Below are 115,343 nucleotides of genomic sequence, written 5' to 3'. Positions count from 1 at the left end.
GGTTCAAACCGGACGTGATAAATAATTTAAGGTGCGAGATGGATGCATTAATTGGATATTCAGGCTTTGTTGGTTCAACGCTTTTAAAGCAAAGAGCGTTCTCCTGTCACTATAGGTCAACAAACATTGATGAAATCTGCGGAAAATCGTTTGATACAGTGGTATGCGCTGGCGCGCCCGCACAAAAATGGTTGGCGAATAAAGAACCTCAGGACGATCTCAACAAGATCAATGCGCTGATAGAAAAAATTAAAACAATAAAATGCAAAAAATTTATTTTAATCAGCACGGTTGATGTTTTTAAGCTTCCGGTTAATGTTGATGAAAATAGTCACGTTGATGAAGAAGGGTTGCACCCCTATGGGCTACATCGGCGTTATTTAGAAAAGTTCGTTGCGCAGCATTTTGAAGATTTTATGATTGTTCGTTTACCCGGGCTTGTCGGGCCAGGTTTAAAGAAAAATATCATTTATGATTTTCATGAAAACAATAATCTCGAGCAAATTGAAAGTCGGGGTGTTTTTCAATTCTATCCAATGATTAATCTTTGGTATGATATTCAGATAGCCATTGAAAATAAATTATCTCTGGTGCATTTAACTGCTGAGCCTGTTTCTGTTGCTGATATCGCCAGCGAAGGTTTTGGTTTTGTTTTTAAAAATGAAGTTATTGAAAAACCGGGCTATTATGATATGCGAAGCTGTCATGCTGAACTATTTTCAGAAAAGACTGCCTACCAATATAATCGACGTGAAACTCTGATGGCAGTAAGAGCCTATGCGCAGTCCGAAGCCAAAAAAAACGAGGCGGGCTTATGAAAATTTCGATATCTAATATAGCCTGGGATAAAGAAGAAGATGAAGCGGTTGCTTCGCTACTCAATAAATATGATGTTGATGCAATTGATATTGCTCCAGGGAAATACTTTCCGGATGTTTTGCAGTCTACGGATGAGCAAATAAAATCAGTAAAAGAATGGTGGGCTCAGCGCGGTATCGCTATTATTGGAATGCAATCTCTGCTATTTGGGACGCAAGGTCTTAATCTTTTTGATGATGAGCCAGTCCGGCAGGAAATGCTTACTCATCTTACCGCAATATGCCGTATAGCCTCAGGAGTAGGAGCGGCGAAATTGGTTTTTGGTTCCCCTAAAAACAGGGATAAAAAGGCATTGTCGGATGATGATGTGCGCATCATCGCGGTGGGTTTTTTCCGTGAGCTGGCCAATATTGCGCAGAAATTTAATGTGATTATTTGTCTTGAACCTAATCCCGTCCATTATGGTGCTAACTTTATGACTACGGCTGCAGAAACCGCAAGCATAGTTAAGGCCGTCAACCATGATAACATTCGAATGCAGCTTGATACTGGTGCAGTAATATTAAATCAGGAGGATATTTCTGAGTTGCTTAAAAATTATCCGACATTGATTGGTCATATTCATCTGAGTGAACCCAGGCTGGCTCCGCCTGGAGGTCAGAAGGAAAATCATCATCTCTTTAGCCATGCCATTAAAACACAATTTCCCGAGATGTATGCGACTATCGAAATGCTTACGGAAAAGGAAGATCGTCTCGAATCTATTGAGCAGGCGCTGATCTATATCAGCGAACAGTATAGGGAAACACCATGAAATGGTTAATTCTGCTATTAGGTATTGCCGCTAATAGTTCTGCCAGTGTGCTAATAAAAATGGCTATGATGCCGCCAAGAAAATTCCCATCTTTAAGCGAGCCTCTGGCGGCATTTTACAATTGGCCTTTCTGGTTGGGGCTGGCCCTTTATGGACTGGCTTTTGTCCTTTATGCAGCTGCGCTGGCTTTTCTGCCCTTAAACGTCGCTCATCCCATTCTAACATCGGGTGCTGTAGCCTGCGTTGCTCTACTTTCTTTCCTGATTTTTCGAGAACCCTTTTACTGGACAACCGCCCTCGGCATTGCGCTTGTGATGGCTGGCGTTATCCTGATTACAGCTAAAGTTAAATAGGACGTTACTCAGTCATGTCAAATTTTGAAGCTCAGCCACAATGGCAAGTACCTGCTTATGATGTCCAGTTATGGGAAGGCAAAAAGCATCCATGGTGCGTGGTAATCCCCGTTATCAATGAAGGCGAGCGTATCGCCAGCCTGTTAAGCCGCATGGCGGCAATTAATGTTGCCTCCTGTGCCGATATTATTATTATGGATGGTGGCAGTAAGGATGGCTCTTTAGCCCTGGAAAAACTAAACCAATATCAGGTCAGCGGTCTGTTGGTAAAAACGGCAAAGGGCAAATTAAGCGCTCAGTTACGCTGCGCTTACGCCTTCTGCCTTGAGCAGGGCTATCAGGGTATCGTTACTATTGATGGTAATGATAAAGACGATCCTGAAGCTATTCCACGCTTTATTTCAGCTTTAGAAAATGGGGTTGATTTTGTTCAGGCTTCTCGTTTTGTTAACGGCGGAGTGGCGGAAAATACGCCCAAATCACGACATTTTGCTATTCGGTTACTTCATGCTCCTTTACTAAGTTTCGCATCCGGATTCAAATGGACAGATACAACACAGGGCTTCCGCGCTTATAGTAGTAAATTGTTGTCCGATCCTCGTGTTGCTCCATTTCGGGATGTTTTTATGAGCTATGAACTGCTCGCTTATTTATCTTATCGCGCACCCCGTTTGGGCTATCGCTGTATTGAAATTCCAACAATACGAAAATATCCAAAAGGTGAGGTTCCAACGAAAATAAGTAGTTTTCGCGGAAACTATGCGGTCTTGAAAACCTTATTTGATGCGTGTCTTGGTAAATTTAATCCTAAGGATTGAATAATGATGGTCAAGAGTTTCTTAAATTTATTCAGAGGCGCGAACAGTAGGCTCTTCGCTGTGTTTTTCTGTTTGCTTTTCGCTTACCTGCATGCTAACCCAATGAACGGTAATTCTATTCGCGGGGTAGAACAATGGATTAACATGACTAATTCAATGTTCTATGGTAGCAATGATTTTTTATTTAGCTATGGTCCGCTTTACTGGTTAACAGGCGGAACAACAACACAGTTTAGCCAGTTGACCTACTGGCTTTCGTTAGCTTTTATGAGTTCGGTCGCTGCCACCTTTTGGTTTCTTCTTGTTAAACTCACGAATAGCGTTCAGGCCTGGGTTGCTTTCATTATTGTATTTTTCTTATATCTCAATAACTTAGTTTTCCCTTCTATATTTTTGCTTTGGCCTTTTTTACTGGTTTCGTACTTTGAGTTCGCAAAAAAAACACCATCAGATAAGAAAGATTTTCCTTGCTCAATCGCGATGCTTGTTTTTTTAGGACTACTGACTGGTGCTTTTTTCTATATCAGATTCCTGTATGGGATGGTAAGCGCTGCCACTTTCGGTAGCTATTTCCTGGTCAAGGCGATAAACAAGAAAAATCTGAAGGCGATTCTATTTTTGGTTACTGCCATAATCTTTGCCTATTTTATAGTCGGGCTATTTGTATTTCACAATGTCGCTAGTTTAAAGAGTTATATTATCATTAATTCGCAGTTGAATTTTGGTAATGCTGTGGATATGACTTATGATAATGTGCTACCGGCAAAGATATACGCCGCATTTCTGGTTATATTTATAGCGATAAATTTATTCTTGCTTTTTCATTCGCCTTCTATGATTTTAACTTTTAGCGGTCTGATGCTTATTTTTATTAAATTAGGATTTGGTCGCGCCGATCACTATTTAAACTATTTTATTATTCCGATTGCCGTAATAGCAATGGTAGCTTGTTTCAATGCAAGGATAAGATGGTTTAGTGTATTTGCTGTAAGCCTGGCCTCGCTGCTGTTGATATCTTCCGTTCCGGTAATGCCTTGGTTTTCAATACCTAAGCCATTTTATACTCATGAAGATTTCAAGAAATCACCTCAGGAAAGGGTGGCTAATAAATATACGCAATATATTCTTCCGGATAGTGTGGTTGAGATTATTGGAAAGGGCAGTGTTGATGTCTATCCTTACAATAACGAGTTTGTTTTTGCAAATCATCTTAACTACAAAAGCAGGCCACTTTTTCAAAATTACATGACCTTAACGCCTGGCTTGGATAAGTTAAATCAGCATTATTTTGAGAGTAATGACAGGCCAGATTTTGTTATCTGGCATGCCGGGCAGACTTGTTATAGCGAAACCTGTAACAGTTTTGAAGGGTTTGATGGGAAATACGCATTAAATGAAGATCCACTAACATCTACGGCTATCATGCTAAATTATCATGTTATAGAGAATTTCATTGATAAGAATAACAAGCCCGTGATGCTGTTAAAGGCTAATGAAACTCAGGTAAGCTATCAGCCAGAAAGATCACTGAATTTTACCGCTAAATTTGACACGTGGATTGATGTCCCATCATCGCTATCAGGTTTGACTAAAATAATACCTGCTTTTGAATTGAGCACCTATGCCCGGTTGAAAAACTTTCTCTTCCGGGGTGATGTTCTCTATGTTCATTATTTACTTTACTCTGGTGATGAGAAGACATACAGGCTTAATGTGCTTAATGCTAACAGCGGCGTTGTGGCCTCACCCTTGCTTAATGCTTTCCCGTATATCGGGGATAGGGTTAAGAAAATTAAATTCACTGTTCATTCATCTAACTATTTCAAGCCAACATTTAAATATATGTGGGATCATGTCCCGTTAGCAGGTATAGACGCGCAATCGTCCTATCCTGGTGAGGTTATTACCACTCCTGAACATGAAGGAAATGTGCAGGCGGCAAACTGCGAAGGATATATAGAAAAGGTTGAATTTACTAACTCGGCTAATGAGCGTCAGGTTGCTATATATGGCTGGAGTAAAACACCTTTACCGGATGCTGCTGCGCCAGATAACATTTTTATTCATAATCTGGATGAAAAAGGCAAGGAATATTATGTCAGGACTAAACAAGTAGTTAGAGAAGACGTTGCACAACATTTCAAGAACAACGAGTTGCGTCGTACTGGTTTTGAAGTTAAGTACAGGCTCCCCGCTATTACTGGTGAAAATAATTTTGGCATTGTCGTAATGAAAGGTGGTGATTTATTTAGGTGCGAAAATTTAAATTATCACTATCGTTGATTTTTAATGGCGTAGCTAAAAGGTAATTCACTTTAATAAGAAGCCTCTGCATTATTAGAGGCTTTTTTATTTGAAATTACCCAAGTTTGGTCTGGATATTTAAAAACGTGCGCAGGTGACGGTATTTAACAGCAATGCCTTATCTTTCCAGGCAAGCTTAATACATGATTATGCTTATTACGGCCCTGTCTGCATAATCTGTGAAAAAGATTATTGAACCGGGAAATATACGCTAAACCCCCAATCTGTCCCTAAGCGCATACCAGGCAGCGCCAATAGCTGTTAAAGGCACGCGCAGGCGACGGCCGCCGGGGAAGGGCAGATGCGGCAGGCGGGCAAAGGCGTCAAAACGCTTCGGCTCGCCTTTTAGCGCTTCGGAAACCAGCTTGCCCGCCAGATGCGTCCAGGTTACGCCGTGTCCACTGTCGCCCTGCATATAGTACACGCCGTTTTCCAGCCGCCCGATTTGCGGCAGGCGCGACAGCGTCAGCAAAAAGTTTCCGCTCCAGGCGTAATCAAACCGTACGCCTTCCAGCTGTGGAAACGTCTTCAGCAGCTTAGGACGGATTAGCCCATCAATATTGTCGGGTTCGCGTGCGCCATAGGTCACGCCGCCGCCATAAAGCAGGCGGTTATCGGCGGTCAGGCGATAGTAATCCAGCAAGTAGTTACAATCTTCCACGCAGTAATTATCCGGCAGTAGCGCCAACGCTTTATCGGCGGAGAGCGGCTCTGTAACGACGATCTGCGAACCACAGGGCAGGCTTTTACGTGCCAGCCTTGGTTCCAGATGCGGTGCCAGATAAGCATTACCGGCAAAAATAACATACTTAGCTAATACGCTGCCCTGAGCGGTGGCGACGCGGTGAGGCACACCATAAGTCACGGAGGTAACTTCGGAGCCCTCATAAATTCTGCCGCCGTGGCGGCGAATTGCCTCTGCTTCGCCCAGCGCAAGATTAAGCGGATGCAAATGACCGCCGTTGCGATCCAGCAGGCCGCCTACGTAGCGCTCGCTGGCGATTTTGCGCCGGATGCCCAGCTCGTCCAGCAATTCCAGCTGGTGGTTACCGTACTGCTGCCAGCGCTTGTGCTGCTGCTTTAAGTGATTCATCTGACGATTATTGAGAGCAGCGAAAATACCGCCCGGTCGGTAATCGCAGCTAATGGCATAGCGATCGATACGGTCGCGGATCACCGCAGCGCCTTCAAACATCATGCTGCCTAACATCTGCGCGCTTTCTTTACCGTAGCGTTGCTCAATAAAGTCGATATCCCGGCTATAAGAGTTGACCACCTGACCGCCATTGCGACCGCTGGCGCCAAAGCCGACTTTGGCCGCTTCCAGCACCACTACATCATAGCCCGTTTCGGTTAGATAAAGCGCCGACGAAAGCCCGGTAAAGCCGCCGCCGATAATACAAACATCACACTGGATGTCATCCGTCAGCTGCGGCCAGGAAGCATGATGATTTACCGTTGCGGCATAATAGCTCTGCACATGTTCCATTTCTCCCTCCGGAAACTTCGCGCGGCGTCTGTTAAAAATTAGCTGGCGTGTGCGCGCTGACGATTCGGCACGAAGACGCAGAATTATTAGTGAAACTATGAGGCTGGCCGGTATCGATAACATAGCTTTGCCCGGCCTTTAACTGATAGCTGCGGCCCTCAACCATCAGCGTGATTTCGCCTTCCAGCAGCGTGCCGATCTCCTCGCCCTGATGACGGATCTTTTCACCCGTTGTCGCGCCAGGCTCATAAGTTTCCAGCATCATGGCCAGGGCGCGTTCGGGATCGCCGTTATGGATGAGCCTCAGCGATACGCCCTGGCTACCGATATCGATCTGCTCATCGGCTTCAATAACTACTTTAGGCCTTGCTGGCAGCGTCGGTTCGGAGAAAAACTCAGAAAGAGAGAGGTCATAAACCTTCAGCAGCTTCTGTAAAGTCCCGATCGCCGGACTCACTTTATCCTGCTCAATAGTGCTGATAGCGCTGTGCGTCAGGCCGGAAAGTTCAGCAACGCGTCGCTGGGACAGATTTCGCTGTTGCCGGATTTCCGCCAGCCTGCGGCCAGGAGCAAGAGGTTCTTCGTTCATTGCCCGGTTTCCTGCTGATAGCTCACAAAGCGTGGCGTAACTCTGCCGTAGCATCGGGAAGATGTATTGAACCGCAGCAGCGGTATGCTTCTTAATAATTCTGAAAAGGCTGCCGGAAGCAGAAGCCGGAATAAAGTGATGAAGCCAGTCTGCCGTGTTGCATGGCAGTAAACAGACTTAGCCGATGCAGAACGGTATCTATCCGCCTTGCACATTATTACGCCAATCAAAGAGTTGTTCGAAATAATGCCCATCCCGACTTGCCATCCTGTTTCTGTAAGCTTTAAGCGGAAAGAAGATATCCTGCCAATCTGGCACTCTGCCGGGCAATATGCAAAAGATTTTGTGCGAAAAATAAACTTCGCTATAACATTTGCCGCGCCGCAAGGTTGACGCTATGTTAAACAGGTGGCGCTTATTTTGAGCGTTGCGACAAAATTTGACAGCTCAGCGAAGGCGGGTGGCATCATGACCAATATCGTCGAAGTGGAAGATTTTACGCGGCATAGTGAAGAGCAACGAACCAGCGCGTTCCAGCTTGAAGTGGAAACTTATCTGGAACGCCACCCTGAAACACAGCATGTTGATGTTCTGCTTAACGATTTAAATGGTATTTTTCGCGGCAAGCGTTTGCCGGTCGCCAGCTTGCTCCGGCTTGATAAAGGCTGTTACTTTCCTGCTTCTGTCTACGCTATGGATATTCTCGGCAACACGGTAGAAGAGGCCGGGCTTGGCCAGGCGCTGGGCGAACCCGACAATATCTGCATTCCCGTTGAAGGCACACTGACTCCCTCCGCAGCCGACCCGCAGCGCCTGGCGCAGGTTTTGCTGACCATGCGCAATCAAGATGGTACTCCCTTTGACGTTGAACCCCGGAATATCCTGAATCACCTTTGGCAGCAGTTGCGCAATCGGGGATTATTTCCGGTGGTAGCGGTAGAGCTGGAGTTCTATCTCGTCGATAAAAAACGTGATGCGGAGGGCGCTATCCAGCCGCCGTGTTCGCCTGGTAGCGAGGAGCGCAATCGGCAGTGCCAGGTCTATTCCGTGGACAACCTGAACCATTTTGCGGCGGTATTAAACGATATCGACAGACTGGCTAAAGAGCAGGGCATTCCTGCCGATGGCGCGCTGGCGGAAGCCTCGCCCGGCCAGTTTGAAATCAATCTGCACCACACTCGCAACGTGCTGAGCGCCTGCGATTATGCCATCCAGCTAAAACGGCTAATCCGTCAGGTAGCGGAAAATCACGGCATGAATGCTACTTTTATGGCGAAGCCTTATGAAGCCTGGGCGGGCAGCGGTATGCATATCCATACCAGCCTGCTGGATGCCGCGGATCACAACGCTTTTATTACCGATGACGGCAGCGACTCCCCGCTGTTGAAGCGAGCGTTAGCAGGGATGATCGATTTAATGCCCGCTTCTATGGCGCTGCTGGCACCAAACGTCAACGCTTACCGCCGTTTTTTACCGGAGGCTTATGTACCTCTGCAGGCTTCGTGGGGGCATAACAACCGCACGGTAGCGCTGCGTATTCCCTGCGGCGAAGCGGAAAATCATCGCGTGGAGTACCGGGTAGCGGGCGCGGATGCCAATCCTTATCTGGTGGTGGCCGCCGTGCTGGCGGGCATTCTGCACGGGATCGATAATCAACTGCCGCTGCCTCCTGCCATTATCGGTAATGGTCACGAGGCTCAAGGAATGCCGCTGCCTGTCAGGCAGAGCGATGCGCTGGATGAATTCAGGCAAAGCGCGGCGCTGCAAAAATTACTTGGCGAACGCTTTGGGTTTGTCTGGCACAGCTGCAAACGCCATGAGCTGGCGCATTTCGAGCGTCTGATCACCACGACGGAAATCGACTGGATGTTAAAAAACGCCTGAAAAGGCCGATAAAGAAATGGCGGATGAAGGACTTAAAAACTTGTATTCTGCTTTGCGGCCAGGCAAAATATGCCTCCTGTAATTGGATAACCGTCGCTCTGTGCGCCGGTTATTTTTTTTGCACTAAAAATGAATGTTTAAAGAGGCCGGTTCAGCCGGACTGATACACACTTACAGTGTCATTTTGAGGAAAAAAAGATGGGGCAACACTTCATTACGCCGGCCGCAGCCGGTAAACATCTGCGCGACGACTACGGCGCAGCGGCAGCCGTTACCTTCACGCCTGCCTGCTTTACCTCCCCAAATAAGAAAACCGCTCGCATGACGCGAAGTTTCCCTGTGGTTCAACCCAGAAAGGTTGACGCTATGGGGAGGCTGAATCATGTCGCATAATACCCAGACGCACTCTCGCGCGCACCTGAAAAAAACGCTGACTCTGATGCCTGTAGTGATGATGGGCCTGGCTTATATGCAGCCAATGACCCTGTTCGATACTTTCGGCATTGTTTCCGGCCTGACCGATGGTCACGTGGCTACGGCCTACGCCTTCGCATTAATTGCGATCCTGTTTACTGCGCTGAGCTATGGCAAGCTGGTACGCCGCTTCCCGTCTGCCGGCTCGGCCTATACCTATGCCCAGAAAGCCATTAGTCCGCACGTCGGCTTTATGGTGGGCTGGTCCTCGCTGCTCGATTATTTGATCATGCCAATGATCAATATCCTGCTGGCGAAAATCTATTTTGAAGCGCTGGTGCCTGGGATCCCTTCCTGGATCTTTGTGGTGCTGCTGGTTGGTTTTATGACGCTTTCAAACCTGAAAGGCATTAAAACCGTAGCCAATTTTAACAGCGTTATTGTTATCCTGCAGATGGTGGTTATGGTCGCCATTACCGGTATGGTGATTTATGGCGTCGCCCACGGCGAAGGCGCCGGCACTTTAACCAGCAGCAAGCCGTTCTGGTCTGAGCAGGCGCATGTAGTGCCGATGATTACCGGCGCAACTATTCTTTGCTTCTCGTTTCTGGGCTTTGACGGCATCAGCTCGCTATCGGAAGAGACCAAAGACGCCGGACGCGTGATCCCGAAAGCGATCTTTTTAACCGCTCTGATTGGCGGCCTGATCTTTATCGTAGTCTCTTACTTCCTGCAGCTCTATTTCCCGGATATCTCACGCTTTAAAGACCCGGACGCTTCGCAGCCGGAAATCATGCTCTACGTGGCGGGCAAAACCTTCCAGTTCGGTATCCTGATTTTCTCCTGCATCACCGTACTGGCTTCCGGCATGGCGGCGCACGCGGGCGTTTCCCGTCTGATGTATGTGATGGGGCGTGACGGCGTATTCCCGGAGCGCTTCTTCGGCTATATCCATCCGAAATGGCGCACGCCGGCGCTGAACGTTATCCTGGTAGGCGTGATCGCGCTGTCGGCTATCAGCTTCGATTTGGTTACGGCAACGGCGCTGATTAACTTTGGTGCGCTGGTGGCCTTTACCTTTGTTAACCTCTCCGTGATTTCGCAGTTCTGGATCCGCGAAGGGCGTAACAAAACGCTCAAGGACAACATCAACTTCCTGCTGCTGCCGCTGTGTGGCGCGCTGACGGTTGGCGCGCTGTGGATCAACCTGGAAGAAAGTTCCATGATCCTGGGCCTGGTATGGGGGGCGATTGGCCTGATTTATCTGGCCGTGGTTACCCATCGCTTCCGCAAGCCTGTGCCACAGTATACTGAAGAACCGATGTAATTCTGCGGGCCGCAGGCCCGTATTGAGTTAAAAAAAAGGGCGTGGTTCTGTGAACCGCGCCCTTTTTAGTTTTTTCATGGTGAGAAAGAGATCAGGAAACCAGCTCGCGGGCGTAATCGAACAGCGCTTTCAGCTGCGACATCTTTGCCTTATCGCCTTCGTACTGATTAAACAGCATCTCTAACTCCTGCACATAACCCTGTACCCGTTCCGGATTCAGCATTTCGCGGCGGTGCTGCAACCAGCGTTTCTGCTCGGCTTCATCCAGCGTGCCGGGAAAATTGCGCGCACGATAGCGGAACAGCAGCTTTTCAATACGTTTGTCGTTAAACGTCAGATCAAGCGCGGGTAAATTCTCCGGCGCTGTTTGCAGGATGATATTCATGGCGCTACGATCGGCATCGCTGAAGAAACCGTCATAGAGCTGGGCATCGACATCATCGGAGGCAACAAAAGGTTCGGCTTCCGCATAAAGCGCTACAACCTTTTCACGCACTTCCGGATGCTGTCGCAGCAACGCCAGGTTATCCAGACAGCGCTGGCGATCGATACCCAGACGTTCTGCATCTTCCGGCCTTAAAGTATTAGCGGGCGCGACTACCGGGCATTTATTGATATGCATCAGCTTGATTGGCACCGGCGCGTCATCGCCTAAATCTTCGTGACGCGTATAAAGCCTTTCACGTATCGCGTCTGCATCCAATTCCAGCAGTGGAGAGATATCCTGAGCAAGGTCGCAGGTAATCAGTGCGTTTTTGTTTACCGGATGCCAGGCGAGCGGGGCGATCCAGCTTGTGTTGCCACGCTGCGCGCCGAACATGCCGGAAATATGCATCAACGGCTTCATCTGCGGGATATCGATCAGCGTCATAATCTTCTGTTTGTTGCGATGGCTGAACAGAAAATCGTACAGGCGCGGCTGCTTCTCTTTCACCAGCTTCGCCATCGCAATAGTGGCATAAACATCGGACATAGCATCGTGCGCGTTTTCATGCGCGACGCCGTTGGCTTTAGTCAGGTGTTCCAGACGGAAGCTGGGAAAGCCATCGTCGTTCTCCGGCCATTCGATACCCTGAGGTCTTAAGGCATAGCAGGCGCGCATCACGTCCAGCAAATCCCAGCGGCTGTTGCCGTTTTGCCAGCTCCAGCCATAGGGATCGTAAAAGTTACGGTAGAGCAGGTTGCGCGTGACCTCGTCGTCGAAACGGATATTGTTGTAGCCAACGATGCAGGTGTTGGGCTCGCTGAACAGCTGATGGATGCGCTTAGTAAAATCAGCCTCGCTCAGGCCTTTTGCCTCTGCCAGCTGCGGCGTAATGCCGGTGATCATCACGGCTTCCGGCTGCGGCAGGTAATCATCGGCAGGCTTACAGTAGAACACCTCTGGTTCGCCGATAATGTTAAAATCCATATCGGTACGGATGCCAGCAAACTGCGCAGGCCTGTCCAGCGAAGGGCTTTTCCCGAAGGTTTCGTAGTCGTGGAAAAGGAAGGTAGGTTGGTTCGATTCTTTTTTCACTGTTGTCCACTTCTGTTTGTTTGCCGGAAAACTGGCGCTTTGCTGACTGCTCCGGTTTTCTATGTTCACTTATGGTCATTAATATTTGCATTAGTCCATGCAATTTTGCGTATAGAGCTGGTGCAAGCCCCTGAAACCAGGCATAAAGAAGAGTCTGTGGCCCCCTCAGTGATACAAAACTGCCTTTCATATATGGTAAACCATATTAAAGAAGTTCAGTAGTGGGCGGTGTCGATAGGTCTGATTCAGATGTCATTTCAGAAGGGGGATGCCGTAAAGCTGTGTTATAGATGTGAGGGAAAGCTTAGCGTTTCGCTCCTCTCCGATCGTCAGCCTGAAAGAGGTTGTGACAAAGACTATTAACCTGAGCATGGCGGTAAAGAGCTTCGATGCCATTTGGGGGGAATTTTCGGTTTAATGGCTAATATATTATAATTCCGTCCATAACCTCATATACAAGTCTGGGCGGACTTAAACCGCTTGCAGGAGGAGACTATGTATTATCTGTAATGATATAAAACAGGCATGCGAAAGGAAATAATATCAAAGCAGGCAAAGCCAGGTATTTAATGATGTAGGTGATTATTCTATCTTCCATTTCTGTAAGTTTCTTATGCCTGTAATGATTTATATATTTTTTGATAAAGAAATTTACTAATCAGCCAGCAGCAAAAGACGAGAGTGTAACAAGACTATCTGAATAAATCATAGGTTCGCCATAGAAGCTGGTTCCTGTCGATAAAAATTTGTGAAAGCTGCGTGATAGCCTGAACAATCATTAATTTAATGAGTGCAGCCATATTGTCGTTGACAATATGGCTGATTTATTTAGCGAGATTTAAACAATAAAGTGAAATGCCTGATATATATGCATACCGTTATCAATGAGCAAATTTCGTATGTAAACAGGATGCGTTGAGCTGATGCATACACGGTAGGCGAAAAACTCATCATCATCACGGTAGCGCAACCAGCTAATAAAGAAATTACCGCGGCTATAGCAAATTTCTTATTTAAAATAAAATTATAGGAAAGATAAGCCAGAGAAAAAACAGCTGCCAGAGTAAAGAAATAAGAAGTGTAAATTTTATATCCGAACCATGATTGAGCATTGAAATAGCTTTCATTATAAATAAAGTCTATTAAGCCAGAGTTTAAATGGCTAAGTAAAAAGCCACATAGTTTAATGAATAAAAAAGAGATGGCTATTATATCTGTTATCTTAATGTTTTTTTCTTTTAGCACATTTATTAATGCCAAAAGCATTAATGCATTGATAATAAGGTTGCTTGAGTCGTTAAGGTGATGATTCAGCCTGTCTACGCCCAGGGTTAATTTGTTAACTAAATTGAAATCAGCAAATTCAGGCAAGGAGTTTTTTACTTCAAAAGCGAATCTCTGCGCGTTACCCGGTGCGGTAAGCAATATTGCAGTACATGCCAGACACAAAGCAATAAACAGGAGGTCATAACTTTTTTTATCTTTTTTAAAAAAATAAATTGAAACAGAGCCGGTAATCATTAATACGGCAACTTGCTCACTAAAGCAGCTAATGCTCAATAAAAGTAAGGCCAAAACTTTATTAATTATACTGGTATTTGATGAGTTTTTGACTATTAACAAAGACCATGAGCCCAAGGCAACCGGCAGTAAATAGTTATAAAAACCGGTAAGCCACCAGGCGGCGTCGGCGTTAACGCTTGGCGTAATCAGCATAAAAAGCAAAATGCCTGCCGGAACAGCGAGATAAGCGCGTGCTATATCAAAGAAAAATGCGCGCCATGCCGTATATGCAAGCAAAAGTACCGAGGCGGGAATAGCAATTTTCCAGAATAGTTTTATATTAATAGTTTTTATCAATAATAGTTCAATAGGTATTCTTCCACTCCAGCCAAAGTAACGCTGCTGCAATAGTGAGAATATATTCTTTCCATCAAGTATTCTGGAAAACATTGCATCATCACCATCTGGCACAGGATGTAAGGTGCGAGACAGAATATATAAAAAAACAGCTGCGCTTAAGTAAAAGAAAAACGGCAGTGTTTTCTGGTTATTTACATTCATAGGTCACCATATTTTTTTGGCCGTTCTTTTCCAGCTCAATAACAAATCTATTAGTCATATTGGTATTACTGGCATTTATTGCAGAGGCAACGAACCCTGCATGACTAAACGCAGCGTTTTTTCTTGCCTCAACAATATCAGGCCTTCTGATAGTTGTTTTATGAATTTGATACAGATTACCTTGAGTATCAACACGATAGATCTTTGTTACTACATTAATGTCGCCATTACTTAACCCTGCCCAACCTGCTATAAGGCTGAAACGTGGCTCAATATTACAATAATCAATGCTAAATATAAGATTACCAGGCTTATCCACGGTGAGGGCAGGTAATGCAGCTTTATAACTATTGATAGAATCACGGGACAGCAAGAGAAAAAAAGCGCAGGCTATTAATGAACCAATGAAGATCACCGTTGGAATTTTATCTTTCAACATCATTTTTCTTTCCGATCTGTTTTCTTAACGATATATTTAGGTCGACGTTTTACCTCAAGATAGATCCTTCCTATATATTCACCTAAAACACCAATTCCTATCAGCTGAACACCACCAAGGAATAATATAGATACAATGATTGAAGGATAGCCCGGGACATTATTTCCCCAGAATATTTTATCTAAGATCATCCAACTGCCGTACAAAAAAGAAAGCGCTGCAACAATCAGACCTATATAGCTCCAGATCCTTAAAGGCAACGTTGAAAATGAGGTAATCCCTTCAAGTGCTAAATTCCATAATTTCCAGCCATTAAACTTAGTCGCACCAATACTTCGTTCAGCGCGACTATATTCAATAATTTCTGTTTTTCCACCAACCCAGCTTAATATGCCTTTCATAAAGAGATTTCTTTCAGGTAAGGCAATGATATTGTCTACTGTTTCACGATTCATTAATCTAAAGTCGCCAACGTTTTCAACAATTTTTGAATGGCTGATGGCATTGTGTATTTTATAAAACCAGCCAGCAGTTTTCTTTTTAAATGCGGTATCACTGCTTCTGTCAACGCGTTTTGCTAATACAACATCAGCGCCTTGTTGCCACTTTTCGATCAGCATTGGAATAACATCAATGGGATCCTGTAAGTCGACATCAATGGGGATAACCGCGTCGCCGCTGGCATATTCCAGTCCGGCAAATAAAGCAGCTTCCTTACCAAAATTGCGTGTAAAGTTGACCAGTCTAACTAAAGGATCCGCTACTGATAAGGCATAAGCAATATTTTCCGTGTTGTCAGTGCTACCGTCATTAATAAATATTATTTCAACCTGATATTTATGTATCGCCTCAAATTCTCTTACGCTTTTATAAAAAATAGATATAGCGTCCTCTTCATTAAAAACGGGGACGATGAGTGAAATTTTCATGATTTATTCCTGAAAACAACAAAATTACTAAAAAGAAAGCCAATTATCAAGCTCGTAGAGGAAAAAGTAATCAGTGTAAGTATGGGAGGGCAGTTTATTTTATCAGCCAAAAAACCGATAGTTAAAGCGAGCAGTCCCATAAAAAGGGTAAATGCCAGATAGCGTGCTAAGCCTGTATGGGTGCGAAAAGTCCATTTAGCATTAGCGAAAAAGCTGAAAGTTACCGCAATGATAAAAGCGAGAATGTTCGATAGCATTTGGTTTAAATGCAGTAAGCTAAAGCCCAGAGCGAAGGTTATCCAATGAATCAGGGTATTTATCACTCCAACAGAGACATAGCGGGTAAGAAGTGTCAACATTACAAGCTCTTCAATTACAATGAGTTAGAATTAATCAGAATTTCTTGGTAATATATTATAATATTTAGGAGGTAAAAACGAGAGTAATCCGTTGAAAAGGGCGGGAAAAATGTTTTTTCCAGTTTGGTTGGTTTTTGTCAACCAAACTGCAGGTATGGCCACATTATGCTGTTTTTTTGAACTCAGAGCTGCTTAACCAGCGATGCTGCATCATTTTTTTATGAATGCTCATTGCAGGCATTTCAATATATCGGGATGAAAAATAGCCAAAAAACATTGCCATAACTATTGCTAAAACTTGAGATTGATAGATATTTAAATTAAGAAAGTAAGAGATAAGTTGCTGAATCAGGAAACCCCATAAATATATTCCATAAGAAATATCGTATTTAATATTAATTTTTACAATAAATTTTAGGGTTGAAAACCAAAGCGCAAACGTACAAAAAAATAATGATATAAAAGCATTTGAAATGAATACGAATTTACCCCTGAAAATTAAATGAAGGATAAGAAATAAAGCAGGCAGGAAAAAGGATACACGGATATTTTCTTTATGCACTGCAAACAGAGCGCCAAAAGCAAAACAAGAAAATAATATAGTTATATAAAAATTTTTATAAATGGGTAGATAATTCTGAATATAAGGTGCGATAGGGGAAACAATCACTATTAAGCATAATATGGTGCTTACTATTTTGTTTTTTGTTAGTTTTAGTAAAAAAAATCCGAAAAGAATGCTATAGCTTATAACTTCATATTTAATAGTCCATAATGAGCCGTTTACACTGCCGGGATAGCTATTGTGCTCAAACACGCCCGGTAAATTAAATTGTGTGCTCATAAGTAGATTGTTGGTTATATATTTATACCAGGAAGGATCTGTAAAATATTCTGATAGAGATAGCGATGATACCAACGGCCCTATCACAGAAGCGGATACAATAGTTAAAACTGCCAGTCCGGGTACAATTCTAAAAAATCGCGCAGACAGGAAATCAACTGTTTTTGATTTAGTGAGTAAACTATTAGTAACCAGTAACCCACTAATAAAAAAGAAAATATTTACTGCAATGCTTCCTCCAGTTTCAGTGCCTGTAATTGCAGAAACAGGTTCTATGAGTTTTTCAGGGTTATTAATAGCATAAGCATGACTCCAGATTACAAGTATCGCTGCAAGCATGCGCATAAGATCGAAGTTATTACTATCACGTTTTAATATTGCAGACACAGTTTTAGCAGTCATGAATATGGCCTGATTAAGAGTTATCTTGGGATTATAAATTTAGTATTTTATGCTTGCAAGTAAAAAGCAGGTAATAGGTTTCTCTATAAGCTTTCTACAAAAGTCAGCCTTTTTATCATTTTGCTTTATTTACCTGAGCAAATTCAGTCGAGGGCGGGTCGACAATTGCTATTGCCTGATTTTAATACTTTCTTGCAATTTTTCAACGCTTTCCGCCACAAAATCCCGTACAACAGACGGGTTTTTTTCACCGTTGAAGATTGAGGATTTACCCTTGAAGAAGCGTCAGCTTGCAAGTATCAGCCTGGTTCTGGCCGTGGTGGCCGTGGCTCATGCTGAAGATAGCCCCTTAGCTTTTCCCCTGACTCCGCCCGCCATAGACGCCGCTTCCTGGGTGCTGATGGATGCTACGACCGGTCAGGTGCTGACGCAGGGCAATGCCGATGAACGTCGCAACCCGGCCAGCCTGACCAAGCTGATGACCGGCTATGTTGTCGATCGCGCTATTGATGCGAAGCGTATCAGCCGTGACGATATGGTCACCGTTGGTAAAGACGCCTGGGCCGCAGGAAATCCTGTATTCAAAGGCTCTTCGCTAATGTTCCTTAAGCCTGGCGAGAAGGTTTCCGTGCGCGATTTGAGCCGCGGCGTAATTATCGATTCCGGTAATGATGCCTGCGTGGCGCTGGCGGATTATGTGGCGGGCAGCCAGTCGGCTTTTGTCGATCAGATGAACCAGTATGTGGTTAAGCTTGGCCTAAAAAACACCCATTTCGAAACGGTGCATGGTCTGGACGCGCCGGGTCAATATACTACCGCTGGCGATCTGGCCAAGCTTTCTCGCGCCATTATCTCTGGCGAGCCAGATTTCTATCAGATGTACAGCGAAAAATCGCTGACCTGGAACGGCATCACCCAGCAGAATCGTAACGGATTGTTATGGGATAAAACCCTGCATGTCGACGGACTGAAAACCGGCCATACCGAAAGCGCTGGCTTTAACATTATTGCTTCCAGCGTAGACGGCCAGCGCCGCCTGATTGCCGTGATAATGGGCGGTAAAAGTTCGAAAGGGCGTGAAGAGCAGGCACGCAAGCTGCTGATCTGGGGCCAGAACAATTTCGATACCATTCAGCTTTTCCACGCCGGTAAAGAGATCGGCCACGAAAACGTCTGGTACGGCAATCCGCATCAGGTTTCCGTCGGCAGCGATAAAGATGTTTATCTCTCTCTGCCTCGTGAAGACGTGAAAAAAATCAAGGCGAAATACGTTATCGAGCGCAAGGATCTGGAAGCGCCGCTGAAGCTGCATGAGCAGGTTGGCACTATCCAGCTGGTGGATGGCGATAAAGAACTGGCTTCTTATCCGCTGGTCACACTCAAGCCGGTAGAAAAAGCGGGCGTGATTACCCGTATTACCGACTACATTAAGCGCAAACTGTAAGCTGTCACGGCGATCCGCCAGGGTCGCCGCTTCCTGGCCTGACAAAAATTTGTTGAGCCGTTGTTAACAGATTAACCACGGCTTAATACTGAGACGGTAATACGCAAAAAAACGGGCCAAGCCGCGTCTGACAAGGTATGATGCCGGGCAATTATTAGCCGCCCGGAGAAAGTTGTGCGTCCCGACAAGCCGCTATCGGCCTTTGAATTTACCCTTTATCGTAACTACCGCACGGTGCACGGCATTCGCATCGCGCTGGCATTCGTCCTGACCTTTTTGCTTATCCGCCTCTTTTCTATCCCGGAAGGAAGCTGGCCGCTGATTACATTGGTGGTAGTCATGGGGCCGATCTCTTCCTGGGGCAACGTATTTCCCCGGGCGATCCAGAGAATCGGCGGAACGATATTTGGCTCGGTATCGGGACTTATCGCGCTCAGGCTGGAACTCTGGTCGCTGCCGGTTATGCTTGCCTGGTGCATGCTGGTGATGTTTCTGTGCGGCTTTCTGACGCTCGGTAAACATCCCTATATGGCGCTACTGATCGGTATTACGCTGGCGGTTATCTGCGGCGGCGCGCCGGGCGATATGACCATGGCGCTGTGGCGCGGCGGCGATGTTATTTTGGGCTCGATTCTGGCGCTGCTTTTTACCAGCATCTATCCGCAAAAAGCCTATACCCACTGGCGCATTAAGCTTTCCGATTCGCTGCTGGAAACCGCGAAAATTTATCACGCCGGATTCTCGCCTAATCTGGTGGAGAAACCCCGCCTGACGCGTCCCCTACAGCGGTTGTTGACCGGCGTGGTTAAAATGCGCTCGCTGATTGACCCTTCAAGTAAAGAAACGCGGATACCGCGTTCGGTATTTGAAGGCATACAAACGTTGAATCGCAATATGGTTTGCACGCTGGAGCTACAGCTTAATGCATGGTGGTCCTCGCGCGAGAGCCATCTGATTATGCTGAACGCGCCCACGCTGAAAAGAACCCAGCAGATGACGGAAAACACGCTGCGCGCGCTGTCAAAGGCGATAGTTGAAGGCAGCACCGAGCAAATCACCGCCAATAGCGGCGAGCTGGCAGAAATCACGCGTGAGCTGCGCCAGTTAATAAAAGAGTCCAACAGCGATGAACTGGTAGAAACGCCGATCCACGGCTACGTGTGGCTAAGCCTGGAAATGGCCGCGCAGCTGGAAAGGCTGTCGGATTTGATGCGGCTGGTGCTGCGTAAATAAGCGATTAATAACAACTTACTGCGAAAAGCGCCGGTTCGCGCTAAGATAACCTCAGTTTGGCTCTCGTCCTCGGCTGCGCTAAGCCGGGCGCTAATGATAATAATGCCTGCGTGAGCAGGCCTGAACAGAAGGTGTGTTTCCATGGAAAATGCAAAGCAATCCTTTCAGGACGTACTGGAGTTTGTGCGGATGTTCCGTCGTAAGAACAAGCTGCAGCGTGAAATCCACGATATCGAAAAGAAAATCCGCGATAACCAGAAACGCGTGCTGCTGCTCGATAACCTCAGCGAATATATCAAGCCCGGCATGAGCGTCGAAGCGATTCAGGAAATCATCAGCAGCATGCGCAGCGACTATGAAGACCGCGTCGATGATTACATCATCAAAAACGCCGATCTGTCGAAAGAGCGTCGCGAGCTGTCCAAAAGACTTAAAGCGCTGGGCGAACAAAAACCGCAGTAAGCTGCGGGAAGAAAGGGGCGATCTTCGGATCGCTTCAAACTGCTGACAAACGTGAAGCGATGGAGGGCCTGTGGCTGGAGCAAAGCATTACGGGCCATGGACGGCAGCCGCCATGGAAGGCGCTTTTTGCGTCTTTGCGGAAGACACAGGCCCTCCTGAGCCGGCACCGGCATACTTTGTCATCAACCTCGGGCGATCTGCGGATCGCCTTTTTTATGGCGTAGCCTTATTACCGTAGCCCACCGGAAAATCGCTTTTATTAAAGAAAAAGACTTTGCATATCAGTCAGGCTTTTACCATCATCAGTAGTGTCTTTTTCATTTCTGGCAGGCAGCATCTTGCAAATATTCCGCGTTTCTCCGTTACAGGCCATCAGGCGCACGCCCTGGTATCCGAAAAGGCGTACTTATCGCGTGCTGTTCTGGCGGGAAATCACGCCGCTGGCGGTGCCGATCTTCTTCGAGAACCTGTGCGTCCTGCTGATGGGCGTGCTCAGCACCTTCCTGGTCAGCTGGCTGGGCAAAGAGGCGATGGCGGGTGTTGGCCTGGCCGACAGCTTCAATATGGTGATCATCGCCTTTTTTGCCGCTATCGATCTGGGTACCACTGTGGTGGTGGCTTTTAGCCTCGGCAAGCTAAACCGGGAAAGGGCGGAAGCAGCGGCTCGCCAGTCGCTGGTGATCATGACCATCTTCGCCGTGCTGCTGGCGCTGGGCATCGAGTTCTATGGCGAATGGATTATCGATCTGATTGCCGGTAACGCGGAGCCGCAGGTAAAAGAACTGGCGCAGGTCTATCTCAATATCACCGCCTGGAGCTATCCAGCCGCCGCTATCGCATTGATCGGCTGCGGCGCGCTCAGGGGCGCGGGCAACACCAAAATTCCGATGCTGATTAACGGCGGCATGAACATCCTGAATATTATTTTCAGCACCGTTCTGATCTATGGCTGTTTCTCCTGGAAAGGCATGGGGTTCGTCGGCGCGGGGCTGGGTCTGACCATCGCCCGCTATATTGGCGCGGCGGCGGTGATTTACGTGCTGGCTATCGGCTTCAATCCGCGGCTGAAAATCACGCTAAAAAGCTACTTCAGCAAGCTCAATACCAATATTTTGATGGAAGTGTTAGGCATCGGCGTGCCGGCCAGCATCGAATCCGTGCTGTTTAATGGCGGCAAGCTACTGACGCAGGTCTTCGTCGCCGGCATGGGAACGGACGTCATTGCCGGAAACTTCATTGCTTTCTCTATCGCCTCCATAATCAACCTGCCAGGCAACTCGCTGGGGTCAGCTTCCACTATCATCGTCGGCACGCGCCTTGGAAAAGGGCAGCTTTTGCAGCCGGAAAGACAGTTACGGCATATATTCTGGCTCTCTACTATCGGGCTCTGCGCGCTGGCGGCGTTGACGGTACCTTTCGCCGGTATTCTGGCCTCGTTTTATACGCGGGATGAAGACGTTATCCACGTAGTAAAAATACTGATCTGGCTGAATGCGCTCTTTATGCCGTTCTGGGCCGCATCATGGGTATTGCCAGCCGGGCTTAAAGGCGCACGCGATGCCAGGTTTACCATGTGGGTATCGCTGCTGGGTATGTGGGGATGCCGTATCGTGGCGGGCTACGGATTGGGCATAATGCTGGGCTTTGGCGTGGTAGGGATCTGGCTGGGTATGTTTCTGGACTGGATTGTCCGTGGTATCTTCTTCTGGCGCCGCATGACCAGCGGCCGCTGGCTGTGGAAATACCGGCCGCAGGAGGCGTCGGCCGCTCAGGACCTGGCGCTGTCAAAAAAATAATCAGGAATCGCCATGCAATCGCCCACCGCCGGTGAGAAAGAATCGCTGTTTCATCACCGCTCTTTTGTTGCTTTCTGGCTGGCGCGCACCAGCTCCAGCTTCGGTTTTCAAATGCTCTCTATTGCGGTCGGCTGGCAGATTTATGCCATCACCGGCCGCGCTTTCGATCTCGGCTTGATCGGGCTGGCGCAGTTTCTGCCTGCGCTGGTGCTGGCGCTACCGGCCGGGCACGTGGCCGATCAGTTCGACCGCAGAAGAGTAGTGCTGCTGGGGCAGTTCACCGAACTACTGGCGATAGCCGCGCTGGCGGTGCTGACGCTGATGCACCAGACCAACGAGCTGGTGATTTTGGCGCTGATTTTTGTACTCTCCATTGCCAAAACGCTGGAGGCGCCTTCCCTACAGTCAATGCTGCCTGCGCTGGTGCCGCCCTCTATTCTGGCGCGGGCGACGGCAGCCAACGGCGCATCTATGCAAACGGCCTCTATGCTTGGCCCGGCGCTCGGTGGCTTTTTATATGTGGCCGGGCCGCAGGCGGTCTATATCACTACCGGCGTGCTTTATCTTATCTCGGTTATCATGGTCAGCCGTCTGCGCTACGATCATGCGCCGCCGCCGCGAACACCTGCCACTTTCGCCAGCGTTTTCGCCGGGGTGAAGTTTATCCGCAACCGGCCGGACGTACTGGGCGTTATTTCTCTGGATCTGTTCGCGGTGTTGCTGGGCGGCGCTACGGCGCTGCTGCCCATTTTCGCCAAAGATATCCTGCATACCGGCCCGTGGGGGCTGGGGCTGCTGCGCGGCGCGCCAGCCGTCGGCGGCCTGCTGGTAGGCTTCTGGCTCAGCAGCCGTTCGCTGGAACGCAATGTCGGTAAAATCATGTTTGCTTCCGTAGCGGGCTTTGGCGTAGCGACGCTGGTGTTTGCGCTGTCGAAAGAGTTATGGCTATCGCTGCTGGCGCTATTCGCGCTGGGCGGGTTTGACATGGTCAGCATGGTGATCCGTGGCTCGCTGGTACAGTTGGATACGCCGGACGAAATGCGCGGGCGAGTCAGCGCCGTAAACTCCATTTTTATCAATACCTCTAACCAGCTTGGCGAGTTCGAGTCAGGCATGCTGGCGGCCTGGCTGGGTGCGGCACCCGCAGCGGCGCTGGGCGGCATAGGTACGCTGATAGTGGTGGGGCTATGGATGGCCTGGTTCCCAAGCCTGCGCCAACGCCAGCGGTTGCATGAGCCGACAACTTCTGGTTAAAACTGAGGCGTAGATTCTGCTTTACTCTTGCAAGCGCTGCTAATAAGTAGCGGCGCTTGAGGTTGATGACAAACCCCAGGTCGCGTTTAAATCTGTGAAAGAGCAGCAGAGGCAGATCGGAACACGGACACGCCGTAGACCCGTCCATGGGGGCTCGTTTCGCGCGTCCATGCGCGAAAACGGTCCGCTTATCCGCTCAGCCTCTGCCGCTATTAAGCTGCTGCATTGCTGCAAAAAACAGAGGCCAGCCCGAGCTTTTTTAACTTTGTCAGCAGTCTCAAGCGCCACTAATAAGTAGCGGCGCTTTCTATTAAATATTGGCGCTTTTTTAAGTGAGTTGTAGAGCGCTTTTCGGTGTCTTCCGACACATATTTCCCCCCCTTCGTCCGCCTGGCAAAACCTCTTTTTTCCTCATTATTTCTGGGGGTTAAGTTAATCCCGGTTAACCTGCGTCCCGCATAAATTCCGTGTTTTTTCTTATTGCAAATGAAAACTATTATCAATAAAATCAGGCTCAGATAGTCCCGAAACTTTTTTAGCATTAATAACATAAGGTTATGATATGACTGGCGGTTGGGAAAGCGACGCGCAGACGGCCTGGCGACAGCAGCCGGAGCTGGGCTCTCCTTCGGTCGTGACGGAAGGCGATATCAGCACCGTCACCTTTTACTGGCGCGACCCTACGGGTACAGAGCTAACTTCGCCGATAAGGCGGGTATGGATCTATATCACCGGCGTCACCGATCATCATCAGCAGCGCGCGCCGCAAAGCCTGCAGCGCATCAGCGGCACCGATATCTGGCAATGGCAAATCCGCCTTAATGCGGGCTGGCGGGGTAGCTACTGCTTTATTCCCTCCCGCAATGAAAATGACTTTTCCGCCGCCGCGCTGCAAAATCCGCCCGATCGCATGGCGCTGCGCGAAGGCTGGCGCAAACTGCTGCCGCAGGCAATTGCGGATCCGCTCAATCCTTTAACCAGCTGGCGAGGCGGACGCGGCCATCCCGTTTCCGCCCTTCATTTGCCGCAGGCACCGGCGCAACCGGGCTGGTCAGATAAAGCCGCTTTCACCGCACCGCGCTGCCTGACATGGCAAAGCAAAAGGCTGGGCAACCAGCGTCGGGTTTGGCTGTTCACCACTGGCGAAAGCGAGCCGGAACGGCGTCCGCTGGCTATTCTGCTGGATGGCCAGTTCTGGGCGGAACAGATGCCGATCTGGTCTGCGCTACAGGCGGAAACCGATCGGGGACATCTGCCGCCAGCGGTCTATCTGCTGCCGGACGTGATCGACACGCAGCATCGCAGCGAAGAACTTACCTGTAACGCCGAGTTTTGGCTGGCGGTACAGGAAGAGCTGATGCCGATGCTGTCTGAGCAGACGCTCTGGCGCGACGATCCTGCCACGACAGTTATCGCCGGGCAAAGCTTTGGCGGCCTTTCCGCCCTTTACGCCGCGCTGCACTGGCCGCAGCGGTTTGGCTGTGCGCTGAGCCAGTCTGGCTCCTTCTGGTGGCCGCACCGGCAGAGAACCGGGGAAGAAGGGCGGCTGGCGCAGCAGCTAAAGCAGGGAGAGCTTGACGCCAGTCCGCTGAGTATCTATCTGGAGGCAGGCCTGCGCGAACCTGTAGTGCTTCATGCCAACCAGCACATCTATCCGCTGCTGCAAAATGCTCAATCATTGCACTACCGCCTGTTTGACGGCGGCCACGATGCCCTGTGCTGGCGAGGTGGCCTGATTAACGGGCTGGTCACGCTGTGGCAGCCCGTCCGCGCACTATCCGGAGTTATTGATGGAACAGAGTAATCCTTTCGATCGCCCGCAGGGCCCGTTTTTTATTTTGCAAAATCGTCAGGGCTATAGCCTCTGGCCCGCCCACTGCGCTCAGCCTGCAGGCTGGCAGCAGGTCTTTGGCCCGGCAGCGCAGGCGGCCTGCAACGAGTGGCTGGCAGAACGCTGGCAAACCCTGACTCCCGGCAACTTTGCAGCGGGAGAAGAACAGTGAGAGGCGAAATGAGCGAGGCCCTGATGAACAAAGTAACGCAGCAGCTGATGCCGCTGGTGGCGGCGCAGCCCGGTATCTGGATGGCGGAACAGCTTTCCCTGCAGGTCAACGCCTGGAGCGTGGCGCACTATGTCGAGCTGAATGGCGAGCTGAACGAACAGTTGCTGTGCCAGGCTGTTGTACACGGCATGCAGGAAGCAGATACGCTGCGGATGCGCTTTACCGAACAGGATGGCGTGCCGATGCAGTGGGTAGACAGCGCCGCCGTATTTACCGCACCGGACTGCGTCGATCTGCGTGACGAAGCGGATGCTGCGGCTGCGGCGCTGGCGCACATGCAGCAGGATCTCGATCGGGATCTGCGTATCAGTAGCGGCAGTCCGGTTTATCGCCATATTCTCTTTCGACTGAGCGAAACCCGCTGGTATTGGTACCAACGCTTTCATCACCTGGTGGTGGATGGCTTCAGCTTTACCGCCATTACCCGTCGCATTGCGGAAATTTATACGGCGCTTTGCTACGGCAGCGAGACAAAACCTTCGCCTTTCGTCCCTTTTAGCGAAGTAGTAGAAGAGTACGATCGCTATAACTCATCCGCTACGCGCCAGCGCGACGCCGCCTTCTGGAAAGAGCAGGCGAGCCAGTTGCCGATGCCTGCAAGCCTCTCGCCGCTGCCGCTAAACGGGCAAAGCGCCACAACCAACCTAATCCGCCAGCATTTGCAGCTTAACAGTGAAGATTTCCAGGCGCTGCGGGCGCAAAGCGGCCTTAACGCATCCGAGCTGGCACTGGCGCTGGTTGCTGTCTGGCTGGGACGTCTGAGCGGCCGCGCCGAATACAGTGCAGGCTTTATCTTTATGCGGCGGCTGGGATCGGCGGCGCTGAGCGCCACCGGGCCGGTGCTGAACGTGCTGCCGATGGCGGTGCGCATCGATCCTGCCGCCACTTTGCCGCAGCTGGCAGAAATGCTCCAGTTGCAGCTGAAAAAGGCACGCCGCCATCAGCGCTATGACGCAGAGCAGATCCAGCGCGATATCGGTCAGCTAAGCGAGCCGCTGTTTGGCCCGGTCATTAACCTGAAAATGTTCGACTACCGGCTGGACTTTGCCGGTATCGAAGGCGTTACCCACCAACTGGCGTCCGGGCCAGTGCGGGATCTGGAGATAGCGCTTTATCTGGACGAGCAGGGCAACGTCTCGCTGGAGATACTGGCTAATGCCGAACGTTATCAGGCGGAGACGCTGCGCGAACATCTGGATCGCCTGCCGCTGTTGCTTAGCCAGTTCGCACAGGATCCCACAGCGAACTGTGCGCAGGTCGATCTTCTGCATCCGCATGAGAAAAAGCAGCTCCAGGCGATCAACGCCACGGCGATAAGCCTGCCAACGGCTACGCTGAGCAGCCTGATTATCGACCAGGCACAGCGCACGCCGGACGCGCCTGCGCTGGCAGACGAGCTGCACAGTTTTAACTATCGCGAAATGCGCCAGCAGGTAACAGCCCTGGCGGCAGAGCTGCAAAAACGCGGTGTAAAAGCTGGCGATATCGTCGCCGTGGCGTTGCCGCGCTCGGTGTTGCTGTCGCTTTCTCTACAGGCCATCGTTGAGCTGGGCGCTGCCTGGCTGCCGCTGGATACTGGCTATCCTACTGACCGACTGCTGATGATGCTGGAGGATGCTAACCCACGCTTGTTGATTGCCGAGGAAGCGCAGCTAAGCCGGTTCGCGCAATTAAAAGATCTGCAAACCTTCTGCTATAACCAGCCGCTACCGCTGGCCGACAAACCGGTTGCAGAAGGGATGTCGCGCCCGCACCACACCGCCTATGTTATTTATACCTCTGGCTCTACCGGCAGGCCAAAAGGCGTAATGGTTGGCCAGCAGGCAATCGTGAACCGTCTGTTGTGGATGCAAAACCACTATCCGCTGAGCGCAGAAGATGTGGTGCTGCAAAAAACGCCGTGCAGTTTTGACGTTTCGGTGTGGGAATTCTTCTGGCCGTTTATCGCTGGCGCGCAGCTGGTGATGGCGCCACCGGAAGCGCACCGTGACCCGCAGGCGCTCCAGACTTTGTTCAGGCGTTACCGCGTCACTACTACTCACTTTGTGCCTTCTATGCTGGCGGCTTTCGTTGCCGCACTACAGGATGATGAGGCCGTGGCCCAGTGCAAAACCCTGCGCCGGGTATTCTGTAGTGGAGAAGCCCTGCCAACCGATCTCTGTCGCCATTGGCAGGACAAAACCGCCGTGCCGCTGCATAACCTTTATGGCCCAACGGAGGCTGCTGTGGACGTAAGCTGGTATCCAGCCTACGGCGAGGAGCTGCAAAAAGTAACTGGTGCCAGCGTGCCGATCGGCTATCCGGTATGGAATACCGGCCTAAGGATCCTTGATGGCAACATGCAACCGGTGCCGCCAGGGATCGCGGGCGATCTTTATCTTACCGGCGTACAGCTGGCGCAAGGCTACCTGGCGCGAGCCGATCTGACTGCCAGCCGCTTTATTGCCGATCCGGCAGGCAACGGCGAAAGGATGTACCGCACTGGCGACGTAGCGCGCTGGCTGGAAAATGGCGCGGTCGAGTATCTCGGTCGCAGTGACGATCAGCTTAAGATCCGTGGGCAAAGGATCGAACTGGGCGAAATCGACCAGGCTATGCTGGCGCTGGATAATGTCGCGCAGGCTGTTACCAATGCCTGCGTGCTCGGCAATGCCAGCTCGGGCGGCGATCAGCGGCAACTGGTTGGCTATGTAGTCGCTGCTTCTGGCGAGCTGGATACGGCTGCGCTGCGTGAACAGCTTAGCGAACGGCTGCCCGCGCATATGGTGCCGGTGCTGCTGATCCAGCTGGAAGCTTTTCCGCTAAGCGCTAACGGCAAGCTGGATCGCAAGGCACTACCGTTGCCGCAGCTGGTCGCGGCGGAAGGCCGTGCACCGCAGAAAGGTATAGAAACCGAGGTGGCCGAAGCCTTTGCCCGCCTGCTGGAATGCGAGATCCGCTCGGTCAATGACGACTTCTTCGCGCTTGGCGGACATTCGCTGCTGGCAATGCGGCTGGCGGTCGATCTGCGTCGACGTCTGAACAGGCCGGTTACGGTAGGGCAGGTGATGGTCGCTTCCACCGTAGGCGCGCTGGCGCAGGAGCTGTCACAGGCGCAAACGGAAGAAGAAGCGAGCCGCGCGGGGATGGAAACTATTCTGCCGCTGCGCCGCTCGCACGGCCCAACGCTGTTCTGTTTCCATCCCGCTTCGGGCTTCGCCTGGCAGTTCAGTATCCTGCAACGCTATCTGGACGCGCGCTGGTCGCTTATCGGCATCCAGTCGCCGCGGCCGGACGGGCCAATGCAGCAGGCGGAAAATCTGGAGGAAGTTTGCGATCGCCATCTTGCCACGCTGCGCGAGCAGCAGCCGCATGGCCCTTACTATCTGATGGGCTACTCGCTGGGCGGCACGCTGGCGCACGCCATTGCCGCGCGTTTACAGGAACAGGGCGAAAAGGTCGCCTTCCTGGGGCTGCTGGATACCTGGCCGCCGGAGACGCAAAACTGGTCGCAAAATGCTAACCAGCTGGATGCCGAAGTGCTGGCAGAAATAGATCGCGAGCGCGAAGCCTTTATGGCTGCGCAACAGTCGCTGCGTGAATCACTGGCGACCTCGGCCAGCCAGCAGCTTTTCGGCATGATCGAAGGCAACTATGGCGACGCGGTCAGGCTACTGGCAACAGCGAAAAGCCGTCGCTTCGCTGGCAAAGCCACGCTTTTCGTTGCGCAGGAAACCCTGAAGCCGGGCCAGGATGCACAAACCGCCTGGGCACCCTGGCTTGAAGAGTTGCAAACCTGGCCGGTAGCCTGCGCGCACGTGGATATTATCTCGGCAGAGGCGTTTACCCATATCGGCCCGCGCCTTAACCAACTGCTGAATCAGGCAACAGAATGAAGAAAAAGACTTTTATGCTCAGCCTTAGTTTGCTGAAGACCCATCCCGCTTTTCGGGCAGTATTTATTGCCCGCTTTATTTCTATCCTGGCGCTGGGGCTGCTTGGCGTAGGCGTACCGGTACAGATCCAGACGCTGACCGGATCTGCCTGGCAGGTAAGCCTGGCGGTAACGCTAACCGGCATCGCGCTTTTTACCGGACTAATGCTTGGCGGCGTGCTGGCGGATCGCCACGAGCGCCGGCGGCTGATCCTGTTTGCGCGATCGACCTGCGGGCTGGGCTTTATCGGCCTGTGCGTGAATGCCGCTCTGCCGCAGCCATCGCTGGTGGCAATTTACCTGTTGGGTATCTGGGACGGCTTCTTCGGTGCGATTGGCGTCACTGCGCTGCTTGCTGCGACGCCCGCGCTGGTGGGTCGAGAGAATCTAATGCAGGCTGGCGCGATCACCATGCTGACCGTCAGGCTCGGCTCGGTGATCTCGCCGATGGTGGGAGGCGTGCTGCTCGCTTCCGGCGGTGTTTTCTGGAACTTCGCGCTGGCGGCGGCAGGCACTTTTATTACCCTGATCCCGCTGCTACGCCTGCCCCAGCTACCGCCGCCGCCGCAGTCGCATGCAAGGCCGCTGCACGCGCTGATTGAAGGCTTTAAGTTCTTGCTCAGCCACCGGCTTATTGGCGGCGTAGCGCTGGTAGGTGCGTTGCTGACAATGGCAACGGCAGTACGCGTGCTTTATCCGGCGCTCGCCTCGGGCTGGAATTTAAGCGCGCAGCAAATCGGCTTTCTCTATGCGGCCGTACCGCTGGGCGCTGCCGCAGGCGCGCTAACCAGTGGCAATCTGGCACAGCATCCGCGTCCTGGCCTGGTTATGTTGCTCACCAGCGTTGTTGCTTTTGTTGCAATAGGGCTGTGCGGTCTGATGCCTTACTGGCAGGCGGGCGCACTTTGCCTGATGCTGTTTGGTTATCTCAGCGCCCTCAGCGCGCTGCTGCAATATACGCTAATCCAGACGCTGACGCCGGACGCCATGCTGGGCCGCATCAACGGCCTGTGGACGGCGCAGAATGTGATGGGCGACTCGCTGGGCGCGCTACTGCTGGGCGCGTTGACTACGGTGATGTTGCCTGCCGCAGCCGCCAGCGGTAGCGGGCTGGGTCTGGCCGTAATCAGCCTGGGACTCGTCGCCGCTTTCGGCTCGTTAAGGCGTTATCGCCAGCCTGCGCCCGAGCAGCAGATGGAAAGCGCAACGGAATAATTAACAGGGCTGCCCTTAGCGGCGGCGATCTTCCTTAACGGCAGGTAAAGATTTCCGAAAAAAATGCATTAACGGCGCTAAGGTTGAGCCGGGCTGCGGCGTGCGGTTTTGCTGGGTTTTAAACTGCTATAAGGCGCTTGACATCGCAAAAAATTTACTTAAAGTTACGCGTTAATAATGCAAATGATAATCATTATTATACTTCTTATCGCTGTGGCTGGAGGCCGTTATGGAGACGCTTTGCGCTGATGCCGTTACAACATCAGTTCCTCTCTCATCTGCAAGCTTTTTCTTTGGCTCGCCGTGGAAAAGCTTTATCACCTGTGGTCGCTTTGCCGAAATCACCTGTCCCGCCGCTGACGGCGACAATCTGCAGGGCGCTTTTCAACAACAGGTGCGCAGCGCTTTTGCAGCAGCAAAAGCGAAAGGCATCAAACATCCCGTGATGGTCGGCGCTATTCCTTTCGATACGCGTCAGCCTTCCGCGCTGTTTATCCCTGAACGCTGCGAAAGCGTTTCTCGCCAGCAGCTGCTGCAGACGGCGCAGCAGGCGAAATCGGGCATAACGCCGGTGATTACCGGAAGACAGGAAATTCCCGAACAGCCAGCCTTTATGGACATGGTTGCGCGGGCGGCAGAAGCCACGGCTCAGCCCGGCCTGGATAAAGTAGTGCTGTCACGCCTGATCGATATCACTACCGAAGAAGCGGTCGATGCCGCTGCGCTGATGGACCGCCTGGTAGCGCTTAACCCTACCAGCTATCACTTCCACGTGCCGCTGGCCGATGGCAGCACGCTGCTGGGTGCCAGTCCGGAACTGCTGCTGCGCAAGTCAGGCGAAACCTATTCTTCGCTGCCGCTGGCCGGTTCGGCCAGGCGCGACCACGGCGACAAGGCGCGGGACCTGGCCGTTGGTGAACAGCTGATGTACTCACAGAAAGATCGCTACGAGCATCGGCTGGTGACCAGCGCCATGTATGACGTGCTGAAGCCGCGCAGCAAATATCTGGCGGTGCCGGATAAACCAGAGCTGATTACCACCTCCACACTCTGGCATCTGGCCACGGCAATTGAAGGCAAAGCGACCTCACCAGAAGAAACCGCGCTGTCGCTGGCCTGCCTGCTGCATCCGACGCCTGCGCTGAGCGGCTTGCCACACGTAGCCGCCCGCGAATGGATTGAAAAGCTGGAGCCGTTTGACCGCCAGCTGTTCGGCGGCATCGTCGGCTGGTGCGATGAAGAAGGCAACGGCGAATGGGTAGTGACTATCCGCTGCGGCACGCTGGCCGGTAAAAATATCCGGCTGTTCGCTGGCGCAGGCATAGTGCCTGCCTCGTCGCCAGAATCGGAGTGGCGCGAAACCGGCGTTAAGCTCAGCACCATGCTGCATGTATTTGGACTGCAATAAGGCTATTTTATGACTATCTCTTATTCCCGCTGGCCAGCCGACTTCGCTGCCCGCTACCGTGAAAAAGGTTACTGGCTGGATCTGCCGCTAACCGATATCCTGACCCGCCACGCCGCAAGCCCGCAGACGGCGCTGATCGACGGCGACCGTGAATACAGCTATCAGCAGCTGGAAGCCGCCAGCGATCGCCTGGCCGCCGCTTTGCAGCGTCGCGGCCTGAAGTGCGGCGATACGGCCCTGGTGCAGTTGGGCAACGTAGCCGAATTCTATATCACGCTGTTTGCGCTGCTGAAAATCGGCGTAGCCCCGGTTAACGCGCTGTTCAGCCATCAGCGTCAGGAGCTGGATGCCTATGCCAGCCAGATCGAACCAGCTTTGCTGATCGCCGATCGCCAGCATGGTCTGTTCGCTACCGATGACTATTTAGTGCCGCTGCGCCAGCGCTGCCCGTCTCTGCGCGAAGTGGTGCTGCGCAACGCGCGCGAAGGCGACACCTCGCTTGAGGCATTAATCAACGAAGCGAAAGAAGATTTTGTTGCCGCGCCTTCGGCCGCTGATGAAGTGGCGTTTTTCCAGCTTTCCGGCGGCAGCACAGGTACGCCTAAGTTAATCCCGCGCACGCATAATGACTACTACTACAGCATCCGCCGCAGCGTTGAAGTTTGCCACTTTAGCGAAAAAACTCGCTACCTCTGCGCGTTGCCTGCTGCACACAACTATCCGCTCAGCTCGCCAGGCGCTTTCGGGGTCTTTTACGGCGGTGGCTGCGTGGTGCTGGCGAGCGATCCCAGTGCCAACCTCTGCTTCCCGCTAATTGAAAAACATCAGATTTCCGTAACGGCGCTGGTACCGCCAGCGGTCAGCCTTTGGCTGCAGGCGATCCAGGAGTGGGGCACCAACAGAGCACTCAGCTCGCTGCAGCTGCTGCAGGTCGGCGGCGCGCGTTTAAGCGAAGCGCTGGCAGCGCGTATTCCTGCCGAGCTGGGTTGTCAGCTACAGCAGGTCTTCGGCATGGCGGAAGGCCTGGTCAACTATACCCAGCTTAATGATGATGAGTGGCACGTCTTCTCAACCCAGGGCAAGCCGATGAGCCCGGATGACGAAGTATGGGTCGCGGATGAGCAGGGGAATCCGCTGCCGCCGGGCGAAACTGGCAGGCTGATGACGCGTGGCCCGTACACTTTCCGTGGCTACTACCGCAGCCCGGATCACAATGCCAAATCCTTTGATGCCAACGGTTTTTACTGCTCTGGCGATCTTATTTCCATCACGCCGGATGGTTACATCTGCGTGCAGGGCCGCGAAAAAGACCAGATCAACCGTGGCGGCGAAAAAATTGCTGCCGAAGAGATCGAAAACCTGCTGCTGCGCCATGAAGCCATTCTGCATGTCGCTCTGGTTTCGATGGAAGACAGTCTGCTGGGCGAAAAAAGCTGCGCCTTTATCGTCGGCAAGCGCCCGGTGCGCGCCGTGGAGATCCGTCGCTATCTGCGAGAGCTGGGCGTAGCGGATTATAAATTACCCGATCGAATTGAAACTGTTGACGAACTGCCGCTGACTCCTGTCGGTAAAGTGGACAAAAAATTGCTGCGTCAACAGCTGGCCGCCAGCCAGACCAACTAATCTCTGGAGAGAAAATGACTATTCCTGCACTGAAAGCTTATGCTCTGCCCGTTGCAGCCGATCTGCCTGAAAACAAGGTAAAGTGGACATTTGAGCCTTCCCGTGGCGCGCTGCTAATTCACGATATGCAGAACTACTTTATTAATTTCTGGGGCGAAGATTGCCCGATGATCAAACAGGTCATCAGCAATATCGCCGCGCTGCGCCAGTACTGCCGCCAGAACAACATTCCGGTTTACTACACCGCGCAGCCAAACCACCAGAGCGATGCAGATCGCGCGCTGCTGAACGATATGTGGGGACCGGGCCTGAACAAACACCCCGAACAGCAAAAAGTGGTAGCCGAACTGGCGCCGGAAGAGGGCGACGAAGTGCTGGTTAAGTGGCGCTACAGCGCTTTCCATCGCTCGCCGCTGGAACAGCATCTGAAAGAAACCGGCCGCGACCAGCTGATTATCTGCGGCGTCTATGCCCATATCGGCTGCCTGACTACCGCAATCGACGCCTTTATGCGCGACATCCAGCCTTTCATGGTGGCAGATGCGCTGGCGGACTTCAGCCGCGAAGAGCATCTGATGGCGCTGAAATACACCGCTGGCCGCGCTGGCAAAGTGGTGATGACGGAAGATCTGCTGCCGGTGCCGCTGAGCATGGAACAACTGCGCGCGCTGGTACAGCCGATGCTGGACGAGGACGAAACGCCGGAAGATGACGAAAACCTGATTGATTACGGTCTGGATTCGGTGCGCATGATGGCGCTGGCGGCGCGCTGGCGTAAAGCCTACAGCGATATCGACTTTGTGATGCTGGCGAAAGAACCAACGCTGGCAGCCTGGTGGCGTCTGCTGTCGCGGGAGCGCGCATGAGCTTCGATTTTACCGGTAAAAACGTCTGGGTAACCGGCGCCGGAAAAGGGATCGGCTACGTAACCGCATTGGCCTTCCACCAGGCGGGCGCGAACGTGATCGGGTTAGATCTCGCTTTTCCGGAGGCGGAATATGCTTTTCAAACCGCTGAACTGAACGTGGCGGACGCGCAGCAGGTAAAAGAAGTCTGCCAGCGGCTACTGGCGGAAACGCCACGGCTGGATGTGCTGGTTAACAGCGCAGGCATCCTGAGAATGGGCGCGACCGACGAGCTGGAAGTCGCGGACTGGCAGGCTGTTATGGCTGTTAACGCAGGCGGCGCATTCAACATTTTTCAACAGACTATGCCTCTGTTCCGCCAGCAGCGTCACGGCGCTATCGTCACCGTAGCTTCGGATGCGGCGCACTGTCCGCGTATCGGTATGTCCGCCTATGGCGCATCCAAAGCCGCGCTGCGTAGCCTTAGCCTGACCGTTGGCCTGGAGCTGGCACCCTTTGGCGTACGCTGCAACCTGGTGTCGCCAGGCTCAACCGATACGGATATGCAGCGCACGCTGTGGAAAAGCCCGGATGCCGAGCAGCAGCGTATCCGTGGCTTTGCGGAGCAGTTTAAAGTTGGCATCCCGCTGGGCAAAATAGCTCGCCCGCAGGAGATCGCTAACACCATTCTGTTCCTTGCCTCCGATCAAGCCAGCCACATTACGATGCAGGATATCGTTATCGACGGCGGCAGCACCTTGGGGGCGTAATGACAAAATCAATCTGGCAACGACAGCTCAGTCTGGATGAGCTTAACCGCATGGGCGAAGGCTCGATGGTCGCCCATCTCGGCATCCTTTTTACCGTGCTGGAGGAAGGCAAGCTGGAGGCGAGCATGCCGGTCGACCAGCGTACCCATCAGCCTTTCGGCCTGCTGCACGGCGGTGCTTCGGTAGCGCTGGCAGAAACTTTAGGCTCAATGGCGGGTTTTCTCACCAGCCAGGAAGGGCAGTGCATAGTCGGCACGGAAATCAACGCCAGCCATCATCGCGCTGTTACTGGCGGTCTGGTGCGCGGCGTTTGCCAGCCGTTACATCTGGGCAGAAGCCAGCAAACCTGGGAAATCGCCATTTATGACGAGCGGGGCAGGCGCTGCTGCACCTCGCGGCTGACCACGGCGATACTGGGCTAACTTTTTCGGCCTGCATTAGCGGGCCGTTTTACTGACGATAATTGGGTTACATGGAGAGAATATGACTATTAATTTCAGCCGCGGAAAAGGCTACCTGTTAACGCTGGCGCTGTTTGCCGCCGCAATCCCTGCCCACAGCGAAACTGCTGAACCGCTACGCCAGCCCGTCGCCAAAGGCGCTTATGAGATGGCTTTCAGCCCGTCGCAGCAGGCGCTCTATGTGGCGACTTCCGGCAGTCGCCAGCTGGATAAAGGCGGCGTGGTTTACCGTCTGGATCCGCAGACGCTGGCCATCACCCAGGCTATTCATAACGATCTGAAGCCGTTCGGCACCGCTATCAACAATAAAACGGACACGCTGTTTGTCGGCAACACGCTGAACAGTACGGTTACGGCAATTGACGTAAAAAGCGGCGAGGTAAAAGGCAGGCTGCTGCTGGACAATCGCCCACGCAGCGAAGATTTCCGTCCGCTGGCGCCACGCGAACTGGCGGTAGATGAAAGTACCAATACCCTGTACGTCAGCGGCGTTGGCGCAGAGAGCCAGATTTGGGTGATAGATGGCGACAAGCTGACGCTGAGCCACACGCTGGAAGGCTTAGGCAAACGCGCAACCGGCCTGGCGCTGGATAGTGCTGCGCACCGCCTTTACGCCACTGGCGGCGACAACGAGCTGTTTACCTTTGACACCGCCAGCAACAAACTGCTGTCAAAAGTGAAGCTGGCAGAAGGCGAACACTTTTTCCTGAATATCAGCCTGGATCCGGCTACGCATCGCGCTTTTATCACCGATTCTAAACAGGCAGAGCTGCTGGTGGTTGATACCAACGACGGCAAAGTACTGCAAAAAGTCGCGGTGCCAAAATCGCTGGCGGTGCTGTTTAACCCGCAGCGCAATGAAATTTATGTTACTCACCGTGAAGCGGGCGAGGTCAGCATTATCGATGGCAAAACCTATAAAGTTTTGAAAACCATCAAGGCGCCGACCCATCCAAACAGCCTGGCGCTGTCGGCAGATGGCCAGACGCTCTACATTTCTGTTAAACAGGCTTCTTCCCGCAAGCAGGAAGCCACTGCTCCTGACGAAGTGCTGCGCGTTAAGCTGTAAACCTTTCGCCCTGGCCAAAGTGCCAGGGCATATTAGCCTGTCGACCCTCCCGCTTTTGCTTTAAAATCTGCTTATTCCGTACTGAATTTGTCATACCGATTCGTTAAAACTTCCCGTTTTAAAAAGGACGCATGCAATGAAAGAAAGGTTTCCGCAAGGCTTTATGTGGGGCGGCGCGACCGCCGCGAATCAGGTTGAAGGCGCCTATAACGAGGAGGGCAAAGGGCTTTCTATCGTGGACGCCATTCCCGGCGGCAAGTCGCGCCTGGCTATCGTCTCCTCGCCCGATTTTGATTTTACCCTTGATACCTCTCGCTACACTTATCCCAATCATAAAGGCATCGACCATTATCATCGCTTCCGCGAGGATATCGCGCTGTTTAAAGAGATGGGCTTCAAATGCTATCGCTTTTCCATCGCCTGGACGCGCATCTATCCAAACGGCATCGAGCAGCAGCCTAACGAGGCGGGCCTGCGTCATTACGACGAAGTGATTGACTGCTGCCTTGCGCATGGCATTGAGCCGGTGATTACGATTTCGCATTACGAAATGCCGCTGCATCTGGCGACCGAATTCGGCGGCTGGAAAAACCGCGAGGTAATTGGCCACTTTGAGCGCTTTGCCCGCACGGTGCTGGAACGCTACGGCCAGAAAGTGAAGTACTGGATGACCTTTAACGAGATCAACAGCGCGGTACACTTCCCAATGATGAGCCAGAGCCTGACGGTAAAAACCGGCGCGCTGGAGGCGCAGGCGAAGTTTCAGGCATGGCATAACCAGTTTGTCGCCAGCAGTATGGCGGTGAAAATCGCGCACGAAACCCATCCCGCTATTCAGATTGGCTGCATGGTGATCCACGCCACCGCCTATGCCTACGACTGTCATCCGCTGAACCAGCTCGCCACGCTGAAAGAGACGCAGTTGTTTAACTTTTACTGCGCCGATGTGCAGGCGAAAGGCGAATACCCTTACTACGCCAAAAGCCTGTGGAAGTCGCAGGGCGTGGAGCTGGATATCCAGCCGGGCGATATGGCGCTGATTAAAGAGCATACCGTGGACTACATCGGTTTCAGCTACTACATGTCCACCACCATCAACAAAACGGATGCCGAAAAAGCTAACGCGAAGGGCAATCTGCTGGGCGGCGCACGTAATCCGTTCCTGGAGGCCAGCGACTGGGGCTGGGAGATCGATCCCGTTGGCCTGCGTATTGGGCTGAATCAGCTTTACGACCGTTACCAGAAACCGCTGTTTATTGTTGAAAACGGCCTGGGCGCTATTGATAGGCCGGATGAAAATTTCCGGGTTGAGGACGATTACCGCATCAACTATCTGCGTCAGCACATTGAAGCGATGGCCGAAGCGATCGAAGATGGCGTTGAGCTGATGGGCTATACGCCGTGGGGCTGTATCGATTTGGTGAGTATGTCCACCGGCGAGATGAGTAAGCGCTATGGCTTTATCTATGTCGATCTGGATGACGCTATCTCCGGCACCGGCAACCGCTACAAGAAAAAATCCTTTTACTGGTATCAGAAAGTCATCGCCAGCAACGGCAGCGATCTGAGCTAAACGATGGGGCCGCCGCTGGCGGCCTCAGACTGCTGACAAACCTAAACTGTTTCTGGACTTTAGCTTTTTTTACCGCAACACGGCAGCTTGATAGCGGCAGAGGCTGAGCGGATAAGCGGACCGTTTGGCGCATGGACGCGCCAACCGAGCCTACATGGAAGTATTCACGGCGTGTCCGTGTTCCGATCTGCCTCTGCTGCTCTGTCGCTGATTTAAACGCGACCTGGGGTTTGTCATCAACCTTGGGCCGCCTGCGGCGGCCTTGTTTTTTCGTTTCCGGAAACCAGCATAGATATAATGTAAAAATCTGTCCGGCTGTCATCATCCGGCCAACCGTAGCGGCTATGGTTAAGTGAGGCTAACACTTTCCCATGGAGGAGCCGATGAGCGGCCAGGACCATCAAACCTTAATTGCTGCACGTCTTGCATTAACTCAACAGCAGCGCGAGAGCACCCGTCAAGCGCTGGCAGAAGGCCAACAGGCGGAAACAGATCCAGCCCGTGCGCAGCGTTATGCTTTTCAGCAGCATCTGCGGCAGGGTGTTATCACCGGCGAAAGCAACGATCTGCTGCCGGTAGCATTTTTATCGCAGGGGCTGAATTGCGCGCAGGCAGTGGCTATGCTGCGGGAAGACGGCATGCCCAAAGGCAGCGGCTTTCTTATCCACGGCGGGCTGGTGGTGACCAATCATCATCTGCTGCCGCAGCCGCCTGCGCAGGGGCGAATGTCAGTGCAGTTCGGCTGGCGACGCACGGAGGAGGGCAATCTGGAAGATGGCGTTACCTTTAGCCTGGATGCCGATCGCTTCTGGCTTACCAGCCCGACCAGTGAACTGGATTGCACTCTGGTCGCGCTTGGGGAAGTTATCAGCGGCAGCGGCGCCACGCCACGGCCTGTCGCATTAAACGATCGCAACGATAAGCATGCATTGGGCATCAGTCTTAATCTGATCCATCATCCCAACGGCGCGCCGCAGCAAATTACTCTACGTAACAACGCGCTGCTGGCCCGCCACGAGCAGTTATTGCACTATGCGGCCGATACCGACGGCGGCTCTTCTGGCGCGCCGGTCTTTAATGACAGCTGGCAGCTGGTGGCGCTGCATCACGGCGGCGTAGAGGGCGACGACGGCTGGGTAAACGAAGGCGTCCGCATCAGCGCTATTAGCGACTGGCTGAAAGGCGAACTGCCGAAGCTGCCAGCAGCGCAGCAGAATTCATTGATGCAGGCGTTAACCGCTACCGACAAGCCGCTTGCCGCAGCCGCTACGCCGGAGGGAAACTACGGCAATCGCGATGGCTACCAGCCCAATTTCCTGGAAGGTGCGCCAATCAATCTGGCGGAAATTATCGCGCCGCGCGCGGCAGAAGTAGCGCCATTGCGTGACGGTAAACAAGGAGCGGAGGCGCAGCTTAACTATGAACATTTCTCGCTGCTGATGAACGCCGACCGGCGGCTGGCCTTTGTTACCGCGACTAATATCGACGGCGCAAGCTATATCTCCATCGATCGCGGCAGCGGCCAGCCTTCGCTACTGGAAGAGGCAGACCGCTGGGTTGAAGACAGCCGCATCGACAGCCGCTACGTCACCGGCCAGGCTTTTTACAGCGAATACAGCCGCTGGTTCGATCGCGGCCATCTTACCCGGCGCAGCGATCCTACCTGGGGCACGGCGGCGGAAGCGGTACGCGCCAACAAAGACACCTTCCATTTTACCAACTGCTCGCCGCAGCACTTCCGCTTCAATCAGAGCCAGCAATACTGGCAGGGCGTGGAACGCTATATCCTGGAGTACGGCGTGCTGGAATCAAAGCGGAAAATCACCGTGCTGACCGGCCCGGTACTCAATGAACAGTGGCGGCAATATGCAGACTGGAAAGTCCCTTTGCTGTTCTGGAAAGTGGTGCTGCGTATCGGCCCGGCGGGCAAACCGCAGGCGACCGCGCTGCTGGTCAGCCAGGCCGATTTGCTGGATGAGCCGAGACGATTGCTGCCGGAGGCGACAAACGCGCGTCCGAATGTGGATGAATATCGCGTAACGGTAAGCGCGCTTGAAAAGCTGACAGGGTTAAACTTCGCCGCCTTCCGCGACTGGGAAAGCTGGCAGCCTGATGAATCTTTACTGGCGCAGCCGCTGCCCGCGAAGCTGATTATGACCTGGGAGGATTTGCTTTAGGCTAACTGGCCTGGCCCGACGCGATATGAGTTACGCTCTGGCCAGGCTGCACGATTATTACTGATTTACCATCCGGTTATTCAACAGGGCCGATCGGCACATAACCGGTATCCGCTATCAGTTTTTGCCCCTGTGGGCTAAGAAACCAGTCGATCAGCTTTTGCGTATTGAGCGAGGGCTGGCGGACGGTCACCATATAAAGCTCGACAGTAAAGGGATAGCTGCCGTTGCGAATATTTTCTGGTGTGGGTGCGATGCCGTTAACGGAAAGCAGCCGCAGCCTCTCCTGGCGATCCATTTGGCTGACATAAAAGCGAAAAGAGTAACCCAGCGAGCCGGGAGAATGCTGATAGTCGGCAACGCGGCGTGCGATGCCGCCCATGCCGCCAGCCACTTCAGTTTTCAGCGGCGGGCGCATTTTGATCCCTTTCATTACCTTGTCCAGCATAACGGTCTGGCTACCCGAACCTTCCGGCCGCTGCCAGGGAATAATTTTTCGCCATGGCCCGCCAACCTTGCGCCAGTTATCGATCTCGCCAGAATAAATAGCGCGTAATTGCTCAACGGAAAGGTTGGTTACCGGGTTGTCTTTATCGACGATAAACACGAAAGCCTCTTTAGCAACGGGAATAAGGCGCAGCTTGAGGTTATTTTCCGCGGCCATCTGCTTTTGTAATATTGAGGGCTGGGCGACAAAAATTAAATCCGCTCTGTTGGCAATTAAAGCTCTGTAAGCCGCAGATGTTCTGCTTTGCGCGATATAGGGAAAAACGGTGTGCTCGTCTAATCCCTTATAAAGTGCCTGTACCGCAGATGCATACACAGGATAAGCGGCGGTAGCGCCGTCGACCCGCGGCCAGTCGCTACTGATAGCGAGCGTGGCGGGAGAAGAAAGCGGTATAAGTCGGTTATCGGCAGTAAAGGGCGCCCGGTCTTTCAGGCTAATGGTTTCAGTAAACGTTTGTTCATCTTCTTCGCGAACTAAAAAACGTTTATGAAGATAACCCTGACCAGCCGTTACGGCCAGCAGAAGGGAAAATATCGCCAGGCAGGTTCTGCGTCCACGAGCCACGGCCACTGTTTTGCCGCGCCGTTTTGCCCTTACCACCAAGCCTGCGGCAAGAAAGGCATAACAGAACAGCGGGATCAGGATAAATAGCCAATATTGCCCTGAAAATAGCGCCAGAAAATTAATAAATATAAAGGGCAGGTAAAGGAAGAAAACTATGGAAAATACCGAATGAGTAAAATCACCGCCGCTGATGAACATTGCTCCGATCCAGACCAGCAGATAATAAAAGCAGGGAACAAATATGGGCCGGTAGCGCAGCAGAAAATTATCAGAAAGCCTGGCCGGTACCCAAAGCAGGCCGAGCGTGAAAGCGACTATGGCTGCTATTCCACTGAAGACCACCTCTAAGGCAATCCATCTCAGCTGATAACTCATTGGCGAAGCAATAAAAATAGCCAGCAGAACCTGTATCAACACGGGTAAAATAACAGTGGTTACGACAAATATAAGTGTTTGATCCCGGTCTGATTTATTTCTTTGTTCGTCGATATCCATATTATTGACTTCCTTGTCGAGGACGCAAATAGTGAGTGGTGAAGTTGGTTACCTGTGCAGCATTGTAGTAACTGTATAATGACTCTTTTTAAGCTGAGAAAACGCTAATGGCAGCAAGTTCCACTACAAAAGAAGAAATTTACGAAGCCACGCTGACCGTGATGGTGCAGGAAGGGATTCGCGGCATAACCTGGCGGCGCGTGGCTACAGAGGCGGGGCTGTCACCGGGAACCCTGACATATCATTTTCCCCATACAGAGAGCTTGTTGCTGGGAGCCTTTACCTGGATGATTGATAATATCAGTCGCAGCTTCTTTGAGCGTATGAGCGCGGCCTCAAATAAAGCCAGCGCCTGCGAGGCGGTGGTCGATCTCATCTGTGGCGATATCTGGGCCAGCAGAAGACACCTTGTGCTGAGCTTCGAACTTTACTCTCTGGCGGCGCGGAAAGACAATTTTCGCTTGCTATTGCAGGAATGGATGGCGCGCAGCAGAAAATCCCTGCATCTTGCTTTTCCGTTTGAAACAGCCTGTGCGCTGGATGCGCTGATCGAAGGTTTCACGATCCACAATCTTCTTAACGATACGCCTGTGGATCGCAAAATCATCCTTAATACCGTCAACAAAATAGCCTCGTCCCGATGCGATAAAAACTAAAATCATCCGCTATCGATCGCTTGCTCCGTAAAAATCCTTTGTTGTACTATCTAGTCGTACAAATGTACGAATCAGGGGTAATCATGCAACAACGGCAGCTGCTGCGCGAAAAATGGGCCATCTACGGCCTGATGTTTTTGCCCGGATTTACCTGGGCATCATGGGTTAGCCGCACGCCGTTTATGCGCGACCTTCTTCATGCTTCAACGGAAGTAATGGGATTGATTTTATTTGGTTTTTCCTGCGGATCTATGCTGGGCGTCGTGCTGGCGGGACGGCTGATTATGCAGTGGGGAACCCGCAGCGTAATGCGTAAAGGCTTATTGCTGCTGTTGTGCGGCCTGATAGTCATGTGTGTAGGCTTGGCATTGCAAAGCCAATACGGCGTATTTACAAGCCTTGCTTTATTAGGCGGCGGCACGGCGCTGATTGACGTGGTTATCAACGTCGAAGGCGCAGCTTTTGAGCGCCATATCGGCCGCTCGATTATGACCGTTATCCACGGTTTTTTCAGTTTAGGCACGCTGGTCGGGGCGATATCAGGCCTGGCGGCGACTGCGGCAGGTATTGATATCAACTGGCATTTTACCGCCGTGCTGCTGATCATTATTACCGTTGCCTCTGTTGCTTTACGCCATCTCCCTGCTTTTAGCGACAGCGAGCGCCATGAGCAAGGGAATCGCGGCAGTTTTATTAGCCAGGTAAAAAATGAGCTGCGCGACCGTCAACTGCTCATCCTTGGCGTGGTTATTCTGGCAATGGCGCTGGCAGAAGGCTCCGCTAATGACTGGTTGCCCTTGCTGATGATTGACGGCCATAACCTTACCCCTACCGAAAGCACGCTGGTCTATGCGGGCTTTACGGCAGGAATGACGTCAGGCCGTTTCCTGGGCGGCTATGTGGTCGACCGTTTAGGCCGTGTAGGCGTGCTGCGCATCAGCGCATTTTCTGCCGCGTTTGGGCTGTCGTTAGTTATTTTTTCCAATAACGAATGGCTGGCTGCCGCAGCAGTATTGTTCTGGGGCATCGGCGCGTCGTTAGGCTTCCCGCTGACCGTTTCCGCCGCAGGTGACGGAGCAAACAGCGCGGTGCGGGTAACTATTGCCGCAACGCTTGGCTATATGGCATTCCTGGTTGGGCCACCGGGACTGGGTTTTATTGGCCAGCATGCGGGCCTGCGTATGGCGATGTTGCCGGTGCTGGCAATGGTACTGCTGGCGCTGCTTTGCGCCGGTGCGGCAGGGAATAAACGAAGGGCTGGATAACATGCCGCCTCCGGTTATTGATTGATGCTGCTTTGCTGCTGATGACAGAAAGAGTCAAATCACCGCATACGGCAAAAAATGTTGCGCTCATCCGCTAAAGGCTCAGGCAGCAGGCGCCACAGCAAAAAGCCCCCTCCTCTGAATAGGATTGTAGTTTCCATTAAATTTCCTATTAATAAAGTAAAAATAAAAGTTAGGGTTGTCAAAACCACCAGAATTACCACCTCTTTACCACTGACTTTTACTTCCGTCATGCCAGCCAGGCACAATGGATTAACTTATCATTTAGACCATATATATACCCGCACATCCAGACGTAGCTCAGAGGTGAGATATGAATCAATCCCAAGCAAATCAATCAGCAGCAGACATGAATTTTTAAGCATATAAAAAGTATGGCCCTTAAGTTTCTGACATTTGCATAATGTCAGGTGAAATGCGCACTTAACAACCATCATACTAGTGATTGAGCGTAGCATAATAGATGGCCGTACCACCTTTAGAATTCACGCATGATTTCTAAAATGCAGTTATGCCAGAAGGAATTGAAGATATGCAGTCCGAACAAAATCACCAATCCCGACATCTACCATTACCACAAAGTGTCAGAGAAGCCATTACCGCAGCAAGAAAACAGGCTGGTACGTTTTACGCCTTTACCGAAGCCGATGTACCACTACTGATTCAGTCACAGGATGGTACGGCGAGCGGTAAAAGCTATAACGTTTTCGCTCAATACATCGAAAGCGTAAATCCAGCAATCAACCCTGGCAATAGTCATCGCAATCTGGTGTTTATCACACCGTTGAAATCACAAATTGACATCCCGGAACAACTCATCGCTTGCGCCCGAGATAAGAAGATTGAATTGTTACCTTATCTTTCGCAAGGGGATATAGCAGATCTTGGTTTTACGTCATGGGTCAAATCTCCTCAAGGGAAAACACCTACAAACCGGGAACGTTATCGTCGCTGGATCAAGCAAGCTAACAAATTGATGTCCGGTGAAATTCAGCTTATTTTTCAACGCCTGAAAGCTGAAGTTGATGCTCGTAATAGTTTGGAAGTGCGTCTGGAAACAGAGATTAAAGTGGGGGCAACGTTTGAACAAAAACGTCTGGAGGATGAGTTACGTCTCAATAGTTTTCATTTAGCAGGTCGCTTACAGGAAGCGACTGTGGCGATGCTTAATGCTTTGAACCAGGATCTAGCGGCTTTACTTGATGAGGAAGCGACTAACCCTCGATATGCACTGGCTACGGAAATGGTTAAACATCTTTTCCCGTTTCAGATTGCACTGTATCGCCGATGTATCCTGTTGGCCACGACGAAAAAGTTCGATGGTAGTGTGCTGTTATTGAAACGCGATAAAGAAGGCGGCTATCATCGGAGTTCACAGCCGTTGGACCACGTTTTGGGCCAGAAAAAAAGCCTCAAAGTAAATCCGTTAGGCGAGATTGCTAACCAGACTAATCCACAGCGAATTGAGAGCTTAAAAGAGCAATATTGGATAACCGACGAAGACTCACCTTTTGCACAACGTGATATTCGTTTCACATTAGTTCTGGACGAAGAGCACGAAGCCTACCGTATCTTCCAGCAGAATGTTTGCCAGACATTAATGAACGACGACCAGCAGCTTCCTTCGTTACTGGCAATTTTACACCGTGTACTGGAATATGTGGATGAATGTTCTTCAGATGAAAGAGCACCAGGGTATACCCCTCTGAAAAATTATGTTGATGAGATAAACAAAGCCTTATCCCAATGTGATTTACGACCAGACTTCGATCTTAAGAAGCTGACCAGACTCTTTCGTAATAGTTTGCTTGATATCGTCGTCGATAGCCGTAATGCCGAGCAGGTTATCGCATTAATTGGAAATATTTTCAGTTATCAGATTCAGCGATTCTATCGTGAGTCAGACCTTCGTCGCATTCATTTACGTAGTCATGGGCGTCATTCATATACCGAAGTCTACGTTTCTGAGGATGACAAAAAAATTCCAGATGAATTTACCTTATATGAACTGTATCAGACACTGACTGCTCTATTATTAGCCTCTGCCAGACTAGAAACACCCAAACATGTTTGTGATCTGCTGGCACAGCAGGAGATGGCAAATCAGAATAACCCATTATCTGTTTTTATTCGTAAAGCCCAAAGTATTAAAGGAGATATAGCTCATTTATCTTCCAGTGAGCCTCAGAAAGAACAGTTGATAGATGATTTTTTTACCTATTTTCAACCTAAAACCTTATTTTCTCTTTCGCCACGTGAACAGGTAAGGATTGAAGCAGAACAACTAAGGGGATGGGTATTACTCAAATTTCGGATGGAGTTAATTAAGGAGTTACCCGAGATAGCATTGTTACGGGTGCTTTATAATACATGTAATACTATTATTTTACTGTCTGCTACAGCAGGATTCCCTGCAACGTATAATGGGCAGTACAGTCGCCCTTTTCTGGGTAAATACTCCCGTGACTTGAACTATCGCATCAGGCAACGGGATGTTGATTCTGCTTCGCCTCTGGCGGCGATTCGCGACAACAGAAACCTTCATCGTCCTGTAGTGCTGGAGGTCTTTGACGATCAGATACTCGAATTTTTACCGCAGAACGAGGAACCTGAGTTCAGGAATACATATCGTTTCTGGCTAAAAATGCTCGAACCATACTCTACAGCTGTTCAATTCAATCGCTATCATAAACGAGAGTTTCATCGCCAGTTACAGTGTATGCTACTTGCGGCCTATACTGGCCGACACATTTTATGTATCGGAATCAGTAGCCGTTTTTTCGCGATTATCGGGAATTTTCTTCGTGCCAATAAGTTAAGTGCAAATCCTTATCGTGGAGTTGCCATTCTCGACAATGAAACACGTCGGGGGAATGACTTACCTCGTGTATTTGAAATCACCCCTTTTGCTAAGCGACATAGATTGCGTGTCGTCATGTTTGATTCAAAACTCAACCGGGAAGATCCGGTAAGAGACTATCTGCAAATTGATCACCAAAGTTTAGCAATATGCATGGTTTCCCATTTCCAGGGGGCTGGTACAGGGCTTAATTATTATGTCACTTATCCGGAACCGTCAGAACCTGTAGGAGCAGAATCAGAGCAAATCGACTTTGATGAATTAGCAATGGTCTGCGGTAGCTACTGGAGTCAGGTTAATACTGTTCCATCGCGAAACACACTGGAAAATTATATTACCTTACTCAAGCATTATGCCCATGGAAGTGTGCCTCGTAAGGTTGGTGATTTTGATACGGATTTAGTTGATTCTGATGCTGCCCAATTACTGGATATTGAACATACTGTCGAGCTTCATAAAATTGCGATGCAAACTATTGGCCGTACAGAACGGCGTGATGCCCAAATGAATGGTATTATCCGTTTACCCTCAGGAGTACATCAAAATGCATTACGCGTTTTCCGTGATTTGGCTCGTCACCTGGATGCACAACCGCTACTTGCATCCCTGAGCCTGCATAACCACCTGTGGTTCAAACGTTCGGAAGAGGATTTATTAAAAGCCAGTTTTTCTTCAGATAGTCAACGTAATGAATTTGAAAATAGAGTCATTAAAGCACTGGAGATGTACGGCGATTTTGAAGCTGAACTAAAAAATAAAATTCTGCCACTGGCTAGACAAGGTGATCGAGATGCAATTAGGTTAAATGAAGCATTACGTCACTGGGACAGTTTTACCGATCCTCGGTCATATATGAACCGTCTGAAACGCAACACAATTATTAAGAAAAATGCTTACCTTAGCGACTGTGTAAGCCATTTTTATCTGGAGCGTACTGCCGATTGGCAAAATGTGATACTGGCTAAAACCTTAGATGGTTGTGGATTAACAGATATCTCAGCAGGAGCAAACCCATACAAACCGGAATATTGTTTACCCCAATATCATGAAGCCATGGCTGAGGAGTCATCCGAGACTGAACTGTGTATTTTTGCAAAAATCCTGGGAGTAGATGCCAAATCTTTACAACAATTCATCCCTATACCTTCATTGATGCCACTTTTGATTGGCAATATTGGTGAATGGCAATTACACCTTGTGCTCCAGGAAATGAATATTACGCCGATCCGACCGCAAGAGCTATCACACTATCTTGATAGCTATTGTTATGAATTGTTTGATGTCTATTGCATTAACAAGAACCGGGTTGTTGCGATCGATGTAAAAAACTGGCGAATGCAAGGAAATAACCGCCAGTTAGCAAAAAAAATGCATAATGACTCCTTGGGGAAAGTCAGTGAGTTGCAGAAAATAGTTACAACAAAAACACAGTTTGATGGTGTTGATGTTGTTTATCTTAATACCCGATATGCTTTAAACAGCCTCAACATTCGTGCTGAACATTCTAACCATAAGGGTATCTGTTATTATAACCTTTTTAAAAATATTTCATCTTATGAAAAAGATAATGGCAAAAACCCTTATGATGCAAAAATAAAATCAGAATTAAGAATAAATCAATACTTACTTAATCTTTTAGGAGTGAATTATGACTGATGTAACGGATACTCAACAGCATAATGAAACGGATGTTGTGATGACTCCCGAATGGGGGCTTCAGCCTTCAGATTATGCACCTAAAGCACGAACACAGCTCTTTGATATCCATGATACTGCAGATGTAATGTTGGAAAAACTTTTGCAATTACCCTCTACAAATGGTTGGGGAATTGATGCTATCTGTATCACCAAGGTGAAAGAATACTCCATGAAATGGGATGATTTTTTTATTGAATTGCATAGAGAAATTCAAAATATATTATCGTTAAAATTGGGAGTGAAGAATAACAGGGAGTTCCAGTATCAAACGTTAAGAAAAGCAAACAGCTATCTTGTGATGTTTCTGTCACCTGATGCTCGCCCGTATCATCAATGGGTTAATGAACTAATAATAAAAGGCTTTGATCAATATAAAATTGCTCAAACTGTGCTCGGACTGCGTTTGAAACTACATTTTTTAGATAATGCCGGGAAGTATTTTGAGGTGAGTCATGGGGCCTATAATAGCGAAATTTTTCTGGGTGCTGTCGTACAAAAAGAAGAACCAGACAAGAGAGGAAACTATTACGTCGATGCATTGCAAAGTGATCTCTTTTACAGCCCGGATTATGGCGACCTCACTTTTACCCTGAAAGGGATCTGCTTCAGAGCTAAGGCGGAAGAGCTTGGTGTACTCAGCGATTATGGTCGGATTCTGATTAAGGGCAAAAAATCATTGCAGTTGCTTGAGAAAGTAGATGGTAGAAAATATCGGAAAATGCCCTATATGCGTTTTGCCAGTAAAGCTTATTCAGGCTGCAAAAATCATGCAGAAAATCTGGTTCAGAGCGTGCTCGGTGATATCCTGTCTCAGGCTGACATCACTTTTTCACCACGTATTTTTTGTGCAACCCACAGTCAGTTAGACTTTTTAACGACCAATGTCAAAGTACTTCAGCGCCCGTTAGTTATTATAGACAATCTTGATAATGGCGAAGAACCAGAAGCGCACCAGCGATTTATTCACTATCTGAAAAAAGAATTAGGTGCAGAAGATATAATTTTACCTCAGAAACTTATTGATCTTGATAAAAATGTTAACTATCTGGTGCTGAATCAGTCTAAAAAAATAAATGGGTCCAGCATTTCCCTTGGTGAAGATATCTTTTTAAACTCTACTTGGCAGGCACTGAATGAGGCAAAAGCAGGTAAAAAAGATCTGTTAGATTATTATTCAAGGCTAAAAGTGGATTTTATCCTTGAGTTTGAGAAAAATCATCAGCGAGTCTTTCAGGGATGTAATATCGAAGTCATAGAGCAGAATAAAAAAGATCCTGTTACCCAAGTGGTTAAAAAAGTTCTTAATCCTGTATCTGTCGCTAAGTTGGAAATGATCCGCAGCGAACTTTGGCTAAAAGAAGCTGTGCTGGTGAGAAAGAAACTTACCGGTTTTAGCATTAACGATGGTGAGTATATTCTTGTCTCAATTCGGTGTTCTTCTTCCGGAAACAGAAGAGGGAATGATTTTTATGGCGTTGCTACGCCTGTAGTATTCCGCCATGGCGTAATGAACATCGCAGAGCCGAAAATGTATACCGATGAGTTCGTTTTCCGTAATAATGTTCCAGGGATGAACATCAATTGTATTGATAAATTGCGCGATGATAATTTCTATCTTGTTGATACAATAAATCAGGTTGTGATTAAGCGATACAATACTGTTCGTATTCCGAGATTATTAGGTTCTGCAGAGCGTTGTTCTCTTCAGGTAGCAGAAGAGAATCATGATAAAATTAATAAATTTGGTGCAGCGGATAAAACATGTTTGCCTTACTACTTAACGCCAAAACCTAAAAGTCATGCTGTCAGTCAGTATCAACAACTCTTTATTGAAAAACGAGGTAATGAAGCATTACTTTTTTGTACTAAAAGCAACCAGCCCAACCAGACTATGGATAGGGCAACATTAGTTTATAATCTGGTGGCGACAACATTTGACGGTAAAGAGGCTGATGTGATGACGCAACCAGCAACTGAATTATTGTTGCGAACTTTAACTTACGATACCACCCGTTATAATGAAGTCAGTCAGACATCTCTTCTGGAAAAAATATCGCGTCTGATGCTGCATAACTAATTTTGTCAGCGTTTAACGTGGGTTATTCTTGAACAGGCCATATGTTATGGCCTGAATATTTTTAAAACGGATAATATCGAACCTGTTCGCTCACTGAATAAACTCCGGCAACCTATAAAGCAAACGCCTGGCAGATGGCCAGCCTGCACCCATAAAAATATCCAGACTTTCTATCAAACAGGTACGTCGGTGTTCTTCTTCAAAAATGATTTTATAGTCGGCAAGAAACATCCCCATCATTTTTACCAACTGTTCCATTCCCATATGCTCGTTCTGGAAACCAAACCTTGTTCCGTGACGTAATGCATGGGCCATCAGATCAAAACATTTTGCAGGATCGACAGGAACAAGCGTTTCCAGCAGTTCCAGAAGGTAGTAAATAGTGTGTGGGGTGCTGCAATCACCAATGCGCCGCATGTGCAGTTCAGTTCCGTTTAGAAATCTCTTAAGTTCTTCGTCTGCTAATGGTTTCTTAGAATTATGTTTCCCTTTACAAACAAAGCGAAGTTGCAGACATGCTCCGTCTATAATTGCAAAACAGCATCTTACGTCTTCCATTTCAATCTCTGTCAGATCGGTGCGGGGTGAATACTCTTCCAGTTTTTTTCCGGCAGCATCAATAATGCTATAGGCTATATCTAACGCCCGTCGTCTGATTCCAATGTCCATCGGTGTACTATGTTCGGCAAAGCCAAGAACGAATCCATCCCTTAATGTAAATAAAATTTGTTTAAGTTCATGGCTATAAATCGTGGGATCGACAATCCAGCATTGAAGAATATCATATACTTCCCTGATTTCATGGACTCCCCAGAGAATTGCCAGATCGATGCTAACTATCTTGCGAATACGGTGCTGACGTTCAGGATCGTTACTAAAACGTCCCAGCAGTTTCTGGATAAGACAGAAAGAACGCGTCGGGTCGGTATATAGCAGACGTCTGATTCCATCCCCAACCATATGCTCTATTATGCCGATATTGATTTCCTGCTCCACGCGTTCATTCAGGTAATGCCATACGCTATCCGGAGCAATATCCCACAACCTTAACAGGCGTGTTGATGCCTGAAGACGAACTGCCGGGTGAGGGTCAATCAGCATCCTTTCGATATCAGGTTTCAATTGGTCATACAGATCGGGGCGTAAAGGAATTACATCCAGAAAAATCCGTGCAGCATCAATCCTCGGCGAAGGAGAGCCCCAGCTAACGCTGTTGGCAAAATTATCCTCGGTATCTTCATTGACAGTTGGAGATATTGCGCGAGAAATCATATGCAATAAGTCCAAAAAATGAGGGGTCAGTTCATCTACCTGGTTGTCATTGGCAGGTGGTAATAATTTCTGATCAACAGCCGCAGCGCAGGCCCGAACAATAACATCCTCTGCGGTTGTACGCACATAGGTATGAATATTTGCAGCATTGAGTTGTTCACGAAGCGGCTCGAGAATGCTAAAAACATCCTCTAGCGATAATTCAGATGAGAGTGTATTATTTGTCGTTAACCCTAGTGCAGTTTTCGCTGTTTTGACAGAACTGATATGCATAATATTGTCTGGTTCATTTCTATCCAGGCCTTCGATAAAATCATAAGGTATACCCGTACCAATGTTGACCGGAGAAAAATCGCAAAGCCTTTTATTGCCTGATATTTTATCATTCCCCAGCGTGTGTTTCAGAAAGTCCCGGGCGGCTTCAGTAGAAAGATTATCTGAGCCAATCGTGTTGAAAAGGCGATATAATAGTCGTTTCTTTGCTTCTTCTGGGTAAAGATAGTCAGAGAAATTATACTGGAATGCAGTATTCTCCAGCATTTTCCGTTCCTCTACTGGACGCTGGGCTATTCCTTTGCCGACTAAATCGATAGCATCTTTACGAGTATCTTCGCTCCGGATAAACGCTTCTTGTGCTGCAATGGGCCAGAGAAAGGCAACCAGACTATCATTACGTTCATTTGCCGCCAGGAAGAGCCTGGCCCAGAAGATTGCCAGTGAGGCTTTTTGACGAATAAGTTTTGCGAGAACTAACACGTCTGGTTCAGTTGCACTTTTCAAATGCTGAAATAGTTTCTTAACCAGTACTTCTCCGTCATGCGCGTGTTCGCCTGTAGGATTGTACGCCCAGATGTGGCTGTGATCGGCCTTAAGAGAGATATCATTCCCGGAAATGGATAAATGCATCACAGGGGAATCGACAGGATGGCGCCGGGCAACGTATCCATTTAAAGCGTTGACGACAGCATCAACAGCCTGCTCGGGATGTTGTTCGAGAAAATGGGAGAAAAACTCACTGAGTGAATAACGAGCCGATTCATAATCCTGCCGGGCATTTGATCTCAACGGCAGAATTCGGCTGTTCCCTAGCGTTGTTTCCCGTTCTTCGGTGATATCGTAGCGATAGACAAACTCGAATACTTTGGCAACAAACTCAGGCGCACGATCTGCGATTTTCTTGATGTTGTAACAGAGTACGGGAATTTCATCTGAACCAAAACACTGGAGACGTTTGACGGAAATAATTTGCTCCAGTAAACGGCAAGATGCATCAACATCGGTATTGATTGTATCTGCAACGAAATGTATAGCACTTCTGACAAAATAGCCCGGCTCACTCTGCTTAAGGCCATAAGAAAGCACGGCACGGCAGGCTGTACCCAGAATATTGCGTAGATCAGGATCAGTCACCTGCTTAGTAAGCGGATGCAGCAGAAATCGCAACGTCTCCGCAACTTTATTGATGTCAGGCGTTAAAGCAGAGAGCAGATATACCCACGGAAGCAGAGCCACTTCTTTTTCATCTTCAAACCGAATTGCTAGCGCGCCGCAGAGATGACTGAGCGTGGAAATAACGTTCCGATCGTCCATTGCCACACGTTTAGCGAGCCAGAGCAGGTCATTTTGTGCAACAGGATACTCAGCCGCAATTCGGCCTGTCGAACTACGGATAATGGGATCGCCATCGCTATCATTAACCAGATGACTTACCGCTTGCCAGAAACCGTGATGATCTTCGTTATAATCCCAGATTTCCTGGAGCACAAAACCCAGTGCGGGAGAAAGCAACAATCCCTGAGCCTGCTGTTTAGGGAAACGCAAGGTTCCCGCAATGAGTGCGTCAGGATTGAATGATATTTTTGCCGCAGCATAGTCAAAGAGCAGATGATGACGAAACTGTACCCAGCGATCGCTAGCCTCTCTGACGACAACGCCTTCACGAGAGAGTGTATCAATCATATCGGCATCTGCGCCTGTCAACAGAGATGGAGCCCTGAGTGAACGAGTGGTAATCATATGATCAACCAGAGCCTTAAGACACTGCCGGGCATTCAGCCCATGTTTCTCAACGCGATACTGCCAGTAGAGTTTTAATAATTCGCTCTGAGATGAAATACGACTCAGATTAATATCCGCATATTGCGAAACGAGGTCGGCCAGCAATCGTGTATTAAACGGTACTTTTGCTAAATCGCGAAACCTGTCAGAAAGCTGCTTAAGTGCTGCTGTCAGCGCCGAAGATTGTTCCAGTAACTGGCTGAATTCGTTATCTGACCAGCGTGGAATAACAATATGGCGAACCGAAGAAAACTGCGTATCGGCACGTTCCACCACTGGAGGATGACCCTTAAACAGATCGCGAAGCTTCATCCCCATACGCAAATCGAAACTGCGAATGGAAGCAATAACGCGCCATCGCCCCTTTTGATTCAGTACCTGTTCAATCAGCGGACGAAAAACGGCCTCACCTTTACCCCCACGGGTCGCATCCAGTGCATCAATAATCAGCCAGCCGTGAGACGTACCATCCCATGCTTCAAGCACTTCAGTTAGACAATGATCCAGCCGGAGTTCACGGCTCAGTCCTTCGAGTGACTCAACTGAATAGTGATCAACCGCCAGTTCAAGAACATCGTCCCCACGATTGCGCAGGCTACGTGCCAGAGCATTCAGTACTCCGCTTTTACCGGCTCCGGGTTCACCAATAATTAATAGCGAGCCGGACTGCACAGCCTGCTCAACCGCATCCTGGCATTCCCTGCGCAAAGTAAGCGGCTGACCGGAGGGATTATCGATGGTTTCATACTGATGCAAGACATTGGCAACGTGCTGAGAGTGGCGGATAAGTTGATGAATATCTGCCTGATATTGTGGCGGTGCGGCCAGTTTAATCCCTTTCCCCGCCAGCATGTTACGTAATAATAATGCATCACAGCCACCACGTCGGGACATTATCTCCCCACAGGTAGTGACAAGAATACTTAAGGCTGCTGCTGAGTCAGTTTCTCTGGCAAGGCTGCGGCTAAGTCGCATCTGAAGTGTTGATGCAATATTTTCAACATCAACAACGTGAACGACAATCAGACGGGCAAGTTCGGCTAACAGATCTGATGGCCGGGGCTCCGTGGTAATCCGGCCCCACGCGGTCAACACACAGCGTTCGAAAATATCAGACGCTGATTTCTGTTTCCTATTCATAGCTCCGCGGCCTTGCTGGGAAAGATGGCGTAACGCGGCGGAAAGCTCGGTCCTAACAGTCGCTGATGCTTTGATGCTTACGGCTAAAATCAGCCGATCTTTCTCCGGCGACAGAGGGCGGTTCCATTCCAGAGAACCATCACCATCCCGACAGGTTAGCCAGTGTTGGACGAACTGTTCAATTGTCCGGTAAAAAGGACTCTTTTCTTTGTCTGAAAGTGGGACCGTTGTTTTTGCCTGAATTGCAAGAAATCCGCCCACAGAAGTTGCCACAAGAATATCGTCAACTGGCGCTTCAGTTTCGAAACGCAGCCGAACAGGTGCTGCATCACCCAGTACTAATGAAGGATCCAACGGGTCATTACTCAGGAGCTGAGCGGCGAAAAACGCGCCTAATTGTTGTTGAAAGACAATACCGCTGCTGGTTGCCGCGCCACCACCGTTTGAGGGACCGCTCATATTTGTATTAGACAAGTTTCACCTTCATAGTATGAATTCCGTATTGGCGTTTATTTTACGGACAGGCGATTGGTAAAACAAAGAGTTAAAAAATACAGTACCCGAGTAAAACCGTCATTGCGACAATGGCATTTCAAGTGCAAGCTTTTGCCGACCACTAGCAAGAGCAGTATTTTTCTTCCGCATCTGCAAAATCAGGTGTCAGGATTGGTCTTCTGAATATTATACCTGCGACATAATGGCGTATCCGCGCTTCTTTATGCCATGCGTTCGGCTACATCTCTATAGTGAGCGGGGGCTACGCAAGGTGCGCTGGTGTAGGGGCGCGACTTCTAGAAAACCTTTTTCCTCGATAACTTTCAGCAATGCCGTGAAATGCTATATTTTCAGCATTGTGATGGGCAGATGAATGATTGCCGGAAACATACGATTTTTTCATACTGGCAAAGATGCGTTCAGCATAGTCAGCCCACCATTTTATGTTGGTTTTGTGCTATGCCATCGCTACGGCCTCAAAGCATTTTTCCAGTAACGTGGCGGCTTTTTCAGCCATGCGTTGTTGTGCGGGATTGATATTCTGCGCCAGTAGTTTACGAATATCATCGCGCTGTTGGCGGGCGTCGGAAAGAGGCACCTGCGGATAGGCGCTTAACGCAATACAGGATTCTTTTCGTTTGAAGCGATATCTGAGAGACCCGGGTGTAAACCGCTCGGATTGACAAGCAGATACATACCATGAGAATTAGTCAGTTTAAAGGGTTTATCAATAGGATTGATACTGCGAATTTTCGCGTCGGACAGGCACATATGGTGGTCACTCCATAATCGAACTGAAATGACCCCAAATCAGACTACCAATCTTGCCCGATGCGGAGGGGGAAATGAAAATGCATCGGGAAGACTTTTCACACTAACTTGCTGAATCTAAATCTTATAAAGATTCGTGAAGATGCATGAAAACATAAATTTGGCTCCTCTGACTGGACTCGAACCAGTGACATACGGATTAACAGTCCGCCGTTCTACCGACTGAACTACAGAGGAATCGTGTGAACGGGGCGCATAATATCGATAGCGCCTGGCGATGTCAAAGCCTGATTGCACTTTTTTTACTGACTGCTGAAGAAAGCAGCACTCTCTGGTACGGAAGAGGGTTTTTACCGCTGAGCGCCCAAAAGAGGCGGTTTGCGTAGCGCCTCGCAGGTTACGCATGTATCGACCTGCGGCTTGCAGTGACTTTCGTCAGAACGATCACGTTTGTTTCATTTGCTCGTTGTTTATGCCTTTTTTGAAATATACATTCCGCTGACACGCCTCGTCCACCAGCAAGGGATCTCCATGAAAAAAGTCAGAATAGGTTTGATTGGCACAGGCTATATCGGGCGCTGTCACGCGATCGCCTACGCTCAGGCCGCTACCGTATTCGCCTTAAAAGGCGAAATCGTGCGCGAAATGGTGGCGGAGATTAACCCAGAGGCGGCAAAAGCGCAGGCGACCGCGCTGGGGTTCAGTCGCTCAACGGGCGACTGGCGAGAGCTGGCGGCGGATCCGGCAATAGACGTAGTAGATATCTGTGCGCCCAACTTCCTGCATAAAGAGATGGCGCTGGAAGCGATCCGCCACGGCAAGCATGTCTATTCCGAGAAGCCGCTGGCGCTAAGCGTTGCGGATGCCGAAGAGATGACGCGAGCGGCCGCGCAGGCAGGCGTGAAAACGCTGGTGGGCTTTAATTATATGAAAAACCCCACCAGCCAGCTGGCGAAAGAGATCGTTGCCAGCGGCGAAATAGGCGAGGTAATACATTTTTACGGCACGCATAACGAAGACTACCTGGCCAGCCCGCAGACGCCGCTGGACTGGCACTGCCAGAAGGCGCTGGCCGGGTTAGGAGCGCTGGGTGATTTAGGCGCGCATATTGTTAACATGGCGCATTACCTTGTTGGCGAGATCCGCGAAGTTTCCGGCGATATGCAGACGGTGATCAAACAGCGTCCCGATGCGAAAGAACCTACAGTGCTGCGCGAGGTAGAAAATGAGGATCAGGCCAGCGCGCTGCTGCGCTTCGCCAATGGCGCGCACGGCGTGATAGAAACCTCCCGCATCGCCTGTGGCAGCAAAATGGGGCTAACCTATGTGGTCACCGGCACCAAAGGAACAATACGCTATACCCAGGAGAGAATGGCGGAGCTGGCGCTTTATCAGCACAACGACGCCGTTGGAAGGCAGGGATTTAAAACGATTCTCACTGGCCCGGCGCATCCTGACTACGCCGCCTTTTGTGTCTCCGCCGGACATGGCATCGGCTTTAACGATCAGAAAACGGTAGAGATCCGCGATCTGATCAATGGCATCGCGGCGGATGACCGCATGTGGCCGGACTTTGCCGAAGGGCTACGGGTATCAAAAGTGCTGGAAGCCATAGCCGTCTCCGCGCTGGAAAGACGCTGGATTAGCGTCAGGTAAGCGGGTTGGTATTAACACGCCGCCGTGAGCAGCTGAGGCTTTTCCATCAAGCGGTTGCCGCAGAAATGTGACAAGCATCACTTATCTGCCAGGCTTAAGGAAGGGTTATAACAAGGAAAAAAGCGATGAGTATCAGAGGCATTGAACATATTGGCATCACCGTTTCCGATCTGTCGGCGGCAGAACAATTTTTTATCGACGCGCTGGATGCCAGCGTGCTGTATCGCATCGTACCGCCTGACGATCCTGCACAAAAGGTAGAAGGCAAAGCAATGCAGCCGCTTAACGGCTTTCCGCCGGAAATGAACGTTACCGGGTTGGCCATGCTGCGGCTGCGCAACGGCTGTAACGTGGAGCTTTTTCAGACCAGCCCGGAAACAATCAACGATAAACAGGGCATCAGCCATGCGGGCGTCAACCATTTCTCTGTTTACGTAGATGACATTCAGCAGGCGGGCGAGAGAATGCGTAAACATGGCGCGGAGATGTTTGACGGCCCCAGCGACTGTTTTGCGCAGGAAGAGGGCAAGGGCAACCAGACCTGGTTTTGCCGCACGCCGTTTGGCGTATTAATTGAACTGATTACGCTGCCTTCGCCGCTGCACTATGACGCCGGGGCGACCGAAAAGCGCTGGATACCGGCAGGGTAAAACTTTTCGGACAGGCAAAATCGGGCGGTTTCCGACAGGCATTTATATTGTTGCCGTAGAATGCCTGTCGGAATATTTAGCAGTAAAGAGCGCGGCAGAAACCTATCTGCCGCCTCACTTTAAAAACCAGTAGCCTGCCAAAAGCACCAGCCGGTTCCTGTTCTTTATCACTGACGGAAACGGCGGCGTACCTGGTAAAACGCCTAGCGGAACGGCGGCTCGTTAAAAGTACGTAATTTACGGGAATGCAGCTTATCGCCTTCCGCGCGCAGCAAATCTATCGCGCAGATGCCGATCTGCAAATGCTCGGAGATAGCGCCCTCGTAAAAACGATTAGCCTGGCCGGGCAGCTTGATCTCGCCGTGGATAGGCTTATCGGAAACGCACAGCAGCGTGCCGTAAGGCACCCGGAAGCGGTAGCCCTGGGCGGCGATAGTGGCGCTTTCCATATCCACTGCCACGGCACGGCTAAGGTTAAAGCGCAGCGCGGAGGCGGAGTAACGCAGCTCCCAGTTACGATCGTCGGTGGTGACTACCGTGCCGGTACGCAGCCGCTGCTTAACCTCTTCGCCCGGCATGCCGCTGACCTGCTTTGTTGCGTCAAACAGCGCGCGCTGTACTTCGGCAATGCTTGGCACAGGGATATCCGGCGGCAGCACCGCGTCCAGCACGTGATCGTCGCGCAAATAGGCGTGAGCCAGCACATAGTCGCCGATAGTCTGGCTTTCACGCAGGCCGCCGCAGTGGCCGATCATCAGCCAGGCATGCGGGCGCAGCACTGCCAGATGGTCGCAAATGGTTTTCGCATTGGATGGGCCAACGCCAATATTGACCAGCGTAATGCCCTGGCCCTCTTTGGCGATTAAATGCCAGGCCGGCATCTGATGGTTTTTCCAGGCCAGGCCGGAGATACTGGCCTGCGGGTCAGGCGTCTCGGCGGTAATATAGATGCTGCCCGCGCAGGAAAGCGCTTCGTAAGGCGAATCGGGATCGGCGATCTGTTCGCAGCTCCAGCGCACGAACTCGTCCACGTAGCGGGTATAGTTAGTAAACAGCACCCAGGACTGAAAATGCTCAACCGGCGTGCCGGTGTAGTGGCGTAGCCTGGCGAGCGAGAAATCGGTGCGCAGCGCGTCAAAATGCGACAGCGGGAATTTCTCGCCCGGCTGATAAAGCCCGTCGGCATTTTCATCGCCTATTTGCGCCAGTTCGGTAGTAGGAAAGTGCTGCGCCAGTCCGGCGCTCATGCTGCGATCTAATCCCAGGTTGGAGCCGTCAATAACATAGGGGAAAGGGATCTCCTGCTGGGAGGGCCTGACCTCCAGCGTAACCGGATATTCGCTGCACAGCATGGAAAGCTGCTCGTAAAGATAATGGCGAAACAGCGCCGGATGGGTAATGGTAGTGGCATAGCTGCCGGGACGGGTAAAGCGGCCAAAAGCGCGCGACAGCTTATGGCCCGCGGCATCGCCCTGCCAGCTAACGCGCAGCTCGGGGTAAACAAAAAGACCGGCGGCGCGGCTGGCCGCGTCCGGCAGCGTGCCTTCGCTGATATAAGTGGTAATGGCCTGACGTAGCGCGTTGACCGCCGCCTCATACAATGAGTTCAGCTTGTCCAGCGCCTCGTCTACGGTTAATCCTGGTGGGGCAGAAAGCTGGGTCATGGTTTCTCCTCGGGCGGTTATTGTTTTCTTAACAGCATGTTAGCCGAATTTATGCCTGCGCGCTCAGGCGTCGTCTGAATTGATATCCGCGCGAAAGAATTTGCGCTACGCTGATGACCCGAACGTTAGTAATGGTAATGTTTATGGATAAGAGCAAGCACAGGGAAAAAACGACAGGTATTCTGGTTATCGCTGCCGGGCTGGGACAACGGTTTACCGAAGCGGGCGGCACCATAGATAAGCTACAGGCCGAATTTGCGGATGCCTCAGGCCAGCGGCGATCGGTGTTTGTGCATAGCTGTCTTGCAGCGCAGCGCAGCGGCCTGCCGGTGTGCGTAGTGACGCGGCCCGCCCAGCAGGCCATTCGCCTGTATTGTCGGCGTGAAGGTATTCCCACGATTCTGGTAGAAAATACCCGCATGGGCGAGTCGATCGCCGCCGGCGTCCGCCACACGGCTGAGTGGGACGGCTGGCTAATTCATCTGGCCGATATGCCTTTTATCTCTTCTGCCACGCTGAGGCTGGTGGCCAGTAAAGTCGTTGAGGACGGCATAGTTCGCCCTGTCTTCCGAGCCAGTCCCGGGCATCCGGTCGGCTTTGGCCGCTGTGCGTTCAAAGCGTTAAGCGCGCTAACCGATGAGCAGGGCGCGCGCAATCTGTTAACCCAGTTCCCTCTTTATACGATTGAGCTACAGGATGAAGCCATTCTGCGGGATATCGATCTGCCTTCACAGCTACCGACAGGAGAAGAGTATGCAGTCGCTAAACAGTCAGGTGATGAGTCAGGCGCTGAGCTGGATTAAACAGCAGCCTGTCTGGCTCTGCACGGTGATCAAAACATGGGGGTCTTCACCACGCGCGGTAGGATCGCTGCTGGTTGCTAACCAGCAAGGTGCCGTCTGCGGTTCACTGTCCGGCGGCTGCGTAGAAGAGGATTTTATTCAGCGTATCCGCGCGGGTGATTACAGTCAGCCTACGCAGATTATTCGCTACGGCGAGGGCGGATTAAAGCCGAACAGGGCGCTGCCCTGCGGCGGGTCGCTGGAGGTACTGGTTGAATACCTGCCGCCGACGGCCAGAAGCCTCAGCTATCTTCAGCGCCATGCCGGGCTGCTGGAAAAGCATGGCGCGCTGCAGAAAAAGTTCACGCTGCCCGCAGCCTGTAAATCGATGGTGGCCGCCCGTTTGTGTAGCCAGGCAAGCGCTGAGCAAGAGGGAAACCAGCTGACGCTAAAACTGGCTACCGCACCCGGCGTGCTGATCGCCGGGCTGTCTACAGCGGCGCTGTTTTGCAGCGATTTTGCCGTCGCGCTGGGGTTTAACACCCTGGTGTGCGAGCACCGTCCTGAAGTATTAAACGACTATTGCCGCAGCCTGAACGAGCAGGTGCAGCTTATCCGCCAGTTTCCGGCAAGATATATTGAAAGCCAGGGCTGCCAGCGTAACTGCGCGGTGATCTCGCTAACTCACGATCCTCGTATTGACGACTTAACGCTGATGGAAGCGATCCATACCGACTCCTTCTATATCGGCGTGATTGGTTCGCATCGCAGCAGCGACGAACGGCGCGAGCGGTTAAGAACTATCGCTGGCTTCACGGATGAGCAGTTAAGTCGCATTCATGCGCCGATCGGCATGGCTATCGGCAGTAAAACGCCAGCCGAAATTGCGCTGGCGGTAATGGCGGATGTGGTGCTGCATAAAAATCGCGGGCTGCAAACAGCGGCTACAGCAGCTTATCCTGAGTAATGGGCAAATCGCGGATACGCTTGCCGGTAGCGTGCCAGACCGCGTTTGAAATAGCGGCGGCTACGCCAACGATACCCAGTTCGCCGACCGCTTTGCCGCCCAGCACGGTCGCCAGATAGTCGGGTTGGCCAACGCCGATCGCTTTCAGTTCGGGAATGTCCGCGTTAACGGCGATCAGATAGTCGGCCAGATTGGCGTTACCTATACGCCCATCGCGATCGTCAATCAGCCCCTCTTCCAGCAGCGCCTGGCCGATGCCCATGATCATACCGCCAATCCACTGGCTCTCGGTGAGTTTGGGATTATAAATCCGCCCAGAGTCAAAGGCGCCGACCATTCTTTTGACCCGTACCGTACCAAAGTCTTCATCAACGGCAACTTCTACAAAGATCGCGCTCCAGCTATGGGCGGAAACGCCGCCATCGGTTGGCGGCAGCATCATCGAAGAGGTGCGATCCGCTTTATCACGATCTTCCTCGCTGGCGCTTTTATCGAAAGTATCCTGATGCGCGACCAGTTTATCGTGGCCGCTAAGCCGCAGCAGATCGGTAAAACTGATGCGTAAACCAGGGCTGCTTTTCAGCCAGAGAAAACCATCGGCCAGTGATACATCGGCAGGCTGCTGCTGCCATAGCGGCGATTTCTCTGTGGCAACGGCAAGCGTTATCAGCATATCGCGCAGCGCCAGCGCGGTTTTATGCACTGCGCCGGTCAGCAAATTCGCCAGCTGCGAACCGCCAGCAACCGGTGCGCGCGGCAATAGCGTATCGCCGAGCGAAACGGTAATGCTCTCCGGCGCGACCAGCAGTACATCTGCCGCCGTCTGCGCCAGAATAGTGTAGGTGCCTGTACCAATATCCACGCCGCTGCTTTGCACTTCAATATGGCCATCGGCGCTAAGCACAATTTGTGCCTCGCCCGGCGTACGGCGCACCGGATAGGTGCCGGAAGCCATTCCCCAGCCGATCAGCTGGCGGCCTTCCCGCAGGCTGCGCGGCGCCAGAGGACGTCTGTCCCAGCCAAAAGCTTCGGCTCCCTGCTGGTAAGCTTCGCGTAGCTGCCGTGAGCTCCAGGGAATATTGGCCTGGGGATCCTGTTCCGCGTAGTTTTTCAGCCGTAACGCCAGCGGATCCATTTTAAGAGCCCAGGCCAATTCGTCCATTGCCACCTCTAACGCAAAAGTGCTGGGGTTTTCGCCCGGCGCACGCATCCAGCTTGGGTTTACCGTGTTGAGATGGATCAGCTTGTGATGCGACAAAAAATTGGGAGAGGCGTACATTAGCGGCGTCACAGAATTGCAGGGCTCCTGATGCACATCGTGCAGCGCCGTTTCGTTCCAGCTATCGTGCACGATAGCCTGCAACATGCCATCGCTGCTTGCGCCGAGCGCCAGCTGTTGATGAGTGCGCGGCCTGCCGCCGAAAGCAGTAAAAGTTTGCGGCCGGGTCAGCGCCAGTTTTACCGGACGGTTAAGCTCGCGCGAAGCGACGCAGGCCAGGGCGCTGTGTGGCTGAATGCCGCCTTTGCAGCCGAAACCGCCGCCGACGTAGGGCGAGATCACACGCACCTTTTCACGGTCAATTGCCAACCATTCAGAAACTACCTGGCGCGCGCCGCCAACCCACTGACTCGGTTCCCACAAGGTAAGGCTGCCGTTTTGCCAGTGAGCAATACAGCCGTGCGGCTCGATTGGCGAGTTGTACTCTCTGGGCGTGGTATAAACGCCGCCAATCTGTACTTCTGCCTGCGCCAGTGCGGAAACAGCATCACCCCAGTCGATGGTTAGCGCATCCACGGTTTCCGGTTTCGCATCGGGATGATGCGGATGCACGATAGCGGGCTGCTGCTCATATTCCGTCTCGATGAGCGCGGCGGCTTCGGTAGCCTGCTCCAGCGTTTCGGCCACCACCAGCGCAATATGCTGACCGTTCCATAAAACCTTGTCACTCTGCAGCGGCAGAAAAGCCTGCGCCGCCGCGCCGCCTTCGCCAAAAGTTTTGGCCGGATGGATTGTCAGAGCGCTTTGATGATTGTAAACCGCCAGCACGCCGGGCGACTGCCGCGCGCGCTCAGTATGCATAGCGGTAATACGGCCATAGGCGATGGTAGACTGCACCACTACCGCATAAGCGATATTCTCCAGTGATTTTTCCACGGCATAGGTCGCCAGTCCCTGCACCTTTAACCTACCGTCAGCGCGATCCAGCGGACTGCCTAAAGCCTGTTGACGATGGGCCGGTTGCGTTTCGATAGTGCTCATGCCAGGCCTCCGACTGTCATCAAAGCCCTGGCGATCACGCGAGGCGCGAGAATAATTTTATGGCCGTTATGCTGGCGGGCTATGGCGCCCTCGGTGACTTTCTCCGCCGCCTTGCGCAGTATTTTCTCTTCCAGCGGCTGGCCTTTCAGCGCCTGCTCCACCTGATAAGCGCGCCAGGGTTTGGTCGCTACACCGCCCAGCGCCACGCGAACCTCTTTGATGGTCAGATTATCTTCTTCCATCTCCAGTCCTACGGCCGCGCTGGCGGCGGCGAACTCATAAGAGCTGCGGTCGCGTACTTTCAGATAGTGCGAACGGGCCAGCGCCGGGCTGCACGGCAGCGTAAGGCTGACAATCATCTCGCCGGGAGCAAGATGATGCTCCAGGTCGGGACGATCGTCGGGCAGGCGGAAAAAATCGACAACGGGCACGGAACGCTGTTCGCCAGCGCTGTTTTGCAAATTCAGTACCGCATCGAAAGCGGTCAGCGCCACGGCAAAATCGCCGGGATAAAGGGCAATACAGCTATCGCTGGTGCCCAACACGGCATGATTATGATTCAGGCCGTCCAGCGCAGCGCAGCCGGAACCAGGGTTACGTTTATTGCAGTTGGTCCAGGCCAGCGGATCGCGAAAATAGCTGCACCGCGTGCGCTGCAAAATATTGCCGCCCAGCGAAGCCATATTGCGTAATTGGGCGGAAGCGGCCAACGCCAGGCTCTCCGCCAGTGCGGGCGCGCAAGATTTTACCGTTTTGCTGTCGGCTGCCTGGCTCATTTTCACCAGGGTGCCGAGCGTCAGCTGATTATCGCTGAGCCTGATATCATGCAGATCCGGCAGATGGGTGATATCGACCAGGGTGGCGGGGCGTTCCACGCCGCATTTCATCAGATCCAGCTGTGTGGTGCCGCCAGCAAGGAAACGAGCTTCCGGCTGGCTACCCAGCACCGTAGCGTTATTGATATCTGTCGCGCGTTGATAGCTAAATTCTCTCATGACACAGCCTCCTGACTCAGGCTGGCCGCCGCATCCTTAACGGCCTTAACGATATTGGGGTAGGCACCGCAGCGACACAGATTGCCGCTCATATACTCGCGGATTTCGTCGTCCGAGCCAGTATGGCCTTCTTTGATACAGGCAACCGCCGACATGATCTGGCCGGAAGTGCAGTAGCCGCACTGAAAAGCGTCATGACGCATAAAGGCGGCCTGTACCGCGTGCAGAGTGCCATCGGCTTTAGCCAGGCCTTCAATAGTGGTGATCTCCCGACCCGCCGCCTGGGCCGCGAGCGTCAGGCAGCTCAGTACGCGTTCGCCATCAACATGTAAGGTACAGGCACCGCACTGACCCTGATCGCACCCTTTTTTGGAGCCGGTCAGGCCGATATGTTCCCGCAACGCATCCAGCAAGGTAGTCCGCGGATCGACCATCAGCTGACAGCTTTCACCGTTTACGGTGAGCTGTAGGGGATAAAGTTGTGTCATTGTCGTCTCCAGAGTGGGGAGGTCACTGACAGTGTGCGCAGCGCTTACGAAAAGGGTGTCGACACTGCCTCATTGCTCTGTATAAGGGGGACAGCGATCGCTCTTTTAGCCGAGCGTATCGGAAAGATAAGGATAGTCAGGATTGTGAAAAGGGTGGTGAAGGCTTGTGCAGCCAGATGGCGTATCAGCAATACCTCAGGGCCTGCGGCAGAGTTTAAAGGTATGATTGGGCGATGATCTTTTTGCACGAGACAGGGCATGAAAAATTATCGTTACTGGCCGCTTCTTTTCTGGACTTCGCTGGCCGCTATGGCTTTATTCCTGTTTCTCTCATGGAAAGCCATTGTCTGGCAAAATACCTGGATTAACTGGCGCGCGCTGCGGCTGCTCGCGATAAGTTCGCTGGTGACGAGCACGCTGCTGTTTAGCTGGCTCTGGTTTAAAAATCACATCAAAGTTAAGACATTACGCAGCGGGCTGCTGGTATTTTCAGGGCTGTTGCTGTTCATCCCTGGTATCCTTTGCCTGCCTTTGCATACGGCCATTTATTTTACCGCAGACAGAGAAAGCCACTACACCGCGGCCGCACGCTGGGTTTCAGGCGGGCGCAACAGCTGTTCTGGCCTGGAGGCCTGGGATGCGGAGTTAAAGCAAAAGATCACTATCTGTAATTACGACGGTTATGCTGAGCGACCGGAAAACGTCATTGTTTATAAGAGAAGTAACGACTTTGGCATGGTGATTAGCGAAGCCTGGGCTTATTGAGATTGATGACAAACCCCAGGTCGCGTTTAAATCAGTGACAGAGCAGCAGAGGCAGATCGGAACACGGACACGCCGTTAATCCGTCCGTGGAGGCTCGGTTGGCGCGTCCATGCGCCAAACGGTCCGCTTATCCGCTCAGCCTCTGCCGCCATAAAGCTGCGGAGTTGCTGTAAAAAAACTAATGTTCACCTGAGCTTTTTTAGCTTTGTCAGCAGTCTGGGTTATTGATTTTTACCAAACCGGGGATCGAAAAAGAAAGGCTCTTTACTCACTGTTTTCAATGCTGCCGCAGCCTGCGGGTGCGCAGGATTAAACAGCGCGTTCCATTCGCCGGTAATCGTGCTCGGCACCTGCAGCACCAGGCCGTTTTCGCTGTTTTCAAGCCAGCCGTCGCCGATAGCTTTAGTGGAAGCCGGTGCTGGATCGTCCTGCCAATCCTCAGGCAAATCGCGCATATCCAGCTGGGTGACAAGCGAGGCGGGAACCTGAAGAGAGAGCATTGAATAATTCCCGGCAAGATCGGCAAGCGTTAAATGTACCAGTGCCTCCAGCACGCACAGCGCCTTGCTTGACCCCAGATAAACGCAAGTCTTGCCCGCCGAGTTCCAGCGGCCGCCGTATAACCTGGCGCCGCTGCCGTCAAAAGCGCTCTTAACATAGCTGCTCTTAACCAGCCGGTAAAAAGTTGCGGATTCCATCAGGTGATGACGCCGTGTTCAATCTGGCCAATCAGATTAAGTACCGCTTCCGCGCCTGCGGGCGTTGAAGTCATATCCGCAGGCTTCTGGCCGCCCAGCGCTTTGGCTGGCGTGTTAAGCCATTCCACCATGCGCGTCGTATTGCCGTTGAAGAGTTGATTAGCGGCAGACAGAACGCGGCCCAGCATGTAAATCCGCCCACCTTGTTCAACGGAAAAAAGCTGGCTGGCGCTGTTTAAACGGCGGCTGTAGGTATTGCGATCTATGCCCGCCATGCGGCACAGCAAGGCTTCATCCAGCCTGAGCTCTTTGGCCATTTGTTTAACCAGGCTGGCGTCCAGGCCACGGGAGATCAGGCGATGCGCTTCCGCCAGCGTTTCAGGCAGTCTCAGGGAAAGCAGCAGCGAGGCGGGCGCGCCGCCGGGCTGAGGTCGATAAAGCGAAAAAGACATATAACCCCCTGCTTGTTCATATGAGTTAAATTTTAGCTCATATGAACAGGGGAGGCAATCGTCGACGAAAGGGATCGAAACGGCGTGTGCTGTTTAAGGATAAATTTCTTCGGCGCGGCGGATAAATCTTTCCGGCAGCATAGTGACCATTAAACGAAAAAAAGGCGCCAGGCTTAGTCCGAGCAGGCCATTAGCAAAATGATATTTCGCGATGAAAGTAACCATACAGCTTTTCTCACCGCGGGCTTCAAAAAACCAGTCGCCTTCAAACTGCGACAAAAAAGAGCCAGCGATCAGCCGCAGCTGTAGCGAAGCCGGAGGATGAAATGCCGCCCGGGTAGTCAGGCTGATTTCGGGCAGTTGCTGAAAGCGCATGCCGATACGCACCAGTTTATGGTCTGGCTCGCTGCCCTGAATATCGACCTGCCGACACCAGGGTAAAAACTCAGGATAGGCGGCGACATCGGCAACAAGGTTATACATTTGCTCCTGGCTGAAATTAACCTGCACGCGCTTTTCAAAAGTCGTCATTTTTCCTCTTAGCCGTTTCGGCGTGGCGTGCGGCCTGCCAGCCGCTGTGAAAGGCTAATCAGTCAGCCTTCCTTACTTCTTGATCTGTCGCAAAGTAAAGGGTAACAGCAGGTCTTTGCTTTAGGTTATTATTCTCCCTCTTTTATGTAGGGATTAAAGGTAGAGGGCGGCAGGTTGAGCGATCGACAATTTGGTAAGAATTCGCACGTTGTAAAAACTCAGTCTGAGGAGAGCGAAATGAGCGCCGCCGTCCCGCCAGGCCATGCCTTCCGCGCCACGCCCTTCAGAAACCTTTTTCTGGCCCGTTTTCTGACCGTATTGGGCAATAGCGTCGCGCCCGTTGCGCTGGCTTTTGCCGTGCTGGATATCGGCGGTACGGCAGCGGATTTAGGCATGGTTGTGGCGGCGCGCTCTGTTTTTAACGTGGCTTTTTTGCTGTTCGGCGGCGTGCTGGCAGATCGCTATTCGCGTAGCCTGGTGCTTTTCGCCTCGTCCACTATTGCGGCGCTTTCTCAGGGCGTGGTCGCGTGGCTGGTGCTGGATGGCGCAGCGACAATCCCGCTGCTTGTTCTGCTCAGCACGGTGAACGGCGCAGCGGCCGGGATCGCGCTACCCGCTTCTGCGGCGCTGGTGCCGCAAACCGTCCCGGCGCAGGCACTTCGTCAGGCCAACGCTTTTATTCAGGCTGGCGTCTATATAGGGACGGTACTCGGCGCCTCGCTTGGCGGCGTAATGACCAGCGCCATCGGGCCCGGCTGGGGGCTGGCGGTCGATGCCTGTGGCTTCGCTGCCGCTGCGCCGCTCTATTTCTCAATCCGTAGCCATTATCAGCCTGCTGAAGCCCATGCCAGTTTCTGGCAAGACCTGCGTGACGGCTGGTGCGAGTTTATCGCGCGAACCTGGGTTTGGGCGGTGGTGGCGCAGTTTGCCGTAATCAATGCGGCCTTTACCGGCATGGTGATGGTACTGGGGCCGGTTATTGCCGATGCGTCGTTTGGCCGCACAAACTGGGGAATGATGATTGCGGCACAAAGCCTCGGGCTGATTATCGGTTCCTGTATTGCGCTGCGCTGGCGGCCGCGCCGCGCCATGTTTATCGGCGTTATGCTGGTGGCGCTTAACGCCGTTCCCATTCTGCTGCTGGCTTTCGGGGCGACCGCGCCATTGCTGATGGCTGGATTTTGCCTGGCGGGAACGGGTTTTGGCCAGTTCGGCGTGATCTGGGCGCATGCGCTGCAAACGCATATCCCGCGCGAGAAACTGGCTCGCGTTTACGCTTATGACGCAATGGGATCTTTCATCACTATTCCTTTAGGCGAACTGGCTGCCGGGCCGCTGGCTCTGCGCTATGGCAGCACCAAAGTCCTGCTGGCCTGCGCCCTGGCGATAGTGCTGGCTACGGCAGCTACCGCGCTGGTTCGGGCAATTCGAGGGCTGGAAAATGCGGTTCCGGGCCTGGTTCAACACCCCAATAAAAGCAATAAATAGCAACCGACTGTTGCAGCAGACAGACAATAACCCTGCGCTCAGTGTTTCTATTGTAGTGGAATAAAATGTACGGCAGGATTGCCGGGATAAGAAGTCACAGTCGTACGTTTGCCTGATTGCTGTTAATACGATTAACCCTGGGAAATTATCCGATGTCGTTTATTGATTTAGCCGTAGCCTGCCTGAAGCAGGATGGCGTACTGCTGGCCCCGACAGATACGCACTATGCTTTAGCAATCAGTCCTTACAGCCTCCCGGCCTGCCGACGTTTACGCAGCATAAAGCAAAGCGATGAACAGGCGACGTTGTGCGTCGCTCAGCCGCAACAGTTGGATCCCTGGGTAACGTTAAATGTCTGGCAGCGTCAGCAGGTGCAGGCGCTGGCGCAGCGCTACTGGCCGGGGCCGCTAAAGCTGCTGTTGCCCAAAGCGGCAGAGGTTCCTGAACATCAGCTAATCACTGACGGCGCCATAGCCGTAGTCTGCACCAATAACAAGCTGCTTAACGCGACCATAGCGGCTCTGGGCCATCCGCTGATTGTTCTGCCCGCCACGCGGGCCGGATCGGGAACCGGCCTGGTCAGCCTGACCGCCGCGCGCGACAGCTACGGCGATTTGGTCGATATGGTTATTCCTTCCAATAACCGCAATGTTTGTTCCTGGGCCACCACTTTTGTCTCTTTACTGCACAATCGTCTCGACGTGCTGCGCCGAGGGGATGTTGTCATAGAGCCTGAGCTGTGCGTGGCTTAACTAAGATCCCGGCGCAGGCGTTCCTGCAAATCGTTAGCGAAATGCCTGACGCGGGATGAGAGCGTTTTTTCCGATTTAAACACCATCCAGGCCTGATAGGTATCCATCCGCCAGTCGGGCAAAAGGCGCAGCAGCCTGCCGCTGCTAACCGCTTCACGGGCCATATAGTCGGGCAAATAAGCGATTCCTGTTCCCGCCAGCGCCGAGCTCATCAGCGCCATACTGTTATTGGCGCGAAAACGGCTGCGTACCTCAATAGCCGTTTTCTGCTTCTCTTTACGAAAAGGCAGAGAGATGGTGTGAGCCGATCCCCGGAATAAAATATAGTCATGGCGCGGTAAATCTTCGGGTTTTTCCATGTCAGGATACTGGCTGAGATATTCCGGTGTTGCGTACAACCCCCAGCTGATATCAATTAATGCTTTGATTAACGGATGGTTCGGCGGCTCTCGTCCGATAACTATTGCAATGTCGTACTGGTCTTCCGCCATATTTATCGGTCGGTCGGTTAAATCTAAATCGGCACTGACATGAATATTTTTAGCGATAAAATGATTCATCGCCGGAACAACGCACTGATAGCCAAAAGTAAAGGGCGCCAGCACATGGAAATTACCGATCGGCTCTTCGTGGAAATTACGAATAAAGCGGTCGGCGCTGTTCAGCTCATTAAGAATGCGATAGCAGTATTGGTAATAACTTAACCCCAGTTCGGTCACTTCAATCGTGCGGGTAGTACGATTCAATAACTGTGCGCCAAGGCGAACTTCAAGCTGAGAGATCTCACGGCTTACGGAAGATTTTGATAGCTGAAGCGACTTCGCGGCTTCGGTAAAACTCAGCGTTTCAACCACCCTGGCAAAAGCCGCCATAGAGACCAGATTTTCGACATTACTCATCAGTAAACTTTATATTTATCATCAGATTGTGCCTGTACAATAGCACAGTCACCGCCTTCTTTTTGTGCGTTTTAGCGCTTGTAAACAGAATTTTTCACTCTGTTTTCATCGTTAGCTGATAGCTTCTGATTGTTTCATTAATGGAATAATAGCGGACACAGCACCAGGAAGCTTGGCAGCTAATTTTTCTCTGGTTAGGATGAGTTTCCCCCATAAAAGGTGAAATTATGAAACTTACTTCCAGTGATTTTAATCATCAGTCTGCGCTGAATAAAAAACATGAATTTAATAACTTTGGCGGCAGCGGCGAAAATATTTCTCCGGCGCTGGCCTGGAGCGATATTCCTGAAGGTACAAAAAGCTTCGCCATCACCGTATTTGACCCGGATGCACCAACCGGCAGCGGATTCTGGCACTGGGTAGCCTTTGATATTCCTGCCGCGACCACAAGTTTAGCCAGCGACAGCGGCAATATTAGCCAGGAGCTATTTCCAGCCGGAATGACGCAAAGTAAAAATGATTTTGGCCTGCCTGGCTACGGCGGTGCCTGCCCACCGGAAGGCGATAATCCGCATGCTTATATATTTACCCTGCATGCGTTAAGCGTCGAGAAATTAGGTATTGATAGTGAAACCACCAATGCCGTCGCCCGTTTTTTAATTCATGCTAATAGCCTCGCTACAGCTTCCCTGACCGGATTTTATCAGCGTTAATCAGGGATTAATATTGTGAAACGTCTTTTTAATAGTCTGGTTGCCGGGAAAAACAGTAAAGCCGGGAAATATTTATTAGCCGCCATTTTAGTGCTGGCCCTGCTCTGGTTATGTACGCGGAAAACAACCAGTAAAGAGGCGTTTATTAATGCCAGCGTGACGCAGATAGCCTCCCCGATCCCCGGAACGCTTGCCTGGCGCGCCGGTATTTATCCCGGCGCTATGGTTAAAGAATCGCAGCTGCTGGGAGCAGTAAACTGGAATGCCTCAAACGCGCAGCTGACTCAGCTACTGGCGCTACGGCAAACCACGCAATTTACCCTTGCCGGGCTGCAGCAACAGTTAAGCGGCAACCGGTTAAAAATAGCCGCCCGGAAAGCACAGTGGCAGCAATATTATCAGGAAAGCCAGCGGCAACAGCGGCTGCAGCGCGACTACAGCCGGGCTGGCTATCAACAGGCTGAGGCGGAAGAAAAGGCCGCCGTGCAGCAGGCACGGTTTGCCAGCAACCAGCTCAGAAGAGCCGACGAGCTGCATCGCCAGGGCTACCTCAGCGATGCTGGCTACGAACGGCAGCGCAGCGAAGCAGAGGCGCTACGGGCGCAGGCGCAGGCGAAGCGGGCCGCCAGCAGTCAGAGCCTGCTGGACAGCCAGGCGGCCAGCGACGGCTTGCAGCTGAGCGGAGCGCGGACTTTGACCGGGCCAGAACAGAACCAACGCGAGATGCAGCTGAGCCTGGATGACTTACAGCAGGCGCAGCAGACGCTGACCGTTCAGCTCGACGCCGCCCGGCAAAACCTTGCGCAGATCGATCAGCAGCTGGCGCGGCAGCAGCATGCTGATATCCGGGCGACCCTTGACGGGGCAATCTGGTCCGTCAACGCCCGTCAGGGCAGTAGCGTAGAGAGCAACGGAAGCCTGATCGAGATTATCGACTGCCGCAATAGCTGGGTGGAAGCCTTCTTTGACGAGTCGGCGGCAGGCCAACTGCGGCCCGGCAAGCAGGTTAATGTAGCGCTTTCTCCTGCCGACAGCCGTTATGGCGAGTGGCAGGGCGTGATTGAAGCCGTCAGGGCCGGAACCGGGCGGGTGGCCGTGGGCGATTCGGTGGTGATACCGCCGCCGGAAATCGCGCGCCGCCAGCTTCCGGTAAAAGTGGTCACCGCACGTATCCGTATCCAGCGGCAAGGCGCAATGCAGGCGGCAGGCTTCTGCCTGGCCGGGCGCAGCGTCACCGTTTCCCTTTAATCTGAAAAAGAGTTCGTTATGTCGCCAATTGAGAAAGCCGTTAAGGTTTTACAACGTGAAGGTGTTTTACTGGTGCCCACCGACACCAACTATGCGCTGGCCGTCGATCCGTGGAGCGTTAGCGCCTGCGAAAAAGTTTACGCTATCAAACAGCGCGACGTAAAAAAGCCGCTGACGCTGTTTTTAGCCTCGCCTGAAGAGATTCAGAATTACGTTGAGCTAAGCCGCTGGCAGCGCGAGACGTTCTCCCGACTAATGCATTTTTTGCCCGGGCCGCTTAACCTTGTGCTGCCTAAATCCGCGCAGGCGCCGGATCATCAATTTATCAAAGAGGACTCGATTTCGCTGGTCTGCAACAGCCAGCCTGCGCTGCAGGCGCTGTTACGGGCGTGGGGCAGGCCGCTGGCGTTAACCTCAGCAAATATCTCCGGTATCGAACATGCCGGACTGATCGATCATTCCCTGGCGGAAGCGACTTTTGGCCGTCAGGTAGATTATGTCCTGCCGGGCGGCGGAACGAGCACCACCACCACTTCGAGCACTATTGTCTCGCTGCTTGGCGATCGCTTAACGGTTATCCGCCAGGGCGATATCCGCATCGGAGAGATCTACGCCTGATGGACGGCCCGTTAACGCTGCTTGCCATGCAACGTAATATCCGGCTATTTGCAGCTTACCGGGTCATCTCACGCTGCTATTTCCATCTGCCGGTGCTGCTTTTCTACTTCTGGCTGATGGATACAGGCATGTATCGCATTATCGCCTTGCTGGCGATCTATGGTCTGAGCAGTACCTTCTGCGCCAGCCTGAGCGGCATTCTGCTGCGCGCTTTCAGCCAAAAACAGGTGGTGGCGATAGGGGAACTGGCGAAGGCGGCAGGGCTGGCGCTGATATTATGGGGCACTCGCCAGACAGAATTCAGCGTGGCGGTGCTGGGCATCGCGCAAATCATTGGTGGCGCAGGCTTCAGCATTGCGCTGTCGACCGATTCCAGCCTGCTGCGCCAGATCGTCCGGCCGGGCGGCGATCCGGGTCTGTTTATGCAGGTGCAGACGCGTACCCAAAGCCAAATGTTTATCGCTACGCTGCTGGCTGGAACGGCTGGCAGCATCCTGTTTGATTACAACCCACAGTGGCCATTTTTCGCCTCGTTGTTGGCGAGCCTGCTTTCCGTACTGGTCATCCTGCCGATCAACGAACCGCCGCAACCGGCGGAAGAGCAGGGCGCCGTTAAACCAGCGGCCTTACAACTGCTTCCGCAGCAGCAGTTCTGGATGATCTTTTATTCATTGTCGCGCGCTTTTACCCTGGCGCCTTTTATCGGTTTTATTCCCTTTTATTTCATTATGGTCAACGTCGAGCCGCTGCTGTTTGGCGCTGTACTGAGCTTCTTTACGCTATCAGCCTTTGCCGCGGCCAAAGTTGGCAATGTCATTATCCAGCGTTACGGCGTCAACATGCTGTTGGCGCTGACCGTGATGCTAATGCTGGGTGCCCTGCTGCTGTTTGGCTTCAGCAGCGAGCTGGCCGCAATGGGCATCGATTATTTTATTTCCGGCCTGGCGGCAATTGGCCTGTTGGGCCTGGGGTCTGGCGCAATCAGGCCGGTCACCATGGCCAATCTGGACGTCTCACAGAATTCCGCCGCCGAGCGCATGCATATCTTTGGCCGGATGGAACGAGATTTCGGCCTGGCTAATGGTTTGTTGTTAATGGCGGGAGCCGTACTGCTGGTTAATCAGGGCGTTGAAGCGCTAATGATCGCCTTCAGCGGGTTCTACTTACTGAGCATGGCCGGGTTAATTGCCCTGCGCCGCTACCACGAAAAAGCGCTTACGCCCTGTTAATGCGGCAGGCCAGTTGAGAGGCAGTGATGAGAAAAGTGATGCCCGCGATGGGCCTTGCGCTGGTGCTGTTAAGCGGCGGCGCGGCGGCGGCAGGCCTGGGCCCGCTGTGGCAAGAGATGCAGCGCAGCAGCCCGTTGTTGAATGCTGGCCGAATGGGATATATCGCGACCCAGGAAGCGGGCAGCCAGGCGCAGGCGGCGCTACTGCCCAGCCTGAGCGCAGGAACCGGAAGTAGCTGGACAGAGCAGCGTCTTAGCGACCAGGGACGCCAGCAGATTGGCAGCAATGGCTACGCCGTGGCGCTGACAATGCCGATTGTTGATATTGCCGCCTGGAAACAGTTGGATATCGCCCATTTACAGGAAACAGTTGGAGCCTGGCGCTGGCAGGCGCAGCAGCGTCAGTTAATGGTCGATCTGGCTAAGGCCTGGTTCGCCCAGCAGGATGCTCAGGTAGAACAGGGCGTTGCGCAGCACCATTTACAGCTGGTGGCGATAGATCTTAAGCGAGCGCTGGCCCGCTATCAGGCGGGTGAAGTGACCCGGGTAGATGTGGATGAGGTTCAGGCCGCTTACGATCTGGCCGAAGCGGACGCCGCGGAAGCGGATTCCCGGGGCGCCCAGACGCAGGATGCTTTACGTCAGATCGTGGGCACGGATCCCGGCCGCGTTGCCTGGCTGCCCGCTCGTCTTACGTTGCCCTCAGTTCGCGCTCGTCCGCTGTCATGGTGGCTGCGCCAGGCCACAGAGCATAATGACGCTATTGCGATGGCTGCGCTTGAAGCAGAAGTAGCCGATCGCCGCATCAATAAAATTAAAGCGGAATGGCTGCCTCGGGTCGATATGGTCGCCAGCTGGAATCACAGCAGCCATTCGGCTTCTGACTATCAGTACTCGCGAGGTTTTACCAGCGTTGACGGCATTACGACGGCGCAGGGCGCAGGGGATTCCGCCGTTATCGGTATGCAGGTTACCGTTCCGCTCTATAGCGGAGGAGCAACGCTAAGCCGCGAGCGGGAAGCGATAGCGCTGTCTGAACAGGCAAGATATGAATGGCGTAACGAGCAGAGCAAAAGCGTCACGCAAACGCGCCGCTTATACAACTCGCTGCTTATTGGCGAAAAAAGGCTACGGGCGCTGCAGCAGGCCGCCGCTTCTTCCGCTAAAGCCTCTGGTTCGGTAGCTCTGGGCTACTCGCTGGGCGAGCGCGTCAGTAGCGATCTGCTGTCCGCACGCCAGCAACAGGATGAGGTGCGCAACCGGCTACAGCAGGAAACATCGAAATATCTTATCAACTGGCTTAGTTTACTACAGCAAACTGGCGCGCTTGACGCGCGTGCGCTGACCAGCGTCGATGCATTATTCTCCGACGCAGAGGCGCAGGGTTATGCCGTAGAAAAACCGCTGATTATCAGCTTTGAGGCCTATTCTGCCAGGGCAACAGACAGCCCGGAATCGGCCACTGTTGTCAGTCTGGAACAATAAGTTCTCAGGCGGGATTAAACGCGGCGAGCGGTCAGAAACACTACAGCCCGTGTTAATATTTCCTCCTGAATTTAAGCGGATAAAGAGAGGCAAGTGAGATGGGACAAACAATCACACAAAAAATTCTCGCACGTGCCTGTGGGCGTGAAAGCGTAACGCCGGGTGAGGTAGTTTGGGCAAAAGTAGATATTCTGATGTCGCACGATCCCTGCACGCCTGGCGTAGCCAGCGTATTTAAAAAAGAGTTTGGCGAAGACGCCCGGGTCTGGGATCCCCGTCGTTTTATTATGATCCCCGACCATTTTGTCTATTCTGCCGATCCGCAGGCCAACCAAAATATTCGCGTAATGCGCGAGTTCGCCGCCGAGCAAAATATTCATTACTTCTACGATGTCGGCACGCCGGAATATAAAGGAGTTTGCCATATCGGTCTGGCGGAAGGCGGTCATGCGCGTCCCGGCGAAGTCCTGTTAGGCACTGATTCGCACACCGTCACCTCCGGCGCCTTTGGTGCTTTTGCTATCGGTCTGGGCATTACCGATGCCGCTTATGCGCTGGGCACGGGCGAGATCCCGCTGAAAGTACCTGCCACTATCCGCGTTAACTATACCGGGGTAAAGCCTGCCAGCCTGCTGGCGAAAGATATGATACTGGCGCTGCTGGCGGAGCTGACAGTAGACGGCGCAACCTATGAAACCATCGAGTTCGGCGGCAACGCGGTTGACGAGCTTTCGGTGGAGGAGCGCATGACGCTTTGTAACATGGTGGTGGAGTGCGGCGCCAAAAACGGCATCATGGTGCCTAATCAGGCGACGCTCGACTATCTGGCTAAGCGTACCGAGGTGCCATTTACGGTCATCGCGCCGGATGAAGATGCGGTTTACAGCAAAGTTATTGAGATTGATATCACCAATATGCAACCCAGAATTGCGCGCCCACACTCGCCGGATAACGTGGTGGCGATTGAGCGGGTAACCAACGTGGCTATCGCTCAGGCTTATATTGGCTCCTGTACAGGAGGCAAACTGGAAGATTTCGTCGCGGCCGCAAGGGTAATTAAAGGAAAAAAAGTCGTTATTCCAACCTATGCGGTGCCGGCAACAAAGGAGGTTTTTCACAGCATCATCACCACGCAAATTGAAGGCGTGTCGGTCTATCAAATTCTTAGCGACGCCGGGGTGAAACTTTCGGCGGAGGCGGGCTGCGCCGCCTGCTGCGGCGGCCCGGCAGACACCTTTGGTCGCATTAACGACCCGGTATCGGTGATCTCTACTACCAACCGTAATTTTATTGGCCGCATGGGGAATAAACGCGCCAGCATCTATTTAGGCTCGCCTTACTCGGTCGCTGCCGCAGCGGTCAATGGCTGTATTACCCATCCGGGAGACTACTTATGAGTTCATCAACGGCTGTTATTTGCGGTAGCGTCTACGTGCTGGAAGATAACATCGATACTGACCAGATCCTCACTGCCGAGTACCTGAAGGTAAACCCTTCGACACCGGAAGGCTACGCGCAACTTGCCTCGCTGGCGATGTGCGGCCTGCCGGAAGATGCGCTGCCGTTTATCGATCCGCAAAGCGGGAAATCAAAGTACAGCATTATAGTTGCGGGTAAAAACTTCGGCTGTGGCTCATCACGTGAGCATGCCGTAGTGGCGCTGGGAGCGTCCGGCGTTAAAGCAGTGATTGCCCAGTCCTATGCGCGCATTTTTTTTCGTAACTGCGTCGCAACCGGACAGGTATTGCCGGTCGCGGCGGCAGATCGGCTGTGCGAACAGCTGCAAACTGGCGACCAGGTAGAAATCAATATCGCACAACAGACCATCAAAATTTTAAAAAATGACCGTTACTTTACCAGCGAACCGGTTGGTGAACTGGCAAATATCGTAGCGGCAGGCGGCCTGTTTGCCTACGCCAGAACGACGGGAAGAATTAAATAAAATTACCCGGCCATTTCATGGTGGCCGGAATTTACTAAATGATGGGGGTTTTTCCCCGCGATTATTTGTTTCAGGGATCCAGATTATTTGAGCCGCCCTGGCTCAGGTATTGTTACGCCTGCTACAGGCAAAAATATAACACCTTGGAGAAGAAGCATGATCAGTACCTATGAGTTTAATAATGCCGAGAAAAAAGCTATATTCGATGTTCTGAATATCGTTGGCACTAACCCCTATAAGGATTATATTAATTTTAAAAGAGAAGTTAATCTTCTTATTTTAGAAGCAAAAGTCCCGGCTAAGTTTCTGGAGGTCTGCGCTAAAATAAAAGATGAAAGGCGACTATCAGGGGTAAACGCGCAGCTACTAAAAAACTTACCTATCGATGAAGTGGTGCCGGAATTCGACCAGTTCGATCCCGTTAATGATAAATACAGAAAGAAAACCACCTTTATTGGTGAAACCCTGCTGGAACTCTTTTCCCAGCTAACCGGCACGCCTCTGTTGGCCTATCGTACCAGAAACAACGGCGACTTCTTTCATGATGTCTATGCCGATAAAAAATATGCCAATACCCAAACACAGAAGACCGATGGCGAGCTCTATTTTCATAATGACCGCACCGCGCATCCGGTACGGGCAGACTTCCTGAGCCTGCTGGGCATGCGCTGCCATGAACAGAACCTGATTTATACGGGCTATCTGGACGGCAAAGACATCCTGCAGGGGCTTTCAGAAAAATCGCAATACTGGCTGCGTCAGCCGCACTACATTACGCCCTATGATGAAGTCTCCCGTGATTCAAATGCAAACCAGGTCAATTCGGACAAACATATCATCCTGGAAAACGCCCATACCTTCCGCTATTACGACACTCGTACTACTTTTGCCCCGGATGCGCCACAGTCCGCAATTAAAGCGCTGCTGGAATTAAAAGTAGCTATGACCAAAGCTAAAAAAGAGCGTGTGGCTATTAATACCGGAGATCTGTTCTCCTTTGCTAATCAGGATTCACTGCATAATCGGGATATTGTTAAAGTCATTGACCAGGATGCCGCTGAAAAAAGATGGTTATTGAAAACCTACAGTTTCCGTAATGATGAGGCCCTGCACAATTACAGCGCCTTTTTTGATCCCATTTTGCCAGGCTTCGTGACGGAAGAATAAATCAAAAAAAACTAACCTCCAACTTATTTGTTATTGCAAAAGCTGATAATAAACTGGCAGGCCTGCTTACGCCTGCCATTTACTTTAATATTAAATTTCAATGATATTTTTTATCATTAAAATTTAAGACTGCTCGCTATTATCCTGATGAATCACTGCACAGCGCGACTCATGAACTCATCCGGTTTTCCGTGGCGCTTATTGTAGTCAACGGCATCTGCAATGGTAGCCGGTAAACTTGTTCCGGCACTACTGTGACCTCATCAGGCTACAGGCAATCCATACCTGAGAGCGGCTTAAGCCAGACGACAAAAAGCCCGCTTAAGTTTCCTTAAGCGGGCTTCTCTAATCTGGCTCCTCTGACTGGACTCGAACCAGTGACATACGGATTAACAGTCCGCCGTTCTACCGACTGAACTACAGAGGAATCGTTTGAACGGGGCGCATAATAACGAGGTTGCTGCGGCCTGTCAAAAGAATTGTAGCGTATTTCAGTGTAAATGGCTGAAAATTAATCTTTTGATAATCAAAGCGCTGGAAAAGGCGTAGTCAAAACAGGTTGGTGCGTCTGCGACCCGGTGCTTTCTGGAAAAGAACGGGCTCTCCAGGGCAATAACGCTTCTTTTTTATTCGGAAACTCACTCTCTATGCATAGAGTTTTTAAGTGAAAAGTATTATATAGATAATATCTATCCCGCTGAAATAAATCTTCTTTAGTGATATAGAAAACCCGCTAATCAGGAACGATTAAAATCATAAGGGTTATTCGATTTCCTGAAAGGAATTTGAATGGTTTTAATATTGTGTTTAATATATTTCTTTAATGTTTTAAAAACTATTTTTGTTGACATAAAATAGATAACGAGTAAAAAATAAAGCGGGTGGACGTTGATGCGTTCGCTCATTTTAAACGAATTTTATTCACAGGAGCAAATCATGCGTGAACTAACAGGCAGTGAAACAAGCGTAGTTGCAGCGGCTGGTGTCATTACTGACGATCCGCAAATTGAGGTAGTCCTTGATGTATATGACAACGTTTGTGATGCGATAGACAAAGCTGAACCAACATTAGGTGCAGGAAACGCAAATAAAGCGGTGCATTTTGCCGTAAACATCATGGATTATGCCTGGACAAGCGCTTTTAACAGTATAATGAAACTTTTTGGTTAATATTGGTTTTATCTTTCTCACAGCACAGATTTTGTTGTTTAAGCATTAGCTTATTACTGGTTCTCTCTGATTCTTTTATGCCAATAAAGTACATGTAAAACCTTTATAAATCATGTGCTTTTCTACTTTTTTGTTGATTTATGAAGGGGCGTTGCTTTAAGGCGTAATCAGAAAAGACAGGATATAAAAAATATTATGGTTTTTAATAACGCCTTTTGCATGCCTGAGGGTGGCTGTTTAAAAAACCTGATCGATTTTGCCAGTAGAAGAATCGGGTTCAGTGCTAAATGCTGAACCCATTTTTTCTGGCGGAAAAAGGCAGTTTTTGTTAAGAAGATTTTTATGCCCAACTGAAATAGTTATGCTGTTCTGGATCTGCCTGGAACTATCAGGCTCTTACTGTCTGCTATAAAGCCAGTGAGGATCAATCAAGACGACAAAAACCGTGTGTTTCTTGCCTGAATTCCTTCCTCAGGACTTTCATTCTCTATGCTGTGATGGATCCAAGAACGCAAGATGAGGGAAGTATCATGCTGTATTTACTAAAAAGAAGGGCAGCCAATAATAAAATCCCGCCTGAAAAAGTTCAGGCTACCTATGCCCGATATCGTATCCAGGCGCTGCTGAGCGTATTTTTAGGTTATCTCGCCTATTATATTGTGCGTAATAACTTCATGCTTTCGACGCCTTACCTGAAACAACAGCTGGCACTCAGCGCGACGCAAATTGGGCTGCTAAGCAGCTGCATGCTGATTGCTTACGGCATCAGCAAAGGCGTAATGAGCACGCTGGCTGATAAAGCCAGCCCAAAAGTTTTTATGGCGTGCGGTTTAGTACTTTGCGCTATCGTCAACGTCGGTTTGGGGTTCAGCACCGCGTTCTGGGTTTTTGTCGCGCTGGTGATGCTAAACGGACTGTTTCAGGGAATGGGCGTTGGCCCTTCTTTTATTACTATCGCCAACTGGTTTCCTCGCCGGGAACGTGGCCGCGTCGGCGCATTCTGGAACGTCTCCCATAACATCGGTGGCGGGGTAGTCGCGCCAATTGTCGGCGGCGCTTTCGCGATACTGGGCAGCGAGCACTGGCAGAGTGCCAGCTACATCGTACCCGCCTGCTTAGCAGTGGTTTTCGCCTTAATCGTGCTGGTGCTCGGTAAAGGTTCGCCACGTGAAGAAGGGTTGCCTGCATTAGAAGAGATGATGCCGGAAGAAAAGATCGTGTTGCAGGCCATACGGAGCGCTAAAGCGCCAGAAAATATGAGCGCGTGGCAGATCTTCTGCATTTATGTGCTGCGCAATAAAAATGCCTGGTACATTTCGCTGGTGGATGTTTTTGTCTATATGGTGCGTTTCGGCATCATTAGCTGGCTGCCGCTCTATTTGCTGACAGAGAAGCATTTTTCCAGAGAGCAGATGGGCGTCGCCTTTTTGTTTTTTGAATGGGCCGCCATTCCCTCCACGCTACTGGCAGGGTGGCTGAGCGACAAGCTGTTCAAAGGCCGCCGTATGCCTCTGGCCATAATTTGTATGGCGCTGATATTTATTTGCCTGATTGGCTACTGGCAAAGCGAGTCGCTGCTGCTGGTCACGGTTTTCGCCGCCGTTGTCGGCTGTTTGATTTATGTGCCGCAATTTCTCGCTTCAGTACAGACCATGGAAATTGTCCCTGGTTTCGCCGTAGGCTCAGCTGTCGGGCTACGTGGCTTTATGAGCTATATCTTTGGCGCATCGCTGGGCACCAGCCTGTTTGGCATCATGGTGGATCGGCTGGGCTGGCACGGCGGTTTTTACCTGCTGCTGGGCGGCATCCTCTGTTGCATACTCTTTTGCTGTCTTGCTCATCGGGGCGCGCTGGAACTGGAGCGGCAACATCATTCTGAAGGGAATATCAGGGCACTTATCGCGTGCGAAAAATAATCCTTTCACGCAGTAGAGCTAAGGAATAGTGCGGTCTTACTTAAAATGCCTTTAACGGCGCCGCCGCGCTTTTTGACCAGCAGAAACCAGAAGCCGATAAAAAAGAAAGTCGGAACTCAGGACGAAAGCAATTTGCCTGTGCTAACGCCTTAAGCCCAGGTAGCTAACCCCAACTCAACACAGCCTCCCGGAAACCTTCCCAAAAAACCAGATTTCCAGACAGCAAAAAGCCCGCTTAAGTTTCCTTAAGCGGGCTTCTCAGAATTTGGCTCCTCTGACTGGACTCGAACCAGTGACATACGGATTAACAGTCCGCCGTTCTACCGACTGAACTACAGAGGAATCGGTTGATGCAGCGCATAGTAATGGCACTGGCCTGGCCTGTCAAAGGGGGAATGCGATTTTCCCGCGCGTTCGGCCGCAAAATCAGCAATCTGCTCTGTTTCTCACCCGCCTGAGCAAAATACATGCTTTTGCACTCATTCTCTTGCGCCAGATCCCACTTTGCTATTAATGCGCGGCCGATGTTAGAGCTCGGTCAAAATTTTTCTCTTTGCCGTTTTTAAAACGCGTGTTTCGGTGCTTTTATGATAAAAGTTCCAAAAGGAACAATTTTGGAACAAATACACTACAAGCTTTTAACTCTATAGCATTGCCTGTAATAGGTGCCGCCAGGTTAAAAGTAACAGTTTGATTAATAGCAATTAAGTATGACAAGCCATCTATGGCTACGCGTTGCAAAGCACGCTTTATCTGTTCCGAACCTTAACCGCTATACCGGTGAAGTTGTGTGAATGTAAAAGATATTTTTCATTCGAGGTCCAGCCAGCCGCACCAGCTACTCACAAAAGGGCTATATCATGAAAAAGTTCGTTGCCGGGTTACTGATGATCTGTTTACTGCCCACAGCCGCGCTGGCAAAAGAGTTGCAGATCGGCGTCTCTATGGCGCTGTTTGATGACAACTTTCTGACCATTGTGCGCAATTCCATTCAAAAAGAATTAAAAAAAGAGAACGTCAGCGGCCAGGTTGAAGACGCCAAAAATGATGTCTCGCAACAGCTGCAGCAGGTACAAAACTTTATTGGCCAGGGCGTAGACGCCATTATCGTCAATCCGGTGGATACCAATGCGGTAAAACCGATTATGGATCAGGCCAGCAAAGCGGGCGTGCCGCTGATCTTTATCAACCGCCGTCCGGCGGCGGAGCTGACCGGTAAAATGGCCTATGTAGGCTCAAACTCGCAGCTGGCGGGGCAGCTACAGATGGAGGCCCTGGCTAAACAAATGAACTACAAAGGCAACGTGGCGATCCTGCTGGGCGATCTGGCCAATGAATCGACGCGCGAAAGAACGAAAGGCGTAAAAGAGATCGTGGCGAAATATCCCGGCCTGAAAATCGTTCAGGAACAAACCGCGAAATTTATGCGCAACGATGCGGTCGACGTGGTCAGTAACTGGCTCACCGCTGGCGATGATATTCAGGCTATCGCCTCTAATAATGATGAAATGGCGATTGGCGCGCTACAGGCGCTGGGCAAAAACGACAATCATATATTGGTGGCTGGCGTGGACGGCACGCCGGATGCGCTGCAAATGATCAAAAACGGCAAGATGGTCGCCACGGTTTTCCAGGATGCAAAAGGGCAGGGCGAAGGCGCGGTGCAGGCAGCGGTGAAGCTGGCGAAAGGCGAAAGCGTAGAGAAAAACGTCGATATTCCTTTCCAGCTCATCACCAAAGAAAACATGGCTAACTTCGTCAGCCTGAACCAGAAATAAGCCGGGGTGCACTATGACCGCATATGCGCTTGAGGCCGAAGGCATCAGCAAATTTTTCCCGGGCGTAAAGGCGCTGAGCAACGTCTCTTTACGGGTCAGGCCCGGCAGCGTCCATGCGCTAATGGGCGAAAACGGCGCGGGTAAATCCACGCTGATGAAATGCCTGATAGGCATCTATCGCCCGGATGAGGGATCGATCCGGGTAAAAGGCGAGCCGGTGATGTTTCAGGATACGATGGATGCGCTGCGTTCAGGCATCTCGATGATCCATCAGGAGCTGAATCTGGTGCCCTATATGACGGTAGCGGAAAATATCTGGCTGGGCCGTGAGCCGATGAAATATGGTTTTGTCGATCATGGCAGGCTTAACCGCCAGACCCGTGATTTATTGAGCAAATTAAACATCCGTCTTGAGCCTGATGAAATGGTCGGCGAGCTGAGTATCGCCGCCCAGCAGATGGTGGAGATAGCCAAAGCGGTCTCGTGGAATGCCGATGTGGTCATTATGGATGAACCCACCTCGGCGCTGACCGAAACCGAAGTCTCGCACCTGTTCGCTATCATTCGCGATCTCAGAGAGCAGGGCAAAGCCATCATTTATATCAGCCACAAGATGGATGAGATCTTCACTATTACCGACGAAGTGAGCATCTTTCGTGACGGCAGCTGGGTAGGCAGCAGCGCGACTTCCGACTACACGCGCCAGTCGCTAATCACCCAAATGGTCGGTCGCGAGCTGACCCAGCTCTTTCCTAAATTCAACAATGACATCGGCGAAGAAGTACTGACGGTACGCAATCTGCATCGCAAGGAGGTTTTTCACGATATCAACTTCGGCGTGCGCCGTGGTGAAATCCTGGGCGTAGCCGGGCTGGTCGGCGCGGGCCGTAGCGAAGTCATGGAAAGCCTGTTTGGTATGACCAGCATTGACGGCGGCGAAATCCTGATAGATGGCGTGCCGGTAAAGATAGATTCGCCTTCAACCGCGATAGAAAAAGGGCTGGCCTTCCTCACCGAAGACCGCAAAAAGTCCGGACTGTTTCTGGTGCTGTCGGTAATGGAAAACATGAGCATCGTTAACATGCCGGAATACAGCAGCAAAGCGGGTTTCGTCAGCCATATGCAGATGGCGAAAGACTGCATGGAGCAGATCCGGCGGCTGAACATCAAAACCCCCACCATGGATCAAATCATCAATAACCTCAGCGGCGGCAATCAGCAGAAGGTGCTGATTGCCCGCTGGCTGCTGGCTCAGCCTAAAGTGCTGATACTGGATGAGCCGACGCGTGGCATTGATGTCGGCGCGAAAGCGGAAATTTACCGGCTGATCAGCGAACTGGCTAACCGCGGTGTCGCCATCATTATGGTCTCTTCGGAACTGCCGGAAATTCTTGGCATGAGCGATCGGGTGATGGTAATGCACGGCGGCCGTATCACCGGCATCCTCAATAAAGAAGAAGCCGATCAGGAAACTATCCTGTCACTGGCGTCTGAATAAGGGCTGAAATTATGAGCGAAGTAAAAATGAGTAGCCAACAGTCGTCTCTGGCAAGTCTGTTGACCAGCCTGAAAGGCAAAATGCCCAAGGATACCGGCATCTTTATCGTTATGGTCGCTATCGCGCTGATTTTTGAAATCGCCGGCTGGTACGTGCGCGATCAATCCTTTTTGCTCAATCCAAACCGGCTGGTGCTGATAGTCTTACAGGTAGCGATTATCGGGATTATCGCGGTCGGCGTTACTCAGGTCATTATCACTACCGGGATCGATCTCTCATCCGGCTCGGTGATCGCTTTAACCGCTGTGGTCGCGGCAAGCCTTGCGCAAACTTCGGATAGCCTCTCGCCGATGTTCCCGTCGCTGGTGGATATGCCTGCCATAGTGCCGATAATCGCCGGTATTGGCGTAGGTTTTCTCTGCGGCGTGGTTAACGGCGTGCTGATCACCAAAACCGGCATTCCGCCTTTTATTGCTACCTTAGGCATGATGGTATCCGCGCGCGGGCTGGCGCAATACTATACGCAGGGGAATCCGGTCAGCTTTCTCTCCGACAGCTTTACCGCTATCGGCCAGGGCGCGATGCCGGTCATTATTTTCCTGGTGGTCGCGGTCATTTTCCATATTGCGCTGAAACACACCCGCTACGGCAAATATGTTTACGCTATTGGCGGCAATATGACCTCGGCCAAAGTATCCGGTATTAACGTTAATAAATACCTGGTTATCGTCTACACCATCGCGGGCGGCCTTTCCGGGCTGGCTGGCGTCGTGCTGGCGGCGCGCGTCAGTAGCGGCCAGTCCAGTATGGGCATGTCCTACGAACTGGACGCCATTGCGGCGGCGGTTATCGGCGGTAGCAGCCTGATGGGCGGTGTCGGGCGCATTACGGGAACGCTAATCGGCGCGGTAATCCTGGGCCTGATCAAAAGCGGCTTCACCTTTGTCGGCGTGGATGCCTACGTTCAGGACATTATCAAAGGCATCATTATCGTTAGCGCTGTTTCAGTCGATATGTACCGCAACCGCAAAAAACGCTGAATCATTCAGGGCCGCTGGTGGCCCTGATTTCCGGTTCCGGCGCGGCTGTGAAAACGTTACCATGCACAGCCTGACGGCATCTTGTGCACCGCAGAAGTGCAGCTAAGCCCGCTTCACCCGCGATAAATAAAATGCGCTACCCCTTAAGGGGTAATCAGTTTCTCTTATTTTACCGCCGCTTAGCCTGAAACAAAATCGTCATAACCTCGCCCGGAAGTTTCTGGCACGTCGCTTGCAGTTACCCTGACACCAGAGTGAAAACTTATTTCTCACCGCCAGCGACAATGGCGTTCCGTGACGGAGGCAAAATGAACTTAAGACGGCTGAAGTATTTTGTAAAAATCGTCGATATCGGCAGCCTGACCCAGGCGGCTGAAGTCCTGCATATCGCCCAGCCTGCGCTCAGTCAACAGGTGGCCACGCTGGAAAATGAGCTGGATCAGCAGCTGCTTATCCGCACCAAGCGCGGCGTAACGCCGACAGAGGCCGGTAAAATACTCTATGCGCACGCCTGTACTATTTTGCGCCAGTGCGAACAGGCGCAAGCGGCGGTCGTTAACGCCGGACAGATCCTGACTGGCCAGGTTTCTATTGGGCTGGCGCCCGGTACCGTAGCTTCCTCATTGACCATGCCTTTACTGCAAACCGTGCGCGAGCAGTTTCCGGAAGTGCTGGTCTATCTGCATGAAAACAGCGGCGCTTCACTAAATGAAAAAGTGATGGATGGCCAGCTTGATATGGCCGTGCTTTACGATCGTGCGCCTTCAGCCGGCATTACCAGCCTGCCATTAATGAAAGAAGAACTTTATCTGGTTGGTGCCACCAACTGCCCGGGGCAGCATATCGATCTGGCGGAAGTCGCCGAGATGAACTTGTTTCTGCCGCGCGACTACAGCGCCGTGCGCAAACGCGTTGATGAAGCCTTTTCGCTGCGCCGCCTGAGCGCCCGCATTATCGGCGAAATCGAATCGCTTGCTACCCTGACCGCCGCCGTTGCCAGCGGCATGGGCGTTACCGTTCTGCCAGAATCCGCCGCGCGGGCACTGGTCAGCTCCGGCAACGCCTGGATGGCGCGCATCAATAGCCCTACGCTGAATTTGCCGCTGTCGCTAAACGTTTCGGCTCGTGCGCCGCTCTCACCGGCGGCACAGGCGGTTAAAAATATTTTGCTGTCATTGCTGAATAAACCCGCTGTTGCCGATCGCGAACTGATGCTGGTGAGCTAATCCCTTTCGTGGGCGCGTCAGGGCGCCCTCGCTTCTATATCGCTAAAAAGCATATAAAACCTCTTTTTATTATTTGTTGCTATCAATTTGCCTTATTAACATGGCCGAAACCAACAGATAACAGAGGGAGAAGCGCACGTGAATTTTCAGCAACTTAAAATCATCCGGGAAGCGGCACGCTGCGAGTTTAACCTGACCGAAGTGGCAAACGCGCTGTTTACCTCCCAGTCCGGCGTCAGCCGCCATATACGCGATCTGGAAGATGAACTGGGCGTGGAGATTTTTATCCGGAGAGGCAAACGCTTGCTGGGCATGACGGAACCGGGTAAAGCGCTGTTGAATATTGCTGAACGCATCCTGGATGAGGCCGGAAAAGTACGGCGGCTGGCAGATGTCTTTACCAATGAATCCAGCGGCGTATTGACTATCGCCACCACGCATACCCAGGCGCGCTATAGCCTGCCAAAAGTGATCAAAGCGTTCCGTGCGCTCTATCCCAATGTTCGCCTGGAATTAAACCAGGGTACGCCGCAGGAGATTGTCTCTATGCTGGTGGCGGGCGAAGCCGATATCGGTATCGCCAGCGAGCAGGTGGTTAATAATCCTTCGCTGGCGGCTTTTCCCTGGTTTAGCTGGCATCATGCGCTGCTGGTGCCAAAAGGCCATGAGCTGGAGCAGCAGCAGCCGGTTTCGCTGGCAGCGCTTAGCCGTTACCCACTAATCACCTATCGTCAGGGTATCACTGGTCGTTCCCGTGTTGACCGGGCGTTTTACGCGGCGGGACTAACGCCAGATATCGTTCTCAGCGCCCAGGATTCAGACGTAGTGAAAACCTATGTAGAACTCGGGCTGGGCGTAGGCGTGCTGGCGGATCAGGCTTGCCAGTTGGATCAGCATTCTGCACTGACGCGGCTGGAAGCCAAACACCTGTTTGAATCCAATACCGTCTGGCTGGGGTTAAAGCGCGGACAGCTTCAGCGCAATTATGTCTGGCAGTTCCTGGAGCTGTGCAACGCCAATCTGTCGCTGGAAGAGATTAAACGCAAGGCACTTTCCACGCACGACGTGGCGGAGCCGGTGCTGGATTTTCAAATTTAATCATTTTCAGAGGCGCCTCGAAGACCGGCAATTAAAGCTGTGATTAACCTGTTGTTGGCTTGTTTTCAACCTTCCGTTTAGCTAGTTTGCGTCCATCGTCGTGCAGGGAGTGCACGGCCACTAACGATGAGACGACAAGGATGAAAATAGCGGTCAGCCCAATTAAACCTTTCCTGCCCACACAGGGCATCTGCTACCTGGTCAGAGTGGATAAAGACAGCGATCTCTGGATTGAATATATCGTTGACATTGTCCCATTGCCGCCGCATCTTTATTGTTTATTTACCGATCGCTACAAGCCGTCAGTGATTAAGCAAACCTTTTTTATGGTGAGCTTTTACACGCTGGATGCCTTGTTCAGCGGCGGAAGCCTCTACGCACCCGAGCCGCGGATGCGCTACGGTAAAGAAGAGCTGGATGAGATGCTGCTAAAGGGCATTGGCAGAGCTATCGCCGCCTTTATGCAGCAACGCGAAGCCTGCGCGTTGATAGCTTTCCCCGCGAGGCCCGGTTTGGCCAGGATGTATCACCAACTGCTGAGCGCGCATGCACAGAGTTCAGGCTGTCGCTACATAAAGCACTACAAGGAGGAAGGAATTTATGTCATCGAAAAAGAGCCAGGAGAAGCCAAAAGCCGGGCATGGCCTCTCACGTGAAGAGGTCCGGCGCATTGTGAAAGAGTGCAAAGAAGAGCGCGCCAGGGAACTTTCGGCGGTGCTCAGAGAAGGGGGCTTCGTCCTCGGCGATCCGCTGCCGTAAAAGCGGTCGCGCTCCCGGTTGAAAGGGCCTTGCGGCCCTTTTTTATCGGCTAATCGACAATAGCGACAGAAAAACCGTCCCAGCCTTTCGCGCCCACGGTCTGAATAGCCGTCGCCGTCAGCCTTTTCTCCTGACCCTGGCGCTGCAAAAATTCCCGCAGGCCCGCCACGTTTTCATCCTGATTGTTTTCATCCGCCACGCGACCGCTGCGCACCACGTTATCGCCAATAATCACCGTTCCCTGGCGGGAATACTTCAGCGCCCATTCCAGATAAGCCGGATTATTTTTCTTGTCCGCATCGATAAAAATCAGATCGAAAGGAGCAGAAGAGGCGAGCTTTGGCAGGCTCTCCAGCGCCGGGCCAACCAGAATAGTGACGCGACTTTCCAGCCCGGCGTGGCGAATATTCTTTGCGGCGATTTCGGCATGGCGCGGTTCAAATTCCAGCGTAATCACCTTGCCGTCCTCCGGCAGCGCTTTTGCCAGCCAGATTGTGCTGTAGCCGCCGAGCGTGCCGATCTCCAGAATGCGCTTTGCGCCCATCATGCGGGCGTAGATATGCAGCAGCTTGCCCTCGGCTGGCGAAACATCGATGGCCGGCAGGTTCGCTTCGCTATTGGCGGCCAGCGCGGCCAGCAAAACTTCATCCTGGTCGACCAGCGTGTCGACGAAAAAATCATCTACTTTACTCCAGCTAAGCTCGTTCATGCTGTTCTCACTTTTTTGGCGGGAAACAGCAACTATAGCAGCCGTCTCGCGCCAGATTTGGCAGGTCTGTAAACAGCGCGGCATAAAATTTCGTTTCGTCGTCTGAATCATGTTGCTGGCTCACTTTCCCCATCCAATAAGGCAGCATCCGCTGTTGCAACTCCTTTAAAGTAAAAACAATTACTCATGGGGGAAGATATGTTGACGCAACGCTTAAAGGATCCACAGCTGTTAAAGCAGCAGGCCTGTTTCGGCGGTCGCTGGCAGGCGGCCGATAATGGCGAAACCTTGCCTGTAACCAATCCCTCCACCGGCGAAGTGCTGGCGGTTATACCGGCGTTAGGCGCGGAAGAGACGCAGCGCGCTATCGCCTTTGCCGACGCGGCGCGACAAAGTTGGGGGAAAACACCCAACGCACAGCGCGCGCAGCTGCTGGAAAAATGGCATCAGCTGATTGTGGAGAATGCGGACGATCTGGCGACTATCATGACCGCAGAACAGGGTAAGCCGCTGGCGGAAGCCAAAGGCGAGGTGCTTTACGGCGCAAGCTTTGTGAAATGGTTCGCGGAAGAGGCGCGACGTATTTATGGCGAAACAATCCCTGCGCCTTCAGGCGATCGCCGCATTCTGGGGATCAAACAGCCGGTCGGCGTCGCGGCGGCCATTACGCCCTGGAATTTCCCCATCGCTATGATTACCCGCAAGGTAGCGCCCGCGCTGGCCGCAGGCTGTCCGATTATCGTTAAGCCTTCTGAGCTGACGCCGCTTTCTGCGTTGGCGCTGATGGCGCTGGCCGAGCAGGCTGGTTTTCCGCCAGGCGTACTCCAGGTGCTGACAGGCTTGCCGCAGGAAATTGGCGCGGCGCTGACCGGTAGCCGTACAGTCCGCAAAATCTCCTTTACCGGCTCTACACGCATTGGGCAACTATTGATGCAGCAAAGCGCCGACAGTATCAAGCGGCTAAGTCTGGAGCTGGGCGGCAACGCGCCGCTGATCGTATTTGACGATGCCGATCTGGAAATCGCCGTCGCGGGCGTGATGGTTAGCAAGTTTCGCAACGCCGGACAAACCTGCGTCTGCGCCAACCGCATTCTGGTGCAGCGTGGCATCAGCGAGCGCTTCAGCGCGCGGCTGCTGGAAGAGGTGGTGAAACTGAAAGTCGGCGACGGCTTTGCTGAGGGCAGCACGCTGGGGCCGCTGATCAACCAGGCGGCGGTTAGCAAGGTTAACGCACATATAGATGACGCGGTAAGTCACGGCGCAACCGTACTGACCGGCGGTATAGCGCAGGGCGAAGGCACTTTTGTCGCGCCAACGGTGCTCTCTGGCGTGACTACCGCTATGCGCATCGCTCATGAAGAAACCTTCGGCCCGGTCGCGCCGCTATTTATTTTCGATAGCGAAGAGGAAGCGCTGACGATGGCGAACGATACGCCTTATGGTTTAGGCGCTTACTTCTTTACTGAAGATTTGCGCCGCGCCTGGCGGGTCGGCGAAGCGCTGGAGTTTGGCATGGTCGGCCATAATACGGGCGCTATTTCGCTGGAAGTCGCGCCGTTCGGCGGTATTAAAATGTCCGGTATTGGCCGGGAAGGATCTCGTCACGGTATTGAAGAATATCTCGAAATAAAAGCTTTCCATTTCGGCAGCCTGAATTAATTGCTGGTCCTGGCAACGCCCGCTTCATTTAATGAGGCGGGCGTTTTTTTATAGATAATCCCCGCATTATTTTACTTATCCCTCGCCGTTATAGTGCAGAAACAAGCTAAGCCGCTCCGCGCTGGTGCGTTGATAAAACACTTTAAATCAACAGTTTAAATGCACGCGTTTTTTAACGTTGATTACGGCATAAAATTTTTTTCGCGCGGCTTTTACGCATTTTTATTTTCCCGCCCGCTGGCATACTTTCTGCATAGAGTGAATAAAGGGCGCGTATCTTCCACCTGATATAAGGATGACTCCATGCTGAGTTTTAATCCCGATAACGTCGCTTTACCGCAGGGACATTATATTAATGGCGAACATCGTACCGATGGCGGCAGCTTTTTTAGCGTGAGCCGCCCGTCGGATGGCCACACCGCTGGCGAACTGGCGGAAGCCAACGCCTCGCTGGTGGACGAGGCGGTCGAAGTGGCGGATCGCGCCGTAAAAGAGAGCGGCTGGGCAAGCTGTCCGCCACGCCAGCGCGGCGCAATTTTAAGACGCTGGGCCGATTTGATTGAGGCTGACACCCAGCTTGCCCTGCTGGAGGCTTTGGCATCCACACGTCCTGTTTATGACGTTAAGCATCATGAGATCCCTTTTACTGCCGAAGCCATCCGCTTTTACGCGGAGTGTGCGGACAAATATAGCGGCGATTTATTACCAACGCGTGACGCCAGCTTAGGCATGCTGATCCCGGAACCTTACGGCGTTATCGGTGCCATTACGCCCTGGAATTTTCCGCTGTCGATGGCTTCATGGAAGTGCGGCCCGGCGCTGGCGGCGGGCAATGCGGTGGTGCTGAAACCTTCCGAACTGACGCCGTACTCGACGGTGCGCTTTGCCGAACTGGCACGGCAAGCTGGATTGCCTGCGGGCGTACTCAATATCGTACAAGGTAGCGGCGCAGTGACCGGCAGCGCGCTGGTGGCGCATCCGCTGGTACGAAAAGTCTCCTTTACCGGCTCAACGCAAACCGGCGCGCGCATTATGAGCGACGCGGCGCACCACGGCATGAAGCCGGTGACGCTGGAACTGGGTGGTAAAAGTCCGCAGCTGGTTTTTGACGACGCAGGCGATATCGCGGAGGTGGCAGGCAGAATACTGCGCGGCTTTACCGCCAACGGCGGCCAGGCCTGCGTGGCGGGAACAAGATTAATCGTGCAGCGTGGCATTGCGGATGCGCTGATCGACAAGCTTATCGCACTTTGCCAGGGCTTTAAGCCCGGCGTTACCTGGGATGAAAACAGCCGCTATGCGCCGCTAATCGACCGTCGCCAGGCCGCAAAAGTGCAGCAGGTCACCGAAGCCGCGGTGCGGCAGGGCGGCGAGATCCTGACGGGCGGCAAAAGATTTGAGAACACAGGCGAAGGCTATTTCTGGCAGCCGACGCTGCTGAGCAACGTAGTGGCTAACAGTCCTGCCATCCAGGAAGAGATCTTTGGGCCAGTGCTGAGCGTGCAGGTTTTCGACAGCGAAGAAGAAGGCCTGGTGCTGGCTTCACATCCTACCTATGGCCTTTGCGCGGGCGTCCACACCAAAAATCTTGATCGCGCTTTGCGGGCGATTCGCGGTATTGCCGCAGGCACCGTCTGGGTAAACCGCTATGGCCGTTCAGGCGATTTCATTATTCCCACCGGCGGCTTTCACGGTTCCGGCATCGGCAAAGATTTAGGCCGTCAGGCGTTCGAAGCCTGCCAGCGCTACAAAAGCGTACTGATCGATTTCTGATTACCCATCAAGAGGATGCATCATGAGCCTGTTTAAACCGAAATTTATTACCTTCGACTGTTACGGCACGCTGATCAACTTTGATATGTCCGGCGCGGCGGCAAAGCTCTTTGCCGATCGTGTCAGCCCGAAAAAAATGAAAGCCTTTACCGACGATTTCGCCAGCTACCGCATGGATGAAGTGCTGGGCGCGTTCAAGCTCTATCCCGAAGTGGTCGGCAACGCGCTTTATCGCACCTGCAATAAATGGAGCGTGGAGTGCACGGATGAAGACTGTGCCGCGATCATGACCGCCTGCGCCACCTGGGGGCCGCATCCCGACGTACCGGCCGGTTTGGCGAAGGTTGCCAAAGAGTTTCCGCTGGTGCTGCTGACCAACTCCACCGATGAACTAATCAAAAATCATGTTCCACGGCTGGGCGCGCCGATCCACATGACGATCACGGCAGAAGAAGTTGGCGCCTATAAACCGCAGATGAAAGGCTTTGAGTATATGCTCAGCAAACTTAACTGCGGCCCGGAAGAAATTCTGCACGTTTCCAGCAGTATGCGCTACGACCTGATGACCGCGCACGATCTGGGCATCACCCACAAAGCCTTCGTCAACCGCGGCCACGGGCCGGGCAATCCTTTTTACGGCTACAGCGAAATCCAGGATATCGGCGGGCTTCCTGCCGTCGTCGGTCTTTAATCCAACGCGGGAGCAGCGCGATGAAACTGGAATCTTTCTGGCAGGCAACGGCGCCGGTTTTTACCGGCGCGGCAACCGGAGACTTGCCCGCTACGGCGGATGTAGTGGTGATCGGTGGCGGTTTCACCGGTATTTCTGCGGCGCGCGCGCTGGCGCGCAGCGGGCTTAACGTGGTGGTGCTGGAAGCGGCTGGCGTCATGAGCCAGGCCTCGGCGCGCAACGGCGGCCACTGCAATACCGGCGTTTCACAAAACTTCGCCTCGCTGGTAGCCAGCCGGGGAGAGCAGCAGGCGAATCGCTACTACCGCGCTTTTGCCAGCGCCGTGGATTATGTGCAAAGCGTAATAGAAGAAGAGCGCATCGACTGCGATTTTTTACGCTGCGGCAAAATCAAGCTCGCCAGCAAGCCGGGCCATTTTGCCGGGCTGAAAGCGACTTACGAGGCGCTGCGGCGCAGCGTGGATCCCGATGTGGAGTTAATTGGTGCAGATGAGGTAAAGCGTGAAGTTAATTCTGACGCTTTTCACGGCGGGCTGATTCAAAAGCGCGGCGGCCAGATGCATATGGGCAAATTCGGCATCGGGCTGGCGCAGGCGGCGGCTAACAGCGGCGCGGCAATCTTTGAACATACGCCAGTGACCAGTTTGACGCGCGTTAAGGGCCATCAGCATCGTGTTGGCACTGCGAAAGGCGAGATCCTGGCGGATAAGGTGCTGATGGCGACCGGCTGCTCCAATGTCGGCCCGTTTGAGTGGTTTCAGCGGCGCATTATCCCCGTTGGCAGCTTTATCGTTGTTACCGAGCCGCTGTCGAACCCGCGCGAGCTGTTGCCAGGCAATCGTACCTGCGTAACCTCCATGAACATCGGCAACTACTTCCGCACCACAGCGGATAATCGGCTGGTCTTTGGCGGTCGCGCTCGTTTTGCCGTCAGCAGCCCGACAAGCGATGCCCGCAGCGGCAAAATTTTGCAGGCGGGCATGAGCAAAATCTTCCCATCGCTGGCTGACGCCCGCATCGACTACTGCTGGGGCGGCCTGGTAGATATGACCGCCGATCGCCTGCCGCACGCGGGCGAGCACGAAGGCATCTTCTACTCGCTGGGCTACAGCGGCCACGGTACCCAGATGTCGGTCTGGATGGGGCGCGTTATGGCCGACCTTATCGCGGAAAAAAGCGTGGATAATCCCTGGCAGCGCGAAAGCTGGCCAGCCGTACCCGGCTATTTCGGCAAGCCATGGTTCTTACCGGTAGCGGGACTTTATTACAAAACGCTGGATCGGATCTCCTGACAATATGACCTGAGGGTGTGCAGATGAGTAAATTTCGCAAAGAATTGTTAAACCCATCGTTAACCCAGGCCATCACGGATGTGGCGATCTCCCGGCGCGGGCTGATGAAGCTACTGTCGGCGGGCGCGGTGATGAGCACCGGCCTGATTGGCTTTCCCGAACTCAGCTTTGCGGCAGAAACGCCGGTTAAAGGCGGCAGGCTGCGTGCCGCGGTCGCCAACGCTTCGGCCACCGACACGCTCGATCCGGCCAAAGGCAGCAACAGCGGTGACTACTGCCGCCAGTTTATGTTCTACAGCGGCCTGACCGAGCTGGATAAAAACCTGACGGCGCAGCCCGCGCTGGCCGAATCGATTGAAAGCGCCGACGGCGTAACCTGGCAAATTAAACTGCGTCCCGGCGTCACCTTCCACGATGGCAAAAGCCTGACGGCGGAAGACGTTATCTGGTCGCTGAGCCGTCATAAAGATCCTGCCGTAGCCTCTACCGCCATCACCCAGGCAAAACAGTTCAGCACGCTTACCGCCGTCAGCCCGACAGAAGTGAAACTGGTGCTGACGCAGCCGAACTTCGATATCCCGACGGTGCTGGCCACCAGCCAGTTTCTGATCCTGCAAAAGAACACGACCGATTTCAGCAAGGCGATCGGCACCGGCCCTTTCGTGCTGAAAAGCTTCACGCCTGGCGTTAGTACAGTCGGCACGAAAAATCCGCACTACTGGAAGCCGGGCCTGCCGCATCTGGATGAGGTGGAGCTGATGGGCGTCACCGACCAGGCCGCCCGCGTCAATGCGCTGATGTCGGGCGATCTGAATATGGTGGCTACGCTCTCATCCAATGATGTGAAGCGCCTGCGTCAGAGCGGCCAGTTCGGTGTGCTGGAGAGCAAATCCGGCATGTATACCAACCTAATCGTGCGCACCGACATGAAGCCAGGCAGCAACGAAGATTTTGTGCTGGGCATGAAGTACCTACAGCCGCGCGAAATGATGGTGAAAACCGTGATGCAGGGCTTCGGCCAGGTCGCCAACGATACGCCGGTGCCGCCGTGGCATCCGCTGTTCAACAAGGATATTCCGCAGCGTCCGCTGGATATCGAAAAGGCGAAATTCCACTTTAAAAAAGCCGGCATGGCGGGCGCCAGCGCCGAAATCATCACTACGCAAAACATTGAAGGATCGGTGGAGGGCGGCCAGCTTATCCAGCAGCTGGGCAGCGCGGCAGGCATGAAATTTAAGGTTCGTCGCGTGCCCTACGATGGCTACTGGTCAACGCACTGGACGAAAGATCCGCTGGGATATGGCTCGATCAACCCGCGCGCTACTGTGGATCTGCTGCTATCGCAGTTTTATCTCTCCGACGCGCCCAACAATGAATCAGGCTGGAAAAACGCGCAGTTCGATCAGCTGGTAGTGGCCGCGCGTGGCGAGCGGGATCAGGCAAAGCGCAAGCAGATGTATGGCGATATGCAGCAGCTAATCTACGACCACAGCGGCACGCTGATCCCCACTTTTATCAGCTCGCTGGACGGCCACAGCAACAAGGTCAAAGGCGTCGAGGCCTGGCCTTCAGGCATGATGATGGGCTACCGCTTTCACGAGTTTGCCTGGCTTTCGGCCTGATCTGACAGGAGAGCGACCATGAACCGCTATCTGCTTTTTCTGATCGCCCGACGCTGCGGCTCGGGTCTGCTGACGCTGCTGATCGTCTCCGCCGTGGTTTTTTTCGTCACCAGCCAGCTACCCGGCGACGCGGCGCAAATGGTGCTCGGTCAGAGCGCCACGCCGGAAACCGTGGCGGCGCTGCGCCAGCAGCTGGGGCTGGATCAGCCACTATTTACGCGCTATCTGCACTGGCTAATGGGAATGCTGCACGGCGATTTCGGCACCTCTTTCGCCAGCCATCTGCCGGTGGCCCAGCTGGTGGCCCAGCGCATGCCCGCGACGTTTGAGCTGGCGGCTATCACCACGCTGGTTTCCGTACCTCTGGCATTACTGATTGGCTTAACTGCCGCGATTAAACGGGGTTCGCTGTTTGACCGTGGCCTGATGCTGGGCACCATGGCTGTGGTGGCAGTACCGGAATTTTTAGTCGCGACTGTCGCAGTGATCGTCTTTGCGGTGAAGCTACACTGGGTGCCCGCGATGTCGCTCGGCACGCCCGCGCTGGATGTAGTCAGCTATCTGAAGACCTACGCGCTGCCGGTGCTGACGCTCTGCTGCGTGCTGGTGGCGCAGATGGCGCGGATGACCCGCTCGGCGTTGATCAACCAGATGGAAAGCCCTTATCTGGAAATGACGCTGCTTAAAGGCGTTTCGCCGCTGCGCGCCATTCTGCGCCACGCCTTGCCGAATGCGGTTGGGCCGATCGCCAATGCCATCTCGCTCAGCCTGGCTTACCTGTTCGGCGGGGTAATCATTATTGAAAGCATCTTCAGCTATCCTGGCCTCGCCAGCCAGCTGGTGGATGCGGTGAGCAACCGCGATCTGCCGGTGGTACAGCTCTGCGTCATGCTGTTTGCGGGTTGTTATCTGTTGCTGCTGCTGTTGGCCGACATCCTCACCATCGCATTCAATCCTAAATGGAGGGGCTGATGAACCTGCTTACCTTACCCTGGCGTTTCTTTCTGTCGCTGACGACCAGCGGCAAAACTGGCCTGCTGATCACCCTGGTCTGGATTGTGCTGGCGGTGTTTGGCGCAGCGCTGGCACCCTACAAACTGGAGGATATCGGCGTCGGGCCACTGTTCGGCGGCTTCAGCAAAGCCTTCTGGCTGGGCACCGACTATCTGGGACGTGATATGGTCAGCCGCATTCTTTACGGCGCACGATACTCGATTGGCCTGGCGCTCAGCGCGGCGCTGCTTGCCAGCCTGACCGGCACGCTGCTGGCCCTGCTGGCAGCGGTTGCGGGCCGCTGGCTGGAGGAAATTCTGGGCAGGATCAATGATGCCATGCTGGTGCTGCCCGGCAAAATCCTGGCGCTGATGATCGTGGCGGTGTTTGGTTCCTCGCTGCCAATGCTGATCGTTACCGCTGTCTTTACCTACTGGCCTGGCGCGTTCCGTATCGCCTGGGCGATGGCTTCCAGCCTGCGCTCAATGGACTATGTGCGCGCTTCCAGGCTGCGCGGCGAAAGTCGCTTCTATATAGCCGTGCATGACATTCTGCCCAATATGCTGCATCCGATGCTCACCGACTTCGGGCTGCGCTTCGTCTATATCGTGCTGCTGCTCAGTGGCCTGAGCTTTCTGGGGCTGGGCGTACAGCCGCCTTACGCCGACTGGGGCACGCTGGTGCGTGAAAACCTTCAGGGCCTGTTCGACGGCTCTCCGGCGGTACTGGTGCCCGCGCTGGCTATCGCCAGCCTTACTATCGGCGCCAATCTGTTTATCGACAGCCTGCAGGCGATGCGTCCGCTCACGCCAGCTAAGGGGGTTGCATGACCGTAACACCACATAAAGCCCGCCCGATGGTCGCGGTAGAAAATCTGCGTGTCATTGCCCATGCCGATGATGGCCGGGAAATCCCGCTGGTGGACGATATTCGCTTTACCGTGCAAAAAGGCGAAGTGCTGGCGCTGATCGGCGAGTCTGGTTCCGGCAAAACCACTATCGCGCTGGCGCTGATGGGCTATGCGCGCCACGGCTGCCATATCGCTCAGGGCACCATTCATGTCGCCGGAACCGACGTCACTTCGCAGACGCCCGCGCAGCTTCGGCAGTTTCGCGGTAATAAGGTCGCCTATATCGCGCAGAGCGCGGCGGCATCCTTCAATCCGGCGATGAAAATTCTCGACCAGGTCGTGGAACCGGTTGTCATTCACAAAGTTATGAGCCGCGCCGAGGCGGAGAAAAAAGCCGTTGCGCTGTTCCGCGAGCTGGCGCTGCCGGAGCCGGAAACCATCGGCCAGCGCTACCCGCACCAGGTTTCTGGCGGCCAGCTGCAGCGCCTGATGACCGCAATGGCGCTGATTAGCGACCCGGAAGTGGTGATTTTAGATGAGCCGACTACCGCGCTGGACGTGACTACCCAGGTAGAGGTATTAAAGACCTTCCGCCGCGTAGTGCGCCAGCGCGGCATGACCGCTATCTATGTCAGTCACGATCTGGCCGTGGTGGCGCAAATGGCTGACCGCATTCTGGTGCTGCTGAAAGGGGCTATTGCCGAGTACGGCACCACGGAAGCTCTGCTGCGCGCGCCACAGGCGGAATACAGCCATCTGCTGCTGGAAGCGGCAAAGCAAAAGGTGCGGCCAAGCCCGTGGCAGCCTGAGGACGCCGCGCTACAGCCGATGCTGGAAGTGCGCGATCTCTTTGCAGGCTACGGCCCGGTCGACAGGCAGGGCCAGCCGAAAATCCCAATTTTGCACGATATCAATCTGCGCCTTTATCGCGGCCAGGCGATGGGCATTATCGGCGAATCCGGCTCCGGAAAAACTACGCTGGCGCATACCATCGCCGGGATGAACAAGCCGTGCGGCGGCCATATTTTGTTTAACGGCCACTATATCGCGGGCGAGATGCAAAAAAGGTCGGAGAACGAATTACGCCGTATCCAGTATGTGTTTCAGATGGCCGATACCGCGCTGAATCCGGCGCACAGCGTGGAAACTATCCTTGCCCGGCCGCTGAAGTTTTTCCACGGTCTGCGCGGCCCGGCGCTGCGAAAACGTATCACGCAGCTGCTGGAGCTGGTGCGGTTGCCGGAGACCGTACTCAACCGCCGTCCGTGGGCGCTTTCCGGCGGGCAAAAACAGCGTATCAACCTGGCGAGAGCGCTGGCCGCTGAACCCGATTTGATCCTTTGCGATGAAGTAACTTCCGCGCTGGATACGGTGGTGGCGGCGGCGGTACTGGATTTGATTACCGATCTGCGCCGCGAGCTGGGCTTATCGGTGATTTTTATCAGCCACGATTTGCACGCCGTGCGCTCGGTGTGCGATGAAATCCTGGTAGTGAAAAATGGCCGGATGGTTACTCAGGTAGCGCGCGGCGACTACGATAAACCTTCCAGCGAACTCTATTACGAGCGCCTGAAGCGTGCGGTGCCGGAGCTGCGCCAGGGCTGGCTCGATGAACACAATGATATCGCGCTCTAGCGGCGCGACGGCAACAGGCCATTAAGAGGTTAACTATGCCCGCACTGATACGGTACGTTCAGGACAGCCGATATTTTCCCGAATCGGCAGAGGTGGTGGTGATTGGCGCAGGCATTGCCGGATCGGCGGCGGCTTACGAGCTGGCGAAAAAAGGCGTCAGCGTGGCGCTGATCGAAAAGGGCCTGGTGGGCGGCGAACAATCCAGCCGCAACTGGGGCTGGTGCCGCCAGCAGAATCGCGACGAGCGCGAGCTGCCGTTGATTATCTATGCGCTACAGCGCTGGGGCGAGCTGGCGCAGGAAACCGGCGAAGAGCTGGGCTTTCGCCGCAGCGGGCTGGTTTACGCTACCGGCAACCAGAGCGATATCGACGCCTGGGAAAAGTGGGGACAGATGGCGAAACACTATGGCGTACGCAGCGATATCCTTAGCGCCGACCAGGCGAAAGCGATGACGCCGGGCAGCACCAGCCGCTGGGCAGGCGGCGTCTCTTCGCCTACGGACGGTCATGCAGAACCAGCGATGGCCTCTGCCGGGCTGGCTATCGCCGCACAGCGGCTGGGTGCGAGCGTGTTTCAGCAGTGCGCCGTACGCGGGCTGGATATCTCTGCGGGCCAGATTAGCGGCGTGATCACCGAAAGAGGAATAATCAAAACCCGGCGCGTGATTTGCGCTGGCGGCGCATGGACTTCCATGTTCTGCCGCCGTCACGGTATTGAGCTGCCGCTGGGCAACGTTATCGGCACCGCTTTTCGCACCGCGCCGATTGAGCAGGCGATCGCTATGCCGCTTTATACGCCGGGGTTCGCCTGTCGTCCGCAGCTGGACGGCAGCTACACCGTATCCGTTTCCGGCCGTGGCCGCCTCGCCCCGGGTGCTCAAGGAGTGCGCTATGCGCGGCAGTTCTGGCCAACTTTTAAAGCCAGACGTAAAAATTTAAAGCTGGAGCTGGGTCTGGATCCTTTTTTCAAAGGACCGGAAGCGCTGGCGCGCTGGCAGTTCGATCGCCGCTCGCCGTTTGAGCAAATCCGCATTCTCGATCCGGCGGCCGATATGGCGTTGGTGCAGGAAGGGTTAAATGCGATGCGCCGGGAGTACCCGGCGCTGGCCGGGCTGCGCGTGGAGCAGGCATGGGGCGGACTAATCGACAATACCCCGGATGCAGTGCCGGTGATCTCGCACGTAGAAAAACTGCCCGGCCTGATCCTTTCCGCTGGCTACAGTGCGCACGGCTTCGGCATTGGGCCGGGGGCGGGAAGGCTGGCTGCCGATCTGGCAACCGATTCCACGCCAATTGTCGATCCCACGCCGTTTCGCTATGCCAGACTGGTTGACGGTAGCGGATTGCAACAGCCCGGGATGATTTAAAGGAGAATTTTATGAACATAGTACCAATGAACGATCGCCATCTGGATGCGGCCTGGGCGCTTACGCAGCAGCTGAAATGGCCGCACCGCCGCGAAGACTGGCAGCAGGCGCTGGCGTTGGGCGAAGGCGTAGCGGCGATAGAAAACGGCGAGCTGATCGGCACTACGCTTTACTGGCGCTGGGGCGACTACGCCACGCTGGGTCTGGTGATTGTCGCCGATAAAGCACAGGGCAAGGGCGTCGGCAGGCAGTTAATGCAAACGGCGCTGGCCGCGCTGGAAGGTCATCAACTACGCCTGCATGCTACTGAAATGGGTAAGGGACTGTATGAAAAGCTCGGCTTTGTAGCTACCGGCGCTATCGTGCAGCATCAGTGCCGCGAACTGGCTCCGGGCGAACGTGTCGCGCCGGAAGCCTCGCAAAATTTGCGCGATGCCCGGCGAGATGAGGCCACGCTGCTGAGCGAGCTGGAAAGCAAGGCGCATGGCCAGCGCCGACCTGCGCTAATCACGAGCCTGTTTGACAGCGCTGAACGCTTTATCGTGCTGGAAGAGCAGGACAGCATCGCAGGTTTTGCCTGCCTGCGCCGCTTCGGCCACGGTTTCGCCATCGGGCCAATTATCTGTCGCGATTTACGCCAGGCGAAGGTGCTGGTCAGCGAATTACTTACAGGTCTTGAAGGCGAGTTTGTACGTATTGATACCGATAGCGCCTGCGGGCTGGGCAACTGGCTAGCCGCATCAGGCATCGCGCAGGTCGACGCGCCGGTTCTTATGTATAAAGGCGAACCCTGGCAGCCGCAGGGCATGCAGGCATTTGGGCTGATGAGCCAGGCGATGGCATGAATATTCTTTATAAATCGGAACCGGAGCGCGGACGTATCTGGGCAGGGCTGCTGGCGGAGCTGGCACCGGAGGCGAACTTCCGCCAGTGGCCCGACGTGGGCGAAGCAGCGGAAATTGACTATCTGGTGGCGTGGCAGCCGCCGGAAGATCTCAGCGCTTTCACCGGGCTGAAGGCGCTTTTTTCAGTGGGTGCGGGCGCGGAGCAGTTTGATTACGCCGCGCTGCCAGCGGATCTGCCCGTAGTGCGCATGATTGAACCGGGCCTCACCAGCGGCATGGTGGAATACGTTACCTTCGCCGTGCTTGGGCTACACCGTGATATGCCGCGCTATTTGCAGCAGCAGCAGGAAAAAAAGTGGCTGGCTCACTCTGCGCTGCCTGCTGCGAAACGACGTATTGGCATGATGGGGGTCGGCACGCTGGGTGAAGCGGTGCTGCAACCTTTAGTGCAGCTGGGCTTCGACTGCGCGGGCTGGAGCCGAACGCCTAAACACATTTCAGGCGTAACAAGTTTTGTCGGCGAAGCGCAACTGGACGATTTTCTGACGCGCAGCGATATCCTGATCTGTCTGCTGCCGCTTACTGGCGCGACTGAAGGCATCCTGAATGCCGATCTTTTTAACCGGCTGCCGCGCGGCGCTTCGCTGGTTCAGGTAGGGCGTGGTAAACAGCTTAATCACCAGCATTTGTTAAACGCGCTGGAGAGCGGACAGCTTGCCGCGGCGGTAGTGGATGTAACTTCGCCGGAGCCGCTGCCTGCGGATCATCCCTTCTGGCAGCATCCCGCCATCTGGCTGACGCCGCATATCGCCAGCCAGGCGCAGCCGGAAAGCGCGCTAACTGCACTGCTGGAAAACATCCGCCGCTGTGAACGGGGCGAACCCATGCACGGCGTGGTGGAAAGAGAGCGAGGTTATTGATGGATGACTTAATCGCGCTGCGGCGAGATCTGCATGCGCACCCTGAACTGGGCTTTGCCGAGCACCGCACGGCGGGCATTGTGGCCGATTTTCTGACCGCGCTGGATATTAAGGTACATCGCGGCATTGGCAAAACCGGCGTGGTCGGCGTATTACGGCGCGGCAACAGCGGCAAAACTATCGGCCTGCGGGCTGATATGGATGCGTTGCCGATGGAAGAGGCAGGCACGCAGCCCTGGAAAAGCCAATATGCGGGCCGTTGCCACGCCTGCGGCCATGACGGTCATACCGTAATGCTGCTGGGCGCAGCGCAGGCTCTGGCGCACGCGGAAAATTTTGACGGCACTGTTGTCTTTATCTTCCAGCCAGCGGAAGAGGGGCAGGCGGGCGCGCAAGCGATGATTGACGATGGCCTGTTCAGCCGCTTTCCTTGCGATGCTGTTTATGCCGTGCACAACTGGCCGGAACTGCCACTGGGCAGCGCACAAACCCGAGCAGGCGCAATTATGGCCGCAGCCGATCGCTTTGATATCACTGTAAAAGGTGGCGGCGGTCATGCCGCGCAGCCTCACCTCAGCCCGGATACGCTGCTGGCGACCAGCGAGCTGGTGGTGCAGCTGAACACGATTGTGGCGCGGGCGATCGATCCCTGTGAATCTGCGCTGCTGACGGTAACGCGAGTTCAGGGCGGTTTTTCCCACAATATGATCCCGGCTGAAGCTACCATTACCGGCACCGTACGAACTTTTAATCTTAAAACGCAGGATGTGATTGAAAAAAGACTGCGTGAAATGGCTGAGCATATTACGGCGGCGCACGGGCTGACGGCGGATATACGCTATAAGCGCTACTATCCCGCCACCGTCAACAGCGCGCCGGAGGCGGAGCTGGCGCTGCGGGCCGCGAAAAATGCCGGACTTAACGCTTCGCTGGCGGGAAGGCCCGCGCTCACCTCGGAAGATTTCTCTTTTATGCTGCAGGCCGTTCCCGGCGCCTATCTGTGGCTTGGCTCGGCGGAAAGCCGCCCGCTGCATCATCCGGCCTACGACTTCAACGATGCGCTGATCCCTCTCGGCATCAGCTGGTTTTGCGAAGCGGTGCGCGCCGCGCTGCCGCTAAACATTTAGCCCGTTTTTCCCCGCTCTTTTCAACAGTTAATGCCGCCGTAGCCGCTAATACGGCAGCGGCGAAACACGGCCCGTTGCGATACTTGAGCTTTCACGCAAAGAGGAACAGAGATGCAAAGTTTACTGGTTGAAGAACAGACATTTACCGATAATACCCTCTATCTGGACGCCCGCGAAACGCAGGTTGCGCGCGGCGTGGTTACGGCGCATCCACTGACTATCGCCAGGGCCAAAGGTGCGGAAGTGTGGGACGTAGAGGGAAATCGCTATCTCGATTTCGTGGCGGGCATCGGCGTGCTTAATGTCGGGCATAACCATCCGGCGGTGGTCGAAGCCGTAACACAGCAGCTACAGCAGGTGACGCATGCCTGTTTTCAGGTTGTTGCCTATCCGGGCTATATCGAGCTGGCAGAACGGCTGAACCAGCTGGTGGGCGGCGGCGAACGCTATAAAAGCGTCTTCTTTACCAGCGGCGCAGAAGCAGTGGAAAACGCGGTAAAAATTGCACGCGCCCATACGAATCGCTCCGGCATTATTGCTTTTGACGGCGCTTTTCATGGTCGTACCTTGCTGGGCTGCACGCTGACCGGCATGAGCCAGCCTTACAAACAAAATTTCGGGCCTTTCCCGGGCGAAGTTTATCGCGTGCCTTTTCCCAATGCGTTTCATCAAATTAGCGAAAAGGAGTGTCTGCAAGCGCTGGAAACGCTGTTTGCGGTACAGGTTATGCCGGAACGCGTGGCGGCGATCATTATTGAACCGGTACAGGGCGACGGCGGCTTTTTACCTGCTTCTCCTGCTTTTATGCAGGCGTTGCGCGATATAACGCAGCGTCACGGCATATTGCTGATTTGCGATGAAGTACAAACTGGCTTTGGCCGCACCGGCAAAATGTTTGGCTTTCAGCATACCGGCATTCAGCCGGATCTGGTGACGGTTGCCAAAAGCCTGGGCGGCGGCCTGCCGATTTCCGGCGTGGTCGGCCGTGCGGAGGTTATGGATGCGCCGCAGCCCGGTGGGCTGGGCGGTACCTATGGCGGCAATGCGCTGGCCTGTGCCGCCGCGCTGGCGGTGCTGGAGCTTTTTGAACAGGAGCCGCTGCTGGAGCGGGCTAACCAGCTTGGCGCGCAGCTGAATGCCCGGCTAAAGCAGCTGGCGGAAAAATATGCCTGCATCGGCGATGTTCGCGGTATCGGCCTGATGCAGGCGGCGGAAATTGTTGATATCGATAGCGGCAAGCCGGATGCAGCGCTGACGCAAAAAATCCTCGACGCCGCCTGTCAGGAGGGTTTGCTGTTAATAAAATGCGGCGTTCAACGCAGCACCGTACGCTTTCTGGCACCGCTGATCACCAGCGATTCCCAGCTGGAAGAGGCGCTGCATATTTTTGACATTGCGCTGGCGCGTGCGACCGGCAGGCTGGGTTAAGCCGCTTTCTCGTTGATATTACTGGCGTATTAAGAAAAGGGTATGGCGCGGTAAAACGCTGGCGCGGCCGGGGCGAAGCGTGCTATATCCATCTTATTACAAACGGGTAACAATGAGGGGTATTATGAACGGCTTAATGAAACTGGACCGCATTGATATCAATATCCTGGTACAGCTGCAAAAAGATGGCCGTATCAGCAATGTAAACCTTGCTGATGCCGTCGGGCTTTCTCCCAGCCCCTGCCTGCAACGGGTGAAGCGGCTGGAAAGCGCTGGCTTTATTACCGGTTATGAAGCGCATGTTAACCTGCCTAAAATTACCGATTCCGTTACCGTTTTTACCGAAGTAACCCTGGCCGGGCACCGCCGCGAAGACTTTATGCGTTTTGAAAACGCCATACGGGAAGTCGATGAACTGATGGAATGCCATCTTATTACCGGCGGTTATGATTACCTGCTGCGCTTTATTACCCGCAGCATTGAGCATTATCAGGAAGTGATTGAAAGTGTGCTGGATGCCAAAGTTGGGATAGACAAATATTTCAGCTATATCGTTATTAAATCTCCCGTTATCAAAAGCAGTGTGCCGCTGCGTTCTTTGCTCTCACGCCATACGGTTGAACTCTGATTATTCATGTTCTGGCAGCTGTAAAAGGTTGTCGGACATAGCTATGGCTGGCGAAATATTAGCATACTCCCATTCATTGGTTCTCTGTCCTTTGGCCTGAGAGGCGAGTGTGGATTTAGCTGGAGTCAGGGAGGGCGTCTACATCTGGCTCAACATTTTTATTTCGCCAGACGGTATCGTAGATTATAAAAATTTATTTTTTGGTTTTTCCAGACCAACCAACAGGTAAAAAAAGAGACATCCTGTCCCTGTTGATCAGGCATTAGCCTGGGTGTTGTCAATCGCTTCTAACGCATATTTTAACGTGATTTCTCGCTCTTTCAGATAATAGATATAGGTTTTTAGCTCCGGAAAGAAAGCTTCTACTCTGCAACTTAACTCGTTGAAAATATCCGTTTTGTTCTGATAAAAAGAAACCATGGATTCGCTGATAAGCCCAACGGCTTCGCCGCTGGCGATAAGCGTCAGGTAGTCGTGAATATCGTCTACGATAATAACCTGTGCAGTAGGGCAGATGGTCAGGATTTTTGCATGTGCATTTTTAACGTAATCTTCATAAAAGCCATTGGTGGGAATGATGATTGGCGTATTTTTTAGATCGCTAAGCTGATACTGAGGAAATTTCTTTGCATAGAGGTAACAGGCGGGCTCGCTGAAAAAGTCCATTGCCATAACGCCATTATCATTAATCTCACGATGTGATATTACGCCATGAATTTCGCCGGAAAGAAGTGATTCTACCGATGTTTTTGTATTACATGAACAATAAGAAACACTTTCAGTTTTTTTGCGCGTTTTTACCAACAGGCTGAACAAGAAAGGGTTAAGGTTTTCAACGCCAATCATCAAGCTTCTGCGAATATTTACGTTGGTTTTTTTTTGCGAAAAATAATCTTCCAGCTCGGTCATTTTATCATAGTGCGGCATTATTTTTTCGTAGAGTTCCAGACCCTTTTTCGTCAGGGTGAAATCATGGTCGGTACGTGAAAACAATTTAAAACCTAATTCATCTTCTAAGATTTTTATTCGGCGTGAAATAGGTGAGGATGTTACGAAAAGTATTTCTGATGCTTTTTTTAATGACTTTTCTTTAGCCAGCACAATAAAGCATTTTAAATTTGATGACAGAAACATAAAACCTCCAGATGATTTAACAAGTGTTAACTTCACGTAAATTTATGAAAAATATAGCATACTTACGAAAATTCTGAACGGGGGGTATTTATGAAAAATAGAGATTTTTAACTGATTAATCATTGAGATGCTATTTTTTACGCAGCGCCGTTAATTTTTGCCTTTGCTCATTCATTGCTCGCTAATTATGCTGTGCGACCCACAGGATAAGGTAGAAAATATCGTTTAATCTTCGTTTAACGACAATATATTTACCTGTCAGAAAAAGCAAGCCTGCATCCACCAAAGAACGCAACCATCGCTTAATATATTTTTAATTAAGAGGCTTTAAATGAGCAGTTTTGATGACAATAGCCAGGATAATTTAACAAACCACCAGGTGAAGTTAAATGAAATGGTCAGTAACTTAAACGTAGTCGATAAAAACGGAAATTCGGTTGACTTCGAAAAAATCATTTATTCAGTTTCTAATGCGAATAGCAATAATAGTTTTGCCACCGTGCAGTCTATTGATGAACTGCGCGCGCTGGAACCGAATGCGCATGGCGAAATTGTTGTTGTTCTTGCTTATAATGCGGGCACCAATTGCGGCGGCGGCATATTTATTTATGATATGAATGACAAAACCACGGCTGAGGACTTCGGCCTGAATATCGTGACGCGCGGCGGCAAGCGCTGGAAGCGCTATATCACCGATCTTGCTGGCGTAACCGTGGTCGATTTTGGTGCTATCCCCGACGGCAAAACAGACTGTTTGACGGCTGTGACCCGCATGTGGAACTGGACGCGCCTTCTGGATCGCGCTACTAACATCCGTATCCATGAGAATGTCGGCATCCGTTTCCCGGCCGGTAACTTCTTTATCTCTAAATTCGATCTTTCCCATATCACCGAGGTAAACCGTTTCCGTCTCTCCGGCGCGCACGTTGATTTCGGCTATTTTCCCAATACCCGCCTCTTCTCGGATCAGAAAAACGGCGAGTATATGTTTAGCGTCAACGCACGCCTGACCTATATCAGCGGCCTGATTATCAATGGTCAGGACAATACTAAAACCAAAGGCTTCTTTAAAAACGCGCTTGATGGCGGCCAGTACCTGCGCGTGTCGTCCGTGCATTTCTTAAATATGGGCGGCCGTGGGCTGGATGTGCTTGATACGCTGGATTGTAAAATCGACCAGTGGTACGCCAGCCATTGCAGCAACTCAGTGATTTATGGCCGCTGGTCTAACCGCGCCGCTGGCAGCTGGGATCACCTGACCGCGATCGAGCTGAGCAACTTCAATATTCAGTCGGGCACCAAAGAGCTGATGATCGATCTGCCACGTGCGACACAGTGCTTTATCCATAACGGCTGGATTGAACACACGGAATGGCCTGGCGATATTTCTAATGGCCAATGGGTCATTAACGGCCTGAGCCTTGAGAACAATACCAACCCGATGAAAGGCCATTACGCGCGCATCGTTTCAACCGCGCTGAATGTGCATGGCCGCCACGGTATCGATCGCTCAGATGTCGGCGAGCGCTGGCTCTCGGCCTATGAAGACGGCCAGGTTTATATCCAGAACTATGGCGTAAAAATTGAAGGTTCGCTTAACTATCAATATATAACGTCACCGGAACGTATGGATAACCGTGCCGATCGGGAAACCTGGTTTAAAGTGGGCGAAATTGAAATACCAGAATGGTCTGCGGTTGTTCAGATGCGCATTATCGGTTCTGCGCAGTACCTACAGATGCCGACCACGCAGATTGATCATTCGGCCCGTACGCCACAAGGCGAAGCGAACATCCACATCCAGAACGTTAACGGCAATCTTTTCGCTTCATGGTCAGCAGTTGGTTCCTGCCCGCTAACCCGGGTGGCTTTACAAAGCACCGGAACGGGCAGGGCGGAAGTTTATGTCAAACTTGCCCGCTACACTGGCTTCTGTATTGCGCTGCTTACTACTAACAGCGCTGACCGCTACGCCAGCGGCGTGCATTTCCGCTTTATCAAAGCTTATACCCAGGTAACAGGGACGGAAGCCACGGCGCTGGATACCCTGTCTGAAAGCGTCTTCCTGCAGCACTGGGAAGGGACAGAGCGGGTCGGTTTTGGTTACAATGCTAACAATGAACTGCTTTTGCGCGGCCAGGTAATAAACGCCAATACCACCAGTACGGCAACACAGTGTCTGCGTGTCATGGTGAATGGCCGGGCTTACGCAATAGATCTGAAACCGATAGCTGGTTAATCGCTAACCGGCCCAGCACTGGGCCGGTTTTTTTATGCCTTTAATTTACTATTATTGATTATTAGTTTAATTAGTTCTTTATTTCATCGATTTAATAATATTATCTATTTAATTTGGTATTTTTTCCTGGTTTAATTAAATTCCTTTCATTTAATTTTCGTTTATAAATAAAACGTCTTTAAAAGGGGGTATTTAATTTTTTTCTTATAAAACAATGACATGCCATTTTTTATTTTCGCTTATTCAATCATTGAAATTGAGTAATTCAGGCGGAAAAATAAAATAGGTGGCATACAACAACAGCGCAAGATAGTTCATCGTGCTGGCGTTGTAGAAAAAATTATATAAACAACATAATGCTGCATCCTGATTGATGCAAATGGAGGAAATATGCCCGTTTCTAACGCTATGTCGGCATCTCAATTTACCGGCGCACAGGCTGGAAAAAATAAAATCGTAATGGGGTTCTGGCACAACTGGCCAGCCGTTGGCGCACAGGGCTATAAACAGGGTCGCTTTACCGAAATGACGCTGTCCGAGATCCCTGTACAGTACAACGTCATCGCCGTTGCCTTTATGAAAGTCCTGGACGGTAATGACACCATTCCCGATTTCAAACCTTATAAAGGTACCGATGAAGAATTCCGTCGCGAAATTGAATTAGTCCATGCGCAAGGCCGCAAAGTGCTGATCTCTCTGGGCGGTGCCGATGCGCATATCGAAATGCACGCTGGTGAAGAGCAGGCGCTGGCACAGCGTATTATCGCGCTGACGGACAGATATGGCTTTGATGGCCTGGATATCGACCTGGAACAGTCAGCGATTACCGCTGCGGATAACCAGACGGTGATCCCTGCCGCGCTGCGGATGGTGAAAGACCATTACCGTCTTCAGGGCTGGAACTTCATTATCAGCATGGCGCCTGAATTCCCTTACCTGGGCGTCGGCGGTCACTACAGCCCTTATATCCTGGGTCTGGAAGGCTATTACGATTACATCGCTCCTCAGTACTATAACCAGGGTGGCGACGGCATCTGGGTTGATGAAATCAGCCAGTGGGTAGCGCAAAACAACGACGCGCTGAAAGAAGAGTTCCTTTACTACCTGACCGAGAGTCTGGTAACGGGTACGCGCAACTTTATTAAAATTCCTTCCGAGAAATTTATCATCGGTCTGCCCACCAATAACGATGCGGCAGCTACCGGATACGTGACCAATCCGCAGGCGGTGAAAAACGCGCTGGCGCGTCTGGAAGCGGCCGGTCTGCCCATCGCGGGTCTGATGACCTGGTCTGTAAACTGGGATGCCGGTTTTACTAAAGACGGTGTGGCCTACGACTGGGAGTTTATCCGTAACTATGGCTACCTGGCCGGAGATGGCGTTGTGCCAGAACCTGCGCCGCAGCCGGATCCAGAACCTGCGCCGCAGCCGGATCCAGAACCTGCACCGCAGCCGGATCCAGAACCTGCACCACAGCCTGGCGCTGAGCTATGGCGTGAAGGCGTAAGGTATCTGGATGGCGACCGCGTTAGCTTCCAGTCCCGGATCTATGTTTGCGTTATGCAGCATGATTCCAACCGTTTCTGGACGCCTGTTGCAGCGACTTCGCTGTGGCAGCTGGTTTCATCAAGCAGACTAACAAGCAGTTTTAAAACTATGACATCTGATATGAACAACACCAAACCCGCATTACGTCATGGCCATATTGCCACGCCTGCATCACGCGCTTATTTCGCCTGGCAGGAAGGTAAACTCAACGCCGGACAGCTGAACCAGCGCGAAGCGGGCAAATTCTTTCCTGCCACGCAATCCGGTCTGACCGATGTGGTTGCGCCGAGCGATTCACCAAATGCTCTGCCGCCTCGCGACGGTGAAATCGCCAGCGCGAACCAGGGCGATGGCCGTTTCCTGGATGAGCCGGGTACGCACTGGAAAAAGCATACGGTAACGTCAAACGAAATCATGAAATTCGTCTGGACCTATACCGCGCCGCACTCAACTCGTCGCTACAACTACTTTATTACTCGTGAAGACTGGAATCCAAACCTGCCGCTGAGCCGTGCGCAGTTTGAATCTGAACCTTTCTTTAAGGCCGAGTTCACTGAACAACCTTTCTGGAGCCACGGCGCTACGCTGCGTCCGACCGGCCCGACCACGCACGAAATCCAGCTGCCGCAGCGCAGCGGCTACCATGTACTGCTGGCGGTGTGGGAAGTTGCGGACACCGGTAACGCTTTCTACCAGGTTATCGATCTGGATTTTGTTGGCAACGGTAACGGCGGCGAAATTATCCCAGCCATCCCGGCGGGTCTGCACGCTACCGAAACTACCACCAGCTCTGTCGCGCTGTCCTGGAATGCTTCCTCTTCAGCAGGGGTTTCTTATCGTCTGTATCGCAACAACAACATGATCTTCAATGGCACCCAGCTGAGCTTTGTGGATAACGGCCTGACTGAAAATACGGCTTACAGCTACACCATCAGCGCCGTCAGCGCGACCGGCCGTGAATCAGCACGTAGCCAGGCAGTAGTGGTCACTACCAAAAGCAGCACGGCTTCTACTACGCCACCGACTGCGCCAGCTCATTTGCACAGCATGGGCGTTACTGCAGAAAGCGTTTCTCTGATGTGGGGCGCGTCTGAAGGTAGCAATGCCATCGCCAGCTACATCGTTTATCGCGAAGGTGATGAAATCGCTCGCGTAGCGGCTTCTCAGCTTAGCTATACCGACCGTGGCCTGCGTGCGGAAACGACTTACCGCTACTTTGTGGCCGCTGTTGATGCTCAGGAACTGCTTTCTGTACCGAGCAACGTGCTGAGCATTACCACGCTGGCCAACGCTGCTGATGATGATAACGGCAATGATGACAACGGCCAGTATCCTGCCTGGACGCTGGGCGGCTCATACCGCGCGGGCGATATTGTCACCTACCAGGGCAAAAACTGGGTGTGCATCCAGACGCATATCGCCCATGCCCCTGAATGGGCACCGGGCCTGGCGGAAACGCTGTGGCATGAAGCTCGCTAATTAACACAGGGTTAATAAAATTTTGGCCAGAGGGAACTGGCCTTTTTTATCCTCCCCGGCGAAAAATAAGCGGATTGAGATCCAGTATTAATGCGTGTTTACCTGTTGATTTTTATCATAAAATTAACAGGAAACAAGCATTTATATTTTATTTGAAAATTCGATTGTGAGGACGCTATGCAAATCAGTGAAAAAGGCATCCGTTTTATTAAAGCCGAAGAGGGCGAAAAGCTTAGCGGCTATCTGGATGTGGTAGGGATCCCGACTATTGGCGTAGGTCATACCGGTAGCGTGGACGGCACGCCCGTCAGTACCAGTATGGTTATCAGCGAGGAGAAATCTACCGAACTGTTGCGCAAAGATTTAGCCGTAGTTGAAAAAGCTATTGCCAGGCACGTTAGCGTCCCCCTTACCCAGAATCAGTATGACGCGCTTTGTAGCCTGATATTTAATATTGGCGTCACCGCTTTCGCTAATTCGACGGTAAAGAAAAAACTGGATGAAAAAAATTATTCGGCGGCGGCAGAAGCTTTTTTGCTGTGGAAAAGAGCCGGTAAGGCGCTGAATATTTTGCTGGCGCGCCGGAAACGCGAAAAAGAGCTCTTTTTATCATGATCGCCAGAATCGTAGTTCTCGCTCTGCTGCTGCTGACCGTGGCCGGGCTGGGCAGAGCGACGCTGTATTACCGCGAGCAATGTGCGGCGGCGAACAGCCTGGCGGCAGAACGGCTAAGAGAAGTCAATGAGATGCAGCGGCGGCAACAGGCGGTAGCGGCGCTGGATGCGAAATTAACGGGAGAACTTGCAGATGCACAAAATAATATCCATCGGCTGCAGCACGATGTTGCTGCTGGCCGCCACCGGCTGCAGCTCGCCGCCACCTGCCGTCACGACTCCGCCCGCGCCACCCGCATGGCTG

At 52.3% G+C, this 115,343-nt stretch carries 91 protein-coding genes, 3 tRNA genes and 2 pseudogenes (1 of these 96 only partly in view); 72 read left to right on the top strand and 24 right to left on the bottom strand.

Translation table 11 applies throughout. From position 1 onward, the window contains the following. The 6 genes in view from ACETPC_RS04815 to ACETPC_RS04790 are tightly spaced (at most 14 nt apart) and all read left to right on the top strand, a layout consistent with a single transcriptional unit that may run on beyond the window. Positions 1–25, top strand: the final stretch of a protein-coding gene (locus ACETPC_RS04815; RefSeq protein WP_380179136.1) for a glycosyl transferase family 2. 977 nt of this gene lie to the left of the window's left edge; 25 of the gene's 1,002 nt are visible here — the last part of the coding sequence; the start codon falls outside the window, past its left edge; it ends in the stop codon at positions 23–25. A 13-nt stretch (positions 26–38) separates the two neighbouring features. After that, a complete protein-coding gene (locus ACETPC_RS04810; RefSeq protein ID WP_380179134.1) occupies positions 39–818 on the top strand; it encodes an NAD-dependent epimerase/dehydratase family protein in 780 nt (259 codons plus the stop codon). After that, entirely contained in the window at positions 815–1,633 is an 819-nt protein-coding gene (locus ACETPC_RS04805; protein WP_380179132.1) for a sugar phosphate isomerase/epimerase family protein, read from the top strand. Before ACETPC_RS04810 ends, ACETPC_RS04805 begins: the two co-directional genes overlap by 4 nt. Continuing rightward, the gene (locus ACETPC_RS04800; protein ID WP_380179130.1) at positions 1,630–1,986 is read left to right on the top strand and encodes a DMT family transporter; all 357 of its coding nucleotides are present in this window, start codon (positions 1,630–1,632) and stop codon (positions 1,984–1,986) included. Before ACETPC_RS04805 ends, ACETPC_RS04800 begins: the two co-directional genes overlap by 4 nt. A 14-nt stretch (positions 1,987–2,000) precedes the next feature. Next, complete coding sequence (locus tag ACETPC_RS04795; protein WP_380179128.1) at positions 2,001–2,804, top strand: glycosyltransferase family 2 protein; 804 nt, start codon at positions 2,001–2,003, stop codon at positions 2,802–2,804. 3 nt (positions 2,805–2,807) lie between these two features. After that, complete coding sequence (locus ACETPC_RS04790; protein ID WP_380179126.1) at positions 2,808–5,087, top strand: hypothetical protein; 2,280 nt, start codon at positions 2,808–2,810, stop codon at positions 5,085–5,087. Positions 5,088–5,319: 232 nt separating this feature from the next. On the opposite strand, the gene ACETPC_RS04785 is transcribed toward ACETPC_RS04790, so the two are convergent. Together ACETPC_RS04785 and puuR are read right to left on the bottom strand one after the other, a co-directional pair. Beyond that, positions 5,320–6,597 carry an NAD(P)/FAD-dependent oxidoreductase gene (locus ACETPC_RS04785; protein ID WP_380179124.1) on the bottom strand — a complete coding sequence of 426 codons (1,278 nt, stop codon included), beginning with the start codon at positions 6,595–6,597 and terminating at the stop codon, positions 5,320–5,322. Between the two features lie 31 nt (positions 6,598–6,628). Next, positions 6,629–7,186: an HTH-type transcriptional regulator PuuR gene (puuR, locus tag ACETPC_RS04780; RefSeq protein WP_380179122.1), complete on the bottom strand. Its 558-nt coding sequence runs from the start codon at positions 7,184–7,186 to the stop codon at positions 6,629–6,631. A gap of 465 nt (positions 7,187–7,651) precedes the next feature. On the opposite strand from puuR, the gene ACETPC_RS04775 reads away from it, so the two are divergent. After that, entirely contained in the window at positions 7,652–9,070 is a 1,419-nt protein-coding gene (locus ACETPC_RS04775; RefSeq protein ID WP_380179666.1) for a glutamine synthetase family protein, read from the top strand. Positions 9,071–9,452: 382 nt separating this feature from the next. Next, positions 9,453–10,811: an APC family permease gene (locus ACETPC_RS04770; protein ID WP_380179120.1), complete on the top strand. Its 1,359-nt coding sequence runs from the start codon at positions 9,453–9,455 to the stop codon at positions 10,809–10,811. A 91-nt stretch (positions 10,812–10,902) separates the two neighbouring features. Here the strand turns inward: ACETPC_RS04770 and sbcB are convergent, their stop codons facing one another. The 6 genes from sbcB to ACETPC_RS04740 all read right to left on the bottom strand — a co-directional run bounded on the left by sbcB (position 10,903) and on the right by ACETPC_RS04740 (position 17,367). Continuing rightward, complete coding sequence (gene sbcB / locus ACETPC_RS04765; protein WP_380179118.1) at positions 10,903–12,330, bottom strand: exodeoxyribonuclease I; 1,428 nt, start codon at positions 12,328–12,330, stop codon at positions 10,903–10,905. Positions 12,331–13,158: 828 nt separating this feature from the next. Then, on the bottom strand, positions 13,159–14,394 hold the full coding sequence (locus tag ACETPC_RS04760; RefSeq protein WP_380179116.1) for a hypothetical protein: 1,236 nt from the start codon (positions 14,392–14,394) through the stop codon (positions 13,159–13,161). Beyond that, complete coding sequence (locus ACETPC_RS04755; protein WP_380179114.1) at positions 14,381–14,836, bottom strand: hypothetical protein; 456 nt, start codon at positions 14,834–14,836, stop codon at positions 14,381–14,383. The genes ACETPC_RS04760 and ACETPC_RS04755 overlap by 14 nt, the downstream gene beginning before the upstream one ends. Continuing rightward, a complete protein-coding gene (locus ACETPC_RS04750) occupies positions 14,833–15,762 on the bottom strand; it encodes a glycosyltransferase family 2 protein (RefSeq protein ID WP_380179112.1) in 930 nt (309 codons plus the stop codon). The genes ACETPC_RS04755 and ACETPC_RS04750 overlap by 4 nt, the downstream gene beginning before the upstream one ends. Beyond that, a complete protein-coding gene (locus tag ACETPC_RS04745; protein ID WP_380179110.1) occupies positions 15,759–16,121 on the bottom strand; it encodes a GtrA family protein in 363 nt (120 codons plus the stop codon). Before ACETPC_RS04745 ends, ACETPC_RS04750 begins: the two co-directional genes overlap by 4 nt. Positions 16,122–16,284: 163 nt before the next feature. Then, positions 16,285–17,367: an acyltransferase family protein gene (locus tag ACETPC_RS04740; protein WP_380179108.1), complete on the bottom strand. Its 1,083-nt coding sequence runs from the start codon at positions 17,365–17,367 to the stop codon at positions 16,285–16,287. Positions 17,368–17,641: 274 nt separating this feature from the next. On the opposite strand from ACETPC_RS04740, the gene dacD reads away from it, so the two are divergent. The 17 genes from dacD (at position 17,642) to ACETPC_RS04655 (ending at position 40,673) form a co-directional block, all read left to right on the top strand. Further along, on the top strand, positions 17,642–18,811 hold the full coding sequence (gene dacD, locus ACETPC_RS04735; RefSeq protein ID WP_380179106.1) for a serine-type D-Ala-D-Ala carboxypeptidase DacD: 1,170 nt from the start codon (positions 17,642–17,644) through the stop codon (positions 18,809–18,811). Positions 18,812–18,985: 174 nt separating this feature from the next. Then, complete coding sequence (locus ACETPC_RS04730) at positions 18,986–20,044, top strand: FUSC family protein (protein ID WP_380179104.1); 1,059 nt, start codon at positions 18,986–18,988, stop codon at positions 20,042–20,044. 141 nt (positions 20,045–20,185) lie between these two features. Continuing rightward, the gene (locus ACETPC_RS04725) at positions 20,186–20,506 is read left to right on the top strand and encodes a DUF496 family protein (protein WP_380179102.1); all 321 of its coding nucleotides are present in this window, start codon (positions 20,186–20,188) and stop codon (positions 20,504–20,506) included. Between the two features lie 338 nt (positions 20,507–20,844). Beyond that, a complete protein-coding gene (locus tag ACETPC_RS04720) occupies positions 20,845–22,302 on the top strand; it encodes an EmmdR/YeeO family multidrug/toxin efflux MATE transporter (RefSeq protein ID WP_380179100.1) in 1,458 nt (485 codons plus the stop codon). A gap of 12 nt (positions 22,303–22,314) precedes the next feature. Then, on the top strand, positions 22,315–23,556 hold the full coding sequence (locus ACETPC_RS04715; protein WP_380179098.1) for an MFS transporter: 1,242 nt from the start codon (positions 22,315–22,317) through the stop codon (positions 23,554–23,556). Between the two features lie 562 nt (positions 23,557–24,118). Then, a complete protein-coding gene (fes, locus tag ACETPC_RS04710) occupies positions 24,119–25,360 on the top strand; it encodes an enterochelin esterase (RefSeq protein ID WP_380179096.1) in 1,242 nt (413 codons plus the stop codon). Beyond that, a complete protein-coding gene (locus ACETPC_RS04705; protein WP_380179094.1) occupies positions 25,347–25,559 on the top strand; it encodes an MbtH family protein in 213 nt (70 codons plus the stop codon). The genes fes and ACETPC_RS04705 overlap by 14 nt, the downstream gene beginning before the upstream one ends. A gap of 8 nt (positions 25,560–25,567) precedes the next feature. After that, on the top strand, positions 25,568–29,494 hold the full coding sequence (locus ACETPC_RS04700) for an enterobactin synthase subunit F (RefSeq protein WP_380179664.1): 3,927 nt from the start codon (positions 25,568–25,570) through the stop codon (positions 29,492–29,494). Then, a complete protein-coding gene (gene entS / locus ACETPC_RS04695; protein ID WP_380179092.1) occupies positions 29,491–30,747 on the top strand; it encodes an enterobactin transporter EntS in 1,257 nt (418 codons plus the stop codon). The genes ACETPC_RS04700 and entS overlap by 4 nt, the downstream gene beginning before the upstream one ends. Before the next feature lie 229 nt (positions 30,748–30,976). Further along, positions 30,977–32,155, top strand: coding sequence for an isochorismate synthase (locus tag ACETPC_RS04690; protein ID WP_380179090.1), 1,179 nt, complete (start codon positions 30,977–30,979; stop codon positions 32,153–32,155). A 9-nt stretch (positions 32,156–32,164) separates the two neighbouring features. Then, complete coding sequence (locus ACETPC_RS04685; RefSeq protein ID WP_380179089.1) at positions 32,165–33,778, top strand: (2,3-dihydroxybenzoyl)adenylate synthase; 1,614 nt, start codon at positions 32,165–32,167, stop codon at positions 33,776–33,778. A gap of 14 nt (positions 33,779–33,792) precedes the next feature. Next, positions 33,793–34,644, top strand: a complete 852-nt coding sequence (locus ACETPC_RS04680; protein ID WP_380179088.1) for an isochorismatase family protein — start codon at positions 33,793–33,795, stop codon at positions 34,642–34,644. Further along, entirely contained in the window at positions 34,641–35,393 is a 753-nt protein-coding gene (gene dhbA / locus ACETPC_RS04675; RefSeq protein ID WP_380179087.1) for a 2,3-dihydro-2,3-dihydroxybenzoate dehydrogenase, read from the top strand. Before ACETPC_RS04680 ends, dhbA begins: the two co-directional genes overlap by 4 nt. Continuing rightward, the gene (entH, locus tag ACETPC_RS04670; protein WP_380179086.1) at positions 35,393–35,815 is read left to right on the top strand and encodes a proofreading thioesterase EntH; all 423 of its coding nucleotides are present in this window, start codon (positions 35,393–35,395) and stop codon (positions 35,813–35,815) included. The genes dhbA and entH overlap by 1 nt, the downstream gene beginning before the upstream one ends. A gap of 61 nt (positions 35,816–35,876) precedes the next feature. After that, complete coding sequence (locus ACETPC_RS04665) at positions 35,877–36,923, top strand: YncE family protein (protein WP_380179085.1); 1,047 nt, start codon at positions 35,877–35,879, stop codon at positions 36,921–36,923. A gap of 136 nt (positions 36,924–37,059) precedes the next feature. After that, on the top strand, positions 37,060–38,496 hold the full coding sequence (locus ACETPC_RS04660) for a glycoside hydrolase family 1 protein (RefSeq protein WP_380179084.1): 1,437 nt from the start codon (positions 37,060–37,062) through the stop codon (positions 38,494–38,496). 383 nt (positions 38,497–38,879) lie between these two features. Beyond that, a complete protein-coding gene (locus ACETPC_RS04655; protein ID WP_380179083.1) occupies positions 38,880–40,673 on the top strand; it encodes a DNA/RNA non-specific endonuclease in 1,794 nt (597 codons plus the stop codon). A 76-nt stretch (positions 40,674–40,749) separates the two neighbouring features. On the opposite strand, the gene ACETPC_RS04650 is transcribed toward ACETPC_RS04655, so the two are convergent. Further along, entirely contained in the window at positions 40,750–41,751 is a 1,002-nt protein-coding gene (locus ACETPC_RS04650) for a PstS family phosphate ABC transporter substrate-binding protein (RefSeq protein ID WP_380179082.1), read from the bottom strand. A gap of 162 nt (positions 41,752–41,913) precedes the next feature. Here ACETPC_RS04650 and ACETPC_RS04645 point away from each other — a divergent pair, with 162 nt between their 5' ends. The 5 genes from ACETPC_RS04645 to ACETPC_RS04625 all read left to right on the top strand — a co-directional run bounded on the left by ACETPC_RS04645 (position 41,914) and on the right by ACETPC_RS04625 (position 50,817). Next, positions 41,914–42,093 (top strand): hypothetical protein, encoded by a 180-nt coding sequence (locus ACETPC_RS04645; RefSeq protein ID WP_380179081.1) that lies wholly within the window; start codon positions 41,914–41,916, stop codon positions 42,091–42,093. A gap of 254 nt (positions 42,094–42,347) precedes the next feature. Continuing rightward, positions 42,348–42,896: a TetR/AcrR family transcriptional regulator gene (locus ACETPC_RS04640; protein ID WP_380179080.1), complete on the top strand. Its 549-nt coding sequence runs from the start codon at positions 42,348–42,350 to the stop codon at positions 42,894–42,896. 83 nt (positions 42,897–42,979) lie between these two features. Then, entirely contained in the window at positions 42,980–44,161 is a 1,182-nt protein-coding gene (locus tag ACETPC_RS04635; RefSeq protein WP_380179079.1) for an MFS transporter, read from the top strand. A gap of 553 nt (positions 44,162–44,714) precedes the next feature. Further along, positions 44,715–48,698 (top strand): hypothetical protein, encoded by a 3,984-nt coding sequence (locus ACETPC_RS04630; RefSeq protein WP_380179078.1) that lies wholly within the window; start codon positions 44,715–44,717, stop codon positions 48,696–48,698. Beyond that, a complete protein-coding gene (locus tag ACETPC_RS04625) occupies positions 48,691–50,817 on the top strand; it encodes a hypothetical protein (RefSeq protein ID WP_380179077.1) in 2,127 nt (708 codons plus the stop codon). Before ACETPC_RS04630 ends, ACETPC_RS04625 begins: the two co-directional genes overlap by 8 nt. 90 nt (positions 50,818–50,907) lie before the next feature. Here the strand turns inward: ACETPC_RS04625 and ACETPC_RS04620 are convergent, their stop codons facing one another. From ACETPC_RS04620 to ACETPC_RS04610, 3 genes and pseudogenes are all read right to left on the bottom strand, one after another. Then, complete coding sequence (locus ACETPC_RS04620; RefSeq protein ID WP_380179076.1) at positions 50,908–55,761, bottom strand: ATP-binding protein; 4,854 nt, start codon at positions 55,759–55,761, stop codon at positions 50,908–50,910. A gap of 366 nt (positions 55,762–56,127) precedes the next feature. Next, positions 56,128–56,553, bottom strand: a pseudogene (locus ACETPC_RS04615) (Arm DNA-binding domain-containing protein); the annotation flags it as partial. 161 nt (positions 56,554–56,714) lie between these two features. Further along, a tRNA-Asn gene (locus tag ACETPC_RS04610) sits at positions 56,715–56,790 on the bottom strand. Between the two features lie 294 nt (positions 56,791–57,084). Here ACETPC_RS04610 and ACETPC_RS04605 point away from each other — a divergent pair. Beyond that, on the top strand, positions 57,085–58,209 hold the full coding sequence (locus ACETPC_RS04605; RefSeq protein ID WP_380179075.1) for a Gfo/Idh/MocA family protein: 1,125 nt from the start codon (positions 57,085–57,087) through the stop codon (positions 58,207–58,209). 125 nt (positions 58,210–58,334) lie between these two features. Next, positions 58,335–58,859 (top strand): VOC family protein, encoded by a 525-nt coding sequence (locus tag ACETPC_RS04600; RefSeq protein WP_380179074.1) that lies wholly within the window; start codon positions 58,335–58,337, stop codon positions 58,857–58,859. A 203-nt stretch (positions 58,860–59,062) separates the two neighbouring features. Here ACETPC_RS04600 and ACETPC_RS04595 read toward each other — a convergent pair whose 3' ends face one another. Further along, positions 59,063–60,523, bottom strand: a complete 1,461-nt coding sequence (locus ACETPC_RS04595; protein ID WP_380179073.1) for an AMP nucleosidase — start codon at positions 60,521–60,523, stop codon at positions 59,063–59,065. Between the two features lie 143 nt (positions 60,524–60,666). Here ACETPC_RS04595 and ACETPC_RS04590 point away from each other — a divergent pair, with 143 nt between their 5' ends. After that, positions 60,667–61,326 (top strand): NTP transferase domain-containing protein, encoded by a 660-nt coding sequence (locus tag ACETPC_RS04590; protein WP_380179072.1) that lies wholly within the window; start codon positions 60,667–60,669, stop codon positions 61,324–61,326. Continuing rightward, positions 61,277–62,272, top strand: coding sequence for an XdhC family protein (locus ACETPC_RS04585; RefSeq protein WP_380179071.1), 996 nt, complete (start codon positions 61,277–61,279; stop codon positions 62,270–62,272). Before ACETPC_RS04590 ends, ACETPC_RS04585 begins: the two co-directional genes overlap by 50 nt. Here the strand turns inward: ACETPC_RS04585 and ACETPC_RS04580 are convergent. From ACETPC_RS04580 to ACETPC_RS04570, 3 genes are read right to left on the bottom strand one after another with little or no spacing between them, the layout of a single operon-like run. Continuing rightward, positions 62,250–64,532, bottom strand: coding sequence for a xanthine dehydrogenase family protein molybdopterin-binding subunit (locus ACETPC_RS04580; protein ID WP_380179070.1), 2,283 nt, complete (start codon positions 64,530–64,532; stop codon positions 62,250–62,252). The genes ACETPC_RS04585 and ACETPC_RS04580 overlap by 23 nt on opposite strands. Next, positions 64,529–65,527, bottom strand: a complete 999-nt coding sequence (locus tag ACETPC_RS04575; protein WP_380179069.1) for an FAD binding domain-containing protein — start codon at positions 65,525–65,527, stop codon at positions 64,529–64,531. Before ACETPC_RS04575 ends, ACETPC_RS04580 begins: the two co-directional genes overlap by 4 nt. Then, a complete protein-coding gene (locus ACETPC_RS04570) occupies positions 65,524–66,015 on the bottom strand; it encodes a (2Fe-2S)-binding protein (protein ID WP_380179068.1) in 492 nt (163 codons plus the stop codon). Before ACETPC_RS04570 ends, ACETPC_RS04575 begins: the two co-directional genes overlap by 4 nt. A gap of 258 nt (positions 66,016–66,273) precedes the next feature. Here ACETPC_RS04570 and ACETPC_RS04565 point away from each other — a divergent pair, with 258 nt between their 5' ends. Further along, a complete protein-coding gene (locus ACETPC_RS04565) occupies positions 66,274–66,780 on the top strand; it encodes a hypothetical protein (RefSeq protein WP_380179067.1) in 507 nt (168 codons plus the stop codon). A gap of 221 nt (positions 66,781–67,001) precedes the next feature. Here ACETPC_RS04565 and ACETPC_RS04560 read toward each other — a convergent pair whose 3' ends face one another. The 3 genes from ACETPC_RS04560 to ACETPC_RS04550 form a co-directional block, all read right to left on the bottom strand. Continuing rightward, entirely contained in the window at positions 67,002–67,478 is a 477-nt protein-coding gene (locus ACETPC_RS04560; protein ID WP_380179066.1) for an RES family NAD+ phosphorylase, read from the bottom strand. Next, positions 67,478–67,930, bottom strand: a complete 453-nt coding sequence (locus ACETPC_RS04555; RefSeq protein WP_380179065.1) for an antitoxin Xre/MbcA/ParS toxin-binding domain-containing protein — start codon at positions 67,928–67,930, stop codon at positions 67,478–67,480. The genes ACETPC_RS04560 and ACETPC_RS04555 overlap by 1 nt, the downstream gene beginning before the upstream one ends. A 93-nt stretch (positions 67,931–68,023) precedes the next feature. After that, positions 68,024–68,461, bottom strand: coding sequence for a type II toxin-antitoxin system RatA family toxin (locus ACETPC_RS04550; RefSeq protein WP_380179064.1), 438 nt, complete (start codon positions 68,459–68,461; stop codon positions 68,024–68,026). Between the two features lie 237 nt (positions 68,462–68,698). Between ACETPC_RS04550 and ACETPC_RS04545 the strand changes: the two genes are divergently transcribed. Continuing rightward, positions 68,699–69,949 carry an MFS transporter gene (locus tag ACETPC_RS04545; protein WP_380179062.1) on the top strand — a complete coding sequence of 417 codons (1,251 nt, stop codon included), beginning with the start codon at positions 68,699–68,701 and terminating at the stop codon, positions 69,947–69,949. Between the two features lie 152 nt (positions 69,950–70,101). After that, the gene (locus ACETPC_RS04540) at positions 70,102–70,701 is read left to right on the top strand and encodes an L-threonylcarbamoyladenylate synthase (protein ID WP_380179060.1); all 600 of its coding nucleotides are present in this window, start codon (positions 70,102–70,104) and stop codon (positions 70,699–70,701) included. Here ACETPC_RS04540 and ACETPC_RS04535 read toward each other — a convergent pair. Then, a complete protein-coding gene (locus tag ACETPC_RS04535) occupies positions 70,698–71,600 on the bottom strand; it encodes a LysR family transcriptional regulator (RefSeq protein ID WP_380179058.1) in 903 nt (300 codons plus the stop codon). The two genes, ACETPC_RS04540 and ACETPC_RS04535, sit on opposite strands and share 4 nt — an antisense overlap. A 227-nt stretch (positions 71,601–71,827) precedes the next feature. On the opposite strand from ACETPC_RS04535, the gene ACETPC_RS04530 reads away from it, so the two are divergent. From ACETPC_RS04530 to ACETPC_RS04495, 8 genes are all read left to right on the top strand, one after another. Continuing rightward, positions 71,828–72,313, top strand: coding sequence for a YbhB/YbcL family Raf kinase inhibitor-like protein (locus ACETPC_RS04530; RefSeq protein WP_380179056.1), 486 nt, complete (start codon positions 71,828–71,830; stop codon positions 72,311–72,313). 15 nt (positions 72,314–72,328) lie between these two features. After that, a complete protein-coding gene (locus tag ACETPC_RS04525; protein WP_380179054.1) occupies positions 72,329–73,561 on the top strand; it encodes an HlyD family secretion protein in 1,233 nt (410 codons plus the stop codon). A gap of 18 nt (positions 73,562–73,579) precedes the next feature. Further along, on the top strand, positions 73,580–74,179 hold the full coding sequence (locus ACETPC_RS04520; RefSeq protein WP_380179052.1) for an L-threonylcarbamoyladenylate synthase: 600 nt from the start codon (positions 73,580–73,582) through the stop codon (positions 74,177–74,179). 26 nt (positions 74,180–74,205) lie between these two features. Then, complete coding sequence (locus ACETPC_RS04515; RefSeq protein WP_380179050.1) at positions 74,206–75,408, top strand: MFS transporter; 1,203 nt, start codon at positions 74,206–74,208, stop codon at positions 75,406–75,408. 26 nt (positions 75,409–75,434) lie between these two features. Then, positions 75,435–76,892 carry a TolC family protein gene (locus ACETPC_RS04510; RefSeq protein WP_380179048.1) on the top strand — a complete coding sequence of 486 codons (1,458 nt, stop codon included), beginning with the start codon at positions 75,435–75,437 and terminating at the stop codon, positions 76,890–76,892. A 98-nt stretch (positions 76,893–76,990) separates the two neighbouring features. Then, the gene (locus tag ACETPC_RS04505; protein WP_380179046.1) at positions 76,991–78,289 is read left to right on the top strand and encodes an aconitase/3-isopropylmalate dehydratase large subunit family protein; all 1,299 of its coding nucleotides are present in this window, start codon (positions 76,991–76,993) and stop codon (positions 78,287–78,289) included. Further along, the gene (locus ACETPC_RS04500) at positions 78,286–78,834 is read left to right on the top strand and encodes a 3-isopropylmalate dehydratase (RefSeq protein ID WP_380179044.1); all 549 of its coding nucleotides are present in this window, start codon (positions 78,286–78,288) and stop codon (positions 78,832–78,834) included. Before ACETPC_RS04505 ends, ACETPC_RS04500 begins: the two co-directional genes overlap by 4 nt. Positions 78,835–78,921: 87 nt before the next feature. Further along, on the top strand, positions 78,922–80,001 hold the full coding sequence (locus tag ACETPC_RS04495; RefSeq protein ID WP_380179042.1) for a taurine catabolism dioxygenase TauD: 1,080 nt from the start codon (positions 78,922–78,924) through the stop codon (positions 79,999–80,001). A gap of 351 nt (positions 80,002–80,352) precedes the next feature. Here the strand turns inward: ACETPC_RS04495 and ACETPC_RS04490 are convergent. Then, a tRNA-Asn gene (locus ACETPC_RS04490) sits at positions 80,353–80,428 on the bottom strand. Between the two features lie 509 nt (positions 80,429–80,937). Between ACETPC_RS04490 and ACETPC_RS04485 the strand changes: the two genes are divergently transcribed. Beyond that, on the top strand, positions 80,938–81,171 hold the full coding sequence (locus ACETPC_RS04485; protein ID WP_380179040.1) for a hypothetical protein: 234 nt from the start codon (positions 80,938–80,940) through the stop codon (positions 81,169–81,171). Positions 81,172–81,701: 530 nt separating this feature from the next. After that, the gene (gene pgtP, locus ACETPC_RS04480; RefSeq protein WP_380179038.1) at positions 81,702–83,087 is read left to right on the top strand and encodes a phosphoglycerate transporter PgtP; all 1,386 of its coding nucleotides are present in this window, start codon (positions 81,702–81,704) and stop codon (positions 83,085–83,087) included. A 266-nt stretch (positions 83,088–83,353) separates the two neighbouring features. Here the strand turns inward: pgtP and ACETPC_RS04475 are convergent. Beyond that, positions 83,354–83,429, bottom strand: a tRNA-Asn gene (locus ACETPC_RS04475). A gap of 518 nt (positions 83,430–83,947) precedes the next feature. Between ACETPC_RS04475 and ACETPC_RS04470 the strand changes: the two genes are divergently transcribed. From ACETPC_RS04470 to ACETPC_RS04445, 6 genes are all read left to right on the top strand, one after another. Further along, complete coding sequence (locus ACETPC_RS04470) at positions 83,948–84,865, top strand: sugar ABC transporter substrate-binding protein (RefSeq protein ID WP_380179036.1); 918 nt, start codon at positions 83,948–83,950, stop codon at positions 84,863–84,865. Between the two features lie 13 nt (positions 84,866–84,878). Continuing rightward, complete coding sequence (locus ACETPC_RS04465) at positions 84,879–86,363, top strand: sugar ABC transporter ATP-binding protein (RefSeq protein WP_380179034.1); 1,485 nt, start codon at positions 84,879–84,881, stop codon at positions 86,361–86,363. Positions 86,364–86,389: 26 nt separating this feature from the next. Next, on the top strand, positions 86,390–87,403 hold the full coding sequence (locus tag ACETPC_RS04460; protein ID WP_380179662.1) for an ABC transporter permease: 1,014 nt from the start codon (positions 86,390–86,392) through the stop codon (positions 87,401–87,403). 308 nt (positions 87,404–87,711) lie between these two features. Beyond that, positions 87,712–88,629 (top strand): nitrogen assimilation transcriptional regulator NAC, encoded by a 918-nt coding sequence (nac, locus tag ACETPC_RS04455; RefSeq protein WP_380179032.1) that lies wholly within the window; start codon positions 87,712–87,714, stop codon positions 88,627–88,629. A 138-nt stretch (positions 88,630–88,767) separates the two neighbouring features. Then, the gene (gene cbl, locus ACETPC_RS04450) at positions 88,768–89,727 is read left to right on the top strand and encodes an HTH-type transcriptional regulator Cbl (protein ID WP_380179030.1); all 960 of its coding nucleotides are present in this window, start codon (positions 88,768–88,770) and stop codon (positions 89,725–89,727) included. A 140-nt stretch (positions 89,728–89,867) separates the two neighbouring features. Further along, a complete protein-coding gene (locus tag ACETPC_RS04445) occupies positions 89,868–90,383 on the top strand; it encodes a hypothetical protein (protein WP_380179028.1) in 516 nt (171 codons plus the stop codon). 152 nt (positions 90,384–90,535) lie between these two features. On the opposite strand, the gene ACETPC_RS04440 is transcribed toward ACETPC_RS04445, so the two are convergent. Then, a complete protein-coding gene (locus ACETPC_RS04440; protein WP_380179026.1) occupies positions 90,536–91,195 on the bottom strand; it encodes an O-methyltransferase in 660 nt (219 codons plus the stop codon). A gap of 198 nt (positions 91,196–91,393) precedes the next feature. On the opposite strand from ACETPC_RS04440, the gene ACETPC_RS04435 reads away from it, so the two are divergent. The 14 genes from ACETPC_RS04435 (at position 91,394) to ACETPC_RS04370 (ending at position 108,025) form a co-directional block, all read left to right on the top strand. Beyond that, a complete protein-coding gene (locus ACETPC_RS04435) occupies positions 91,394–92,854 on the top strand; it encodes an NAD-dependent succinate-semialdehyde dehydrogenase (protein WP_380179024.1) in 1,461 nt (486 codons plus the stop codon). Between the two features lie 303 nt (positions 92,855–93,157). After that, positions 93,158–94,627 carry an aldehyde dehydrogenase family protein gene (locus ACETPC_RS04430; protein WP_380179022.1) on the top strand — a complete coding sequence of 490 codons (1,470 nt, stop codon included), beginning with the start codon at positions 93,158–93,160 and terminating at the stop codon, positions 94,625–94,627. Positions 94,628–94,649: 22 nt separating this feature from the next. After that, the gene (locus tag ACETPC_RS04425; protein WP_380179020.1) at positions 94,650–95,318 is read left to right on the top strand and encodes a haloacid dehalogenase type II; all 669 of its coding nucleotides are present in this window, start codon (positions 94,650–94,652) and stop codon (positions 95,316–95,318) included. Positions 95,319–95,338: 20 nt separating this feature from the next. Then, the gene (locus ACETPC_RS04420) at positions 95,339–96,610 is read left to right on the top strand and encodes an NAD(P)/FAD-dependent oxidoreductase (RefSeq protein ID WP_380179018.1); all 1,272 of its coding nucleotides are present in this window, start codon (positions 95,339–95,341) and stop codon (positions 96,608–96,610) included. Between the two features lie 23 nt (positions 96,611–96,633). Then, complete coding sequence (locus ACETPC_RS04415) at positions 96,634–98,232, top strand: ABC transporter substrate-binding protein (protein WP_380179016.1); 1,599 nt, start codon at positions 96,634–96,636, stop codon at positions 98,230–98,232. An 18-nt stretch (positions 98,233–98,250) separates the two neighbouring features. Then, positions 98,251–99,204 (top strand): ABC transporter permease, encoded by a 954-nt coding sequence (locus tag ACETPC_RS04410; protein ID WP_380179014.1) that lies wholly within the window; start codon positions 98,251–98,253, stop codon positions 99,202–99,204. Next, positions 99,204–100,055, top strand: coding sequence for an ABC transporter permease (locus ACETPC_RS04405; RefSeq protein WP_380179012.1), 852 nt, complete (start codon positions 99,204–99,206; stop codon positions 100,053–100,055). Before ACETPC_RS04410 ends, ACETPC_RS04405 begins: the two co-directional genes overlap by 1 nt. After that, positions 100,052–101,710: an ABC transporter ATP-binding protein gene (locus ACETPC_RS04400; RefSeq protein ID WP_380179010.1), complete on the top strand. Its 1,659-nt coding sequence runs from the start codon at positions 100,052–100,054 to the stop codon at positions 101,708–101,710. Before ACETPC_RS04405 ends, ACETPC_RS04400 begins: the two co-directional genes overlap by 4 nt. A gap of 35 nt (positions 101,711–101,745) precedes the next feature. Continuing rightward, positions 101,746–103,077 (top strand): NAD(P)/FAD-dependent oxidoreductase, encoded by a 1,332-nt coding sequence (locus ACETPC_RS04395; RefSeq protein WP_380179008.1) that lies wholly within the window; start codon positions 101,746–101,748, stop codon positions 103,075–103,077. 11 nt (positions 103,078–103,088) lie between these two features. Then, the gene (locus tag ACETPC_RS04390; protein WP_380179006.1) at positions 103,089–103,922 is read left to right on the top strand and encodes a GNAT family N-acetyltransferase; all 834 of its coding nucleotides are present in this window, start codon (positions 103,089–103,091) and stop codon (positions 103,920–103,922) included. Further along, a complete protein-coding gene (locus ACETPC_RS04385; protein ID WP_380179004.1) occupies positions 103,919–104,842 on the top strand; it encodes a 2-hydroxyacid dehydrogenase in 924 nt (307 codons plus the stop codon). Before ACETPC_RS04390 ends, ACETPC_RS04385 begins: the two co-directional genes overlap by 4 nt. Further along, a complete protein-coding gene (locus tag ACETPC_RS04380) occupies positions 104,842–105,969 on the top strand; it encodes a M20 aminoacylase family protein (protein WP_380179002.1) in 1,128 nt (375 codons plus the stop codon). The genes ACETPC_RS04385 and ACETPC_RS04380 overlap by 1 nt, the downstream gene beginning before the upstream one ends. Positions 105,970–106,080: 111 nt before the next feature. Next, a complete protein-coding gene (gene gabT, locus ACETPC_RS04375) occupies positions 106,081–107,397 on the top strand; it encodes a 4-aminobutyrate--2-oxoglutarate transaminase (protein ID WP_380179000.1) in 1,317 nt (438 codons plus the stop codon). A 124-nt stretch (positions 107,398–107,521) separates the two neighbouring features. After that, a complete protein-coding gene (locus ACETPC_RS04370) occupies positions 107,522–108,025 on the top strand; it encodes an Lrp/AsnC family transcriptional regulator (RefSeq protein WP_380178999.1) in 504 nt (167 codons plus the stop codon). A gap of 255 nt (positions 108,026–108,280) precedes the next feature. Here the strand turns inward: ACETPC_RS04370 and ACETPC_RS04365 are convergent, their stop codons facing one another. Then, positions 108,281–109,159 (bottom strand): LysR family transcriptional regulator, encoded by an 879-nt coding sequence (locus ACETPC_RS04365; protein WP_380178997.1) that lies wholly within the window; start codon positions 109,157–109,159, stop codon positions 108,281–108,283. Between the two features lie 331 nt (positions 109,160–109,490). Here ACETPC_RS04365 and ACETPC_RS04360 point away from each other — a divergent pair, with 331 nt between their 5' ends. The 5 genes and pseudogenes from ACETPC_RS04360 to ACETPC_RS04340 all read left to right on the top strand — a co-directional run. Then, positions 109,491–111,398 carry a hypothetical protein gene (locus ACETPC_RS04360; RefSeq protein WP_380178996.1) on the top strand — a complete coding sequence of 636 codons (1,908 nt, stop codon included), beginning with the start codon at positions 109,491–109,493 and terminating at the stop codon, positions 111,396–111,398. 408 nt (positions 111,399–111,806) lie between these two features. Further along, positions 111,807–113,024: pseudogene (locus ACETPC_RS04355) on the top strand (glycosyl hydrolase family 18 protein); the annotation flags it as partial. A gap of 30 nt (positions 113,025–113,054) precedes the next feature. Next, complete coding sequence (locus ACETPC_RS04350; protein WP_380179660.1) at positions 113,055–114,425, top strand: lytic polysaccharide monooxygenase; 1,371 nt, start codon at positions 113,055–113,057, stop codon at positions 114,423–114,425. A 177-nt stretch (positions 114,426–114,602) separates the two neighbouring features. Further along, positions 114,603–115,040, top strand: a complete 438-nt coding sequence (locus tag ACETPC_RS04345) for a lysozyme (RefSeq protein ID WP_380178994.1) — start codon at positions 114,603–114,605, stop codon at positions 115,038–115,040. After that, positions 115,037–115,343, top strand: a 307-nt coding sequence (locus ACETPC_RS04340; RefSeq protein WP_380178992.1) for a lysis system i-spanin subunit Rz, incomplete at its 3' end; no start/stop codon positions are given. The genes ACETPC_RS04345 and ACETPC_RS04340, both read left to right, overlap by 4 nt.

This window comes from Pantoea sp. sgz302252, from assembly GCF_042610525.1.
In the GTDB taxonomy this organism is placed as follows: Bacteria; Pseudomonadota; Gammaproteobacteria; order Enterobacterales; family Enterobacteriaceae; genus Erwinia.
The sequence above is the reverse complement of the archived record's forward strand: the minus strand, read 5'-3'. Positions and strand labels throughout refer to the sequence as shown.

Excerpts from the sequence above, each read along its gene's own strand:
- ACETPC_RS04465 (WP_380179034.1), top strand. The coding sequence starts at position 84,879 with ATGACCGCATATGCGCTTGAGGCCGAAGGCATCAGCAAATTTTTCCCG.
- ACETPC_RS04425 (WP_380179020.1), top strand. The coding sequence starts at position 94,650 with ATGAGCCTGTTTAAACCGAAATTTATTACCTTCGACTGTTACGGCACG.
- entS (WP_380179092.1), top strand. The coding sequence starts at position 29,491 with ATGAAGAAAAAGACTTTTATGCTCAGCCTTAGTTTGCTGAAGACCCAT.
- ACETPC_RS04370 (WP_380178999.1), top strand. The coding sequence starts at position 107,522 with ATGAACGGCTTAATGAAACTGGACCGCATTGATATCAATATCCTGGTA.
- ACETPC_RS04380 (WP_380179002.1), top strand. The coding sequence starts at position 104,842 with ATGGATGACTTAATCGCGCTGCGGCGAGATCTGCATGCGCACCCTGAA.
- ACETPC_RS04345 (WP_380178994.1), top strand. The coding sequence starts at position 114,603 with ATGCAAATCAGTGAAAAAGGCATCCGTTTTATTAAAGCCGAAGAGGGC.
- ACETPC_RS04505 (WP_380179046.1), top strand. The coding sequence starts at position 76,991 with ATGGGACAAACAATCACACAAAAAATTCTCGCACGTGCCTGTGGGCGT.
- ACETPC_RS04680 (WP_380179088.1), top strand. The coding sequence starts at position 33,793 with ATGACTATTCCTGCACTGAAAGCTTATGCTCTGCCCGTTGCAGCCGAT.
- ACETPC_RS04700 (WP_380179664.1), top strand. The coding sequence starts at position 25,568 with ATGAGCGAGGCCCTGATGAACAAAGTAACGCAGCAGCTGATGCCGCTG.
- ACETPC_RS04790 (WP_380179126.1), top strand. The coding sequence starts at position 2,808 with ATGATGGTCAAGAGTTTCTTAAATTTATTCAGAGGCGCGAACAGTAGG.
- ACETPC_RS04530 (WP_380179056.1), top strand. The coding sequence starts at position 71,828 with ATGAAACTTACTTCCAGTGATTTTAATCATCAGTCTGCGCTGAATAAA.
- ACETPC_RS04400 (WP_380179010.1), top strand. The coding sequence starts at position 100,052 with ATGACCGTAACACCACATAAAGCCCGCCCGATGGTCGCGGTAGAAAAT.
- ACETPC_RS04750 (WP_380179112.1), bottom strand. The coding sequence starts at position 15,762 with ATGAAAATTTCACTCATCGTCCCCGTTTTTAATGAAGAGGACGCTATA.
- ACETPC_RS04515 (WP_380179050.1), top strand. The coding sequence starts at position 74,206 with ATGCAACGTAATATCCGGCTATTTGCAGCTTACCGGGTCATCTCACGC.
- ACETPC_RS04560 (WP_380179066.1), bottom strand. The coding sequence starts at position 67,478 with ATGGAATCCGCAACTTTTTACCGGCTGGTTAAGAGCAGCTATGTTAAG.
- ACETPC_RS04705 (WP_380179094.1), top strand. The coding sequence starts at position 25,347 with ATGGAACAGAGTAATCCTTTCGATCGCCCGCAGGGCCCGTTTTTTATT.
- ACETPC_RS04570 (WP_380179068.1), bottom strand. The coding sequence starts at position 66,015 with ATGACACAACTTTATCCCCTACAGCTCACCGTAAACGGTGAAAGCTGT.
- ACETPC_RS04415 (WP_380179016.1), top strand. The coding sequence starts at position 96,634 with ATGAGTAAATTTCGCAAAGAATTGTTAAACCCATCGTTAACCCAGGCC.
- ACETPC_RS04690 (WP_380179090.1), top strand. The coding sequence starts at position 30,977 with ATGGAGACGCTTTGCGCTGATGCCGTTACAACATCAGTTCCTCTCTCA.
- ACETPC_RS04590 (WP_380179072.1), top strand. The coding sequence starts at position 60,667 with ATGGATAAGAGCAAGCACAGGGAAAAAACGACAGGTATTCTGGTTATC.
- ACETPC_RS04770 (WP_380179120.1), top strand. The coding sequence starts at position 9,453 with ATGTCGCATAATACCCAGACGCACTCTCGCGCGCACCTGAAAAAAACG.
- ACETPC_RS04365 (WP_380178997.1), bottom strand. The coding sequence starts at position 109,159 with ATGTTTCTGTCATCAAATTTAAAATGCTTTATTGTGCTGGCTAAAGAA.
- ACETPC_RS04545 (WP_380179062.1), top strand. The coding sequence starts at position 68,699 with ATGAGCGCCGCCGTCCCGCCAGGCCATGCCTTCCGCGCCACGCCCTTC.
- ACETPC_RS04760 (WP_380179116.1), bottom strand. The coding sequence starts at position 14,394 with ATGAATGTAAATAACCAGAAAACACTGCCGTTTTTCTTTTACTTAAGC.
- ACETPC_RS04485 (WP_380179040.1), top strand. The coding sequence starts at position 80,938 with ATGCGTGAACTAACAGGCAGTGAAACAAGCGTAGTTGCAGCGGCTGGT.
- ACETPC_RS04430 (WP_380179022.1), top strand. The coding sequence starts at position 93,158 with ATGCTGAGTTTTAATCCCGATAACGTCGCTTTACCGCAGGGACATTAT.
- ACETPC_RS04440 (WP_380179026.1), bottom strand. The coding sequence starts at position 91,195 with ATGAACGAGCTTAGCTGGAGTAAAGTAGATGATTTTTTCGTCGACACG.
- ACETPC_RS04385 (WP_380179004.1), top strand. The coding sequence starts at position 103,919 with ATGAATATTCTTTATAAATCGGAACCGGAGCGCGGACGTATCTGGGCA.
- ACETPC_RS04805 (WP_380179132.1), top strand. The coding sequence starts at position 815 with ATGAAAATTTCGATATCTAATATAGCCTGGGATAAAGAAGAAGATGAA.
- ACETPC_RS04635 (WP_380179079.1), top strand. The coding sequence starts at position 42,980 with ATGCAACAACGGCAGCTGCTGCGCGAAAAATGGGCCATCTACGGCCTG.
- ACETPC_RS04550 (WP_380179064.1), bottom strand. The coding sequence starts at position 68,461 with ATGACGACTTTTGAAAAGCGCGTGCAGGTTAATTTCAGCCAGGAGCAA.
- ACETPC_RS04595 (WP_380179073.1), bottom strand. The coding sequence starts at position 60,523 with ATGACCCAGCTTTCTGCCCCACCAGGATTAACCGTAGACGAGGCGCTG.
- ACETPC_RS04585 (WP_380179071.1), top strand. The coding sequence starts at position 61,277 with ATGCAGTCGCTAAACAGTCAGGTGATGAGTCAGGCGCTGAGCTGGATT.
- ACETPC_RS04395 (WP_380179008.1), top strand. The coding sequence starts at position 101,746 with ATGCCCGCACTGATACGGTACGTTCAGGACAGCCGATATTTTCCCGAA.
- ACETPC_RS04810 (WP_380179134.1), top strand. The coding sequence starts at position 39 with ATGGATGCATTAATTGGATATTCAGGCTTTGTTGGTTCAACGCTTTTA.
- ACETPC_RS04600 (WP_380179074.1), top strand. The coding sequence starts at position 58,335 with ATGAGTATCAGAGGCATTGAACATATTGGCATCACCGTTTCCGATCTG.
- nac (WP_380179032.1), top strand. The coding sequence starts at position 87,712 with ATGAACTTAAGACGGCTGAAGTATTTTGTAAAAATCGTCGATATCGGC.
- pgtP (WP_380179038.1), top strand. The coding sequence starts at position 81,702 with ATGCTGTATTTACTAAAAAGAAGGGCAGCCAATAATAAAATCCCGCCT.
- ACETPC_RS04510 (WP_380179048.1), top strand. The coding sequence starts at position 75,435 with ATGAGAAAAGTGATGCCCGCGATGGGCCTTGCGCTGGTGCTGTTAAGC.
- ACETPC_RS04470 (WP_380179036.1), top strand. The coding sequence starts at position 83,948 with ATGAAAAAGTTCGTTGCCGGGTTACTGATGATCTGTTTACTGCCCACA.
- gabT (WP_380179000.1), top strand. The coding sequence starts at position 106,081 with ATGCAAAGTTTACTGGTTGAAGAACAGACATTTACCGATAATACCCTC.
- ACETPC_RS04555 (WP_380179065.1), bottom strand. The coding sequence starts at position 67,930 with ATGTCTTTTTCGCTTTATCGACCTCAGCCCGGCGGCGCGCCCGCCTCG.
- ACETPC_RS04410 (WP_380179014.1), top strand. The coding sequence starts at position 98,251 with ATGAACCGCTATCTGCTTTTTCTGATCGCCCGACGCTGCGGCTCGGGT.
- ACETPC_RS04575 (WP_380179069.1), bottom strand. The coding sequence starts at position 65,527 with ATGAGAGAATTTAGCTATCAACGCGCGACAGATATCAATAACGCTACG.
- ACETPC_RS04390 (WP_380179006.1), top strand. The coding sequence starts at position 103,089 with ATGAACATAGTACCAATGAACGATCGCCATCTGGATGCGGCCTGGGCG.
- ACETPC_RS04625 (WP_380179077.1), top strand. The coding sequence starts at position 48,691 with ATGACTGATGTAACGGATACTCAACAGCATAATGAAACGGATGTTGTG.
- ACETPC_RS04520 (WP_380179052.1), top strand. The coding sequence starts at position 73,580 with ATGTCGCCAATTGAGAAAGCCGTTAAGGTTTTACAACGTGAAGGTGTT.
- ACETPC_RS04660 (WP_380179084.1), top strand. The coding sequence starts at position 37,060 with ATGAAAGAAAGGTTTCCGCAAGGCTTTATGTGGGGCGGCGCGACCGCC.
- ACETPC_RS04795 (WP_380179128.1), top strand. The coding sequence starts at position 2,001 with ATGTCAAATTTTGAAGCTCAGCCACAATGGCAAGTACCTGCTTATGAT.
- ACETPC_RS04785 (WP_380179124.1), bottom strand. The coding sequence starts at position 6,597 with ATGGAACATGTGCAGAGCTATTATGCCGCAACGGTAAATCATCATGCT.
- ACETPC_RS04685 (WP_380179089.1), top strand. The coding sequence starts at position 32,165 with ATGACTATCTCTTATTCCCGCTGGCCAGCCGACTTCGCTGCCCGCTAC.
- dhbA (WP_380179087.1), top strand. The coding sequence starts at position 34,641 with ATGAGCTTCGATTTTACCGGTAAAAACGTCTGGGTAACCGGCGCCGGA.
- ACETPC_RS04640 (WP_380179080.1), top strand. The coding sequence starts at position 42,348 with ATGGCAGCAAGTTCCACTACAAAAGAAGAAATTTACGAAGCCACGCTG.
- ACETPC_RS04665 (WP_380179085.1), top strand. The coding sequence starts at position 35,877 with ATGACTATTAATTTCAGCCGCGGAAAAGGCTACCTGTTAACGCTGGCG.
- ACETPC_RS04540 (WP_380179060.1), top strand. The coding sequence starts at position 70,102 with ATGTCGTTTATTGATTTAGCCGTAGCCTGCCTGAAGCAGGATGGCGTA.
- ACETPC_RS04655 (WP_380179083.1), top strand. The coding sequence starts at position 38,880 with ATGAGCGGCCAGGACCATCAAACCTTAATTGCTGCACGTCTTGCATTA.
- ACETPC_RS04715 (WP_380179098.1), top strand. The coding sequence starts at position 22,315 with ATGCAATCGCCCACCGCCGGTGAGAAAGAATCGCTGTTTCATCACCGC.
- ACETPC_RS04565 (WP_380179067.1), top strand. The coding sequence starts at position 66,274 with ATGAAAAATTATCGTTACTGGCCGCTTCTTTTCTGGACTTCGCTGGCC.
- ACETPC_RS04535 (WP_380179058.1), bottom strand. The coding sequence starts at position 71,600 with ATGAGTAATGTCGAAAATCTGGTCTCTATGGCGGCTTTTGCCAGGGTG.
- ACETPC_RS04645 (WP_380179081.1), top strand. The coding sequence starts at position 41,914 with ATGAGTAAAATCACCGCCGCTGATGAACATTGCTCCGATCCAGACCAG.
- ACETPC_RS04755 (WP_380179114.1), bottom strand. The coding sequence starts at position 14,836 with ATGATGTTGAAAGATAAAATTCCAACGGTGATCTTCATTGGTTCATTA.
- ACETPC_RS04500 (WP_380179044.1), top strand. The coding sequence starts at position 78,286 with ATGAGTTCATCAACGGCTGTTATTTGCGGTAGCGTCTACGTGCTGGAA.
- puuR (WP_380179122.1), bottom strand. The coding sequence starts at position 7,186 with ATGAACGAAGAACCTCTTGCTCCTGGCCGCAGGCTGGCGGAAATCCGG.
- ACETPC_RS04360 (WP_380178996.1), top strand. The coding sequence starts at position 109,491 with ATGAGCAGTTTTGATGACAATAGCCAGGATAATTTAACAAACCACCAG.
- ACETPC_RS04445 (WP_380179028.1), top strand. The coding sequence starts at position 89,868 with ATGAAAATAGCGGTCAGCCCAATTAAACCTTTCCTGCCCACACAGGGC.
- ACETPC_RS04580 (WP_380179070.1), bottom strand. The coding sequence starts at position 64,532 with ATGAGCACTATCGAAACGCAACCGGCCCATCGTCAACAGGCTTTAGGC.
- ACETPC_RS04435 (WP_380179024.1), top strand. The coding sequence starts at position 91,394 with ATGTTGACGCAACGCTTAAAGGATCCACAGCTGTTAAAGCAGCAGGCC.
- ACETPC_RS04745 (WP_380179110.1), bottom strand. The coding sequence starts at position 16,121 with ATGTTGACACTTCTTACCCGCTATGTCTCTGTTGGAGTGATAAATACC.
- fes (WP_380179096.1), top strand. The coding sequence starts at position 24,119 with ATGACTGGCGGTTGGGAAAGCGACGCGCAGACGGCCTGGCGACAGCAG.
- ACETPC_RS04800 (WP_380179130.1), top strand. The coding sequence starts at position 1,630 with ATGAAATGGTTAATTCTGCTATTAGGTATTGCCGCTAATAGTTCTGCC.
- ACETPC_RS04405 (WP_380179012.1), top strand. The coding sequence starts at position 99,204 with ATGAACCTGCTTACCTTACCCTGGCGTTTCTTTCTGTCGCTGACGACC.
- ACETPC_RS04740 (WP_380179108.1), bottom strand. The coding sequence starts at position 17,367 with ATGACTGCTAAAACTGTGTCTGCAATATTAAAACGTGATAGTAATAAC.
- entH (WP_380179086.1), top strand. The coding sequence starts at position 35,393 with ATGACAAAATCAATCTGGCAACGACAGCTCAGTCTGGATGAGCTTAAC.
- ACETPC_RS04350 (WP_380179660.1), top strand. The coding sequence starts at position 113,055 with ATGACATCTGATATGAACAACACCAAACCCGCATTACGTCATGGCCAT.
- ACETPC_RS04420 (WP_380179018.1), top strand. The coding sequence starts at position 95,339 with ATGAAACTGGAATCTTTCTGGCAGGCAACGGCGCCGGTTTTTACCGGC.
- ACETPC_RS04725 (WP_380179102.1), top strand. The coding sequence starts at position 20,186 with ATGGAAAATGCAAAGCAATCCTTTCAGGACGTACTGGAGTTTGTGCGG.
- ACETPC_RS04605 (WP_380179075.1), top strand. The coding sequence starts at position 57,085 with ATGAAAAAAGTCAGAATAGGTTTGATTGGCACAGGCTATATCGGGCGC.
- ACETPC_RS04460 (WP_380179662.1), top strand. The coding sequence starts at position 86,390 with ATGAGTAGCCAACAGTCGTCTCTGGCAAGTCTGTTGACCAGCCTGAAA.
- ACETPC_RS04630 (WP_380179078.1), top strand. The coding sequence starts at position 44,715 with ATGCAGTCCGAACAAAATCACCAATCCCGACATCTACCATTACCACAA.